Here is a 115343-nt window from a genome sequence, read left to right as displayed (position 1 = left end):
GCTACATCAATATCCCAGCACTGATTGCGATATCGGTGTTTTCTATTATCTCGGCGCCAATCGGCGCGCGCTGGGCACACAGTCTCAATGAACTACACCTGAAACGCCTGTTCGGGGTCTACCTGATCGCAGTATCCCTGGCGATGTTTGCCAAGGCCTGATCCATTCCAACTGATGCTTGAAAAACACTCACACGGGGAGAATACAATAATGCACAAATCGCTTAGCAGACGGATGTTCTTACAGGGCTCCACCGCGGCCCTATCGGCCGCCACCATGGGCGGGCTGGCCAGCAGCGCCTCCGCAAAAGAAATCGTACGTCCAACGCCCCTCTATGGCCCGCCACCCGGGGTGGCCAAACTAAACGCCAACGAGAACCCCTACGGTCCCAGCCCCAAAGCGCTCAAGGCCATGATGGAAGCCAGCCAGAAAGGTGCCTACTACGTCTACGACAGCGTCGCGCGCCTGAAATCCATGATCGCCGAACGCCACGGCCTCACACCCGATTACATTACCCTCGGCTCTGGCAGCAGTGCAGGGCTGGCAGCAGCGGCGGTTGCCGCCGCTCAAAAAGGAAATATCCTGGGGCCCGACCTGTTCTGGGACACGACCTCGCGCGTAGTGGAAATCCAGGAAATTGGCGAAATCAAACGCTTGCCAAAACTCGAGTCTCTGGCGATCGATCTCGATGCCATGTACGCGGCTATCGACGACTCTATTTCCATGGTGCAGGTTACCAACCCGAACAACCCGACCGGCATGCTGATCGACTCAGTCGCCATGCAAAATTTCTGTATCAAGGCATCGAAGAAGTGCACCGTGCTGGCGGATGAGGCCTACAACGAACTCACCGACAACAGCGATGCAAACACCGTGGTGCCGCTGATCAAACAGGGACACGACATCATCGTTGCCCGGACCTTCTCCAAAATCTATGGCCTTGCCGGGATGCGCGTCGGCTACCTGATCGCGCAGCCGGAAAAAGTCAAGGAAATGGAGCGCTATGGCCTTGGCTGGTACGGCCTGAACCAGGCCGGTCTTGCCGCCGCCATTGCCTGCTATGAAGACCAGCAGTTTATGGACTACTGCCGTATCAAGGTCAAAGAAGCACGGGACATGGTCAGTGCCGCAGTAAAAGAAAATGGGCTGACTGCGCTGCCGTCTGTCACCAACTTCATGTTTGTCAATCTCGGCGACCTCAATGCAGAGACCTTCCGCGCAGAGATGGAAAAAGAGAATGTGTTTATCCGTGGCATCTACCGCGACTACACCAACTGGTCGCGGGTCAGTATGGGCAAAATTGAAGACGTGCAGAAATACACTTCCGCGCTACCCAAGGTGCTGCACCGGATGAGCTGAATCCAGTCAGCAGGATCCAACCACAGGCCAGCATTGCTGGCCTTTTTTATGTCCGATCCATTCTGTCACCGTATTGAAAACTTAAACCGCATAAAAAAATCCCCGCCGAAGCGGGGATTCAAGTTTGCAGAAGACAACTGCAATTTAAAAGGTGTGATTCAGGCTCAGGTAGTAGAAGCTGCCCTGCCAGTCGACCACGGTGTCCGATGCATAGACTGCCCCACAGCAGTAATCACCCAGTTCATCTTTGTCAGGATACTGGTCAAAGATGTTGCGGCCACCAACACTGACATTGGTCGCTTCGGTCAAATGATAACGGCCCTCCAGGTCGACCATAACCAGGGGATCGTATTCCTGAATCTCGCCACTCTGAAAATTCTCGTAGCTGCCATACCAGTTGGCACGTGCCATCAACGATACCGGGCCAACATCGTGCATTGCGGTGATCGCGCCGCGCAATTTTGGCTGGAATTTTTCGAAATCGAACTCATCCTCTTCGTTCAGATACTCACTGGGATCGGAGGCAAATTCAGACTTGTTGTAGTTAAACGATGCCGTCAGGTTGGTGGTATTGGTGTCGGACCAGCTCACCGGATAGGTCGCCACCACATCCACACCCTGGGTACGGGTGTCGAACGCGTTGGTAAAGTAAAAGACCCCACCGATCGACTCGGCGCCAACCACCCCGGCATCGACCAGCGCCAGGTAGTTGTCGTACGCGGCACCACTGCTGTTATCTGCCGATACGTCGAGGGTGGAGATGGCATAGGTGCGGTCATCCACATCAATGCGATAAAAGTCCACCGTCATGGATAGCTTGTCGAAGTCGGCAGTGAAACCAAAGGTGAAGTTGGTGGACGTTTCCGGCTTCAAGGCCTCTGCGCCCAGCGCCTGTGCCACGGAGCTACTGGCCGGGAACAGGCCGGTCGCTACCGGAAAACCATTGGGCAGACGGGTAGACACGTTTGTGGTGCCCTGCTGGCCCGGTGTTGGTGCACGGAAGCCCGTGCCCACGGATGAGCGCAGACCGATGTTCTCGGTGAGGTCGTACTGCATGGCCAGCTTGCCAACCAGCTCCGAATCAAAATCGGAATAGTCCTCAAAGCGGACCGCCGCCTGCACAAACAACCGCTCGCTCACGTCCGAGCTCAGGTCACCGTATACCGCATAAGAATCACGCGTGTAGCTTCCGGAATATTCCGGAGAGTAACCGGGGAAACCATTGGAACCAACACCAACCACCCGGTAAACCGGATCGCTCGCATCCGCACAGTCCAGCGTGGAGCCGCCATCGATTACCGTCTGGCCGGCCGCGGTGGGCATATCGCCATCACAGAAACCCCACGGATCGCGGGTGGCGTATGGGCCGGCGGTATACGAGGCCTCATCACCACCGGTGAGTTCATAAGATTCGTCCATGTAACTCAAGCCGAACGCAGCCAGCACCGGCGCACTCAGACCCAGGTCCATCTCTTTGGAAAAATCCGCTTGCAACTGAATCTCTTCGTTGGCCAGCGTGCCCGGCTTGAAGGCCGTGGGGCTGTCCGGCCCCATCGAGGGATTAATGGTGTTGCGCAGGGTATAGGCCACTTCGCTGTTGCCGTAGCGCGCACTGAAGTCATACAGCAGGCCAGAGAGCATCTCGCCCTTGAAGCCACTGACCAGCGAGTAATCGGTCACTTCACCGGAGAAGCGCGGGGTAAATCCACCAGGGAATTTTTCCAGCGGACTGTAGATAGAGCCATCCGACTCGCGGAGATCCTCGATGGTGCCATTACCGGGGTAGCGATAGTAGAAGCTGCCGTCTGCCTCGCTCGCGGAATAGTTACCAAATGCGTACAGCTCTTTACCGTCTCCCAGATCGTAGCCAGCATTGAAGAAGATGCGCGCCGCTTCGGAGTTGGGTTGCCCCCAGGGCTGCACCACATCACCTTCCAGTGAGGCACTTTTTGCGGCCTCGATAAAGGCCGGGTCCTGATCTTCGAGACAGAACCAGCTTTCACAATACTGCTCACTGCGCGAGGTAAAATCTGCCTTGGCGACTTCACCGGAAATGCTCAGGAACCCGTCTGAGCCCAGAGGCAGCCCTGCATTAGCGGTGGCGGTGGTCTGGAAGCCATCGCCTTCACTGTATTCACCGCTCTTGATGCTGAACGAACCACCCTCTGCATTATCTTTCAAAATAAAGTTGATCACCCCGGCGATGGCGTCCGAGCCATACTGTGCGGCCGCGCCGTCGCGCAGTACTTCCACAGACTTGAGCGCCGAACTCGGGATGGTGGCGATATCCGGTCCCTGGGTACCCGAACCGCCAATCTGTACCAGCGCGGCACGGTGGCGACGCTTGGAATTGACCAGTACCAGGGTTTTGTCGGTAGGCATGCCCCGCAACTGCGCTGGACGAATAAAGGTACCGCCATCGCTGATCGGCTGCCTGGTGACGTTATAGGAAGGCACCAGGGTCTTCAGGACGTCGTTGGTGTCCGTATAGGAAACCGATTGCAGCGCCTCGCTTCCGAATACATCTACCGGCACCGGAGAATCAGACACCGAGCGCGGCTTGCCCCGCACCCCGGTTACCGCAACCTCCTCAATTTCTTCCGCCACCACCGGTGCTGCCGGCACCAATGCAAAACCGGCGGCAACCGCCATCACAGCACAACTCAGAGCTTTACGCTTCATAGGTTTTCCCCACTCGTTTTTGAACCATCGTCAGAACCATCACTTTCTTCAGGCAAAAGCTGCCCGTGTTGCGCAACCCAAGGGATCCGCAACGAAATTCGCTGTTGTACATCGGATAAATATTGGTGCAGAGAAACTGCGACTGCCGTTATCAGAGAAAGAGCAATAAGCGTGCCAGTTAGGGCGGAACAAAAAATTGATGATATTTTTTTCGCGTCAGTGCATCCGGCCGGTGCGCTGAAGACGTCACAGTGCCATCAACCGGAATTTCTGTAGAACGTACTATGAAAAATGCCCTGATTTTCTTGTCTGTCGCGGCCCTCAGCGCTCCACTAGCCACCACTGCTGGCGAGATCAGTCTGATGCACGACACCGACCAGCAATGCTCCATGCGCCTGCACCACAGCACCCGAGTGAGTGCGGAGTTCTTTGAGGTCATACACGACGATAGCCAGCAAATACTGCGTTATGTGGCGGACAAGCCGCAGCAGCTGGATATAAATGGGCAGGTAATTACGCTGGACGCGAAGCAACAGAATCAACTGGAGGCTTACCACGCGGGACTTCTGCAGACCGGCAAGGATATTACCAACATCACCATCGATGCGGTGGATATCGCCATGGAAGGTGTGGGTATTGCCTTAACGGCACTGGCTGGAGCCGACCACCCAGATTCTGTGGAGTTTCAGCATGCCGCCAGCCAGGTGCGCTACACAACGCGCGACCGGCTGCGCAACGAAAACGGCATCTATGTTCTGGGCGATAACTGGGATGTGGCTGCCGGAGAAAACATCGAAAATACGATCGAGCAGATTATTGAGAGCGAACTGGAGCCGCGCATTGAAAAGATTGCCTTGCAGTCTGCAGGCACCCTCACCTGGCATGCACTGAAGGCCGTATTTACCGGTGGCGCGAGCATTGCGCGCGATGCAGAAGCCGCCGCAGAGGCCGCTGAAGCCGTCGTTCAGGAGCGGGCCCGCCTGCTGGAATCCCGTGCGGAAAACCTGTGCCACAACCTCAGGGTCATGGACACCATAGAAACAGACTTGCAGGGAACCATTCCGACCATCGCGACATTTGAAGTGATCGAGCAGAACTAACGCCGGCGACTAATTCAACCTGATTACTCTACCTGGAGCACCCAATTTGTCCCCCCAAACCCAAGGAGAAAGACCCCCCAAGTGTTAGGCCGCATTAGCGGCCTTTTTTTTGGACCATTTATCTACCGGTGATTATCCCTTTTTGGCAACGCCCAGTTCACCCAGGGTTTTCGCCATATCTTCCGCACTGGTGGCCGGCTTGATGTCCCGGTCGATTTTCAACACATTCCCATCCTTGCCGATATAGATAGTCACGCGTTTGGCCATGTTCAGCACCGGCATTTTCACACCATAGGCTTCCGCCACTTCACCGCTGGGGTCGCTCAGTAGCGGAAAGTCCGCTTTCATCTCCTCGGCAAACTTGGTGTTGTCCTCCAGTTCGTCGGTACTGGCCATGAAGTAAGCCACGTCGTATTCACGAATCAGGTGGCCATTCTCCGCGAGGGATTTGCACTCGATGGTGCACCCCTTGGTAAACGCCTTGGGATACCAGGCAATGGCTACCGCCTGCTTGCCCTTGAAATCGGACAATGTGTAGGTTTTTCCATCCGACCCCGGCAAAGAAAATTCCGGAGCGGGGCTTCCTACCTCGAGTGCCAATGCCGGAATAGTGATTGCCATCGACACCATCCAAAGAAACAGTTTTCTCACTTTTTCCTCCCAATCCAAGGTTAATTCCAACGGGACAAACAGCCCGCTTTCATGACTCATTATCCATCGTCAGTTTCAGGCTTTTCAGCGCTGGCTTCAATGGCAGCAGGCCCATAAAATGCTGCCTTTTTGCGCGCTCCGGCACAGGGAACCAGCACCAGGCAGTCACAATTCTGCGGCGCAGGGACAAAACACAATAATCGAACACCGTAACCCCTGTTATGCCAGCTCTCTTCACATATCCGTATCGTGCCCTGCGCATCCTCTCTGTATTCAGCCTGCTGATGGCGCTTACCGCCTGCGGTGGCGGCGGAGGGACGGAAGCACCGGATGACACAGAACTGAACCCGACGCCTCCTTCTTACGCGCCGGGCGACAATTCGGATTCCTCCGGCGGGACGCCCTCCACCTCCGACGGGGATTCAACCCAACAAAGCCCGGAGAGCGAAGATGTCGCCGCCGGCAACTACGCCACACTGGAGCGCTGTATTCCCTTCGCCGGCAATAGTGAGGCCCCCCTCAAGGTGCTGTTTGCCAACCTCGACGGGGCACCGTACTTCGACGAGATTGTGCAGGATGCCGTTGAAAACCAGTTTCAGGGGCTGCCACCATTTTCCGAGTATTCGGGGCAGTTTGCCTTTTACCAGATTGATCTGCAGGGCTTTGCGTCCCTGGGCTGTAGCCGTAATTCCGGGGGCGGGTTTTACTGCGACACCGATCAGATACATTCAGACATTCTGCAGCAATGTGGCAGTAACGATATCCACGGTGTAATGAAGGTGGTCATCGCGGAAGGGGATTACGGCGCTAGCGGGGGCGAGATTATCTATGTAGCCAGCGACCGCGACTGGCAGGACAGTGACACCGCCCTGCATCAGCTGCGCAACATTGTCATCCACGAGGTAGGCCATAACTTCGGGCTCGCGGACCTGTACGATGGCGGGGTCAACGCCGATGGCACGGCGGTCACCGGCTGGCCCAGTGCGCTGTCCCGTGCGTGGGCCAATCTGGACGGGCCTGGCTGCGCCAAATGGTGTAACAGCTTCAAACCCGCTTCCGAGTACACCCAGTCCGCCAACGCTACCTGCCCAACCCTTACCGACAAGGCGAGCTGCACCAGCTTCAATCGTTCCGCGGAAGGCGAATGTGAAACCGACGACGAAGGCAATTACACCTGCTGCGGTTGGTCGGAAGACACCGAAGACGACTACTTTGGCGGGCAGTGCACCCCAGCATGGGGCACCGAGGACATCGGCCAGGACTGCCTGCAGGGCACAGGATGCTTCTATGGCGGGGCCTACGGCAACAACTCTTGGCGCCCGGCGAAATCCTGGAGCGACAGCATCATGTACGGTGCCGGACACTCACAGGCATTCGACGCAGCCTCGGAGCGCGCGCTGCGCGAAACCATCCGCTGCTGTGCCACCTCCGATGATGCGACCAGCTCCTGTGCCGGCTTTCGCGCGGACTATCTGACCTTCCTGCAGGACTCACAGCCTTACAAAAATCGCGTAGGCTCCTGTGGCATAAGCAGCTAACCCGCGCGTGTTTTCGGTAGGCTCAGGGGCCCGCCTCTTCTGCGACCAGCGCCCCCTTCCCCTTTCCCTTAGCTGCGACTTCGACGCCGGCTTCGGAGACCACCTTCTGGCCAATCAGCGCCAGCAATGCCGGGATTTCGCGGATCAGTGCGCGGTCTTTTTCCCGGTCGGATTCGGCTAGCGCATCCCAGGGCTTCAGGTCCGGGTGAAGAAAACGCACATCGTCACGCGCCGGGCCGTAGCGGTACCCCGCCAGACGCTTATCGGCACACCAGCGCTGGTGCTCCACCTTTGCCAGAACTTCCATAAGCTCACCATTCGGGGGAAAGCTTGCCCGCGGCAATGGTGCCTGCACCTGCGCCCGGCGGCAGAGCGCAATGCGCAACTTCACATCCAGATGTGCGGCGGCACGCTGATTGGCCACTTTCTTGTACAGCGGCAGGTAGCGCCAGGTCACCACGGAGGGGTTATCCGCTCTACTGGTACCCGCGTCGATTTGCCCCTGCAAATAGCGCTCATGAATGGCTACCGCCAGCTGATCCAGGCGATCGTTCACCACCACATCAATCGTGATGGTCTCATCCAAGGTCTCAAAATATTCGATCGGGACGGCAGTGCCGAGGCCCGTTTTATCCATTTCAATCGGCAGAAAATCGTCATCGACCACTTCCGAAATCCACGACTGCTGATTGAGGCAGACGACAAAGTGTATCGGCGCTACGCCCATGGTGTTCCGCATACGGTTCAGGCGCCGCGCGGCAAGGATGCCGTCTACATCGTGTTCCAGAGCGGTATAGCACAGCTGGAATCGCTGCTGTTCAAGCATCGCTTTCCAGCTTTGCGGGTCGAGGGTCTGCGGATCGACAAAGCGAAATGCCAGATCAAGCACTTCGTCGATATGCGTGTAGCGCTGCCGAAAACGATCCACGGCACGGCGACATTGATCGTCGCACAGCACGATCGCCGACGGCTTGCGACAGTCGGCGTAGTGTGCGGTCAAGGCGTACTGTATCAACAGCGCTTGAGACAGAGGCCCGAAGCCAAGAAACAGTACATGCATCGGCTCGTCCTGAGCGGAAGCTGGCCTGTAGTAGAGGTCGGGCGCGCACTTATCCATGATATTGCGCGCAACGGAAACATTCCGATTGAATATGCGCAATTCAAGGCGTTCATCAATCAGGTTAAAGAAGGAGTGGTCTTGAAAGATTTCAGCCACTTCACCGGTATCCACCTGAATATGACAACGAAGCCGGGGGTGATCCGTAGCAACATGGTCCATCGATTCGGCACTCGATGACTTTGTTCGCACGACCCGGTGAATCGCCTTCGCCACCGCAACATTTTTTTCATCATCACCAGAGAAAACGAACACTTCACTAGCGGATGCCACACGCGCCCGCGCCAGTGTCGCACTGTCCAGTGCATCACCCATCAGGGCAATAGCACCCATGATGCGCAGCTTGGCGACCAGTGGATTCATAGGGCGATTATCAATAAGTACAACACGCTTGCTTGAGTACTGCAGATATTGCAACGCAATGCGATAGCCGGTCTCGCCGATGCCGCACACCACAACAAAACGCCGATAACGAAAGCGCAGCAGAAACAGCGAAATGTGCTCACCTGCGCGCAGCCAAAGAGTCTTCACTGCGGTATAGATAAGCAGAAAAGGGGCAAGAATACGAACCACTTGCAGGATGAGCGGCCACTCCTGCGTCACATCCGGCCCGTTAAAAATAAATAGCTTGATCGCACTGTAGATCGCATCCCACTGCAAAGCAGAATCGTCACTGCCGGCCCGCGGGAGAACCTGCAAGTATCCCCAATAGCCGGCGAAAAATAACCCCGCGATCATGCCGGCAATAAATAGAGCCTCGTTCCTTTTGAACCAGTCCCAGTAGGCGTAAAGCGACTGCCGCAATTTATCTTCCAAAGTTACTCCACCCAGACAGTGTTATTCGATCGGGGCCCGGGCAGCGTGACACCGGCTCGCAACCGATGTCACGTGGCCGAAACGCTCGCGATCAGGCCATGGTGCGGTTTTTGATCATTGGATCCAGAATTACCGTCGCATTGTCCTTGTAAATCGTGAGCGTGTACTGCCAGTCACTGCCATCATCATTTTTATCGGTAACCACCAGGGTACGTGCACTGTCCTTCACCTTGGTCGCGGAAAGTTCAGGATCATCAGAGTCGCCGAGTTCACAGGCAAACTTTCCGACTTCCCCGGTCTCAGCTTTAGAGGCAGAAAACGAGGTCTGCTGATTGAACACATAGCCGTCGTAGACACCTGACTGCAGGCGAAACGCGATTTTCACCGAGGTGCCTTTATCCTTGCTGATAGTTATAGTGCCGTCTTCATTGATCGAAGCCGGATGATCCTTCTCGTTGGGGTCTTCCTCAAAGATCACATCACACCCATCGTGACCATCAGGTGCACTGCAGATATTTATACGAAATTTATTATCGCTACTCATGAATCTCTCCTTGATACATCATGCTCGTTAATGTGGCAGAACAACTACCGGGTGTATTGCAGACCAAAACAGCGCCTGACTACCGACATCAGCGGATCCGTGTCAGTCAAGTCAGTACTGAGCAACGGGTCCAGATGTGATTCATTACAATGGACGGCATACTTCAATTGATTTGTGCTGGCACCGAGAATATTTTTGCTGCTGCGCACATGCTGTTGGCGCTCTGGCTCCGCCAGCGCGGGGTCAAGCGCTAAAACCAGGTCTGCGAGCATGGCCAGATGCTGGATTTTTTTTTGCTGACCGGGTGCACTCATTTCTGATGCCCAACGTCCAAAAGCCTGTGCAGCAGAAAGCAGCTCCAGCGAGCCTTTTGGCTCGCTCATTTTGAGATGCAGCCCCAGCTCAGCGGTCCAGCGTGAAATCTGTGCATCCAGGTTTTCTGGCAGCTCGGCGGCGAGCTTGCGAATATCTATCAGCAAGGACTCGGGCCCCGCGCTTTTACCATACCCGCTCAATGCTGCTGTGAGGTAAAACTGGTAAGCCCGCAACCGGTAATCCAGATTCTGCGGGTCCTGGCGAATCAGTTTTTCTGCGGTTTGCAAACCCGAATGAATAGTTTCCTCCAGGCGCGCGCGATCTCCATTAACCTGGAAAAGACGGATCAATTCATGCTCGGCTGTCATCGTGTAGTCGGTGAGGTTCGACCGGTCCGGCTCTTCCTTTCTCCATTGTTCAATCAGGCTCAGCTGGTGCAGCCGCGCTGCGATCGCCGCATCAAAGTCCCCGCGCATGAAATGTACCGAAGCTATCCATGCCGTGTTATTGATCAGCGCTTCCCGGTTCTCTGCATTGGCCGGCAGTGCTTGCAGAATGCCCCCAGCCTCCTCAAACAATGCCAGGCTTTCCGCATACTGTTGATCAGCATATTTGAGTACCGCCTGGGTATTCAGCGCGTAAAACAGCTCGGTCTGCGAGCGGCTCTTTTCCGGCTCCAGTTCAACCAATCTGCGCGAGAGCCTCAGATACTGATCGAACCAGTATTGTGCGCGCTGGTATTCTCCACGCTGATAGTCTGGGTAGCCGACCCAGAAAGTGCTCTGCGCATGATCAAAGACGCGCTGTGCATTGTCTGGCTCCCGCGCCAGCAGCTCCTCGGTGGTCTGCGCGGCGTGTGAAAAGAGCGCAATCGCTGCATCCGTATCGCCGGCCAGATCACGAATTTCGCCCAGTAGATGCATGGCGGAGGCCTGCCTGCCCAGTGCATCGGCATTCAACACCGTCGTTTTTTGCTGGGAGTAAAAGTCGAGCACTTTTTCACCAACAAGATCCAGCGCATCCAGCCGCCCGATGGGCTCCAACCGCTGACGCAAGTCCGTCAGCATAAAGTTGACCAGGTCTTCCGCTGCCAGCCGGCGCTCTTCCGCCACATTGCGCGCAGATATAGCCAGGTAACTCAGGCCGGCGAAAATGGTCACCGCAACCAGCGCGGTGGCAGAGATCAGCTGCTGCACTCGCATACGGCGCTGATGGTCGCGGCGCACCAGCTCATCTAGGCCAAGGTCGAGAATCGATGCCAGAATTTTTAACAGGGCCATGCGGGGGCCGTCGCCCTTTGCGCGCATGTCGGAGGCAAGAGGCTCGGCGGCACGTTCGGACAGTGAGCCATCCGGGTTCTGCTGGAAACGCAGGGCGGGGGGCAGGCATTCCCGTTCTGGGTGCCCCGCGAACGAGGCAAAGGGCTCGCCATCGGCGATCAGGGCGAGCACCCTGTTGGGCGCGCGCATGCGGATAAACTGCTGTATCTCTTCATTTACCCAGCGTGATTTGGCAGCATCAGGTGAGCAAATAACGATGAGGTAGTCGCTTGCGGCAAGGCGGTCCCGCAATTCCTCGGTAAGATCCGGCGCCAGCGAAAGATCGGTTCGGTCGCGAAAAACCTTTCCAATCCGGGGTTCCAGCACCCCGGCGGCGGTTTGCCGCCCTACCAAGTGTTTGGGCAGGCGATAGGATTCCAACGCACGCTGTAGCCATTTGGCCGCCTGCTCGTTGGTGTGACTGTAACTAATGAAGGCCCGGTAACGCTGGGAGTTATTGTTGTTGCTCATGACAGAGCCCGTAACCCGGCGATGGAAGAGCCGTCGAGGTTATGGGAAAAGCCGGCCGAAAACCATACATTTGTCCCAAGTACAGAGCGATTGGCGCTTAATCTATTTAATAGGCTTCCTGCGAGTGACTCGCGCCGCTGACAATGGTTGACAGGGATAGCTCACGCGCCGTGTGGAATGCCGATAGCGGATTGCATCACGGCATACAGTTTCCGATGACCCGCGGCCTTCACACTGCGCGCGCCACAAACGCAGTATCAGCGTGACCTGCTTATGAGCAGGAAGGCAAATTTAGATTGGGCGTTCGTTCTGAGTATTGAATTGTAAAAATCGTGATTCAAGATCGGCGGCCAGAAGGTCCCGACCTTTCCGTCGCAGGATTTCCACAACACATTCCGCAGTACACAAGCCACCCTGCTTCTGGTTTCTGCGTAGTGCGTAACGGGAAGGCCGGACAGCATCCACGGAAACCCGCGCTACGCCATGCAGGTAGGCACTGCGGTTGTACATCTTGCGCGCCTCCTGCCAGGTGGCATCCAGCACAATAAAGGTATTGCAGGCTTCAACGGAGAGGGGTTGTGCTACAGATTTTTCCGTGGGCACCTCGCTAACCGGATACACCAGGCCGACGTCAGGCCTGCTTACGATGGACAACAAGCCTGGATCTGGGTCAGTGCGCTGCCACACGATTCTCTGAACAACAGCGGTGGTGGCTTCGGTGAGCGCAAGCTGCCCGGTGTTGGTTGGCCGTGCGAGCTCTCGCTCATGGGTCAGCACGATTATATGCACTTCTGTAGCCCGCTTGCCCTTTACAGAGTTACTTCAGAAAGTAAAAAGCACGGCCAAGCCGCGCTTTTTCTTCAACATTAACCTGGAGATCGCTCTCCAAGACTGTAGCAGCTCACCCCTCAGGAGGAGCTTGCCACTCCAGAGGCAGGCTTACTGCTGTTTGCCACTGTTGCCCATCTTCGGTAAACCAAAAATAGTCATTGCCCAAGCCGGTGTACACCCAGAGCTTATCCATGTGCTGCGTGAGCGAGTGCGTCTGGTTCATGCGCGTTAACGCATCGGAGACAGATAGAGTCCAAGACACGCCATCACTTGAACTATAAACGGAGTTATAACTATTTGGAAAAGAGTGCCCGCCAATCATCAGCAACTCGCCACCGAATGCGGTCACGGTCATTCCCACCCGGGCCATATAACCACCGTCATCGGTTTCTTTTGTCCAAACTCTTCCATCCGGACTGGACCAGACATCGCTGAGTAGTTCATCAGACCCCGTCGGGCCCATACCGCCGGCTACGAATAGCTTCCCGGCCCAACTGTACACGGCCATATCTTGGCGTGAACCAAAGGGCGAATCTGCCAATTCGAGATCCCAGTTCAGCCCATCCGTCGAGGAATAAATTTTGGATTCACCCGAGAAGGCGCTATCTCCAATCACCCATATTTTGCCATCAAAAACGATGCTCTGGCCCTGCCCCATAAAAGGAGTCATCTCAGCCAGACGCTGCCAGGTTACTCCATCGTCAGATTTCCAAACGTCCCGCTGGACCTGCGAGGCGCCGCCTGTGCCAATCCCCTCTTCACCACTGATCAAATAGAGGGAGTTTTGAAATTCGACTACCTCATGGAAAGCACGGGCCGAAAACTCTGCCTCTTCCACTTCCTGGACCCAGTTAATACCGTCCTCGGTGGACCAGATATCGTTATACCAGTAGGTATCGTCGCCCGACTCCCCGGCGCTATTGTCCTGCCCAGCGATAACAAATATTTTTCCTTTGAAACTCACCATCGCTTGACCCATTCGGCGCACAAATGGGGGGCGCTGGGCTTCTACTTTCACTGGTGAACTTTGCTGCCCTGCACGCTCCAATACCACATAGGCAGGAAGCCCCACTGCAACATAATCGTCTTCCACCGGCAACTGATCCTCGGTCGACACTACGGTCAGCGCACCTTGGCTGCACACTGCGTAATTCTCGATATCGCAATCTTCATTGGTGTAGCGATAAAAATCGGTCGGCGAGAAATTGCCGTTCAAGGCCAGTTGTGAACCAGTTTTACCAAGCTCCGCGAGCAATGCAGTCGGAGGCCCCACTACGGTCAGCTGGTACTCGGCGCTCGCTTCTGCGTAACTTCCTGAGGCAGCTTTGGTGACGTGGATCGTCGCAGTCCCCATCGTTAGCAAGGTAACTTCACCCGAAGCCTCGTCAACGGTAGCCACGGTGTCATCGCTAGAGCTGAACATCAGCGCTCCGTCTCCGGAACCACCACTTAGCGGATTAATTACCGTATCCATCAGGCTGTAATCAACTTCGAGCGCTGCCGAATCAAACCTCAGCGGTGCTTGCGTGTCGGCCTCGAGAATTGTAACCAGATAGGTCGCGCTAGCCGGCTTATACTCTGAATCACCTGCCTTGGATGCAGTAATCGTCGCGCTGCCCACGGACAATAATTCGATGGTGCCAGAGTCCACATCTACAGTGACAATATCGGAGTCGCTCGAGCTATATGTGACTGCTCCGGAACCAGAACCGCCAGACAACTCGTTTTCCTGTACGTCACTGTGCAAATAATACTCGGCCTCGGCTTGCGCAAAACTCAGCTCAGCCTGATCTTTTTTCTCCACAGGCGGTGGCGCATCATTACTTCCACCACCGCCGCCACCGCCGCCACCGCAGGCAGCCAGCGAGAATAAACTTGCAAGCAACACAAATCGAAATACACCCAAGACCCTTGGCATCTCCGCCCCCTATTATTGAGTTATTATGACCGAACATTATCGCGATCAAGCTTGAAAGATTTTGACCGATATAGACTGAATATAACGTGCTAGGCGCCTCACTTAAAGTTAAAAGTTCTATCCGCCCATTAAGAGGTCCAACGTTTGCACTATTAAAAGTGTGATCACAATTTTGACAGTCGCGCCGTTAAATCCAGCATTCGACTGGCAAAGCCCCATTCGTTATCAAACCAGATAAGCACTTTCACCAGCTTGCCTCCGGCAACACGGGTCTGGCTGGCATCGACGATGCCGGAGCGGGGGTCGTGGTTGTAATCGCAGGAGGCCAGAGGCTCTTCGGTGTAACCCAGCACGCCCTGAAAGCGCGTTTCCGCCGCTCTTTTCAGTACCGAGTTCACTTCGGCCTGGGTGACATTTTTTTTCAGCTGTACCGAGAGGTCGATCGCGGAAACATTTACGGTGGGCACGCGCATGGCTTGCGCTTCAAATTTTCCGGCCATGTCCGGGAGTATCCGCTCGATACCGCGGGCGAGGCCGGTGTCGACCGGGATGATGGAGTTCATTGCGGAGCGGGTTTTACGCAGGTCGGTGTGATGGTAGGCATCATTCACCGGCTGGTCGTTCATCGCGGAGTGGATGGTGGTGATCACGCCGGATTCGATTCCGAAGGCCTTTTCCAGTGCGGCGATTACGGGCACGCTGCAGTTGGTGGTACAGGAGGCGGCGGAAATAATTTTTTCATTGCCGGTCAATGCGGTGTCGTTCACGCCGTAGACAATGGTGGCGTCGACGTCACTCTGGGCGGGCTGCGAGAAAATAACCTTTTCAGCACCCGCCTTTAAGTGCAATGCGGCGCGCTCACGCTCGGTGAAACTACCGGTGCATTCAAGCACGATGTCGACTTGGGGATCGGTCCAATCGAGATCTTCGAGTTGTTCGTGATGGGTAACGGCGATTTTGTCGTCGTTGATGTGCAGCATTTGGTCATGCACAGCGACGGTGCCGTGGAAGCGGCCGTGGACGGAATCGTATTTAGTCAGGTGGGCGATGGTGGCGCAGTCGGCCAGCTCATTGATGGCGACGATCTGCAGTTGATCGCGCAGGTTGGATTCGTACAGGGCTCTTAATACTGAGCGCCCGATTCGGCCGTAACCGTTTATAGCGAGTTTTATTGGCGTGGGCATTATTACCTCGGGCTAAATCCACCGCCGTCGGTATTTGCTCTGCTCCAGCGCGGTGGCGGTCAGGCCCGGGGCAAGGGTTTTCGGAACCGCTGTGAACCCATCCCTGGGCGCTGTGGCGCAAACATCCTGTTTGCGACACTTCCGAAAACCCTTGCCCCGCACCTGCCCTTAGATTCCGGCCACGATGCTCCGTTAGGAGCACCTGCAGCCAGAGCTTCTTACTTCAGCAGTCCTTCAACCGCTTCCGCAACTTTCTCGGCAGTGATGCCGAAGTGCTTCATCAGGTCACCAGCCGGTGCGGATTCACCGAAGGTGTCCATGCCGACGATGGCGCCGTCGAAGCCGACGAACTTATACCAGTAGTCCTTGTGGCCAGCTTCTACGGCTACGCGGGCACGTACGGAAGACGGCAGTACGGATTCGCGGTAGTCGGCGGACTGGGCGGAGAAGGCTTCGGCACAGGGCATGGAGACGACGCGTACTTTGCGGCCGGACAGTTGTTCGGCGGCGGCAGTGGCGAGTTCGACTTCGGAGCCGGTGGCGATGATGATCGCTTCCGGTTCACCGTCGCAATCGCGCAGGATGTAGCCGCCTTTTTCGATGGCTGCAAGCTGCTCGTCGGTGCGCGGCTGCGGGGCGAGGCCCTGGCGGCTGAAGATGAGGGCGCTGGGGCCGTCTTTGCGGGCCACGGCCATTTTCCAGCTCACGGCAGATTCGGTGGCATCACAGGGGCGCCAGGTCTGCAGGTTTGGTGTAGCGCGCAGGGCGGTGAGCTGTTCGACCGGCTGGTGGGTGGGGCCGTCTTCGCCCAGACCGATGGAGTCGTGGGTGTAAACGAAGATGACCTTCTGCTTCATCAGCGCGGCCATACGCACGGCGTTGCGGGCGTATTCCATAAACATCAGGAAGGTGGCGCCGTAGGGGACGAAGCCGCCGTGCAGGGCGATGCCGTTCATGATGGCGCTCATGCCGAATTCGCGTACGCCGTAGTAAAGGTAGTTACCACTGGCGTCGCTGGCGCTCACGCCCTTGGAGCCGGACCAGATGGTGAGGTTGGAGCCGGCTAGGTCGGCCGATCCGCCGAGGAATTCCGGCAGCAGCGGGCCATAGGCATTAAGGCTGTTCTGGCTGGCCTTACGCGAGGCGATTTTCTCGGCGTCGGCCTGGCACTGCTTGATGTACTCGTCGGCCTTGGCGAGGAAGTCTGCGGGCAGCTCGCCTTTCATGCGGCGTACGAATTCTGCCGCCAGTTCCGGATGAGCTTCCTTATAGTCTTCGAAGATATCGTTCCACTCATCTTCCTGCTCGCCGCCTTTGCCGCGGCCGTCCCAGGCGTGGTAGAGGTCTTCGGGAATGACGAAAGGCTCGTGCTTCCAGCCGAGGGTTTCACGCACCAGCGCGATCTCTTCGTCGCCCAGCGGGGCACCGTGGCACTCTTCGCGGCCCTGCTTGTTGGGGGAACCGAAGCCGATCACGGTCTTGCAGCAGATGATGGTGGGCTTGCTGGTTTCTGCGCGGGCTTCTTCGATGGCGGCCTTGATCGCCGCCGGATCGTGGCCGTCCACGTTCGGGATCACGTGCCAGCCGTAGGATTCAAAGCGCTTGGGCGTGTCGTCGGTGAACCAGCCTTCTACTTCACCGTCGATGGAAATGCCGTTGTCGTCGTAGAACGCAATCAGCTTGCCCAAACCCAGGGTACCGGCGAGGGAGCAGGCTTCGTGGGAGATACCTTCCATCAGGCAGCCGTCGCCGAGGAAGCAGTAGGTGTGGTGGTCAACCAGTTCGTAACCGACGCGATTGAACTGGGCCGCCATGACCTTTTCCGCCAGCGCCATACCCACGGCATTGGTAATGCCCTGGCCCAGCGGGCCGGTGGTGGTCTCTACGCCCGGCGCATAACCGTACTCGGGGTGGCCCGGGGTCTTGGAATGCAGTTGACGGAAATTCTGCAGCTCGTGGATGGACAGGTCATAGCCGGACAGGTGCAGCAGGGAATACAGCAGCATGGAACCGTGGCCATTGGACAGCACGAAGCGGTCGCGGTCTGCCCACTCGGGGTTGGCCGGGTTGTGTTTCAGATAGTCGTTCCACAGCACTTCGGCGATATCTGCCATACCCATAGGGGCGCCGGGGTGGCCACTCTTGGCTTTCTGGACCGCATCCATGGACAGGGCGCGGATGGCATTGGCCTTTTCTGTGCGAGACGGAGTAGAAGACATAGGGATCTCTCGGTTTGGATCTTCGGTTCATCAGATGCGCTGCGGGCCCGGCTCTGACGGCCAGCTTGCCGCGATTCCGCGCTGCCAGTGGTTGTCGGTGACTGGCAAATCGGGGGCCGTATTTTCCCGTAAACCCCCGCCGGGCGCAAAGCCTGCGGGTCCAATTCTTTCCTGAACGCAGCAACATTTTCCTAACAAATCGCAATCCTGCTGCTCGCCGCAGATTCCTCGCTGGATTGGCTGCACCTGCATCAACATTTTTCGATACACCTGCATCAAAATACTTTGATATAGATGAGGGGCACTGCTAGACTTCGCGCCATGCTTACGTCCAGTAGTCCCAGCAGCGGCACCGGTGCCGAGCGAGAAACACACGCCAGCGCCCAGATTCCGCAACTGGCGGCGACCTTAAAGGCCGCCGGGGACCCATTGCGTCTGGAGATTCTGCGCCTGCTCAGCCAGGACTCTTACAGCGTGCTGGAGCTGTGTCGCATCTTCGACCTGCGCCAGCCGGCGCTCTCGCATCACCTCAAGGTCCTGGCCCAGGCGGGACTGGTGAGCAAACGCCGCGAGGGCAACAACCTGTTTTACCGCCGCACTGCTGGCAACGAACTTTTGCAGCAGCTGTTTGCGGGTCTGGACCAGCTGCCGCTGAGCGACAGCCGCGCCGCCACCGTGGCACAGATTGCCGCGGAACGGGCCGAGGCCTCACGCCGCTTTTTTGCCGACTATGGCAACCGCTTTCGCGAACAGCAGGAGTTGATCGCCAGTTATAGCGTCTACGGCCCGCAAGTAGCACAGCTACTGAAACCGGGGCGTCACGCTTTGGAGGTTGGCCCCGGTGAGGGGGAGTTCCTTGAGGAGCTGGCGAACCGCTTCGGCACGGTGACCGCTCTGGATCTGTCGGAGACGATGCTGGAACGAGCCCAGGCTTTTGCCGATGACAAGGGCCTGCAGAATATTGAGTTCGTCTGCGACGACACCCGCGCGGCGGCATCGCGCCCGGAGAGTGCGGACTGCATTGTGGTGAACATGGTGCTGCACCACACGCCGGAGCCCGCACAGATTTTTCATGATTTACAAAAATCCCTGAAGCCCGGTGGGCAGCTGTTGATTACCGAGCTGCACGACCACGGTCAGGATTGGGCGCGGGATGCCTGTGGGGATTTATGGCTGGGGTTTGCGCCGCAGCAGCTTGTTGAGTGGGCTGCAGACGCAGGTCTAAGCAAGGGCCGTAGTGTGCACAGTGCTCTGCGCAATGGGTTTCAGATTCAGATTCAGGAGTTTTTGAAGCTTTGAGCTTCGTAGCCTTTCGAGTTCTGTTATAGCTCGGGGCGCCAGGTCACCAAAAACAGTGCTCCGAACCAATAAGCTACGGAGTACAAGACAAGATTTACGCGATCCGCCGCCAGCGGAAGACAAGGAGAACCTCACAATGAGTGAATACAGTATTTTTACTTCGGAGTCCGTATCCGAAGGACATCCGGATAAAATTGCCGACCAGATTTCCGATGCGGTTCTGGACGCCCTGCTGGCGCGTGACAAGAACGCGCGTGTTGCCTGCGAGACACTGGTGAAAACCGGTATCGCGGTCATCGCCGGTGAAATCAGCACCTCTGCCTGGGTTGACCTCGAAGACCTGGTGCGTAAGGTCATCACCGACATCGGCTACACCTCCTCCGACGTCGGCTACGACGGCGAAACCTGTGGTGTGATCAACGTCATTGGCAAACAGTCCGTAGATATCGCCCAGGGCGTGGACCGCGTTAAACCGGAAGACCAGGGCGCGGGTGACCAGGGCCTGATGTTCGGCTACGCCACCGACGAAACCCCCACCTTCATGCCCTCCCCGGTCTACTACGCCCACCGTTTGGTCGAACGCCAGGCCGAAGCGCGCAAGTCCGGCCTGCTGCCGTGGCTGCGCCCGGACGCGAAAAGCCAGGTGACCTTCCGCTACGACGAAAATGGCAAGCCCTGCGCAATCGACGCGGTTGTACTTTCCACCCAGCACAATCCCGAAGTGAGCCAGGAAGACCTGCGCGACGCGGTACTGGAACTGATCGTGCACCACGTACTGCCCGCCGAACTGCTGCACGAGAACACCAAGTTCCACATCAACCCCACCGGCAAGTTTGTCATCGGCGGCCCCGTGGGAGACTGTGGCCTCACCGGACGCAAGATCATCGTCGACACCTACGGCGGTTCCGCCCGTCACGGCGGTGGCGCCTTCTCCGGTAAGGACCCGTCCAAGGTCGACCGCTCTGCCGCCTATGCCGGTCGTTACGTGGCCAAGAACATTGTGGCCGCTGGCCTCGCCAACCGCTGTGAAATCCAGGTCTCCTACGCCATCGGTGTCGCCGAGCCGACCTCCGTTTCCATCAATACCTTCGGCACCGGCAAAGTCAGCGATGAGAAACTGATCGAGCTGGTACGCGAGAACTTCGACCTGCGTCCCTACGCCATTTCCAAGGCGCTGGACCTGCTGCACCCCATGTACCAGCTGACCGCCGCTTACGGCCACTTCGGTCGCGAGCCGTTCGAGCACACCTACAAGTGGATCGACAGCAACGGCAAAGAGCAGGCCGAGACCTTCACCGCCTTCCCGTGGGAAAAAACCGACAAGGCGGAAACCCTGCGCGCACAGGCAGGTATCTAATTTTCACACCGGACGGTGGATGCGCTGCGCTTATCCACCCTACGGGGACGAATGAAAAATTGTAGGGTGGATAAGCGCAGCGCATCCACCATTTGAGATTTAGGTAATGAACCAGATGAGCACCGAATTTAAAGACTTCAAAGTAGCCGACATTTCCCTCGCCGATTGGGGCCGCATGGAAATTGAAATTGCGGAAGGCGAAATGCCCGCACTGATTACCCTGCGGGAAAAATACCGCGCGGAACAGCCGCTGGCGGGCGCCCGTATCATGGGCTGTATCCACATGACCATCCAGACCGCAGTACTGATCGAAACCCTGGTGGCTCTGGGTGCAGAAGTACGCTGGTCTTCCTGTAACATTTTCTCGACCCAGGACCACGCCGCCGCAGCCATCGCCGCCCGCGGTATCCCGGTATTTGCCTGGAAAGGCGAGACCGAGGAAGAGTACGAGTGGTGCCTCGAGCGCACCATCGGTGCGGATGTAGCCGGCTGGCAGCCGAACATGATCCTCGACGACGGCGGCGACCTCACCGAACTGCTGCACCGCAAGTACCCGCAGTTGTTGGACAAGTGCCACGGTATTTCCGAGGAAACCACCACCGGTGTGCACCGCCTGCAGGACATGCTGAAAGCGGGTACCCTCAAGGTGCCGGCGATCAACGTGAACGACGCGGTAACCAAGAGCAAGAACGACAACAAGTATGGCTGTCGCCACAGCCTGAACGACGCCATCAAGCGCGGTACCGACCACCTGCTGTCGGGCAAGAAAGCGCTGGTGATCGGTTACGGCGACGTGGGTAAAGGCTCTGCGGCCTCCCTGCGTCAAGAAGGCATGATCGTCAAGATCACCGAAATCGATCCGATCTGTGCCATGCAGGCCTGCATGGACGGTTTCGAGCTGGTGTCCCCCTATATCAACGGCGTGAACGACGGCACCGAGTCCTGCATCAACAAGGAACTGCTGGCCAACACCGACCTAATTGTCACCACCACCGGTAACGTCAACGTGTGCGACGCGAACATGCTGAAAGCACTCAAGTCTGGTGCCGTGGTTTCCAACATCGGCCACTTCGACAACGAGATCGATACCGCCTTCATGCGCGCGAACTGGGAGTGGCAGGAAGTAAAACCGCAGGTACACAAAGTCGTGCGCAACGCCGAAACCAACGATCACCTGTTGCTGCTGTCCGAAGGCCGCCTGGTAAACCTGGGTAATGCCACCGGCCACCCCAGCCGCATCATGGACGGCTCTTTCGCCAACCAGGTACTGGCCCAGATTTACCTGTACAACGAGAAATTTGCCGACCTGCCGGCGGACCAGAAGGTCTCCGCGCTGTACGTAAAAGTACTGCCGAAGCATCTGGACGAGGAAGTGGCCAAGTACATGGTAGAAGGCTTTGGCGGTGTGATTACCCGCATGACCGACGACCAGGCCAAGTACATCGGCGTTTCTGTGGACGGCCCCTACAAGCCGGAAAGTTACAAGTATTAAACACCTCCACACAGGGACCCGGGCCCGCTCCCGGGTTCCTGTGTGCCGAGGGAACGGAAAAGAACAATGAGCAAGTTACGCATCAGTTTTGAATTTTTCCCGCCGAAAACCGAAGAGGGCCGGGACAAGCTGTATCACACCCGCGAACAACTGCAGGCGTTTAATCCCGAGTTCTTCTCGGTGACCTACGGCGCCGGCGGCACCACACGCGACACCACCGCGAATATCGTCACCAGCCTGCGCAGGGACGGTATTTCCATCGCGCCGCACCTGTCGTTCGGTGGCGACAACGAAGAAATCGTGCTGGGTCTGCTGGAGCGCTACAAGGAAGCAGGCGTAGACCGCATCGTTGCCCTGCGCGGTGATATGCCTTCCGGTATGGGGTCCGTGGCACAGCTGGTGTACGCCAATGAGCTGGTGGCGTTCATCCGCCGCCACACCGGCGACCACTTCCACCTGGAGGTAGCCGCCTATCCGGAAATTCACCCCGAGGCGGACAGCTACGACGACGATATCCGCTTTTTGAAGGGCAAGTTTGAGGCGGGCGCGAACAGCGCGCTAACCCAATACTTCTACAACCCGGATGCGTATTTCTATTTTCTGGACCAGTGTGAAAAAGCCGGTATCGACGCGCCGATTTACCCGGGCATTATGCCGATCACCAATTTCACCAATCTGGCGCGCTTCTCTCGCAACTGCGGCGCAGAGATTCCGCGCTGGCTGAAGTATCGCATGGAGAGCTTCCGCAACCCGGAAGACATGAAAAAGCTCGGTCTCGAGATCGTCACCGACCTGTGTGAGACCCTGCTGGAAGGCGGTGCGCCGGGACTGCACTTTTACACCATGAACCAGGTGAACCCTACCGCAGACATTTTGAAGGCGCTGGATCTGGATAACGCCCAGTCGGCCTGATGGCTCTGGTCTTGGCCCTGTGCCAAGGCGCACAAATGGCGATGCCGGATAGCGGCATCGCCTGTGAGCCACATTAGCTACACTATTTCCTGACACCATCCATCTGCACATTAACGGGCTTGCCGTCAAAGGCGACTACCCGCACCACCAGGCGCCGATTCTTTTCTCGGCCGCGCTGGGTATCGTTGTCTGCGATCGGGTCAGAGTCCCCCAGGCCGGCGGCCTCTACCCGCGCACTGTCGATCCCTCGCTCCAGCAGAAACTGGCGCACCCAGTTGGCACGCCACTGGGACAGCTTGCGATTCTTCTTCGCATCGCCGGCGTTATCCGTGTGGCCCTCGACCACAATTTTCAGCGCCGGGAAATCTCGCATAATCACCAGCAAGGCCTCGATGTCTTGCAGGCTTTCCATTTTTGGCGCAAAGGCCCCGGGTTCAAAATCCACGCCCAGGATAAACGTATCGCCCTCGTCCCTTTCCTGTCCCATCAGGTAGCGCACCATGTCGTCCCCAAACGGTGCAGCCGTGCGGGCCGACTGCTCGCCAAGCCCGTTACTCACCAGATCCCTCGGATCCAGTGTGTATTTCTTGGTGGGGTCCGGGCAGCCGGTCAGGATCAGCGTGGAAAGGACAGCGAACGAGAGTGCGCAGTGCCAGCGCACGTGATTGGCTCTTGAAGCCAACACTACTAGGTTGCGAGCACGATTTGCAGGCATACGCCAACTTCTCTTGGTTGCCGGAGTCCGACCGATTTTAGGATCAACCCGCCGCATTCCGTAGTGACAAGCGTTCATTCCAAAGCTGCGGTCACGGTACCGTCGGTGCCTGGCGGCTTGAGTGGTCGCGTTGATGTGATGACAGTAGCGGGTTAGGCGCCACAGGGAATTTCTGAGATGATCAGCAGGACCCTACCCTGTGACCATGCCCGCACTCCCTGGGAGACCGCTATGAATAAACAGTTACTACTCACCCTGCTCGGGGCCGCCGCAATCATTATTGCCGCCGTACTCGGTTCCTCCGTGAACGCACAACAGATTATTACCGTCGACCCCGGTGACGGCTGGCTAAATGCCAATGAAGGCTACCGCGAGACCGTGACCTGGCGGGTGGCCAGCAAAGGCGGTGCGGCGTCACCTCGCGGTGTCTTCGTAAATCTGGACAACAACAAAGAGCTGGCCGTGGTGGACCAGATTCTGGAGTTCAGCGGCGACCGGGGCGAAGTAACGGAAGTGGTGCAGATTTCCCCGGTACAGGCGCGCAGCTGGCACGCCAAGGGTGTGCGCCGGGTGGGCTACCGGCGGGTCTTTGCCGGGGCCGCCGGTAGTCTCTCGAATCATATTCTGTTTGATCTCGACGCCAGCGGTCGCCTGGCGCAGGTCGAAGCATCACCGCCGACGCAGACCGTGAGCGGTAAGTCGCGGCAGATGATGCTGGCGTGGAGCCTGAATGGCGACATTGGCAGCATCAATGCGGTGTCGGAAAGTGGCCAGTTTCTGGTGGGTGACCGGGTTGTTTACGAAGTGGCTCAGCCCTTGGTTGCCGAGGGCAACAGTACGCTGAAGGAAACCGTCATGCTGCCACCGGGGCTGGTGAACGAACTGCTGGGCAATGGGATTTATCAGGTGCGCTATACCCGCACCTTTGTAGATGACAAGGACACCCGCCGCAGCGCGTCGGTACAGGTGCGACTTACCGAGTGATTGTCTGCCGGGATATCAGCTGGCCCGCTTGCGCCGGGTCAGCTGGAACCAGAAGGCACCTTCCAGCAGTATGCCCAGCACCAGAAAAACCGCACCTCCGGCGGGAATGCCAAACACATAACAGGCAATGGCGGCGAACAGGCAGGCAAACGCAATCAGAATCCGCTTAATAGTACTCATACTCCAACGCTCCATGTTGTAAAGCCCGGTTGTAAAAAACGTTAGCCACTACAAATAATCCAGCAGTAGCTGCATATCATTGATCACCCGCGCCCCTTCCGCTTCCAGCTGTCGGGCACGGGTGCCATTGTGACTGTACCCAATCACCGGCATACCCGCGGCCACCGCCGCCTTGACCCCGGCAATGGAGTCTTCCACCACCACGCAGTGCTCGGGAGCCACCTCGAAATGGGCGGCACTGTGTAGAAACAGGTCTGGCCACGGCTTGCCGCGACCCACGTCGTCCGCACTGAAAATACGCCCGGCAAAATAGTCCCACAGGCCCGTCTTGTTCAAGGTGATCTGCATTTTTGCATGGGGCCCGGAGGACGCCACGCAGGATTGCAGGTTTGTGCCCTGCAACTTTTCCAGCACCTCGTGAATGCCGTTTACGGCCTCCAGCTCTTCGTGGAAGGCTCGGCGGATGCGGCTCTCGGTGGTGTGGAAATAGGCCTCGGGCAGCGGGCCACCATAGCGCGCCTCGATATCGAGAATACAGTCTTGCGACGGGCGGCCACTGAACTGCTCATCCAGTTCCTCCGCCGTTGCCGGCATACCCAGCTTGGTCATTTCCTCGGCCAGCACGCGGCAGACAATACTTTCGCTATCCACCAGCACACCGTCGCAATCAAATATGACCAGGCGCTTTTCAGAGAAGGGGTTTTGCATGGTGCTCCTTGCTAGCGTGCGTTCCTGGCGAAATACTCATGTGGCGGAAATCAGCAATATGCCGATCAGTACGCCAGCGGCACCGCCCACGCGCACCAGATTTTCGTTGCCGTGCACAATGCCCAGCACAAACTCACGGGTCCGCTCGTAACCCGCCTGCAGGGCATACGCCCCAACCACCACCAGCAGAATGCCCAGTACGTTGAACAGGGTACCCCAACTGCGCGTATCGGAAATCAGCAGGAATACCATACCGATGATGATTCGCGCCCAGGCGCCAAAATAGAACATCTGCGGATTCATCCGCTCGCTCATATCGCGCGCGATTTGCGGCTTGAGAATCACCAGAACAGACATGGCAGTGATGGCAACACCAATCAGCCAGACAATTGCTTTCATTTTTTGCTCCTTGCAAAAAAGCGTTAAAAATCACCCCATTGAAATTGCAGTACCGACAACGCGGCCACCGGTGCCGTTTCCGTGCGCAAAACCCGCGGCCCCAACCGCAGCGCGTGAAAGCCGCGCCCGAGTGCCAGCGCAATCTCTTCCGCCGAAAGGCCACCCTCGGGGCCCACCAGCAACACCGCCGCCTGCGGACGGCCATAGTGCTGTTCCAGGTTCCCCAGTGTTTCCTCGGTGCGGTGGTGCAATACCAGCTTCAGGGTACCACCACCGTCGAGGTCTTGTTCCGCGGCATCGAGAAACTGCGGCAGTTTCACTGGCGGCAACACCTGCGGCACCCGGTTGCGGGCACTCTGCTCGCAGGCGCTGATGGCGATCTGTTGCCACTGGCCGAGTTTTTTCTGCAACCGGTCACCGGTGAGCTTCACCTCGCAGCGTTCGGTAAACAGGGGCTGGAACGCCTGCACTCCCAGTTCGGTGGCCTTCTGGATGACCCAGTCGAAGCGATCACCGCGGGAAATACCAATGGCGAGGGTGATGGCCAGGGGCGACTGGCGATCCTCCGCCGTGTAGTCGCCAAGCGTTACTCGCGCCTTTTTGCCTGCCTCCAGTATTTCCGCCTGGTACTCGCCGCCCGCGCCATCAAACAGCACCAGCGGCCGACCGGGGCCAAGGCGCAATACCTTGACCAGATGGCGCGACGCGGCCTCGTCCAGTTGAACTTCGGATTTACCCGCCAGAGGCTCGGCGGAAAAGATTCGGGGAATACGCAACGATCAATCCTGAACAGGGTACAGAGTTGCGTGAAGGGTAATACAGGAAGAGGGGAAGTTGTAGGCTTGCGCCGTTTTGGGGCTCAACGTGACGGGTCTTGGCGCGAAGCGCCCTGATGGGAGCGCCACCGGACCCAGTTGGGCCCGGCGGCAAAATCCATCAGGCTTTCTCGAACATCAGGCTTTCTCGAAGCTAACCGGGAGCTCTTCAGCAGCCTTGTCACCTTTCATTTTGATCCGCAGCACCTCAATCACCTTGTACAGGTTGGGCACCAGAATCAAGGTCACAAAGGTGGCGCAGAGCACACCGAACGCCAGGCTCACCACCATCGGAATCAGGAACTGCGCCTGAATCGAGCGCTCGAACATGATCGGCACCAGCCCGATAAACGTGGTGATGGAGGTCAGGATAATCGGGCGGAAACGATCGCGACCCGCCTGCACCACGGCATCCATCACCGCCATACCCTGCGCGCGCAACTGGTTGATGCGGTCCATCAATACCAGGTTGTCGTTCACCACAACACCCGCCGCCGCCAAGAAGCCCAGCATGGACATGATGCTGATGTCGTAACCCATAATCAGGTGGCCCAATACCGCACCGAAGAAACCAAATGGTACTGCGGTAAGGATCAACAACGGTTGTGAATAGGAACGGAAGGCAATCGCCAACAGTGCGTAGATGGTAAACAGGGAAAGCACAAAGAAAGCCAGAATCGCACTGCCAAACTCCTCCTCTTCCTGCATTTCACCTGCCGTTTTCAGGCTGAAGCCGGGGAACTGGTTTTCCCACTTCTTCAGGTTGTTTTCACGCACCTGTTTCAGGATCTCATGCGCCGGCGAGGTACCCGGGATCAACTCCGCGGTAATCTGCACCGTACGCTCGCGATCGTTGCGGCGAATGGTGGTGTAGCCGGGCACGTAAACCGCTTCGGCCACCGCACTGAACGGGATTTCACCGTCGCTGGTGCGGATACGGATGCGATCGATCTGCTCCTCACTGGCGCGCTCTTCCTGCGGATAACGCACCATTACGCGCACGTCTTCGCGACCGCGCGGAATACGCTGCACTTCTTCCCCGTAGAAGCCCTGGCGGACCTGCCTGGCCACATCGGCGAGGCCAATGCCCATATTGGTAGCGTGGGGTTTCAGCTGGATCTCGATATCCTGACGCGCGGCGATCAGGTTGTCGCGCACATCGTAAACACCGGCAAAGTTATTCAGTGCTTCTTTCACCGCATCGGCGGCACGGCGCATTTCCGCCATATCACCGGAGGCGGTGCTCAGGTTGAGTGACATACCCTTGCCACCATCGTTGATGGTGTGTTGGATATTCATCTCCTCAACGCTCGCCGGCAGCTTGCCCACATAGTCGCGCCATTTGAGCGCCAGCTGCTCGGAGGTTACGTCGCGCTCTTCACCGTCGGTCAGCTGCAGCAGCACGGTTACATTGCCGCGCCACAGGAACACCATGGTGTTATCGACAAATTCCTTGCCGCCGTTCAGCGCCAGCATGTCCGGGTCTTTCGCCAGCTGCATACCGGCGCGCTCGAACTGTTCCAGTACCCGCTTGGCTTCTTCGAAGGACTCGCCCTGGGCCATGGTGGTTCTGAGTTCCAGCAGGTCCGAGGGTACCGACGGCGAAAACGCCTTGCCCACATAACCCTTGCCGAACAATGCGAACGACAGGATCAGGGCGAGGAAGAAAACCATCACCGTGGTGCGGCTGTTGCTGAGGGACTTCTCCAGCAGCGGCATGTAGTACTTGTCACCCGCGATTTTCATGGCGCCAGCGAACTTGCCGCGTACGTCCTGCAGTTTGATGCCGATACCGGACGTCGCCTTTTTCTCCGGCTTCAGGTTCACCAGGTGCGCCGGCAGAATCAGCAGGGATTCGATCAGCGAGAACATCAGGCACAGCAACACCACCACCGGCAGCGCCATCATCATCTGCGAGGTGTAGCCGGGCAGGAACAGCATGGGCACAAAGAACACCATGGTGGACACCACCGCGAAGATCACCGGCGCGGAGACCGTTTTCACCCCCGCCTCAGCGGCTTTCAGCCCGGTCTCGCCACGGTCGTGGGCGGCGTGCACCGCCTCGCCGACGATAATTGCATCGTCCACCACGATGCCGAGAATCATCAGGAAAGCGAACAGGGACAGCATGTTCAGGGTAATACCGGTGGCCGGCAGCAACCAGAAAGCACCCATAAACGCGGTAAAGATACCCACGGTTACCCACACCGCCAGCGCCGGGCGCAGGAACAGCATCAGCAACACAAACACCAGGGCCAGACCGGTCACCGCATTCCAGAACAGCATGCTCATACGGCTCTCGTAGGCTTCGGAGAAATCAAACCAGGTCTCAAACTCCATCCCCGGCGGCAGTATCTCGCGCGCCTCCTGCATGAACTCGCGAATGCCCTCGGCGGTGGCCACCACATCCAGCGGCTCGCCCTGCATGACCCGCAGGTTCATTGCCGGCTTGCCGTTGAAGCGGATGATGGAGCCTTCTTCCTCAAAGCCATCATTGATGGTGGCCACGTCCCCCAGCAGAAGCTGGGTGCCATCAGCGCGGCTGATCACCGGGATACGCGCGAAGTCATCGGCGGTATAGGCCTGGCCGCGAGTCTGCACCTGAATGTCGCCGCGGTCCGAGCGCACGCGACCCGCAGGCAGGTCCAGAGACGAGCGACGCACCGCATTGGACACATCGTCAAACGACAGGTTGTAGCGGCGCAGGTCCACTTCGGAGACTTCGATCGACACTTCGTCATTGCGATCGCCCCAGACATCCACGCGGCGTACGCCGGGGATCAGCATAAGCTTGTCGCGCAGATCGAGCGCGGTTTCCTTGAGCTGGCGAGGAGAGACGGGACCGCCAATGGCGATCATCATCATCTGCTGTTCCCACTCTTCCAGGGCAATCACCGGGCGCTCGATATCCGCCGGGAAGGTGTTAATGGAATCCACCTGCACCTTGATGTCATTGAGCAGGCGCAGCTGGTCGTAGCCATCCACCGCCTGGATACGCACGGTGCTCCTGCTGCGCGAGGACCAGGAGTTCACCTCCTTGATGCCCTTGACCTCGGAAATAGCCTGCTCGACCCGCTGGGTTACCTGCTGTTCGACCTCCGCCGGCCCTGCGCCGGGGAAGCTGATGTTGATCCGCACCACCCCGGGGTTAATCGCCGGGAATACCTCGCGCCCCACATGAGAAATACCAAACGCACCGCCGATGATGATCATGATCATCAACAGGTTGGCAGCCTTACCATTGCGGACGAACCATCCGATAATGCCTTGCATAATCAGTAAGCCCCCTGCGCCGATGCAGTAGAGCCGCCCGCAGACTCATCGGGAGCGGTCTCTTCGGGACTTGCTTGCGGCGTTTCACCGAGCAACATGCCAGTCGGTTTCTCATTTAGTGGGTTGGGGGTCAGCACCATGCCCTCGCGGGAATAACCGAGGCTGGAGATCACCACCGGCTCGCCCTTGGCGAGATCGCCGCGCAGCCACACCTGGTCACCCACCGCCTGCAGCAGCTCCATCTTGCGGAAGCCAAGCTGGTTTTCTTCATTCAGCACCAGGATGTGACCGCCCTCGTGCAGCGCCTGTCGCGGCAGCACGCTGATATCGTCGTAGGTCTTGCCGGCGATGTGCGCTTCCACAAACAGGCCGTTGATCAGCGGCGCATCACCGGAATAAGGATTCTGGATCTGGGCCACCGCATAGACAAAGCGGCTGTTGGGATCGATGGCGGCTTCGGTACGTACGATCTGCCCGCGCCACTCGCGCTCCTGACCGGCAAGATTCGCCGTCACACGCACGGCGGGGCCGTCCTCAATGGCGCGGCCCAGCGGCAACTCGAGCAGGGAAAGCTGGTGATCGGTGAGTGGCAGGCGCACCTCGGCAATACCGATGCTGTGAATACGCGCAAGCTTGGTACCCGGTGTTACGTACTGACCGATATCCACCAGGGTCTCCACCACACGACCGGCAAACGGCGCCGTCACCGCCGTGCGCTCCAGGTTCAGCTTGGCCTGGTCGCGATCGGCCTTGGCCGCCGCCAGCCCGGCTTCTGCCGCGGCCAGCTGGGGTTTACGCAAAAACAGGTTGTTGGCGGTTTTGGTACCGAGATCGCGCCATTCCCGCTTGGCCTGCTTGGCCATCCCCTGCTCCTGCGCCAGCGTCGCGGCGGCATTGGCCACCTGCGCTTCGGCGCGGGTCAGCGCGTAACGGTAATCGGCTGGCTCAATCTGGATCAGCGAGTCCCCCCGCTGAAAGAACCCACCGGGCACGAACGCGTCATTCACGCTCTCGATCACACCGCCGACACGCGCCACCACTTCGATTTCGTGACGCGCGTGAACAGAACCCTGACTGGGCACCAGCAGGGTGTGGCGGCCCGGGTCCGCGTACAGCACATCGGCCAACGGCGGCAGGGCAGCCTCAGCGACTTTTTCCTCAGGCTTGGGGGCAAACAGCGCCACAGCGACCACCGCAAGCACGCCTACGGCGACAACAATTCCCAAGACTTTATTTTTACTGGTGCTTTTTTTCGAAGGATTCACAGAAGCTTCCGTTGATCAAAATTTAACTAGTTGCGCATTCTACAGGGCTTGGACAACTTTGGAACCGCCTCTGGATGCAGGCCATCGCAGCAGACTGCAATTGGCCGCAAATGACCAAAATGAACGGCTCCGCTTTCATAATCTCCGTGCGCTCGATCTTGGTCACCGGCGCTGCATGGCCCATAATGGCCGCCCTTTTATGACGCCGGCGCCGCCGTCGGAAAAGTGACCATCGATGACCTCCCGAGGATGTAAATAACAAGATGTTGGATATCAACGCCCGTATTGCCGAAGAACTGAACGTGCGCCCGCAGCAAGTGGCTGCCGCCGTAGGCCTGCTGGACGAGGGCGCAACGGTGCCCTTCATCTCCCGCTACCGGAAAGAAGTGACCGGTGAGCTGGACGACACCCAGCTGCGCAACCTGGAAGAGCGCCTGCGCTACCTGCGCGAATTGGAAGAGCGCCGTGCCGCTATCCTGAAAAGCATCGACGAGCAGGGAAAACTTACGCCGGAACTGGCACAGCAGATCAACGCGGCCGACACCAAGAACCGCCTGGAAGATCTCTACCTTCCTTACAAACCCAAGCGTCGCACCAAGGGCCAGATCGCCATCGAGGCGGGCCTGGAGCCATTGGCCGACGCCCTCTACGCCGACCCTACCCTGAACCCGGAAGAGGAAGCCCAGAAGTACCTCAACACGGAAAACGAAGACGCCGCCCTGCATGTGAAAGACATCAAGGCCGCCCTCGACGGGGCCAAGTTCATCCTGATGGAGCGCTTTGCCGAAGACGCCGAGCTGCTGGGCAAGCTGCGCGATTTCCTGAGCCGCGACGGCCAGGTGAAGTCCAAGGTACTCGCCGGCAAGGAGGAGGAAGGGGCCAAGTTCCGCGACTACTTTGAATACGCCGAAGACTGGTCCAAGGTGCCCAGTCACCGCGCCCTGGCCATCTTCCGCGGCCGCAACGAGGGTATTCTGGCGATCAACCTGGGGCTCGACGGCGACGAAGAGCGCCCGGCCACCGCCAGCCACCCCTGCGAGGCCATGATCGCCCGCCATGTGGAAATCGAAGATCACGGCCGCGCCGCGGACAAGTGGTTGGGTGAGGTGGTGCGCTGGACCTGGCGCATCAAGCTGCTCACCAGCCTGGAAACCGACCTGCTGGGCCAGCTGCGCGAGAAGGCGGAAGAGGAAGCCATCAAGGTGTTCTCCCGCAACCTGAAAGACCTGCTGCTCTCCGCCCCCGCCGGCCAGAAGGCCACCATCGGCCTCGACCCGGGCCTGCGTACCGGGGTGAAAGTTGCCGTGGTCGACGCCACCGGCAAGGTGCTGGACCACACCGCCATCTACCCCAACCCGCCGCAGAACAAACTGGCGGAATCCGCCGCCGTGATCGCCACCCTGTGCAAGAAGTACGATGTGGGCCTGATTGCCATCGGCAACGGCACCGCCAGCCGCGAGACCGACAAGTTCGTGGGCGAGACCATCAAGCAGTTCAAGCTCACCGCGCAGAAGGTGATGGTGAACGAGGCCGGTGCCTCCGTGTATTCCGCCTCCGAATTCGCCGCACGCGAATTCCCCGACCTGGACGTGACCATCCGCGGCGCCATCTCTATCGCCCGCCGCCTGCAGGACCCGCTGGCGGAACTGGTGAAGATCGAGCCCAAGTCCATCGGTGTGGGCCAGTATCAGCACGACGTGTCCCAGTCACAGCTGGCGCGCTCCCTCGACGCGGTGGTGGAAGACTGTGTGAACGGCGTCGGCGCCGAGCTGAACTCCGCCTCGGCGCCGCTGCTGGCGCGTGTGTCCGGCCTCAGCCAGTCCATCGCCAACAACATCATCAGCTACCGCGACCAGAACGGCGCGTTCAAGAGCCGCGACCAATTGAAGGAAGTGCCGCGCCTCGGGCCCAAGGCGTTCGAACAGGCCGCCGGCTTCCTGCGTATCAACAACGGCGAGAACCCGCTGGACAAATCCGGGGTACACCCGGAGTCGTACATCGTGGTGAAGCGTATCGCGGAGAAGAACGGCCGCGAGATCAACAGCCTGATCGGCGATTCCGGCTTCCTGCGCCGCCTGAACCCGGCGGATTACACCGATGAAAAATTCGGCCTGCCGACGGTGAAAGACATCATTGCCGAGCTGGAAAAGCCCGGCCGTGACCCGCGCCCGGAATTCCGTACCGCCCAGTTCGAAGACGGTGTGGAGGAAATCAAGGACCTGCGCCCGGGCATGGTGCTGGAAGGCACCGTCACCAACGTCACCAACTTCGGTGCCTTCGTGGACATCGGCGTGCACCAGGACGGCCTGGTGCATATCTCCGCGCTCTCGGAGAAGTTCGTCAAGGACCCGCACGAGGTGGTGAAGGCGAACGACATCGTCAAGGTGAAGGTGATGGAAGTGGACGTGGCGCGCAAGCGTATCGGTCTGTCCATGCGCATGAGTGACGAGCCCGGCGAACAGGGCAGCGGCGGCGTCAAGAAAGGCGACCACCGTGAGAGCAGACAAGCGCAACGCCACAACAACCGCAGCCGCCAGCAACAGGGCGGTGGCAACGCCGGCGGGGGTCGCGGCAGCATGGGCGACCTGCTGGCAGCGGCGATGAAGGGCAAGAAGTAAGCGCTGCTTGCCAACCAACAAAAATGGGCGGTGTTACACCGCCCATTTTTGTTTTTCCCTAGCTCAGATCCACAAATCCTTCCCCGGGATTGCACAGAAAGTGCATCTCTTTCCCCAGCACCGGATGCTCAAACCCCAGCGCCTGTGCGTGCAGCAGCAAGCGCGGCGCCGCGGCCAGTGCTTGCGGATGTGCGTAGAACGGGTCGCCCAGGATCGGGTGGCCCATGGCCTGCATATGTACCCGCAGCTGGTGTGAGCGACCGGTGACCGGGGTCAGCTGCAGCAGGCTGGTGTTGCCATCGCTGTCGAGTTTCTGCCAGCGGGTCAGCGACGGCTTGCCGGATTCGAAACACACCTTTTGCCGCGGCCGGTTCGGCCAGTCGCAAATCAGCGGCAGGTCCACCTCGCCCTCATCCCGCTCCGGCTCACCCCAAACACGCGCCAGATAATTTTTTTCCACCTGACGATTCTGAAACAGACCACTCAACTGGCGGTGCATGCCCGCACCCAGCGCCATCACCACCAGCCCGGAGGTATCCATATCCAGGCGGTGCACAATACGCGCTTCGGGATATTCCGCCTGCGCCCGGCTGGCGAGGCTGTCCTGATGTTCGGGCGCGCGGCCCGGTACCGTCAGCAGGCCACTGGGCTTGTCCAGCACCAGCAGGTGGGCATCGGCGTAGACGACATCCAGATACGGGTCGGTGGGTGGATGGTAGGGGCGCAAAACTCGAACTCGGTGCAGGCCAATGGGACCAGGGGGTGATGGGGCCAGAGGGCGATGGAAAAGGTGGGAAGATATCAGCCCGAGGCGATTACACGCAGAAGCCGCGCATCAAGCGCAGCAGGACATCACGGCTCGACGGCCCCTTGACCTGCACACTGCTGACGTTGGAAAAATCCAGGCATTGCACGGTCCACAGGAACAACTGGGCATCCAGCTCCGGAGCTTCTGCGCCGATGGGCCGGATAAAACGCAGCGCGATCTCCGCAAGCCAGTCGTTGTAGGCCTGAATTTCCTCGGCGAGGGCTTCCGAGGGGTGCTGCTCAAACAGGTACTGACTCTCAATACGCAACTGGTCCCGACGGGAAGACAGTCCACTGTCGATCATTTGAGCGAAAATGTCGGCGATGCCTTCAATGTAGCGATCACAGTCCTCCACGACACCATCGGCACCCTGCAGCTGGGCCAACAGCGCATCGCCGCGACGGACCAGATCCGCATTGACCGGCTCCATCGATTTAACAAACTCGCGGAATGCCGCCACCAGAATGTTGTCGATGGTGCCGAAGTAATAGGTGGTCATCGCCAGCTGCACGCCCGCGGCACTGGCAATGGAACGGTGAGACAGGGCAGCGAGCCCCTTCTTGGCAATGATGTCCAGGGTCGCGTTGAGGATTTTGGCCTTGGCGATCTCGCGTTTCTCGGCCTTCTTGTTCGTGGTAGAGGCCTTGCGCGATGTCTCCTCGGGAGTAATTTTGCCAGCGTCGAAGCCGGTTGCCATGTCGATTGCCTCAAACAGGAATTATGCGGGTGCAGAGGGAAATGAATGCCAAACCCTATACAATGGCCAATTATTGGTCAATCGTGCAAGTTGTGCACGCTCAACAGCGGTTTTGTCGCGCTAATCCCTGAAAGTGGCTGTCCGTTCACATTTTTCTGAGCAAGTCTCCCTATCAGCCTGCCCGAGAATTGGGCGCTACCGGCCGATTCCGCACCCGCTCAGGGGGCCCGGAGACGATCAGCGTCCAGCTTGGACACCGGTGGCGCGCTTGGGCTCCCATTATTTCCTGCTGAATTCCCGCTAAAAATCCGACGAATCACCGCCCCACCCCGGCGCCATCCCAGCAGGCTTTGCGCGGTCACCAGCCCGGCAAACATGGCGCCCGCGACCCCACAGCTCATGATGTCCTGTCCAGTGAGATACAGGCCGGGCACCCGCGTCTTTGGTCGCAACCAGGACTGCGCAAAGCGGGCCGGGTCGTGGTTGAGGCCGTAGATTTCCCCCTGGGTGTAAGCGCAGAAATGACGCGTGGACAGCGGGGTGGAGAGTTCGCAGTAATCGATCTCCCCGCGCAACTGCGGGAAATGCCGGTACAGGTGCGCCAGCAAGCGCTCGCTGAACTGCTGCTTCAGGGCCTCGTAGTCTGCGCCGCGCTTGCCCCAGGTTTTCTCCTGCCAGCGTTCGAACCACGCGTATTGTGCCGGTGCCACCACTTCGATGGTGGCGCGGCCGGGATAGCGGCGCTCGAAATCCGGGTCTTTGGCAGAGGGGAAAGAAATGTACACCAGTGGAATTTCCGCGCCTGGGTCCTGCAGAAACGCCTCGGTGTCTGCCTGGTAGTCCGGGCTTGGATACAGCCAGTAATTGGTTTTCGGCAAACCGAGCTCCGCGGCGGTTTTCCTCAGGCCGATGTACAGGCACAGATGGCTCATCGAAGGTTGCACCGCTTGCAGCTGGCGGGGATAGCCGGCGGCACTTGCGGCACTTTCCGGCAACAGTTTTTCAAACGTGTTGAACACGCCCGCATTGGAGATGACCGCCGGTGCAAAGATTTCTGTTCCATCCTCCATGCGTACACCGGTTACCCGTGCGCCATCCAGCAACAGGGTGTCTACCCGCGCGTAGGTAAATACCTCACCGCCGGATTTCTGGATCTGCGGAATAATGGTTTCGGCCATCTTGCTGGCGCCCCCCACCGGGTAGTAGCCCCCGTACAGGTAGTGCTTGGCGATCAAGGCGTGAATAATGAAACTGCCGTTTTTTGGCGTCATGCCGTTGTCGCCCCACTGCCCCGTGAGCACCGCAATCAACGTCTCGTTATCCGTCAGCTCTCTCAGTACTTCGTAGGTCGTCTGGTGCAGGAAGTCCGGCCAACGCAGTTTTTTGTACAGGCTGAACAGAGGGGCGCACCAGCGCGGGCACAGTTTCTCAAGCGTGATCAGGGGCATGGCGCTGGCCACCGCCATCACCCGCTCCAGATACGCCTCAATCACCGGCCGCTGGCCGGGGAAGCGCCGGCTGAGCTCATCGACAAACGCCTCCCGGCCCGCTACCAAATCGTATTGCTCGTCACCCAGGCAGATGCGGTCGTAGGTGCTGTCCATGGGGGCCCACTGCAGGCGGCCACCGGAGATGAAGTCGAACAGCTTACGCGTCATGGTGGGGTGGCCACCCACATCGCCAATATAGTGCACCCCCACATCCCACTCGTAGCCATTGCGATCGTAGGCATGGGTAAAGCCGCCTGCGGTGTAGTGCTGCTCAAGTACCAGCACTTTTTTTCCGGCGGCACTCAGCAGGGCCGCCGTTGTCAGGCCCCCGATACCGGAGCCGATGACAATGGCATCGTAGGGCCCCGCGAGTCGCCCGGCACGATAGCGTCGGCCAATGCGCAAACGGCTCGGTTTGGGCTTGGAACTGGAACTGGAACTGGAACTGGAACTGGAACTGGAACTGGAACTGGAACTGGAACCTTCAGAGGGTACTGAGGTATTGGACGCAGACATGGGCAGCCTCGGCGTTTTCTTTTTTATTATGTGATTACCGAACCACCTTAGCCGTCCACTAATGGATGTGCAACGCATTGCACTATACCGGAAAAAGTCGCTTGTGATGCCCTCAGCCGCTCCCCCCCGCACGCGCACGGCCGGGCAACTTTCCGCAGGTCAGCGATTGGATCCAGTGCTCACCGAGGGTGAACTGACAGCGGTACTCCCGCGGCAGGTGGTATTTGCTGGCGAAGGATTCACTCAGGCGCAGCACCAGAATCTGCTCGTCCAGGCAGAGCGCTGTGGCCTCGGCCACTTCAAAGCCAAAGTAGTCGTGCACCAACGGGTACAGCGCCTTGAACAGACTCTCTTTGGCAGAAAAGATCAGGGTGATGACCGCCTGCTCTGACAGCCCCCCGGCGCACAGCCGCTCCCGCTCCGGACGTGAAGACACAACCGGTGCCACCTCGCCGCACACCCCGGCGGGCATGATTACTTCCCTATCAATACCCAGGTAGTCCAACTCGGTACGCACGCTCACTGCGCACACCGCGGTACCGTCTGCGTGGGAAATGGAGCCCACCACGCCGTCCGGCCAGAGAGGATTGCGGCGCTCGCCGATGCCAACCTGAGTGCTCCCAACATCTGCCGGAGACAGATACTGCAGCGCCAGCGACGCAGCGTAGCGCCCGGCAAGAAACTCCGCCTGCCGCTTGGGCACCGAGCGTGCAATGGATTCCGGCATGGCAATGCTGAGCTCGGTGAACAGCCCTGGCTGATAGCGGTCGGTATCAAACGCGCAACGCACCACGCGCACCCCGCTTCCCGGCGCTATCTCCGTGCACACCTCGCCGATAAACCCGCCCGTCTCTCGCATCATCCTTGCCGCCGTTATCCCCTGGTATTTTTCTCTGTGAGGCTGCTGCCGTGTGCAGGCTGACCGTGTGTCGTCACTACACCTGGCACTACACCAGAGACATCCTCCGCCCCGGCTTCCGGTGCGGCGATCACGTCCGGCAGGATTGCCCGCAAAATGCCATGCAACATCGTAACCCGCTCATCGTTAGGAAAATACTTGTTGGCCAACAGCACGAAGCCGAATTTTTTCTCGGGGATAAATGCCACGTAGGTAGAAAAACCGCCGGTAGACCCAGTCTTGTTAATCAGCACATTGCGCTGCAGTGGCAGCGGCGGCGAGATCGCCGTTACCGGATGGTCATCACGAATCATTGCGCGCGAGTTGCCCGCCAACAGGTGCGCCTTGTTCAGCGGCAGGGCGTACTGCTCCCACACCATATCCTGCACGTAAAAATCGGTGCGAAAGTACCCTTGGCGGGTAATCCGCAATGCCTGCTGTATTTCCGGTGCGACCTTGATCAGTTCCATCTGCGCCGCCAGGTAGCGGGTCAGGTCTGCGGCACTGGACCGCACGCCATAGGCCTCTTCCCCCAGCAGGCCGATCGTTACCCGGACGGGCTGATGCTTGCGGTTGTGCCCCTCGGCATAGCCGGCCATGTTTTCCTCGGGCACTTCAATAAAAGTGTGCCCGAGACCGAGCCCACGAAATACAGAATCCTGCATGGCCCGGGCAAAAGGCTGATTGAGGCTGCGCGCTGCTACCACCCCCAACAGGCCACTACCGGGGTTGGCGTAGGTACGTTTGCTACCGGGGGTGTACTGCGGCTGCCAGTTGCGGAAGTAGCCCAGCAACTCGTCCTCGCTGCGCAGCTCTGCCGGCAACTGCAGCGGAAAATGTCCGGCGGTGTGCGTGGCCAGGTTCAGCACCGAGACATCGTCCATAGCACTGCCGCGCAGTGCCGGTAGATACGTACTGACCGGCGCGTTGAAATCCAGTGCGCCCTTTACCTGCGCGTAAGCCGCCAGGGTGGCGGTAAACGTCTTGCTCACCGAGCCGATCTCAAACAGGGTGTGCTCGGTAACCGGCGCACCGCCCTCCAGCGCAGTTTCCCCCAGGTTGAAAAAATAGGGTTCACCCTCGATGGTCAATGCCAGCGCCATTCCGGGGATGCGATGTTTTTCCACCACTGGTTGAATGGCGTCGATCACCGCGGCCTCCAGCTGCTGGGAGGAGAGCGTGCCCGCCTGCACCAACGATGGCGCCAGAGCCCACATCCAGAGCCCGCACATCAGCGCTCCCCAGCGGACGGGAGCGGACAGCGTGCAACAGGCAGTGATCGGTGACGGCATGGTGAGGTCCCTGTGAAATGGTTGTTTTTGGACGTTATCTAGCCCGGATTATGACCCGTGGCACGCTAAATAGTGCCATTTCGGTGCGAATCGACACCCACCCAAGTAAAAGAGTACTCGAAAGCCGGGGCAAGCCTCAGATACACTTTAGGGAATCCCCCATTTGCAGTGAAAGCAGTTCCGGGCCCATGCGATCATTTCTGAAAAAAGCCGTTCTCCTGATGCTTGCCCTGGGCCTGCTGACCGCGCTCGTGTTCGTGGCCTTCCCGGGGCTCAAGTATGAGCTCTATCGCCAACTGCCGCCGAAAATCCGCTGGAACATTTCCTTCGCGCTGACAGACAAGTTTGTGGTGGGCATGGTGTATTTTGTGGAGCGCAACAATCAGCTGCTGCTGGTGCGCCATACCTACCAGGACAAGTGGGCACTGCCCGGAGGCTGGGTGGAACGCCACGAGTCTTTCGAGGAATCGGCGCGGCGGGAACTGCGCGAGGAGCTCGATATCAAGATTGATGATTTCGAAGTGCTGGAAGTGAACAAGGTGCCGCGCTCGGGCATCATCAACATCGCGATCCGCGGGCGCCTGAAAGACAAGCAGGTGACCATCCGCGACGGCGAAATTTATGGTTATCGTTTCTTCGAGCTGCACAACCTGCCAGAGGACGTGATCTACACCCACAAGCCATACATCAAGCGCTACCTGAAGGCCCGGCGCCCCCCACGGCAGTTGCCGCCAGAGGAGCCGGCGACGCCCTCACCCCCGGAGCGGCAGACGCCGTAACGGTTTCCCGTTCTCGCCTTATCCCTTGATGCCGTTGGCAATTTGGAACACCACCCGTGCGGCGGTGCGTGCGGCGTGGTCCTCGATGTCGAAATAGGGATTGAACTCGGCGATATCCGCCAGGCATACCTTTTTCGACTCCAGCACCGTGTCCAGCAGCGGCTCGAACAGCTCGAACGCCACCCCGCGCCCGGCGGGCGCGCTCACCGCCGGCATCACGGCGGCCGGGAAGACGTCGAGGTCGATGGTCAGGTACACAAAATCCACCCGCTCGATAAAGTCCGCGATCTGCCGCTGCACCAGTTCGAGACGCCAGGGCACGATCTCACGGTCGGAAATCACCTGCGCGCCGAGCTCTTCCGCGCGGTTGTACAGCGCAGGGGTATTGGCGGTCGCCGCGGCACCCACGCATAGATAATTGAATGGCCGGCCGTTGACGTCGCACTGCTCGGCAATCTGGAAAAACGGCGTTCCCGACGAGCCTTTCGGCGCGGGCAGGCGCAGGTCCAGATGCGCATCAAAGTTGATAATGCCGAGAGTCTTGTCCCGCTGCTGCTCGCGCATCCAGCGGGCGATGCCCTGATAGCTGCCATAGGCGATCTCATGGCCGCCGCCGAGCACCAGGGGAAAGTGGCCGGCGGTCATCAGGTCGGTGATGCGCGCGCCGAGCATGGCCTGGCCGGATTCCAGGTCGTCTTTTTCCACCCGCACATTGCCGGCGTCGTAGAGCGGCGCGCCGAAGGTCTTGGGCAGGTTGGCCAGGGCCAGGCGCAGTATGCGCGGGCCCTTGGCGGCACCGATACGCCCCTTGTTGCGGCGCACCCCTTCATCGGAGGCGAAACCGAGAATCGCCAGCCCCGGGGGGCTGTCGAGATGCAGCGGCACGATGTCCTGGTGCCAGCGCTTGCCGGCCTTGCCATCTTCACTATCGACTCGCCCGCTCCACAGGCGCATATCAGCCAGCTGTAACATGCTGTCCCCCAACAAAAATGTCCGCAGGTTTCAGGGCACCCACCTCGTAGGCCAACTGGTCTGGCGTTTCCATCGGCCACAGGGCCATGTCGGCGCGCAACCCGGCGCGCAGCACACCCCGCGAGCAACACACCCCTAGCGCGCGGGCCGCGGAGCGGGTAACCCCGGCAAGGGCTTCGGCGGGGGTGAGACCAAACAGGTTGCAGCTCATGTTCATCATCAGGCGCAGCGACGCAATAGGACAACTGCCCGGGTTGAGATCCGTGGAGATAGCCATGGGCACACCGGCGGCACGCAGTTTGTCGACCGGAGGTACGCGGGTTTCCTTCAAGGTGTAGAACGCGCCCGGCAGGAGCACAGCGGCGGTGCCGCTTTCCGCCATGGCGGCGATGTCTTCATCGGTGATGTATTCAATATGGTCCACAGACAGGGCCCCGGCGCGGGCGGCCATGCTGGTGGCCCCGGTAGAGGCGAGCTGCTCGGCGTGGACTTTCACCGGCAGGTCCAGCTTCTGTGCCGCGGCAATCACGCGCTCGCACTGCTCCACAGAGAAGGCGATATTTTCGCAGAACATATCCACGGCATCGGCCAGCTGCTCTTTAGCAACCGCCGGCAGGATTTCCTCACACACGAGCTGGATGTAGTCGTCGGCGCGGCCATCGTATTCCGGTGGCAGGGCATGGGCGGCGAGGCAGGTGGTGAGGATGCTGACCGGATGGTGTTGCGCGAGCCGGCGGGCGACCCGCAGTTGTTTCAGCTCAGTATCGAGGTCGAGGCCATAGCCGGATTTGATTTCGACGGTAGTGACACCCTCACCCATCAGGGCCTTGAGGCGGGGCTCGGCTTTGCGATAGAGCTCTTCGGCACTGGTGGCGCGGGTGGCGCGTACAGTGGAGAGAATGCCACCACCGGCGCGCGCGACTTCCTCGTAGCTTTCACCGCCCAGGCGGCGGGCAAATTCACCGGCGCGGTGGCCACCGTAGACCAGGTGGGTATGGCAGTCGATCAGTCCCGGGGTCAGCCACTGGCCCTCGCCGTCGATTACCTGATCGGCGGCGGTTTCGGGCAGCTTCCGGCGGGGGCCGATCCACACAATTTTGTTGCCGGTCACCGCCACCGCGGCATCCTCCACCGCACCGTAGGCACCAGGCCGGGACGGATCCATCGTGGCCGCGTGGACATTTGTAATCAGCAGATCACAGCGCTCAGTCATATTTTCTCACTGGATTGGCGTTAATTGTAACGATAGCCCTGTTGGGGCGTTTTGGCGCGGTTTCTCTCCCACAAGAGCGCTGTTCTAGCTCTGTGGCGGTCGAGCACCGGGTATGGCTTTTTGAAACCGCGGTGAATACATCCCTGTACGCTGCGTCAGCGGCGTCCCTGCCGCTGACGCTTTCAAAAAGCCATACCCGGCACTCAACCTTCCATTCGTAGTTCTGCACTTCAAACGCCAGCGCCCTAAACTCGATCCGGGGTCCGCGTGGGAGCCCGCCAGCAGGTGAACAGCCGCCCCACTTATTGACAGCAACCGCAATCAAATCCATAGTTGCCCCAACAACACACTTGTATATACAAGAATGTACAACCAAGTGGACACTCTACCCGAGCAGGCAAAGGCCACACAAGTATGAGCAGTCAGATTCCTTCAGGTATCACAGAGCCCGGCAGCCAGCCCCGCTACGCTGCGATCAAAGCGCATATCCGCGCCCAGATCGAATCCGGCGAGTGGGCCGCCCACTTTCGCGTGCCCTCGGAAAACCAGCTCGCCCACGACTTCAACGTCAGCCGCATGACTGCCCGCCGCGCCCTGTCCGAGCTCACCGACGAAGGCGTACTCATCCGCTCTCAGGGCCTCGGCACCTTCGTTGCCGAACCGGTACCGGCGGGCTCGCTGCTGGAAGTACGCAACATAGCCGACGAAATTGCCGCGCGTGGTCACAGCTACGCCAACCGCATTCTCAAACTCGAACAAACCACCGCCAGCACCGAAGTCTCCGTGGCCCTCAGCCTCGCCGAAGGCAGCGCTGTCTACCACTCAGTCATCGTGCACCTGGATAACGACCTGCCGATCCAGTTCGAAGAACGCTATACCAACCCCACCCTGGTGCCGGAATACCTGCAACAGGACTTCACCGCGGCCACGCCCAATGAATACCTGACCCGCGTGGCGCCGCTGACAGAAGCGGACACCACGGTAGAAGCGATTGGTGCGGATGACACCGTTGGCGAAGCGCTGGAGATTAAACCAGGCACCGCCTGCCTGCAGATCTGGCGGCGCACCAAAAGTAGTGCCGGCACCGTGAGTTTTGCGCGGTTGGTACATCCGGGAAATCGATACCGACTGGGCGCACAACTTAGGTTTTAAGAACCAGCTCGCCTGCAACGCAGTAAAGAAATTTGAATCGAAGGCGGGGTGCCGGGTGTAGGTTTTCAGGAGCGTCGGCGACATGGACGTCGCCGACGCAGCTTACAGGGACGTACTTGTAGCGGTCCTGAAATCCTACACCCGGTGCCCCGCCGCCACCGGACCAAAATCCGGAGCACCCAATACCACAGGGCCAAAAGCCCACAAAAAATCAAATTCAAAACTATCCACAGAATTTGAAAATAGACGAGGCAACCATGACCGATAAACGCCACGACCCCAGCCGTAAAATTGCCGCCCCCACCGGCACCAAGCTGAACGCAAAAAGCTGGCTCACCGAAGCCCCCCTGCGCATGCTGATGAACAACCTGCATCCCGACGTCGCCGAACGTCCGGAAGACCTCGTCGTGTACGGCGGCATCGGCCGCGCCGCGCGCGACTGGGAGTGCTACGACAAGATCGTCGAAGTGCTGCAGCGCCTGGAAGACGACGAAACGCTATTGGTCCAGTCCGGCAAACCCGTCGGCGTTTTCAAAACCCACGCCGACGCCCCCCGCGTACTCATCGCCAACTCCAACCTCGTCCCCCACTGGGCCAACTGGGAGCACTTCAACGAGCTGGATAAAAAAGGCCTCGCCATGTATGGCCAGATGACCGCCGGCTCTTGGATCTACATCGGCTCCCAGGGCATCGTCCAGGGCACCTACGAAACCTTTGCCGCAGTTGCACGTAAACACTTCGACGGTGAAGCCAAAGGCAAATGGGTACTCACCGGCGGCCTCGGCGGCATGGGCGGCGCCCAGCCACTGGCCGCCACCATGGCCGGCTTCTGCATGATCGCCGTCGAGTGCGATGAAACCCGCATCGACTTCCGCCTGCGTACCGGCTACGTCGACAAGAAAGCCACCAGCCTCGACGACGCCCTGGCAATGATCAACGATGCCATGGAAAAGGGAGAGGCCATCTCCGTTGGCCTGCTCGGCAACGCCGCTGACGTCTTCCCGGAAATTGTCGAGCGCGGCATCCTGCCGGACTGCGTTACCGACCAGACCTCCGCCCACGACCCGCTGAACGGCTACCTGCCGCAAGGCTGGACCATGGAGCAGGCTGCCGAGATGCGCAAACGCGACGAAGCCCTGGTGGTAAAAGAAGCGAAGAAATCCATGGGCGTGCAGGTGCAGGCCATGCTCACCCTGCAGGAGCGCGGTGCCGCCACCCTCGACTACGGCAACAACATTCGCCAGATGGCCTTTGAAGTAGGCGTGGAAAATGCGTTCGACTTCCCCGGCTTCGTACCCGCGTATATCCGTCCGCTGTTCTGCGAAGGCATCGGCCCCTTCCGCTGGGCAGCACTGAGCGGCAACCCGGAAGACATCTACAAGACCGACGCCAAGGTCAAGGAACTGATCCCGGACAATCCGCAGCTGCACAACTGGCTGGACATGGCCCGCGAGCGCATCCAGTTCCAGGGCCTGCCCGCGCGCATCTGCTGGGTCGGCTTGAAAGACCGCGCGCGCCTGGCGCTGGCGTTCAACGAAATGGTTGCCAACGGCGAACTCGAAGCGCCGGTGGTCATCGGCCGCGACCACCTCGACTCCGGCTCCGTAGCCAGCCCCAACCGGGAAACCGAATCCATGCTGGACGGCAGCGATGCGGTCTCCGACTGGCCGCTGCTGAACGCCCTGCTGAATACCGCCTCCGGCGCTACCTGGGTTTCCCTGCACCACGGCGGTGGGGTGGGCATGGGCTTCTCCCAGCATTCCGGCGTGGTCATCGTGTGTGACGGCACCGACGCGGCGAAAAAACGCATCGAACGCGTACTGTGGAACGACCCGGCCACCGGCGTGATGCGCCACGCCGATGCGGGCTACGACATCGCCAAGCAGTGCGCCAAAGAGCAGGGTCTAGACCTGCCGATGCTGAAAGACTGATTGGCAAGTTTTTTAATTTATAGCCGCCATGTCATTGCGACATGGCGGAAGTAAACAATATTTTCGGTGAGAAAATTTATGTACCAACTGGAAATCACCCCCGGCCAACTGAGCCTGGAGCAATTGCGTCGTGTGGCCCGCGAGGCGGTAAAACTGACCCTGAACAAAGACGCCCACGCCGCCATCAATGCTTCCGCAAAAACCGTGGCCGATGTGCTGGAACAGGGTCGCACCGTGTACGGCATCAACACCGGTTTCGGCCTGCTGGCAAACACCAGTATCAAGCAGGAAGACCTGGAAACCCTGCAGCGCGCTATCGTCCTGTCCCACGCCGCCGGCACCGGCAACTTCATGAGCGAAGACACCGTGCGCCTGCTGATGGTACTGAAGATCAACTCCCTCGCGCGCGGCTTCTCCGGCATCCGCCTGGAAGTCATCGAGGCGCTGATCAAGCTGGTCAACGCCGGCGTGTACCCGGCCATCCCGGAAAAAGGCTCCGTGGGTGCCTCCGGCGACCTGGCACCGCTGGCGCACATGAGCGTGGTATTGCTGGGCGAAGGGGAATGCTTTATCAACGGCGAACGCAAACCCGCGTCCGAAGGCCTGCGCTTTGCGGAAATGCGTCCGGTGGTACTGGCGCCGAAGGAAGGTTTGGCACTGCTCAACGGCACCCAGGCTTCCACCGCGTTTGCCCTGCAGGGGCTGTTCTCCGCCGAGGACCTGTTCGCCGGCGCCGTGGTTACCGGCGCGCTGACCCTGGAAGCCGCCAAGGGCTCGCGCCGCCCGTTCGATGACCGCATCCACATGGTGCGCGGCCAGCAGGCACAGCGCGATGTGGCCGCGAGCTACCGCGACCTGTTGGGTGACCAGAGTGAAATTGGCGAGTCCCACGAGGACTGTGAAAAAGTTCAGGATCCCTACAGCCTCCGCTGCCAGCCCCAGGTGATGGGCGCCTGCCTGCAGCAGATCCGCTTCGCCGCCGAAATCCTGCTGGCGGAAGCCAATGGCGTTTCCGACAACCCGCTGGTATTTACCGATGTGGACAACCCAGAAAACTCCGACATTATTTCCGGTGGCAACTTCCACGCGGAACCGGTGGCCATGGTCGCCGACAACCTGGCCCTGGCCATCGCGGAAATTGGCTCCCTGTCCGAGCGCCGCATGGCGCTGCTGATCGACTCCAACCTGTCCGGCCTGCCGCCGTTCCTGGTGGACAACGGCGGCGTGAACTCCGGCTTTATGATCGCGCAGGTCACCTCCGCGGCACTGGCCAGCGAGAATAAGACCTTCGCCCACCCGGCGAGCGTGGACTCCCTGCCCACTTCTGCCAACCAGGAAGACCACGTGTCCATGGCCACCTTCGCCGGCCGCCGCCTGCGCGACATGGCCGACAATACCTGCGGCATCCTCGCGGTAGAGCTGCTGGCCGCCTGCCAGGGCCTGGACTTCCGCGCCCCGCTGAAGACCACCGAAAAACTGGAAAACGCCAAGGCTGCGCTGCGCGAACGCGTCTCTTTCTACGACAAGGACCGCTACTTCGCACCGGATATCGAGGAGGCCAAGCAGTTGCTGGCCAGTGCGTATTACCGCGAGTATCTTGCCACTGAAATGCTGCCGAGCAATCGCTAGAAACTGCACCAGCAAACTGCACTAAAAGCCTTCGCTGGTACGCGCCCTTGCGTGCCAGCGAAGGCTTTTTACTACGCTATTTGAACATGACATGTATGCGGGGATTAGCTCTCCGCCTTGATCGCCACCGTCGAACCATCAGCCCCATACTTCTTGGCGAGCTTTCCGCTCACCTTGCCAGTAGCCGCCCATACCAACAGCGCCACCCAGGCGATCCATGACAACCCTGCAGGCACATTGGCGAGGAAAATTTTGCCCAGATGATTCCGGTTAAAAAATATTGCCAGCAAGCTCGGCAAAAACCAGATCGCAAAAAAGAAGATGACGAAGCCCACGGTTTGCACCAGGTTCATTTGGACAAACAGTTCGAGGAAGTCGGAAAATTTTTGTTCAAGGTTCGACAACATGGTGAATATCTCTTTCGTGATTAGTGTGAATTATTGACTGATCGATCGACACCTTGTGTAGTACCCCTGCCATCCATTTTCTTACAATTTATTTTTCACTTGCCTCGATATTTTCCCGCTGCCATTTTGCAATCTGCCGCTCGCTACTTTTTATCCGATGCCAGTACCAGGCGCTCCAGAAGCCCATCGCCAGTGCAAACACGGTGATCCAGGTCATGGCAAAACGACCGTCACCAGCGAAAATCGGCTCCAGCCAGCCATAGCCCGACAGCCACTGCCACACGGCAAAAATACCCAGCTCCGCAATAAAAAACAGCCAGGTAAAGCGCAACATTCGGCGCTTGCGCACCAGTCGCAGTCGCGCCAGATCCAGATAGCCGCCCACGGATTCTTCGAGTGGTTCCCACACACCTCGACGGTTGGCAACGGAAAAGGCCATGGCCCAGGCCAAAAGCACGACCACCAGCAACGCGCGCCAGGGGGCATCGCCGGCCTCACTATGGAGTATCAAGTAGACACCACCGACACCGACCACCAGCGACGCGATCCATTCAAACCACGCATACCAGCGCATACGACGCTCCTGCCGGACTACCTGCGCGCGAATGGCTGTAGGTACCGGCACTTCCACTGGCGATTGCCGCCAGAGGCTTGCCAATTCCTGCAGCCCATCATCTGCGCTTTGATCAGCGCCGGACTGGCTGTGTTCTCTATTATTCATGTGCGGATTCACACCGTTTCACTCAATTTACTGTTCAAGCGTTCGCGCGCTCGGTTAAGGCGCACCGCCACGTTGGACTCGCTGATACCGAGCACTTCGGAAATTTCGCTGTAGCTCAGGCCCTCGAAGCGCAGGGTCAATACCTGGCGCATACCCAGCGGCAGTTGCGCCACCGCGCGCATCAGCCGCTCGGCGTCACGGCGCTGCAACAACTGCGTCTCGGGCCCCGGACGCTCGTCGGCGACCGTCTCCAGCACCTCGCCATCCTCGCTGTCGCGACGGCGGGCCAGCTGGGTAACACTACGGTTGTGGGCGATGCGGTAGGCGAAGGTGCGCGGGCTGGCATCCCCACGGAACCCGGGCAGCGCCCGCCAGATGGCGAGCCAGATCTCCTGCACAAGGTCCTCGCGCTCTGCCCGGTTACGGACGTAGCTGCCTGCCAGGCGGGCGATACCGCTGCCACAGTCCTCGATCAGCTGTTGAAATAGTTGTTCGCGCGCGTCCAAGTTGTGCTTCTTCCATCTGGTGAGGCCGCTCTATTGCGGGTAATGCCACTTACTGTACCCAGCGGCGCCAAAACCTTACATAAATTTTGCCCCCTGGTTTGAGGCCTGCCGCCAGCGATACCGAAACCAAAATCGCCGACCCAGTCACAATTCATCACGAACCAAAGTTTACGTTAACGTAAACGTCAACTACACTTCGGGCTGATCTGAGGAATGGCACATGAGCAATACCACTGCCGGCAGCTACAGCATTTCCGAGCTGGCCCAGGAATTCGGGATTACCACCCGCACCATCCGCTTCTATGAAGACAAGGGGCTTCTGACCCCCCAGCGGCGCGGGCAGACGCGGGTGTACAGCCCCGAAGACCGGGTGCGCCTGAAGCTGATCCTGCGCGGCAAGCGGCTTGGTTTCTCGCTCGACGAGAGCCGGGAAATCATCGATATGTATGACCCGGCCCACGGCAATGTGGAGCAGCTCAATCGCCTCCTCGAACGGATTGATGCCAAACGCCAGCAGCTGCGACAGCAGCAGCGCGACATCGAGAAGGTGTTGGCCCAGCTGGACGATGCGACCGCCCGTACCGAGGCGGCGCTGAAAGAACAGACAACCTGAATACCGATTACTGAATAAAAACCTCTGACGGATCCAAAGCGGAGCACGCGATGAATACTCCTTACCCAACCCTGAACTTCGACCTCGGCGAAGAAATCGACATGCTGCGGGACATGGTCTACAAGTTCTGCCAGGCAGAGCTGGCGCCGCGCGCGGCACAGATCGACGAGGACAATCTGTTCCCCGCCGACATGTGGAAGAAGTTCGGCGAGCTGGGTCTGCTGGGGATGACTGTGGAGGAGGAATACGGCGGCTCCAATATGGGCTACCTGGCACACGCGGTGGCGATGGAGGAAATTTCCCGCGCATCTGCGTCCGTCGGCCTGTCTTACGGTGCCCACTCCAATCTGTGTGTAAACCAGATCCGCAAGAACGGCACCCCGGAACAGAAAGCGAAGTACCTGCCGAAGCTGTGTTCCGGTGAGCACATTGGTGCGCTGGCGATGAGTGAGCCCAACTCCGGTTCCGATGTGGTGAGCCTGCAGCTGAAGGCGGAGAAGAAGGGCGATCGCTTTATCCTGAACGGCAACAAGATGTGGATCACCAACGGTCCGGATGCGCATACTTATGTGATCTATGCGCGCACGGAGCCGGGTATCAGCTCCGGTGGCATTACGGCGTTTATTGTTGAGCGCGGTTTCAAGGGTTTCACCCAGGCGCAGAAGCTGGACAAGCTGGGTATGCGCGGCTCCAACACCTGTGAGCTGGTGTTCGAGGACTGTGAGGTGCCGGAGGAGAATATTCTGGGCCAGCTGAATGGCGGTGTACGCGTGCTGATGAGCGGCCTGGATTACGAGCGCACGATTCTGTCCGGCGGCCCGGTGGGTATCATGCAGGCGTGTATGGATATTGTTGTGCCGTACATTCACGACCGTAAGCAGTTTGGCAAGGCGATTGGTGAGTTCCAGCTGATGCAGGGCAAGATCGCGGATATGTATACGGACCTGAACGCGAGCCGCGCTTATCTGTATGCGGTGGCGAAGGCTTGTGACCGCGGTGAGGATTCGCGCAAGGATTCTGCGGCGGTGATCCTGTTTACTGCGGAGCGTGCGACGCAGATGGCGCTGCAAGCTATTCAGACGCTGGGTGGCAACGGCTACATCAATGAGTACGCCACCGGCCGCCTGTTGCGCGATGCCAAGCTGTACGAGATCGGTGCGGGCACTTCCGAGATCCGCCGCATGCTGATTGGTCGCGAGCTGTTTAACGAGACTCGCTAAGTTCTTTTTTATTTCCGGTGGCGGCGCTGCTGCCGGTACAGGTTTGCCAGACACGTCGTGAACCCATCCCTGGGGACTCTTCTAAAACATCCCTGTTTTAGAAGGTCTGGCAAACCTGTACCGGCACCAGCACCTTCGCATCAAGATTCAGACTACGAACGGCCTCGTGTTATCTATGAATCAGATTCAGAGCAAAATAAATTCCCGAGATTCAGCGTTTGCGGAAAACCGCGAACAGATGCAGAAGATCGTGGACGACCTGCGGGAAAAACTGGAAACCATCGCCAAGGGCGGCAGCGAGCGCGCGCGGGAGAAACACGTTTCTCGCGGCAAGCTGCTACCCCGCGAGCGTATCGACACCCTGCTCGATCCGGGCAGTCCGTTCCTCGAGTTTTCACAAATGGCCGCATTTGATGTGTACGGTGAAGACGTGCCGGCGGCGGGCATCCTGACCGGTATCGGTACCGTGGCCGGTCAGCCCTGTGTGATCGTTGCCAACGATGCGACGGTGAAAGGCGGGACCTATTATCCGCTGACGGTGAAAAAGCACCTGCGTGCGCAGGCGATTGCCGAGCAGAATAATCTGCCGTGTATCTATCTGGTGGATTCCGGCGGTGCCAACCTGCCGCGTCAGGACGATGTATTCCCGGACCGTGAACATTTCGGGCGGATTTTCTTTAACCAGGCGAATTTGTCGGCGAAGAACATTCCGCAGATCGCGGTGGTGATGGGCAGCTGTACTGCCGGGGGTGCATATGTGCCGGCGATGGCGGATGAGTCCATCATGGTGAAGGAGCAGGCGACGATTTTCCTGGCGGGTCCGCCGCTGGTGAAGGCGGCGACCGGTGAGGAGGTATCTGCCGAGGAGCTGGGCGGGGCCGAGGTGCACTGCAAGACTTCCGGGGTTTCCGATCACTTTGCCAATAACGATACCCACGCACTGCAGATTGCGCGCAATTCCGTGGCGCGCCTGAACCGGGTGAAGAATCCGGGGCTGGATATCCAAAAGCCAGTGGAGCCGATTTATCCGCCGGAAGAGATCTACGGCATTGTGCCGAAGGATTCCCGCCAGCCGTTTGATGTGCGCGAGATTATTGCGCGTGTGGTGGACGGTTCCGAGTTTGACGAATTCAAGGCGCTGTACGGCAACACGCTGGTGACCGGGTTTGCGCGTATTCACGGCTATCCGGTGGGCATTGTGGCCAACAATGGCATTCTGTTTGCCGAGAGTGCACAAAAGGGCGCGCACTTTATCGAGCTGTGCGCACAGCGCAATATTCCGCTGGTGTTCCTGCAGAACATCACCGGTTTTATGGTGGGTAAGCAGTACGAAGCCGGCGGTATTGCCAAGCACGGCGCCAAGATGGTGACGGCGGTTGCCACTGCCAAGGTACCCAAGATCACCATTCTGATCGGCGGCTCTTTCGGTGCCGGCAACTACGGTATGTGCGGACGCGCCTACGATCCCAACTTCCTGTTTATGTGGCCGAATGCACGCATCTCGGTGATGGGGGGCGAGCAGGCGGCGGGCGTGCTGGCGCAGGTGAAGAAAGACCAGATGGCGGCGCGCGGTGAAGAGTGGAGCGAGGAAGACATCGCCAAGTTCAAACAGCCGATCATCGACGACTACGAGCACCAAGGTCACCCCTACTACGCCTCCGCGCGCTTGTGGGACGACGGTGTAATTGATCCGAAAGATACACGCACTGTACTGGGCTTGTGCCTGGCGGCGGCCACGCACAAGGAGCCGGAGGAAACGAAGTTCGGGGTCTTTCGAATGTAGTTCTGGGCACTGGGATAGTATGGCGCGGGTCCTGCTGCCGGTACTGGTTTGCTGGACACGAGCTAGGCGCCCCCCCTCAACCCATCCCTGGGGGCTCTGCACCGCCATCCATGGCGGTGAAGGTCCAGCAAACCAGTACCGGCATCAGAACCTTACAGACTCCGTAGCGACTGCCAACTTCAAGGAATCATCATGACCGAAAAAATGCTGTGCGACATCGACAACGAAGGCGTTGCCACGGTTACCCTCAACCGTCCTGAAATCCACAACGCCTTCGATGACGACCTGATTCGCCAGCTCGGCGAAACCTTCGACAACCTCGCGCGCAGTGGCGGTATTCGCGCACTGGTGCTCGCGTCCAACGGCAAAAGCTTTTCCGCCGGTGCCGACCTCAACTGGATGAAGCGCATGGCCGAATACAGTGAGGACCAGAACCGCCAGGACGCCGCCGCCCTCGCAGCCATGCTGCACAAACTCGACCAGTTCCCGGCGCCCACCATCGCCCGGGTACAGGGCGCTGCGTTTGGCGGTGCCGTGGGCCTCGTCAGCTGCTGCGACATCGCCATCGCCGCCGAGCGCGCCAGCTTCTGCCTGAGCGAGGTCAAAATCGGCCTGCTGCCCGCGACCATCAGCCCGTACGTCATCAACGCCATCGGCACCCGTCAGGCGCGGCGCTATTTCGTTACTGCCGAACGCTTCTCCGCCGAACGCGCCAAGGAAATCGGCCTGGTGTCGGAAGTCGTCCCCGAGGGCGAGCTGGATTTAACCGTGCAGCAGCTGGTGAACAACATCACCGACAACGGCCCCAATGCCGTCACCATGGCCAAGCAACTGGCCATGTCCATGTCCAACCGGGTTGTTAATGACGAGCTGCAGGGCCAAACCAGTGCACTGATTGCCGCCGTGCGCGTGTCCCCGGAAGGACAGGAAGGGTTAAGTGCGTTTCTGGAGAAGCGTGCGCCCAGTTGGATGAATACCAGCGAAGAGTAAGTTTGCCCCGACGCTTACAACGCACAGACGTTTAAATTGAAGGGCGGGCGTCGGGGGCAGGTTTTCAGGATCGTCGCAAACAGGATGTTTGCGCCGAAGCGCCCAGGGATGGGTTCACAGCGGTCCTGAAAACCTGCCCCTGATGACCGGCCGCTACGTTACAAGAACAGAGCACCCAAGAACCTGGGAAAGACAACAGAGCCAGCTATGATTCGCAAACTGCTGATCGCCAACCGTGGCGAAATCGCCTGCCGCATTATCCGCACCGCGCGTCGTCTCGGCGTTGCCACCGTTGCGGTGTATTCCGACGCAGATGCCAACGCCCTGCATGTCCAGCAGGCCGACGAAGCCGTACACCTCGGCCCCGCACCGGCCAAAGAATCCTACCTGGACATCGACAAAGTCCTCGCCGCCGCCAAGCGCACCGGCGCCGACGCCATACACCCCGGCTACGGATTCCTCTCCGAGAATGCCGGCTTCTGCCGCGCCTGCGAAGAAGCCGGCATCATCTTTGTCGGCCCACCCGCCGCCGCCATCGAAGCCATGGGCTCCAAATCCGCCGCCAAACGGATCATGGAAGAAGCCAAGGTGCCACTGGTGCCCGGCTATCACGGCACCAACCAGGACCCCGGCATTCTCGAAGGCCATGCCAACCGCATTGGCTACCCGGTACTGCTCAAGGCCGCCGCCGGCGGTGGCGGTAAAGGCATGCGCCGGGTCGACAAGGCCGACGACTTCCACGCAGCGCTGGACGCCGCCAAACGGGAATCACAAAACGCCTTCAGCGACGACGTCATGCTGATTGAGCGCTATGTGGTCAACCCGCGTCACGTCGAGATTCAGGTGTTCTGTGACAAGCAGGGCAACGGCGTGTACCTGTTCGAGCGCGACTGCTCCGTGCAGCGGCGCCACCAGAAAGTCGTGGAAGAAGCACCGGCCCCGGGACTCCCGGAAGAAACCCGCAAGAAAATGGGCGAGGCCGCCCTGCGCGCCGCCCATGCCATTGGCTATGTGGGTGCCGGCACCGTGGAATTCCTGCTCGACGGCAGCGGTGCCTTCTACTTTATGGAAATGAACACCCGCCTGCAGGTGGAACACCCGGTAACCGAAATGATTACCGGCCAGGACCTGGTGGCGTGGCAGCTGGCGGTGGGCGCCGGCGACCCCCTGCCACTGGCACAGGAAGACCTGCACATCATAGGGCACGCCTTTGAAGTGCGTATCTATGCGGAAGACCCCGACAACGACTTCCTGCCCGCGACCGGCAAGTTACTCCGCCACCAGCCGCCCCCGCAGGACAGCGCCGTGCGCGTGGATACCGGCGTACAGACCGGCGATGAAATCAGCGTGCACTACGACCCGATGATCTCCAAGCTGATCGTGCACGGGCGCAACCGCCGGGAGGCGCTGGCCAAGCTTGACCGCGCCCTGCAGCACTACCAGATCGCCGGGCTGCGCCACAACATTGAATTTCTGCGCCGGGTGATCAATCACACCGCATTTGTGAATGGTCGAGTTACCACCCACTTTATCGAAGATCACGAACAGGAAATTCTGCAGCAGGAACAGCAGCTGCGCGCGCAGCAGTGCGCAGCCATTGCCGCCTTCCTGCAACACAGCGAAACCCGCGCACAACATCGCAGTGCACCCAGAGCCGATGCTTTTTCACCCTGGCACGCCGGCAATAACTGGCGCAACGGACTGACGGTATGGCGCCGCCAGAAAGTCGAAGTGCACGGGCGCGAGATCGAAATCCATTTTTCCGGCAGTGAAGAAAAACTGCAGTGGCGCTGTGATGCCGCCGTGGATGCCCAACAGGGCACCATCTCGTCACTGCACGGCCAGAACGTGGCGGTGCTGGATGGACGCCGGGTGAACTTTTCCAGCGTTGCCCAGGGCAGCGAGGGCACGGTGTTTGTCAGTGGCGAGCAGGTGGATTTCAAAATCCTGCCGCCGGATATTGGCGAGACCAGCGATACAGCGCACGGTCTGGAAGCCCCGATGAACGGCACCATTGTCGCCCTGCTGGCAGACGCCGGGGCGAAGGTCAGCAAGGATCAACCGCTGCTGGTGATGGAGGCCATGAAGATGGAGCACACCCTGCGCGCGCCGGCAGACGGCACCGTAAACCAGTTCTTCTGCGCTCCGGGCGAACTGGTCGATGGCGGCAGCCTGCTGGTCGACTTCACTGTGGAAACTGCGGAGGCCTGAGGCGATGACACTTCCCAGCCGGGTAAAAATAGTCGAGGTAGGCCCGCGGGATGGCCTGCAGAATGAAAAGCAGCCGATCTCTGTGGAAACACGGGTGGCACTGATCAACCTGTTGAGCGAAAGCGGCCTGCAGGTGATCGAAGCCGGCAGCTTCGTGAGCCCCAAATGGGTGCCGCAGATGGCCGCCAGCGAGGAGGTTCTTGCCGGTATCCAGCGGGCACCCGGTGTCACCTACAGTGCCCTCACCCCCAACATGGTGGGCTACGAGCGGGCTCGCGATGCGCGAGCAGATGAGGTAGCGGTGTTTGGTGCAGCCTCGGAAAGCTTCACGCGCAAGAACATCAATTGCTCCATCGAGGAGAGCCTGGCGCGCTTCCGCCCCCTGGTGGAGCAGGCTCGCGCAGACGGCATTCCCGTACGCGGTTATGTGTCCTGCGTGCTGGGCTGCCCCTACGAGGGCGACATCAAGCCGCAAAAAGTGGCCGAGGTCAGTCGCGCGCTGCTGGATATGGGCTGCTATGAAATCAGCCTCGGCGATACCATTGGTGTGGGCACCCCGGAAAAGGCGCGGTCCATGATTGAAACCGTGGCCAGACAAGTACCACTCGAGAAGCTGGCGGTGCACTTCCACGATACCTATGGCCAGGCGCTCGCCAATATCTATGCGGCACTGCAGACGGGGGTGACCGTGGTGGATTCCGCGGTTGCCGGCCTGGGCGGCTGTCCTTATGCCCGCGGTGCTTCGGGCAATGTGGCCAGCGAGGATGTGCTGTACATGCTCGAAGGCCTCGGCATCCACACCGGTATCGATCTGGGCCGCCTGGCCAAAGCCGGCAATTTTATTTCCAGTGCCCTGAACCGTGAAAGCGGCTCCAAGGTCGCCCGCGCTATTGCCGGCGAATGCGGCCTGGTCGACGGGGACTGAGGGGAATAGCGGTCACAGTCTGCATCGCGATCTGCTACCATCGGGCGCTGGTCCCAACGCTTGAAATTTGATCGCATGAAAGCCTTACGTTTTATCCTGCTTGCCCTCTCCACCCTGTTGCTGCTGGCAGCCTTGATTGCCCCTGGCCTGATCGGCCCCAAAGTAGAGCAGGTACTGCAGCAACAGCTAGCACACCAGCCCAACATCGAGGTCACCGGCTACCAGCGCAGCTGGTTCGGTGCCGAGGCCCTGACCCTGTTCAAGGGCAAGGACGGCGCCTCGGAAACCTTCACCGAGATCCAGCATGGCCCGGTGCTGATTACCCGCAGTGGCCCACGCATCGGCGCCCTTTACGCAGAAACCCGCCTGACCGGCAAGCAGCTGGAACCGACCCTGCGTCACCAACTGGAAGCCTACTACGGCCCCATCGGTGCCAGTGTGGAAGACAGCCCGATGGTGGTGGAAACCCTGGTCGCGACAAACAATCGGGTCATCAATACCCTGCACCTGCTGCCCATTGAACGCAACGTCGCCGACCAGCAGATTCAGTTTGCCGGCGCCCGTATTCAGCTGATCACGGATTACCAGGGGCAGCAGCAAGCCAGTGATTTCGAGCTTGGTGAATTCGTCCGCATGGACGGCCACCGTGAGGCACTCTACGTGCAGTCGGCCAAAGGCAACTTCCAGCTGGCACCTGACGGCGCCGGCAGCCTGCATCTGGACCTGCCGCTGGTACGGGCCAACAATGACTCCGGGCCACTGGAGTTGCGCAATGCCGAATTTGATTACACCGGAAAGCTGGTGGCCGCACGCACCCTCAACGTGCAGACCGCAGTCAAGCTGCCGGAAATCCAGTCGGCCACCCCCGCCCGCGCACTCACCCACCAGCTGAACGCGCCGGCGGTCAGCTATGACGACCTGCACCACTACCTGTATACCGCGCTGCTCACCCCTACAGCTCAGCGCAGCTGGCCAAAGATATTTGAGCGCCCGGTGAAGTTGCAGCAACAGCTGGATATTGAGAGCGCTAACGGCCCCATGCAACTGCAGATGGATGTGGACTGGAAGGGCATGCCGAGAAGCCGAAAGGTGGCGAACGACAAACTGTTCTGGCTCGACAACCTCAACGGCAGCGCCAACATCACCGCTGCGGAGCAAGCCCTGCTGCAATCGCCACTGATCATGCAGGCCAGCGCGCTCAAACAGTACGGTTTCCTGAAGGAGGAAAACGGCCAGCTGTCCATGCACCTGCAACTCGAGCGCGGCAACCTGCGGGTCAATGGCCAGCAGCTGCCGGCAGACCTGTTTGTGCTGGCATTGATGGGCGGTTTCTAAGCCGCAACGGCGCACCCATTGCCTGTTTGCGAGGCAAAAAAAGAGCGGCCACTTGGCCGCTCACATCTCTCTCATCAATTTTTCTATGAATAGGCTGGTCGGTTATCCGCCAGCGTTAACCAGCCGCGAATCACCCGATACACCATCCACACCCAGCTGATTCCCCAGACCGCAAAGCCCACCAGAATCCACACCGTCGCCCAGCCCACCACAAACCACAGCAGGCTGTACCAGAAAGTGCGGATTTGCCAGCGGAAATGGGATTCTGCCAGGGTGCCGCGCACATCGCCGCGCTTCACGTAGTTGATCAGCACACCCACAAAGAAGGGCACCGCGGTAAACAGGCTGATGGCCTGAATCAGGTACACCAGCGTGGCAATATCTCGGCCAGAGCGCTCGCGCTCGGCCTGTTGAGGGGCAGGGTACTGCTCAGACATGGGCTCAGGGTTCCTTCAATGAATACCGTGTTTCAATCCAGCCGCTAGTGTAAGCCCAAACCACGCCGAATATAACGCTGCCCAGCGACACATTGTCGCAACAACCACGGCGCCTATCTCAGGGCCCACTCGGTGTGGACATTTTTCTCCCGCCAGGATTTCAGTTGCTGGATGGACGTCCGCATCAGGCCCAGAATTTCCGTGCGCTGGTGGCGACAGTAATCTCGCTCGCTGTCGATGGACAGCCGTGCCGCCAGCGCCTTCAGGCGACTCGCTACCACCTCCAGGCCCACGCTTTCGGCCTCGGCGGCAATCGCCTGTGCCTGATGTTGCGCATCGAGCCAGTGGCGTCCGGTGAGCGAGCTGGTGAAGGCGGTGATCTTCTTCGGCATATTGGCCAGGCGGTCCCCCAGCAACTCGGCAAATGCCAGATGTCCGAGGGTGTCCCGCTGGCGCTCCAGCGTGCTCGCATTCAGCATCTTGGCGGCCCGTGTGGATTTACCCGCTGGTGCCGATTCGCGTGTTTTCTGCTCCACCCAGCTCAACAACTGCAACAACTGAGGGTCGCTGGCAGGTACCGGGAGGACCCCACTCAGACCGCGCTCCAGGTAACGCTCTTTATCCCCTTTACGCAGATCCGGCAGCATGCCGAAGATCAGCAGGTCTTTGTTACCGTAATCACCGCGGATCTTGCGCGCCGTTTCCACTCCATCGATCAGCGGCAAACGCACGTCGACCAGCACCAGGTCGAACTTGCCACGCAGGGCGGCGTCGGCGCCGTCAACGCCGTTGGTCTCCCGGCGCACCCGATGGCCGTGGGCCTCCAGGCGAGTGCGCAAGGAGGGATGCGTGTCGTTTTCGACCAGGAGAATCTCCAGCTCCCGCTGGGCGCCATCCCGGGACGCGGTCGCCGGCACCGCCTGCCCGGAAACCTGCCCGGCGCGCTGGATATCCTCGATACCGCTGCGCAGCTGTCGGCACTGCCCCAGAGCGGCTTCTGCCAACTGGCGTGCTTCACCGTCGGCACCGCGGGAGAGCAGGTTCATGGTGCTCACCAGGGTTTCCAGGGGCTTGCGCATGCGGTGGCCGGTAATCGAGAGAAAGTCGCAATGCTCCTCGCGCATCTGCTCCGCCTCGGCCTTGGCTTCTTCCAGCAGTTTGTCGCGCGTCATCAGCTCGTGTACCCGCGACTGCACCTGACGAAACAACTTGGCATTTTCTGCCTGCAGGTCCGTCGCCTGCGCGGCCCCGGCGTCCAGCGCAGCGCGGGTTTTGGCAGTGGCTACCGTCCAGGCAATGGCAAAGGCCGCGGTGGCGAGGGCCAGTAGCAATACCCAGATCAGGGGTACCTGCGTATCCAGCAACAGCCCCTCACCGGGAAACGCAAAGGCCGGCAGCGGGAGAGCGAACAGCGGCAACAGAAGGACGGGAGCGGGCCACGTGCGCGCGGACTTGCCGAAATCGAAGGAACGGAACAGGGAACGACTGGTGGAGCCGTATACGGTCATGGCTGTATTCATCCTTGAAAACCAATTATGTACCGGGTCATTCCTGCGACCCGGTCGGACGGCTTAACCTGCCTACTGCAAACCCCCGCGGGTGAACGCCGGGCAGCCTATCCGATTATTTGTGAGCGCTTGCTCGCGCGATTGATACTCCAACCCCGGAGCATGAACAAGACTATTTTACGCCATTTGGCAGAAAATACAGTGTGAAAATGCGGCATAAGGCGCAAATAGACACCCGTACCAGTTGAATCGATCAACTATTACGCGGCCTGGACGGCCCGCTCCTGCAAAATTGCCAGCATTCGCTCGGAAGGCAGGAACAGCCGTGTTCCATCGCAGTGCAACAGCAGCTCCTCATAAAAGTAGTCGAAATGGGTACAACCGAGGATAAGAATCTGTACGCCACTTTTCACCAGCGCCGCGGCCAGGTCATCCAGTGCATGCTGCCGTACGATCGTCGCAGCCGGCATACCGTCCTCGATGTCTTCCACAATCTGCAGGTTGCCGATGCCAATGACTTTGGCGGAAGGGTTACCAGACAGGATTTCCCGTTCAATGTTGGCGCAGCTCTGGCAGTTCGCCGCCAGCAGGCCAAAGTTCCGGTAGCGCTGGGTTAGCTCCGCATACACATCCAGCGGTGAAATCACCGGGATCGCCGCAGCCGAGCGCACCGCCACCATATCCACCGCACCGGAAAGGGAGTTGCAGTAGATCATTGCCGCACCCGCCCCTGCATTCTGCAAGCGCTCGATTGCCTGGATCAGCTGCGCGGTAAGCTCGCTGCGCCCCAGCGCCTGCAACTGGGTCTGGGCCTGCGGTGAACTGGAGATGGCGAGGCCCATGCCTGGCACATTGCGGGCGGCCAGAAATTCCAGACCGAAGCGGGTATCCGTGGCGGTACCGGCAATGACCCCGATAGCGGCCATATCACTCTGTATGCCGTTGTTTTCTATGTGCTTGTTCTGCATACCGGGAAACCCCGCCCCACGCTGTTACAGGAAAAATCGCTCAGCCGGCAGAGCAGGTGTCTGCCGCCGGACGCCTATTCAGCCACAGACGGCGCAGACAGTCGAGGTACATGCCATAGGGGCGGCCGAGCGCGCCGGCAATCATGACGAACGTGAGACAGGCTGTAGCGATTTCTCCGGCAGATGCGCCGCCCAGAATCATGTTCAGGGTATACAGGGGCAACTGAAAACTAAGAAACACGAAGGTATCGACCGCGTAATTGTGCACAACGCCACCGCCCCCGAATCGCGCCACAACCCAGTTGCGATAGATGCTGAACGGACGCGCAATCAGGGTATTGAAGACCACCGCCAGCAGGCGTACCTGAATATGCTCACGCCAGCTCATTCCCGCCAGCAACAGCTCGATGGGGATCGCAATCACCCAGGAAAAGCTGTTCATGGCGAACACATCCAGCAGCCATTCATCCCGCCGGGTGCGGCGGTTCTGCCGCGCATTGAGCTGTGTATTGGTGGACTGCTTGGTCTCAACAGGCTGCTCGTCTTCCCACACCATGACGGGCGGGGAAACGGGGATGGCTTCGGTAGCCTGAGACAGGGATTGCGGTGACATGCTAACAAGGACCCGATATACGACCGGAGGGTAACCGGCCGAAATTGCTTCTGGACATTATTCAGCCACTTTTGGTGGCGCCGGCGATTATATCCACAAAAAATGGAAATGCTAGGCTCGCAAGATTAAATTTTAATTAAATTATGCATAGACATCCTAAACAATTAGATATGACGAAATAGTCACACTAATAAAACTGAATTTCCGCTGCGCCTCCCCTTTTCCCGCCGCGCGATTCCGCGCACCTACCCCGTGCCGTCTGGGCCGCCAGGGATTACACTGCGCAAACGGCCGCACCGCTATGCAACTACTTGCATAGCGGCTTGGAGCCCGGGCGCCGCGCGCTCTCCTCAACCCGGCGAAAGCAACAGAATCATGTCACTGAGATTTGCCGTACTGACCCTGCTGGACATCGAGCCCGGCAGTGGCTACGACCTCAAACGGCGCTTCGAGCGCAGCGTCAGCTACTTCTGGAGCGCTAGCCACCAGCAGATGTACCGCGAGCTGCACAAACTGCACGGGGAAGGCCTGCTGGACTGCGCCGAGCAGCCCCAGGACGGGCGGCCAGATAAAAAGGTGTATTCGCTCACCGCAGCCGGGCGCACCGCCCTGGCGGAGTGGGCGGCCAAGCCCGCTGCCGCACAGAAAATCCGCGAGCCGTTTCTGATCCAGCTGTTCGCCGGCCACCACCTGAGCAACACCCAGTTGCGCACTGAAGTAGAGCGGCATCTACAGGAACACCGGGCGATGCTCGCCACCTACGAAGCCCAGAACCAGCGGTTCTACAGCCGGCCTGTGGAACAGCAGCAGCGCCTGTGGCTGGCGCACCAGCCGCTGCTGCTTGGCATCGAAACGGAAAAAACCTGGATACGCTGGGCGGAGCAGTTACTCGAGCGACTCGAGGTAGACAGATTAGAAGCGGAGAAACTGGAACTCGAGAAACAAGGGAAACACGAGGGACAAGCGGGGGCGCAGGGCCCGGAGGGACACAATCACTGAAGGTTAAATTGGTGGCGCAGATGAATGGCCAGGGAGAGCAGCAGCAGGGTCACTACCCACACGGTGATGTAGATTTTCATCGAGCGGTGCGCGGATTTCTTCTGCCACCAGGTGCGCGGCTCAATGTCTTGGAACAGGAACACCAGCTTGCAGGCCAGGTTCACGCACACGATATTCACCGCCAGTAACAATCCCGCTCCGGCCGCCAGCTCCCACTTGCCGGCGCCGAGCATCATGCCAAAGGTCGCCGCCGGCGGCAGCAGCGCCACCGCCACCATAACACCCACCAGCACACTCGACAGGCCTGTGGTCATGGAAAGCGCCGCTGCGGCGCCGGAGGCAAGTGCCAGCGCCACCGAATCCCAGCCCACGTTGGTGCGCGCCAGTAGCTCCTCACTGAACGCATCCCACGGCCACACTAGCCCGATTATTACGGAGATGACCGTCGCCACCAGCACACCCACCGACAGGGATGCCAGGGCGCTGCGCATCAGCGCCGTATCGCCCAGCGCTGTACCCAGACCAAAGGCCATGTTGGGTCCCAGCAGGGGCGCAATCACCATGGCGCCAATGATCACCGCCACGTTGTCTTCCAGCAGCCCGATCGCCGCCACCAGGGTCGAGAGTACTACCAGCACCACATAATCCCGGTCCAGGCGCGCACTCTTCTCCGCAGTGGCATACAGCGCTTCGCGCGCCGCCAGTGCCGAGTCCTCCTTCTTGCGCTCCGCCTCACTCTGCTGGGGCAGCGAGACCTCTACCGGAATCACCAGCACCCGTGCGCCGGCGACCCCTTCCACCAGCGGTGCCAGCAGGTCCAGCGCCGACTGCACCTTGTCGTCACTCACCAGCATGCGCATGCTCTGGTGCCCGCTGGGAACCTGGGCATCGAGACGAAATTCTTCCGCCGCGCAGGTCTCTGCAATGGCGGCAACGCGTTCCGCATCTTTTACGTCGGCGAGAATAGCGAGCAGTTTCATGCGCTTACCTGTGGCAGGCTGAGATCAGAACGCGTCGGCAGGGATATGGCATACCACTTCGATATTGTGCCCGTCCGGATCCAGCACATAAGCGCCGTAATAGTGTTCATGGTATTCCGGTCGCAGCCCCGGCGCACCGTTATCCTTGCCGCCAGCTTCGATGGCGGCCTTGTGAAACGCCTGTACCGTTTCCCGGTCTTCGGCGCTAAACGCGATATGCACCGCGGGTGCGGTGCTGGAGCCGCCCTTGATCAGTAGCTGTGGCTTGCCACCCCAGCCGAAGCCCGCCCACCCGGCCATTTCCATCACCAGCTCGTAACCGAGCGGTGCCAGCGCGGACTGGTAAAACGCTTTACTGCGCTGGTAGTCGTGCACTATCAGCCCGATATGGTCCAACATTTTTTCTCTCCCTGGCGCGACAAAATCGGATCCCGTTTCCGGAAAATCAGTATAGAAGGCCCGGCACAGGAGAGGATGGGGAGAGTGGAGAGCGAGAGAAGAGAGGAGAGAGGAGAGAGGAGAATTCGGGGATAACGGGAGCCGGCCCGGACAAGAGACGTCAGACCAGCCCCAGAAAGGAAAGCGCGCCATAAACCACGACAGCGGTGCCGCAGATAAACTGCCCCAGGATCAGGGCGCGGATGGCAAAGGTGTAACGAATAAAACGATGCTGTGTATGCAGGTCTCGACTGAAGACGCGCGCCGTTTCCGGTAATTGCTGTTCAATAGCGCGCAGGCCGGGCACTGCAAGATTCAATAGCGCCCGGCTGCGCAGGTCCATTACCCAGAAAACACAGGACACAATCACCACAAACCCGCCGAGCATCACCAGTATGAGGGGGTGAAAACCTTTTTCCACGGCGGTGAATACTCCACCGTCCGCAAACATCGATAACACGACAAAAAAATTGAATGCCTTGAGGCGCTGCTCGGCGTTAAAGCGATAGTGCTCGCAGAGGTACTGCTGTTCTTTCACCTCGGAATTCCTTATTTTTATAGCGGGTCTGTATCGAGTCGTGAGTGCCCAACTCAGGGAACAATAACCACATCGGTATTGGCACGGCCCAGAATCCGCTCGGCGGTATTCCCCAGCAGGAACCCTTTTGGCCCCTTGCGCACACCGCGCCCCACCAGGATCATGCGCGCCTTGTTGCGGTCCACCACCCGATTGACTTCGGCGGCCGGCTTGCCGGTAACAAAGTGGGTTTTCTTACACTCTGCGCCACTGTCGGCGATCACCTGGTCGATCGTTTGCAACAGTGCACCGGCCTGCTCGCGGAAGGCATCCAGGTCTTTGATTTCGTCTGTAGCGGGCACGCAGGCTACGGCTTCGAGCTCGGCACCGAGCAGCTTACCCAGTTGCTCGCCGAGTTTGAGCGCACGCTGGTTGAGTGCAACGTGCAGGGTATTTTCCACGGCGGGGTCCAGTGCGGCAACGATGCGGTCGCGCTTGACCCAGTGGGTACTAACGGCGAGCCACAGGGGCACCGGAAGACTTTCGATCAGGCGCCAGTCGATGGAGCCGAAGCCGCCGCGTGCAAATTGTTTCTGGGCGGTTTTTACCACCAGGTCGACGGGGTTGTCGGCGAGGTAGCTGAGAGCCCAGGAAGGAATGTCGTGATGCCAGATGACGTCAGCGGTGGAGCCTTCGGGGAGCGTGTATTTTTGCTGCAGCTCATCCAGCCACTGGCGGCGCTCGGTCTGGAGTTGATCGCGAACGTCGAGCACTGCCCCGGACAGCATAGGGATAGAGGCGACCGGCTCATACACAAAACTGGCCAGCTGCAGCCTGGCACCGGATTTCTGCGCCAGCTCAAGGGCGCGCTCCAGGGCGATTTGCTCGTGCTTGGGCTTGTCGAGAATAACAAGAATATTCTGCATGCGGCCTCCGGTGCTGCTGGGATGTATCCAATACCTTTATAGGCATTAAATCACCGGATCGGGATTTTGTCTTGGTTCAAATCAAGTGTGGCTAACCTGTGGTACCTATTGATCTCGCGCGGTGGCGGGCAATCACTGGGAGAGGGTTTTCAGGACCGCTGTACACCCATCCCTGGGCGCTGCGGCGCAAACTTCCTGTTTGCGACGCTCCTGAAAACCCTCTCCCAGCGCTTGCCCTTCGCATAAAACCGAATGTCTGCGTAAGTAGTGCGGAGACATCCATCTTGGATATTTTCGCCGAAAATGATGTGGCGGTGGCTTATGAAAGATCAAACCAGGAAGTGAAGGTGGAGCGCCGGGGATTCGTTTTCGAAAGCGTCGGCGACATGGACGTCGCCGACGCAGCCTACAGGGATGTAGTAACGGAGGCGCCTAGCTCAGTTTCGAAAACAAATACCCAGTGCTCCGCCGCCGCAGGAGGCAAAACAGAGCACTCAGTTACTCAGCACCGCAATTATTTGTTGGCGCGATGGTCCACCAGCTCATCAACCACAGAGGGATCGGCAAGCGTCGAGGTATCCCCCAGCGAATCCAGCTCGTTACACGCGATCTTGCGCAGGATACGGCGCATGATCTTGCCGGAGCGGGTTTTCGGCAGGCCCGGGGCCCACTGGATGATGTCGGGTTTGGCGATGGGGCCGATTTCCTGCACACACAGGTCGATCAACTCCTTGCGCAGCTCTTCCGACGGCTCGCGGCCGTTTTTCAGGGTGACGTAGCAGTAAATGCCCTGCCCCTTGATATCGTGCGGGTAACCCACCACGGCGGCTTCGGCGGTATCCTCGTGCAATACGATCGCACTTTCGATTTCCGCAGTACCCAGGCGGTGGCCGGAGACATTGAGTACGTCGTCGATGCGCCCGGTAATCCAGTAGTAGCCATCGGCATCGCGACGTGCGCCGTCTCCGGTGAAGTAATAACCGGGGAAGGTAGAAAAGTAGGTGTCGATCATGCGTTGGTGGTCACCAAACACACTGCGGATCATGCTCGGCCAGCTGGCCTTCATCACCAGGGCGCCCTCGCCTTCACCGTCAATCTCCTGCCCCTTCTCGTCCAGCAGTGCCGGTTGCACGCCGAAGAAAGGACGGGTGGCAGAGCCGGGTTTCAGGGTGGTGGCACCGGGTAGTGGCGTGATCAGGTGGGCACCGGTTTCGGTCTGCCACCAGGTATCCACGATCGGGCAGCGCTTGTCGCCCACCACCTGGTAATACCACTCCCAGGCTTCCGGGTTGATCGGCTCGCCCACGGTGCCCAGCAGTTTCAGGGAACTGCGATCGCACTGGGTAACATAGTCGTCACCAGCGCCCATCAATGCGCGAATGGCGGTGGGCGCGGTATAGAAGATATTGACCTTGTGCTTTTCCACCACCTGCCAGCAGCGGGACGCGTCCGGGTAGGTGGGCACCCCTTCAAACATCAGCGAGATGGCACCGGCGGCCAGCGGGCCGTAAACAATGTAGCTGTGGCCGGTAATCCAGCCCACATCGGCGGTACACCAGAACACATCGCCCTCTTTGTAATCGAAGGCGTATTTGAAGGTCATTGTGGACATCAGCAGGTAACCGGCGGTGGTGTGCAGCACCCCTTTGGGCTTGCCGGTGGAGCCGGAGGTGTACAGGATAAACAGCGGGTCTTCCGCGTTCATCGGCTCCGGGGCGCACTCGCTGCTCTGCTCGGCAACAGACTCTGCGTACCAGATGTCGCGCTTGCTGTCCCAGTCCACATTGGCACCGGTGCGCTTCACCACAATAGCGGTGTGCACGTCCGGGCACTTGGCCAGGGCCTTGTCCACGTTGGCTTTCAGGGGCACTTTGCGACCGCCGCGCACACCTTCGTCCGCGGTGATCACCAGGCGGCAGTCGGAATCGAGAATCCGGTCCTTGAGGGAGTCCGGGGAGAAGCCGCCGAACACCACGGAGTGCACCGCACCGATGCGGCTGCAGGCGAGTATCGCGTAGGCGGCTTCCGGGATCATCGGCATGTAGATACAGACGCGATCGCCCTTGTTCACACCGCGGGCCTTGAGCAGGTTGGCCAGTCGGCAGACCTGTTCATGTAGCTCGCTATAGGTAATGGTTTTGCTGTCGGCGGGGTCATCGCCTTCCCAGATAAACGCGGTCTGTTGCGCGCGTGCGGGCAGGTGGCGGTCGATACAGTTCACGGAGACATTCAGTTCGCCATCGGCAAACCAGGCGGCGTGCCCCTTGGTCAGGTCTTCCTCGACAACCTTGGTGAAAGGTTTGCTCCACTGGAGGAAGTCCTTGGCCTGTTGTGACCAGAACCCGTCGGGGTCTTCCACCGACTGCTGGTACATGCGCAGGTAATCCTCGTCGCGGACGAGGGCATCGGCGGCAAATTTTTCCGGCACGGGATAGATGTGCACTTCAGACATTGTTTTCTCCCTTATTAGAATTATCGGGCTGCAGCGCCTCCTTTAGCGGCTCAGGTAAGTGAGCAGTCACTATGGCGCGTTCATCGCTGTGCCCCGGTCGCTATGCGGGGGCATTTATCCCGACAAGTTATACCACTGGCGGCGAACAAATGACAACGCTGTCACTCTTTCGATTACTCCATCATAGCCTGCCACGATTGCCGATTCCCAGCCCGCACCCGGAATCCCGTGCCTTTTTTGCCCGCGCGGTGCAAAATACCTTGAAAAAAGTGATCACATTTTTCAGGAGTGCATTCTATGTCGGTAAAACTATTGCGTATCCAGGAAGGCCGCGGTGAGCGGGATGCAGGCCCCGTCGCCAAGGAAAAGGTACTGGCGGGCGCGCCCCAGCAATTGACCGAGCATTTCTTCACCAATGCCAAGGAAAACTTCTTTTGCGGGGTCTGGTCTTCCGATGCGGGCAAGTGGACACTCACGTACAGCGAAGATGAGTTCTGCTACATCATCGACGGCGAGGCGATCATCACCGATGCCGAGGGCACCAGTGAGAAGGTGTCCACCGGGGACGCGTTCTGTATTCCGGCAGGGTTTGAGGGAACCTGGGAAACCATTGGTTCGGTGAAGAAGTTTTATGCGATTTACGAGGAGCAAGTCTGAGTCTGGCGATATCTAGAAAATGACGCGGTAGCGTAAGATCACCGGGCAGCTGTTTTCAAAACTGCGCTGATGAAAGCAGTCACCCGGTGCTTATTCTCCCCTTCAGATCCTGCTTATTCGATCGGCTTAGCTACCGATTAACCCCTTTAGATGTGCGACCACACTGCGCCCCAGCGCCGATAGCGCGTAGCCCCCTTCCAATGCGGACACGATGCGGCCTTCGCAATGCGCATCGGCAAATGCCCGCAATCTTTCCGTCACCCACTGGTAATCCTCTTCGCGAAAGCGCAGTTGCGCCATGGCATCCTCGATGTGCCCATCGAAGCCGGCAGAAATAAATAGCATTTGTGGTTTGAAGCGCTCCAGTGCCGGCAGCCACTGGTTGCTCACCAGGTCCCGGAGCGCACGGCCCTCGGCGCCCGCTTCCAGCGGGGTGTTGACGATGTTATCGGGTAATTCACCGGTGCCGCTGAACGGGTAATAGGGCGACTGGAAACTGGAACACAGCAGGTAGCCCTCACGGCCGGCGACAAAATCCTCGGTGCCGTTGCCGTGGTGCACGTCGAAATCGAGAATCGCAACCCGCTCCAGGCCGTGCTGCGCGCGGGCATGGGCGGCAGCGATGGCGATATTGTTAAACAGGCAGAAGCCCATGGCCTTGTCGCGCTCTGCGTGGTGACCGGGCGGGCGTACCGAGCAGAAGGCGGAGTGCACTTCACCGGCGATCACCCGGTCCACCGCATCCACCGCAGCACCAGCCGCGTGCAGGGCCGCATCCAGTGTTTGCGGGCACATGCGGGTATCTTCATCGAGCACCTCGAAGCCTTCACTGGGGGCGCGGGCGAAAATCGAATCTACGTAGTCCGGGGTGTGCACCCGTGCCAGCTGGGCTCGTGTGGCCTTGGGCGCATCGAAAAAGCGCAGGACGTATTCCATACCGCTGGACAATAGCTGGTCCTGAATGGCGTCGAGCCGCGCGGGGCACTCGGGGTGTTCTGCCCCCATGTCGTGCTGACTGCAGGCAGGGCTGGTAAAAAATCCCACGGTAGCCATGTTTAATCCTTGTTTTCGTTATTGGGTATGCCGGTCAGATCCAGCTCCAGGTAGAGCTCATCCATGCTGTCGCCCCTGCGGGAAACAAACCCATTATTCTCAAAAATCCCCAGCATGGGTTTATTGTCGCGGCGCACACAGGCAAACATTTTGCGGATGCCGCGGGCGCGGGCAATCGCTTCCATTTCCTGCAGCAGGGTGGTGGCAATACCCTTGCCGCGGCGACTTTCCTTGATGACAAACGCCACCTCACAACTGTTGTCCGCTTCGTAAAAATAGTAACGCCCCACTCCCTGGATCACCTCGCGATCGCCGTCGTAGTCGGTGAAACACAGGGCCAGGTCCCGCCCCTGGTCAACACTCACGAGGCTGCACGATTTCTCCCGCGACATCTGCGTTACATGGTGGTTGTAGCGCATCATCAGGGTTTCTTTGTTGTGGGTGTAGAAAAACTCCTGCAACCGGCGCTCATCGGACGGGCGCAGTGGGCGCAATGTATAGCGAATGCCACCGAAGGTGTAGCGCTTTTGCTCCACCGGGCCGAGCTCCGGCACCGAGGTGGGCGCCTGCTCCTGGTACTCGGGCACCCAGTAAAATTCCCGCACCTTTTCCAGTAAGGCCCGGCGAAACTCCGGGTGCGCAATGCGGATCATTTCCAGTGTCCGCTCGCGTACACTTTTACCGCGCAGTGAAGCAATGCCGTATTCAGTGACCACATAGTGCACGTGCGCGCGGGAGGTCACCACGCCGCTACCGGGAGTGAGGGAAGCCACAATGCGGGAGATCAAGTTGCCGTCTTTATCCCTTGCGGTGGACGGCAGTGCGATGATCGGCTTGCCGCCCTTGCTCAGAGCCGCACCGCGGATAAAATCCACCTGCCCACCAATACCGCTGTACAGCATGCGCCCGATAGAGTCGGAAACCACCTGTCCGGTCAGGTCGACTTCAATTGCGCTGTTGATCGCCACCATCTTGTCGTTGCGGGCAATCTTGACCGGTGAGCTGACATGCTCTGCGGGATACAGCTCCACGTGCGGATTGCCATCGACAAAGTCGTACAGCATCTTGGAGCCCATACAGTAGCTGGTGATAGTTTTGCCGGTATGAAAGGTTTTCTTGCGGTTGTTGATAACGCCGCTTTTCATCAGGCGCGCCACCCCGTCGGAGATCATTTCCGAATGCACACCCAGGTCCTGGTGATTTCCCAGATAACGCAGCACCGCATCGTGCACCTTGCCCATGCCGATCTGCAGGGTCGAGCCGTTTTCCACCAGCACCGATACATACTGCCCGATCTGCTCCACCGCCTGGTCCATTTCCGGTGGTGGGGATTCGGGGATGGGTGCACGGGCGGTCATCCAGGCGTGTATCTGGTCCCTGTGAATAAAGGTATGTCCGTTGGTGCGCGGCATGCTCGGGTTGATCTGGGCAATCACTGTGGTGGCATTTTTCACGGCAGAGGACACCACATCCACACTGACTCCAAGTGAGCAGTACCCCAACTCATCCGGCGGGCTGACCATGATCAAAGCGGCATCCAGTGGCAGCACGTGATCGCTGAACAGTTTGGGCACTTCGGAGAGAAACGTCGGCGTGTAATCCGCCCGCCCTTCCGCCACCGCGTTGCGCACCGCAGTACCGCCGATATACAGCGCGTTGACAGTAAACAGTTCCGCGTATTTGCGCTCGGCCCAGAAGTTATCCGACAGGGTAAAGACGTGGGTTACCTCGATGTCATTGAGGCCCCGGCTGTTTTCCACCAGGTCTGCCATCAGCTGATTGGGGACGGCAGCGTGAGAGCCGAGAAATATCCGGCAACCACTTTTTAACAACTGATCCCAGGCGACGGGTTCGTTGGTTTTGGGGTTTGTCAGGGATGACATTGGGAGGCTGGATTCCTACCTAGGTTTTTGCCCTATGGTAGGCGGGTGGTTATCGGGTCACAACCTTGGCTCGGGGTTCCCTCTAAGGAGAGCATGTGGCGACCAAGCGCCGGGTGCGGGTTTTCAGGACCACTGTGAACCCATCCCTGGGCGTTGCGGCGCAAACCTCCTGTTTGCGACGCTCCTGAAAACCCGCACCCGGTGCTTGGCCTTAGCATCGACTTCCGCGCTCTGATCGGATAGGGCTAACGAAGTCAAACACTATAAATTTAAGGCGGAGTGCCAGCTATTGGCTTTCAGGAGCGTCGGCGACAGGACGTCGCCGCCGCAACGCCCAGGGATGGGTTCACAGTGGTCCTGAAAGCCAATAGCTGACGCTCCGCCGCCACCGGGCTAGCAATAAATGGAACCACAGAAGTTGAGATTAGGCAGTCTCAGCCATCTGCACAGGAATGGTATTGGTACTACGCTCAACCCGGTTCTTTTCATCCAGATAAACCAGCTTGGGCTTAAAGGAATCGGCTTCGGATTCAGACATCTGCGCATAGGCCGCAATAATAATCCGATCGCCAACCTGCACCCGACGCGCCGCCGCACCATTCATGGAAATAATGCCGGAGCCCCGCTCCGCGAGAATTACATAGGTGTGAAAACGCTCACCGTTGGAGACGTTGTAAATATCGATTTTCTCAAACTCGCGTAACCCCGCGAGCTCCACCAGGTTTGCATCGATCGCACAGGAACCGTCATACCACAGCTCTGCCTGAGTCACCGCGGCCATGTGCAGCTTGCCTTTCAGCATCTCAATCTGCATAACGGTCTCCACTTACATACTCAAAGAAACGTTATCGATCAGACGTGCGCCGCTGGTGTACATGGCACCCAGCAGCGTGATCTCACGATCATCGTGCGCCGCTGGCTGCAGGTCCTTGCTGTTGCAGATGGAAAAGTAATCCACCTTGAAACCCGCGTGCTTGATCCGCGCCTTTGCTTCCTCTTCCAATGCGGCAAAATCCCGCCGGCCGTTTTCGATTTCCGTACGCGCCCAGTTCAGCGACTGGTTGAGTATCGCCACCTTCGGGCGCTCCTCCTCAGTGAGATAGCCATTGCGCGAACTCATGGCCAGGCCATCGTCTTCACGGTGCACCGGGGCGGCCACAATTTCCACGGGCATGCACAGGTCTTCCACCATGCGGCGAATCACCGCCAGCTGCTGGAAGTCCTTGATGCCGAATACCGCCTGGTCCGGCTGCACGATATTGAACAGCTTCGCCACGACGGTGGTCACCCCCTCGAAATGCCCCGGGCGACTTGCGCCACACAGCACATCGGTCATTGCCGGGCAGATCACCTTGGTCTGCTGGTCCATGCCGTTGGGGTAGATCTCACTCTCTTCCGGGTGGAACAGGTAGTCACAGTTCGCCGCACGCAGTTTCGCCATATCTTCCTGCAGGGTGCGAGGATAGGTATCCCAGTCTTCGTTCAGGCCAAACTGCAGGCGATTGACGAAGATCGACACCACCACAAGGTCACACTGCTGCTGGGCCAGCTTGACCAGCTCAATGTGCGCGTCGTGGAGGTTGCCCATGGTGGGCACAAAACCGATGGTCTTGCCATCGCGGCGGGCCTCTGCCAACGCATCGCGCAGGCTGGCCACATGGTGAAAGACTTGCATTACCGGGGTTCCGCCAGAGGTGTACACGGGCGGCATATTACCTTCCGACGCCGGGTGGAACAAATAGCATGACCCAGCCTGAAAACATTGGTCAGCTTCGGTTTTTCGCCTCATCGCACAACCTTTTTAGACCGGTTCAGGAAGGATTCAGTGTACACAGGGCAAACTGGCCCCCAGATTCAACGAAAGCCTGAGATACAGGGCACCGACAGGCCGCTTCAGCGGCTGTGGAGAGCGACCATGAAAACACTGATTACAGCCATTACTACCGCGAGCCTGCTGCTGGTCGCAGGCCCGGCACTGGCAGACAGGGACGATCGCCACCACCGCAACGACCTCAGCCGCAAGTTTGTGCAGCAAAACCGCGACCAACACATCAAGGTGCGCGATATCGAACAGAGACGCCGGGACGAGCTCAACCGGCGCCAGGACCGCCAGCATGCCCGCGAGGACCGTCGCAACAATCATCAGGGCAACAACAATCACCAGGGAAGGAGCGACCGCACCCGCAGAGAGGACCACAGGTATCTCAAGTACGTGGGCTACGACTCCCGTTACGACAAGAATCGTCGCCACAAGAAGCATGGGCATGGGCATGGGCACGGGCATGGGCACGGGCACGGGCACGGACATGGTCACGGATACCATAAACCCCACCGCCCGGTGCACTTGCCGAGCCGCCCCCATCACGGCGGTCATCACAAGCCGCATCGTCCGCACCATCGTCCGCACAAGCATCGCTGGCGCCCGGCACACTATGGCTACGGATATCGCTGGACGCGCCTGCCGAGCACCTACATCAGCCTGACATTTGGCGGCCTGGGCTACTACTTCAGCGACGGCATTTTCTACCGCCCTTACGGTGCCGGATACGTGGTGGCCGAGGCTCCGATCGGCGCCTTCGTTCGCACCCTGCCCGGGGAGGCAATGAGCGTCAGCTTCAACGGCCTGCATTACTACGTTGCCTACGATACCTACTATCGCTGGGACCACCGCCGCAGAGGCTACCTGGTGGTGCACAACCCCGGCTTCTTCTGAAGTCGGGCAAGGGTTACCCCTCAGGCTCAGACTCAGACTCAAGCCCAACCCCAACAACCGAATCAACATTCGGTTATTTTCCCAGGCGACTCCTTCGAGTCGCTTTTTTTGTGTGCACACACGAACAACCCGACAACGAAAGTGGCGCCACCGCGGCGCGCTACCGGCAATAAAGCAAAAAACCGAATAAAAATTTAATTTAAACCATTGAAAAAAGACAAAATTTCTTTTCTATAGTTATTGCTTTCAACACACACTGGCCCCAAGATTCGCGCCCCTGACGCACCTGGGAACTCTTTCCGGGATACACTTTCTGAACTCCCAAGGACACTTCAACTAAAAAGGCGCCATGAAACAACAAAAGATCGAAAACTGGACCTGCGACGACTCCGCAGAGCTCTACGGCATCCGCAACTGGGGTGCCGGCTATTTCAATTTGAACCAGTCCGGTGAGATCACGGTTGAAGTCAAAAACAAAGCCGGAGATTTGCACGCCGTATCCCTGCTGGATATTGCCCACGGCGCCACCGAGCGCGGCCTGGGCATGCCTTTGCTGGTGCGCTTCGAGAACCTGCTCGACGCGCAGATAGCGCGCATCAACAACTCGTTTCGCAGCGCCATTGACAGCAGTGGCTACAACAATGTGTTCCGCGGTGTATTTCCGATTAAGGTGAACCAGCAGTGTCAGGTCATCGAAGAAATAGCCAGGGCCGGCCGTGAATTTGGTCACGGGCTGGAAGCGGGCAGTAAGGCCGAGCTGATTGCCGCCCTGTCGATTCTCGACAACACCGACGCCCTGATCGTCTGCAATGGCTACAAGGATGAAGAATTCATCAACCTGGGACTACAGGCGCAGCGGCTCGGCGTGCAGGTGTTCTTTGTGGTGGAAACTCCCTCCGAGGTCGACACCATCATTCACTGCGCCCAGCGTGAAAAGGTTGAGCCCAATATCGGTGTGCGGGTGAAACTGGCCAGCAAGGTAGGCGGCTACTGGAACGCCACCAGTGGCGACCGCAGCATTTTTGGCCTGGGCAGTAATGACCTGATCGCGATGGTCGACAAGCTGCGCGACCACAACATGCTGCACTGCCTGAAGCTGCTGCATTACCACCTGGGATCGCAGGTGCCGAACATCCGCGATATCCGTACCGGGGTACTGGAAGCCTGCCGCTACTACGCGGATCTGGTGGAAGAAGGTGCCGCCATGGGTTACCTGGATCTCGGCGGCGGGCTGGCGGTGGATTACGATGGTTCCAAGACCAACTACACCCACTCCAAGAACTACTCGCTGGACGAGTACTGTGTGGACGTGGTGGAAGCCATCATGGGCACCCTGGACAGCGAGGGCGTAGAGCACCCGGTCATCATTACCGAGTCCGGCCGCGCCACGGTAGCCTATTCGTCGGTGCTACTGTTCAACATCCTGGATACCACCAGCTTCGAACCCATTGAGCTGGAAGAAGACAGCATTGGCGAAGATGCGCACCCAATGCTGAAAAATTTACAGGATGCACTGCAGAGCGTTACCGCGAAAAATCTGCAGGAGAGTTACAACGATGGGCTCTACTACCGCGACGAAATCCGTGCGCTTTACCTGCACGGTCAGGTAAGCCTGCGGGATCGCGCGCTGGCAGAAAACCTGTTTTTGCAGTGCGCACAGAAAATTCGCAAACTGCTCGACGAAGTCGACCAGATACCGGTGGACCTGCAGGCACTGCCGGAAGTACTGTCTGACATTTACTATGCGAATGTGAGCGTGTTCCAGTCGTTGCCGGACATCTGGGCCATTGACCAGCTGTTTCCGTTGGTGCCGGTACACCGCCTGGACGAGGCGCCCACCCGTTCGGCGATCATCGCGGATATTACCTGCGACTGTGACGGCAAGATCGACCGCTTTATCGATCGCCAGGACGTACGCAAGACATTGCCGCTGCACCCGCTGAAGGAAGGCGAAGAATATATTCTCGGCACCTTCCTGGTGGGCGCTTATCAGGAGACGCTGGGTGACCTGCACAACCTGTTTGGCGACACCAATGTGGTGAGCGTGCGTATTGAAGAAGACGGCAGTGTGGATTACAGCCGTGAAATTCACGGCGATAGCATCGCCGATGTACTGAGCTATGTGGAATATTCGCCGCAGGATCTGTTCGAGCGCTTCCGCAAGCTGGCAGAAAAGGCCGTGAAAGAGAAGCGCATTACCGCGCAGCAGCGCAAGGATATTTTGCACACTTACACGGCCAGCATGAGTGGATATACCTACTTCGAAAAATAGTAACTGGCACCGGCGGACCTGGTGGTACGCATTTTCGCCGGCACGGTGGCGGCAGAGCACCGGGCATTGGTTTTCGGAACCGCGGTGAACCCATCCCTGGGCGCTGCGGCGCAAACATCCTGTTTGCGACGCCTCCGAAAACCAATGCCCGGCACTCTGCCTTAGATTTACATTTCTATACTCCGTAGCAATATCGAAGTACAAATTTTTGATGCGAAGATCCTGCTGGCGATATGCCTTTGCTGGACCTTCAAAAACAGGATGTTTTTGCAGAGCCCCCATGGATGGGTTCACGGCGTGTCCAGCAAAGGCATATCGCCAGCAGGATTGCCATACAGCGATTTCGAGGGTACCCCAAAACCCATAGCCACCCGAAACACGGAGAAAAAAATGGCCAACGTTCTGATTGTCGGCGCCGGCGGCGTCGGTCAGGTGGTTGCACACAAGTGTGCGCAGGTAGAGGAAGTGTTTGAGAACATCACTCTCGCCAGCCGCACCAAATCCAAATGCGACAAAATCGCCGATATGCTGCCGCGTAAAATCGATACCGCGGAAGTGGATGCCGATAACGTCAAGGAAATGGTCGCGCTGATCGAGAAGGTCAAGCCGGACATGGTCATCAACGTGGCCCTGCCCTACCAGGACCTGCACATCATGGATGCCTGCCTGGAGACCGGTGTGCATTACCTGGACACCGCCAACTACGAACCGCCGGAAGAGGCCAAGTTCGAGTACAGCTGGCAGTGGGCCTACCAGGACAAGTTTGAGAAAGCCGGCCTGATGGCGTTGCTGGGTAGCGGTTTTGACCCCGGCGTAACCAGTGTTTTTACCGCCTACGCGAAAAAACACCACTTTGACCGCATCAAAACGCTGGATATTCTCGACTGTAACGCGGGCGACCACGGTCTGCCGTTTGCCACCAACTTCAATCCGGAAATCAACATCCGCGAAATCACCGCGAATGGACGTTACTGGGAAGATGGCAAATGGGTTACCACCAAGCCCATGGAAGAGAAACGGGTATTTGAATTCCCGGAAGGTATCGGCGAAAAAGACCTGTACCTCCTGTACCATGAGGAACTGGAATCCCTGTCCAAGCACTTCCCGGAGATCGAGCGCGCGCGCTTTTGGATGACCTTCGGTGCCAGCTATCTGAAGCACCTGGAAGTGTTGCAGAATGTGGGCATGACCAGCATTGAGCCGGTCGAGTTCCAGGGCCAGCAGATTGTGCCTATCCAGTTCCTGAAAGCGCTGTTGCCAGACCCCGCGAGCCTTGGCCCGCTAACCAAAGGCAAGACCTGCATCGGCAACATCATCAAGGGTGTGAAAGGCGGCGAAGAGAAAATCTATTACGTCTACAACATCTGCGACCACCAGGAGGCCTATAAAGAGGTTCAGTCCCAGGCCATTTCCTACACCACGGGTGTGCCGGCGATGATCGGTGCCAAGATGATGATGGAAGGCAAATGGATGAAGCCCGGCGTGTGGAACATGGAGCAGCTGGATCCGGATCCGTTTATGGATGACCTCAACAAATACGGCCTGCCCTGGCAGGAGACCTGGCTGGACAAGCCGTTCGTTTAAACCCATCAATCCCGGACCGCCAGATCCGGGATTTTTGCAAGAGCAAGAAGTGACTGACACTCTATGGACCTGACGCCCCGCAAAGACTACTTCGGCGAATTCGACCCGAGCCGCGTTCCCACGCCCTGTTTTGTCGTGGATGAGATCGCGTTGCGCGACAATCTCGAAGTGCTGGCAGACGTGCAAGCACGCAGTGGTGCCAAGGTACTGGCTGCACTGAAGGCCTTTTCCATGTTCAGCGTGGGACATATCGTCGCCGAATACCTAACCGGCACCTGTGCCAGTGGTATCAACGAGGCGAAACTGGGTTTCGAGGAGTACGGCGGCAGGGACCTGGGCAAAGAGGTGCACGTATTCAGCGCCGGCTACAAAGAGCAGGAACTGAAGGAAATTCTCGGCTTCGCCCACCATGTGATTTTCAATTCGTTCTCGCAATGGAAACGCTTTAAATCCCTGTGCCTTGAGGCACAGCAAAGGCGCCCGGAATTGCAGTTCGGCTTGCGCATCAATCCGGAACACTCGGAAGGTCACACACCTATCTACGATCCCTGCGCGCCCTGTTCGCGTCTGGGCATTGTGCGCTCGCTGTTTGAAGGCGAAGACCTGACCGGCATCAGCGGCCTGCACTTTCACACTCTGTGCGAACAGGACTTCAAGCCGCTGGAGCGCACGATTCAGGCGGTGGAAGAGAAATTCGGCGACCTGATTGCGCAGATGCAGTGGATCAACTTCGGCGGTGGCCACCATATCACCCGCTGCGACTACCAGGTGGAAGAGCTGATCAGCGCGGTAAAGGCATTTTCAGAGAAGCACGATGTGCAGGTGTATCTGGAACCCGGCGAGGCGGTTGCGCTGTTTTGCGGCGTGCTGGTGGGCGAAGTCATCGACCTGACCTGGAATGGCAAGAACCAGGCGATTCTCGACGTCTCTGCCACCTGCCATATGCCGGATGTGATCGAGATGCCGTACCGCCCGGAAATTACCGGCGCCTCGCTACCGGAAGAACTGCCGCACAGCTACCAATTGGGTGGGCAGAGTTGCCTCGCTGGCGACCGAATTGGCGAATACAGTTTCGCCGAACCACTGCATATCGGTGACCGGATTGTGTTTGAGGAAATGGCCTACTACACCATGGTCAAAACCAACACCTTCAACGGGATTCCACTTCCCTCGATTGCGCTGTGGAATTCGGATACCGATGAGTTGCGCATGATTAAGGAATTTGGATATGAGGACTTCAAGAGTCGGCTGTCCTGATGCCCAAAGGTCACCGCAAGTCCCTTTGAAGCAGGGGCGGTGGCGGAGAAGCACCGGGTTCAGGTTTTCGCGACCGCTGTGAACCCATCCCTGGGCGCTGCGGCGCAAACATCCTGTTTGCGACGCTCCCGAAAACCTGAACCCGGCACTTCTCCTTAGATTCTGACAGCGTACTCCGTAAGGCAATCCAGCGATAACTGCGAAGTGCCAAACTACAAATCGAAGGCCGAGCGCCGGGGATCTGTTTTCAAAAGCGTCGGCGCCATGGACGGCGCCGACGCAGCGTACAGGGACGTATTCACAGCGGTTTTGGAAACAGATACCCGGTGCTTGGCCGCCATTCAAGGTTCTAAAGAACCACGAAACCTAGAACCACCAGGCCAGAACCCATGCACCAAGAAGACCCCAATATTTTCCTGGGCTCCGAAATCGAGCAACCCAAGCCCGAAGACGCCCTGTTTCATATCTTGCCGATTCCCTACGAAGAAACCGTCTCCTACGGCGGTGGTACCGGCAAGGGGCCGGCGGCGATTATCGAAGCATCCCACCAGCTGGAAACCTTCGACAACTTCTCCACACCCTGTGAGCTCGGCATTTATACCCGCGACGCCGTGGACGTGAGCGGCCCCGCGGAACAGGTGATGGACCATATCGCCAGCGCCACCGCCGACATCCTCAAACAGGGCAAAATGCCCGTGGGCATCGGCGGTGAACACTCCGTCACCTGGGGCATAATCAAGGGCTACCTGGATGCGGGCATCAACGACTTCGGGGTGGTACAGATCGACGCCCACGCCGACCTGCGCGACCGCTACGAGGGCCACAAGCACAGTCACGCCAGTGTCATGCGCCTGGTCTGCGAAGCGGGCATTCCGCTTTACCAGCTCGGCATTCGCGCCTACTGCGAAGAAGAGATGGAAGCGCGCAAGCAGTACAACGTGCGCTACCTGGACGCGCACCAGCTGGTGCCCACCCAAATCCAGTCCATTGAGCTACCGGAGGACTTTCCCAGCAAGGTCTTCTTCACCCTGGATATCGACGGCATGGACCCATCAGTCTTCCCGTCGACCGGCACTCCGGTACCCGGTGGTCTGGGCTGGTACCAGACTCTGAACCTGTTTGAATCCGTGGCCAAACAGCGGGAGATCATCGGTTTCGACCTGCTCGAATTCGCGCCAATCCCCGGATTCCACGCCTACGAGTTCGGTGCAGCGCAGCTGCTGTACAAGCTGATGGGGATAGTGCAGCGCAACCAGCGCTAGACCCGAGCGGGGCCCGGTTATCCACAGCAGACACGGCTGTGGATAACCCCTGCGGTGAGCTGACAATTCTTAACGTTAAGCGGTCAGGCGCCGCTAGCATGACCCCACGAATGCGGTTATTATTTGCACAATTAGTAAGTACTCGCTCGCGGGGAGATCCATGAAGCACTCGGTAAAAATCCTCTTGTTCGGCACAGGACTCGCCGCGCTCCTCTCATTCGCCTTCGCCGCGCCAGCAGATGCGCATCCAGGCCACCGGGGGCATCACCACGGACACCTGCCGGCCAAACCGCCCCGTTATCGCCACGGGTATCGACACGGATACCGCCATGGCTGGGGACACGGTCACGGCTACTGGGGGCCCCGCTATCGTGGGCCGCGCTTCGGCATTGGTTTTACCGTACCGATCCTGCCGGCGGGCTATGTAAATATGGCCGTGGCCGGGGTGCCCTATTACTACCACGGTGGCTACTACTACCGCCCGGCGCCGACCGGCTATGTGGTGGTTGATGCGCCACTGGGCGCCGCGGTACTGACCCTGCCCGGCAGCGCCGTGCGCGTGCAGATCGGCGGGCTGACCTATTATCAGTACGGCACGGCCTACTATCAGTGGCGCCCGCAAATGAACCGCTACGTGGTGGTTCCACCGCCGGCAACGGTCGTGGCCAGTGCGCCGGTGGCAGGCTCTACCCAGCCCGCCTATTCCCCCGGGCAGGTGGTGGATGAGTTGCCGGTGGGCTATTCCGCCGAGGTGATCAATGGCATCCAGTACTATCGTTACGGCGGTCACTACTTCATGCCCACCCAGCGCGATGGCCGCGAGGTGTATGTGGTGGTTCAGGTCTGACCGAAACTCATTCAGAATCTAGGAAACACAATGTGTCATAGAACAAGGATGTTCTCACCGACCGTCTATATCTGCGCACTGCTCTTCTCCATACCGGGATTACTTTCCGCTGCAGATTTCCCTCAAGGTCGCTGGGTCGACCTCTCTCACGATTTTTCCGCTGACACCCTTTTCTGGCCCACAGCCGACAAGTTTGCCAAGAGCACCGTGTTCGCCGGCGAAACTGACAAGGGCTACTACTACTCCGCCTACAATCTCGAAACCGCAGAGCACGGCGGCACCCACGTGGATGCGCCGGTACATTTTGCGCGCGGCCACACCAGCGTGGACAAGATTCCGCTGGAGCAACTGATCGGCCCGGGCATCGTGATACGTGTGGCAGACCGGGTCGGCACGCAAGAGACCGCCGACCGAAACTACCGCATCTCCATCGCCGACATCGAACGCTGGGAGCAACGCCACGGCAAGATCGAAAGGGGCACGATTGTGTTGTTCGATACCGGCAACGCGCAGTACTGGCCGGATGCGGAAACCTATATGGGGACCGCGGAGCGCGGGGAAGCGGCGGTGGCAAAGCTGAACTTTCCCGGCCTGTCTCCGGAGGCAGCGATTTTTCTCGCCGAGAAACGCGGGGTGAAAGCAGTAGGGCTGGATACACCGAGCATCGACTACGGCGCCTCACGCCTGTTCAGAACCCACCGGGAACTGTTCAAGCGGAATATCCCTGCCCTGGAAAATGTGGCGAATCTGTCCGCCCTGCCAGACAAAGGGTTTACTCTGATTGCCCTGCCAATGAAGATTCGCGGAGGCAGTGGCGGGCCGACGCGCGTGGTCGCTTTTCTGCCCGGAAAATAATTCTGTCAGCCGGATGCCGCAGCATCCAGTTCAGATACCCCGCGACGTGGTGCGAGTTCGAGGTACAGCACCTGGTAGGTCGCCGGCAGCCCGGCACCGCTGCGCTGCCGCTCGTAAGCCTCGGTCAGTTTGCGCAACTTTGCCCGGCTCAGCAGCCCCTTACCCGCACCGTGATTCACGTTGTGCGCGCCAATACTCTTCAGTTCGCGCATCAGCGTGCGCACATCATTGAAATGCAATACGCGCTGCTCGACCGCGGCGCGGATTCCCAGCTGATTATCGGCACAGGCGCTACGCCAGTCACTTTCCGGCAGGAAGCGGTTGACGTGCACGGCGTCGTCCACAACCTTCCAGCTGGTTTCCAGCTCTTGCAGGGTGCCCGGCAACAGGGTGGAAATCAGCGCGTCACCCGCCGGTGCCAGCACCCGGCGAATTTCTGCAAACAACTGCGGTAACTGGTAGCACCACTGCAGGGCAAAACTGGAAAACACCAGGTCAATACAGCCATCCGCCAGCGGAAGGTGCTCCGCATCCGCGGCCACATAAGCGTCCGCCACCGGGCGCTGTTCACGGGCATAACCCAGCATCTGCGGCGCAATATCCAGGGCGATGATTTCCGCCTCGGGAAAACGCTTGCGCAGCAGTTCACTACCGTAGCCGGTACCACTGCCGAGATCGAGAATCCGTTTCGGCGACGAGTTTTCTGCGGCGCGGCCCAACAGGCCACGGCAGACCGCGCGCTGCAAATGTGCCGCGGCGTCATAGCTCTGCGCGGCGCGACCGAAGGCGCGCGCCACGGAGGATTTTTCCAGCGGCGCGGTTGCTGCATCCAGCGATGACACAAACGACCGGATCAGCCTCGCAACCGCCTCAGGCTGGCTCAGGTGCGGGCAGTGGCCGGATTCGGCAATGACCGTTACCTGCGCGCCGGGGGCGTGCATTTTTTTCGCGGCAGCAGCGGGCACCAGTGCGTCCTTACAACCCAGTATGTGCAGCGCCGGAACCGGAAGTTGTTGCAGCAGGGCGCGATTATCCAGCTCACCCAGGCAAGCCAGGGCTGTGTACCAGCTCTGCGGAATCGACACCGGCTGCCAGCGCTTGAGAGTTTTCAGCAGGGCGCGCATTTGCCCGTCGCCGCGCGCCTGTAGCCCCGCGAAACGCGACAGGTTTTTTTCCGGCATCTCGCGCTGGGCACGACAAAATTCCGCAAACACGTCCTCGTCCATTCCCGGCCAGTCATCGCGGACAACGAAGCTGCCGTTCGCGGCGATGCTCACCAGTGCGCGGACTTTGCCGCTGGTGGCGGCCAACCGCGCGGCCAGCATGCCACCCAGGGACCAGCCCAACAGCAGGCAGTCTTCCGGTAGCTGCGCGTCCAGTTGCGCCAGCAAGTCGCCGGTCTCCGGCCAGGGCTCTGCGGCGCGCGCCCCGAAGCCCGGCAGCTCGATATTGACCACCTGCCCACCAACGACTTCAAGTGCCTGCAGCAACGGCTGCCAGCAACGAACATCACTGCCCCAGCCGTGAATCAGTGCGAGGTTCACAGGGCTACCTCGCACGACTTAAGCGCATTGACGAGGGCGTCTATCAGGCCATCAATGTGTGCTTCCGAATGTGCGGCAGACAGGGTAATCCGCAGGCGCGCGGTGCCGGCGGGCACCGTGGGGGGACGAATCGCACCCACCAGATAACCGGCGTGCTGTAACTGCTCCGCCACACGCAACACCGTGCTTTCACCGCCCAGTACCAGCGGCTGTATCGCGCTGGTGGAATTTTCCAGGGGCAAAGCCCGCGCGGCTGCGCGCTGGCGGAAATAATCGATGCGGTCCTGCAGGGTCTGGCGCAGCGGTCCCACCTGCATCAATTCCAGTGCGCGCAGGCAACCGGCAGCCACCGCAGGGGGCATACCGGTGGTGTAAATGTACGTGCGCGCAAACTGGGTGAGGTAGTCGATCAGTGCCTGTGACCCGGCCACAAAGGCGCCGCCATTGCCGGCCGCTTTACCCAGTGTGCCCATCACAACCGGCGCCGAGTGCTGATCCAGTCCCGCCGCTGCGGCACTGCCGGCAGAAGGATAGTCCACGCTGCCCATCACCCCGAAACCGTGGGCCTCATCCACCATTAACCATGCGTCATATTGCTGGCAGAGCTTCGCCATCTGCGCGAGCGGCGCGGTATCCCCGTCCATGCTGTAAACGCCATCCACCGCCAGCAGGATTTTGCCCTGGCTTTTTTCGCGGGCGCGTTTGAGCTGGGTGTCCAGTGCGTCCAGATCGTTGTGAGCGAACCGCAGGTACTGGGCGCCGCACAGGCGGCCACCGTCGATCAATGAGGCATGATTGAGTTTGTCCTGCACCACAAAATCACCGCGGCCCACCAGTGCATTGATGACGCCCACATTGGCCATATAGCCACTGCCAAATAACAGCGCGGCTTCGCGCCCGGTCATTGCGGCAATCTTGTGTTGCAGTTGTTGATGGATCGCGAAGTGGCCATTGACCAGATGGGAGGCGGTGGCACCGGCACCGAGTTCGGCACCGCGCTGTTGCGCCGCGATCACTTGCGGGTGCGTGGCGAGACCCAGGTAGTCGTTGCTGCTGAAGGTAACCAGCGCACGGCCGTCCACCTCGGCCAGAGGGCCCGGCGCGGCGTCGAGAAGTTTGTGGCTGCGATACAAGCGCTGCGCCCGGCGTTCCGCCAGGCGCGTATTGAGAAAATCCTGCAGGCTGGACAAAACAACCGCTGCGCTTACGCCTTGGCGGCGTCGTAAAAGAATTGGTCGTTCTGCTGTTCGGCGATCTGCGACTGCAGCTCCGCTTCCACCGCAGTTTCGTCTTCGTACTGCTGGTATTCCTCCGGCTGGATGCCGAGGCGCGCGAACAGCTGCATATCCTTGTTGGCTTCCGGGTTACCGGTGGTGAGAAGTTTTTCACCGTAGAAGATCGAGTTGGCACCCGCGAGGAACGCCAGCGACTGCATTTCGTCATTCATGGATTCGCGACCGGCGGACAGGCGCACATGGGACTTCGGCATCATGATGCGTGCCACGGCGATGCAACGAATGAATTCAAACGAATCCAGATCCTCGTTGTTTTCCAACGGCGTGCCCGCCACCTTCACCAGCATATTGATCGGCACCGACTCCGGATGATCCGGCAGGTTCGCCAGCTGCATCAGCAGCCCCGCGCGATCCTTTTCCTCTTCACCCAGGCCGATAATGCCGCCGGCGCACACTTTCATGCCCGCCGCGCGCACATTCGCCAGGGTGTTCAGGCGATCCTCATAGGTGCGGGTGGTGATGATATCCCCGTAGTATTCCGGTGAGGTGTCGAGGTTGTGGTTGTAGTAGTCGAGGCCGGCGTCTGCCAGGTCCTTGGCCTGATCGTCGGAGAGCATGCCCAGGGTCATGCAGGTCTCCATTCCCAGAGCCTTCACTTCCTTCACCATTTGGGTGACATAGGGCATGTCTTTTTTCTTCGGCGAGCGCCACGCGGCCCCCATGCAGAAGCGGGTGGCGCCACTGGCCTTGGCTGCGCGCGCTTCTTCCAGCACCGCTTCCACCTTCATCAATTTCTCGCGCTCCAGCCCGGTATCGTAGCGGGCGCTCTGCGGACAGTAACTGCAGTCTTCCGGGCAGGCGCCGGTCTTGATGGAGCACAGGGTGCTCACCTGCACCCGGTTGGCATCGAAGTGCTGGCGGTGCACCATCTGCGCGGTAAACAGCAGATCGTTGAACGGCAGCGCAAACAGGTCCAGCACCTGCTGGCGGGTCCAGTCGTGGCGCACCTGGCCGTAGCTTGAAGAATCGGAAGACATTTGCGGGTTGGCAGTCACAGGAATTATTCTCCTCGGGCGACGGGACACGATGGTCACAGCGTCGGGATCGGTTCAATAACCGGGTTTCCATCAAAGGCAGCCAGTGTAGCCACGGCCCCCTCGCTGTCAACCAAGAGAACCGAGCACGGTTTACAAGTCGACAATCAGGGAGGATTGCGATGGCACTGATGCGCTCACTAGGCCAGCTGTTGGGCAGTACGCTCGACCGGCATCTGGCGCGCTGCCTGCTGTGCGGCGACGGCCCGGTGCCCTGCGCCGGCATCTGCACGCCCTGCCGGCAAGACCTGCCCTCGCTTGGCCACGCCTGCCAGCACTGCGCCCTGCCACTGGCAAGCCCGGACGACCGCGCCTGCGCCCGTTGCCTGCAACAGGCACCACCGCAAAACCGCAGCTACGCCTGCTGGGTGTACGCCTACCCGGTGGCGCAGTTGGTACAGGGCTTCAAGTACCGACGCGACTTTGCCGCTGGCCGCACCCTGGCGGAGCTCACCGCCGCCGAACTCCTGCCGTATCTGGACAGCGACCAGCGCCCGGACCTGCTGGTGCCGGTGCCCATGCACTGGCGCAAGCAACTGTTCGAGCGCGGATACAACCAGGCACAACTGATCGCGGATATTCTCGGCAACCACTGGCAGATACCGGTGGATGCCCGCGCCCTGCGCAAGGTTGCTCCCACCGACAGCCAGCAGGCCCTCAACCGCGCCCAGCGGCGGAGGAACCTCGCCAACAGTTTCCAGGCCCAGCCGAGGGTGGCCGGGCGGCATATCGGGTTGGTGGACGATGTGATCACCACCGGTGCCACGCAGGAGGCCGCCGCCCAATCGTTGCTCGAAGCCGGCGCCGCGCAGGTCACCAGCTTCGCCCTGGCCAGAACCCCTTAGCACTCAGCCAAATCCCCCCAATGACCAAGCGGTACTCCCGTGCACCTTCCTAGACCACTGTGACCCCAGGCGCCACAATAGTCGCCCCTTTCAGCGGCTGCGCAAAATTCCACCGGCTGCTAACGTTATAAAAGAAGTCCGCCTGTACCGGCCATGGCCCCCACAGGTGAACAGCACAGGATGATGGGATAGAGAAGATGAGTGAATTCAAAATGCCCCGCGGCATTGTGATCAGCGGTACCGGCCTGTGGACGCCACCGGACGCCATCAGCAACGAAGAGCTGGTGCTGGCGCTCAATACATTTGCCGAGAAATTCAACCGCGACAACGCCGATGCCATCGAGTCCGGCGAGAAGCAGGCGAAGCCCTATTCTTCCGCGGAATTTATCGAGAAGGCGTCGGGGATCAAGAACCGCTATGTGATCAGCAAAGAGGGCATCCTCGACCCGGAGCGCATGCGCCCCTACCTGCCGGAGCGCGCCGATGAAGAGCTGTGCCTGCAGGCAGAAATGGGCCTGAAAGCGGCCAAGCTGGCGCTGGAAAAAGCCAACAAGAAGCCGGAAGACATCGACGCGGTGATCGTGGGGGCGTCCTACCTGCAGCGCGCCTACCCGGCCATCGCCATCGAGATTCAGGGCGAACTGGGTATCGACGGTTTTGCGTTTGATATGGAAGTGGCCTGCTCCTCCGCCACTTTTGCCCTGCAGCGGGCGGTGGATGCGATCAGCTCCGGTTCCGCCAAAGCGGTGTTGGTGATCAACCCGGAACTGGCATCACCGCAGGTGGATTTCACCGACCGCGACAGCCACTTTATTTTTGGCGATGTGGCCGTGGCCACGGTGGTGGAACGCAAGGACACCTGCAACGCGGACACGGCCTGGGAAATTCTCGGCACCAAGGCGAAAACCGTGTTTTCCAACAATATTCGCTCCAACGTCAGCTATACCTCCCGCGCCGCGGATGTGGATCCGTTCGGCGAGGGCAAGCTGTTCCGCCAGAACGGTCGCAAGGTGTTCAAGGAAGTGTGCCCAATGGCGGCCGCACATTTGGAAAGTCAGGTGCAGGAACTGGGCTTCGAGCCGAACGCGGTTGACCGCTGGTGGCTGCACCAGGCGAACATCAACATGAACCTGCTGATCGCGAAGAAGCTGATGGGTGACGACGCCACCCCGGAGCGGGCCCCGATTGTGCTCGACCGCTATGCGAATACCGGTTGTGCCGGTTCGGTGATTGCGTTCAACCTGAACAGCGACGACCTGCCGGTGGGCAGCAAAGGCGTGATCTGCTCGTTCGGCGCGGGCTATTCCATTGGCAGCCTGGCGCTGGAGAAAGTCGCGGTCTGACGGCGCCAGGGAAGTCGCCGGAAATACCCCTAGCGGTGCGGCATCACCCGCGCCGCCAGCTCCCTGAATTCAGCGCTGCCGCGCATCGCGGCCAACTGCGGGTCTACGTTCAAAAACACCATGGAATGGGAACGCTGGACCAAGGCTCGCTGTAACCACTGCTGCGCGGCCGCCGGATCACCCAGCGCGAGATAGGCTTTCGCCATCTCGTAGGCGGGCAGATAGGCGCCTTGTGCGTCCAGCTCTTGCAGCAGTGCGCGCGCCTCACCCTCATTGCCATTCAGTGCCAGCGCCCTGGCCAGTGATGCTACTCCGATGGCGCCACCACCAGAGCGGCGCACATTCTCTCGCAGTGAAGCAATTGCGCCCGGCAAATCACCCATCGCCTCCAGTGTCCAGCCGCGCCACAGGTAGACCAGCTCGAAATCGGGATTAAGCTCCTGCGCCAGCGCCAGTTGCTCGAGCGCCGCTGGATAAGCCCCTGCATGGTAGAGCACCCACCCCAGTGCCGCGTTCGCGATCAGGGAAAGCGGATCCAGTTCCGTCGCCCGGCGCATTGCGCGCTCCGCCTCATCAAAACGGCCGGCAGCCACCAGGAGATTGGCGTACCACTGGTGCGGTTTGGAGGTATCGGGATTGAAGGCGATGGCCTGCCGAAAGCGGGCTTCGGCTTCCTGCAAATCCCAGTCGTAATACAGTGCCACATAGCCGAGATTGGCTTCTGCGGAGGCGTTGGTGGGGTCGAGTTGCAGGGTGCGGCGGGCGGCACCCCGCGCGCGGGTAAAGGCTTCGGCCGGGGGCAGGTAATCGTAAAAGCCCAGCACCGCCAGCGCGTCCGCTAACCCGGCCCACGCGGGCGCGTAGTCCGGCGCAAGCGCAATGGCCTGCTCAAAGCTTTCCACCGCCCCGTGCAGGTCTTTTTCCGTGCGCTGGTGCCAGGCATAGCGGCCACGAAGATAGTGATCGTAAGCCGCCGGTAAAATATCAGCAACGCGCTGGGCGTTATCCAAATCACTTCGCAACTCTCCGGCCAGTGCGCTGGCAACCTCCAGCGCGATGTTTTCCTGCACCGAAAATATATCCGTCAGTTCCCGTTGATAGCTGCGCGACCACAGTTGATAGCCACTGCTGGTATCCACGAGGCGCACGTTGATGCGCAGCTGCTCTCCGTCTCTGCGCACACTGCCTTCCACCAGCGCATCCGTCGCCAGCAGTTCACCAATGCCACGGGCGTCGAGACCGGATTGTGGAATCGAAAATGAGGAGGTTCGGGAAACAACGCGCAGGCCGGGAAACCCCGACAAGCGATTCAGGATGTCGTCGGCCAGCCCATCGCTGAAATAATCGCGCGCGTTATCCTCACTGGCGTTTACAAATGGGAGCACCGCCACCGATTCAAATTGCCTGGACTGCGCACTGCCCAGATTCAGCAAATCGCGCGATTGCGGGAAGAAAAAGCCCAGCGCCACCACAGCGACACACCCGGCCGCCAACCATTGCCAGGGGCGTCCGCTGAATTTCTGTAGATTGACTGGTGTGCTCGGCTGTGGGAGGTCGCCCTGACAAGTGACGGGAGCAATAAACCGATACCCCTGCCGGGGTACTGTTTCGACAAAGCGCGGGCTGCGGGCGGAGTCGTTGAGGGCCTGGCGCAATTTGCGCACCAGGGTATTCAGGTTGTCGTCGAGAATGCCGGTCGCGTCTTCCGGCCAGAACTGCGTGCAGACCTGCTCGCGGGTTACCACTTCTCCCGGGTTTGCCAGCAACAATGACAACAGGCGCAGGGGCTGCTCCTGAACAGCAACCAGTCTGCCGCGGCACAGCAGTCGCTTGCGCCCCGTCTCGAGCTCAAATTCTCCGAAACACAGTGTCGCCATACGCCACTCCGGACCCAGTCTGCTGGCTATCCGCGCCAAAAGCGCAGTTCAGGTGTACCGCTAACTTATTGATTTAACGGTATTTGCCAGTTCAGGTAAAGATCAGGCGCCAATTCATTGTGACCAGCAGGCGCGGCTGGTTGTATGGATGGCAAGCCTGCACAGCAACGCGAGGCTTACCGAAGGTTCAACCGTTACAACGCAGTGCGCCTACCAATGCGCCTACCAATGCGCCTACCCAGGAGATCCCCACCATGCGTAATTCACTGATCGCTTTTATTCTGATGCTGACCAGTACCGCAGTATTCGCTGCCGACGGCCAACAGTACATTATCGAGCGCACCATACCCGGTGCCCAGCATCTGACACCCGCGGAGCTGAAATCCATCTCGCAAAAGTCACGCGCAATACTGGAGTCTCTCGGCCCGGAAATTGTGTGGCAGCAAAGCTATGTGGCCGAAGACAAGTTCTATTGCGTCTACCAGGCTCCCAATAAGGAAATCATTGCCAAGCACGCCAAGCTGGGCGGTTTCCCGGCCGACAAAATCGTGGCAGTCAGTGGTGTCATTGGCCCCCAGACCGCAGCGGACTGATTCGCTTGTGAGGTCCTCCGGAGCACTCACTCCGCTACGGAGGGCCGCACCACCCACTCCGGCTCCTCATATCCCCCCAGGCTGCGAATTTCCACAAACGGCGCAGCGCTCTTGATGATCTTTTCAATCTCCGGGCTGTGATTGTTTTCCATCGCATCCCGATGTGCCTTCGATTCCCAGCGGGCGATTCGGGTTGATGGACGATGTGATCACCACCGGACGCCATTAGCAAAGAAGGGCTGGTGCTGGCGCTCAATACATTTGCCGAGAAGTTCAACCGCGACAACGCCGATGCCATCGAGTCCTGCGAGATGCAGGCGAAGCCTTATTTTTCCGCGGAATTAATCGAGAAGGCGTCGGGGATCAAGAACCGCTATGTGATCAGCAAAGTACGATGAGATTACATTAATTGGCGTAAAAATCATGCAATTCCCGTGACCAAGGTCTAGCACTCGCGAACCAGATATCGCTTACAGTGGTCCATCGGCGTTTAACCAATGTCGAACTTGCGGCTTTCCATCGCGCGCAGCCTTATCGGCTACTCGTACCGGCGCAAATTATTGCTGCGTAGTAGCCCTGCCAACAGCAGTTCGCTGCAACCCAGCGCACCACCCAAACATAGATCCTTTTACGGGGAGAAAAATAAGAATGAAATCCATTCTAAAGGGGTACTCTTTTTTCGCGCTTTCGGCAATCACCACGCTCGGGCTACTCGGCAATCACTCACAGGCTGTTGCGCAGATCTCTGTCGATGCAGATTTTTCCAATGTCCCGCAGCGCCTGATCGTTCGCTACAAAGACAACCAGACGCGCGACTGGCAGTCGCAGGCAAGCATTTTATCTAATCGTGGCGGCGTGAAGATGGGGCATTTGCGCAAAATGGCGCTCGCGGATCGCCAGGTATTCCGACTGGAAAAACGCATGGCACCGGGCCAACTAAAGAAGCTGCAGGCCACACTGGAAGCCGATCCAAATATTCTTTCCGTCGAGGAAGATGCTTTTATGGTGCCGCAGTACACGCCGAACGACACCTACTACAACGTCCAGTGGCACTACTTTGAAGCCACCGGCGGTATCAATCTGCCGGCAGCGTGGGACAAGCAGACCGGCGCGGGCGTGACCGTTGCGGTACTCGATACCGGATACGTGTACCACTCGGATCTCGATGCCAATATTCTGCCCGGCTACGACTTTATCGACGACACTTTTGTGTCGAACGATGGCGACGGCCGCGACGCGGATGCCTCTGACCCCGGCGATGCGGTGTCACGCAATGAGTGCGGCCTCTTTAACCCACCGCAAGACCAGAGCAGCAGCTGGCACGGTACCCATGTGGCCGGCACCGTGGCGGCCGTTACCGGCAACAACAAGGGTGTTGCCGGCGTTGCCTTTGATGCGAAAGTAGTCCCGGTGCGGGTATTGGGCAAATGTGGTGGTTACCTGTCCGATATTGCGGACGGTATCGTGTGGGCTTCCGGTGGCAACGTTTCCGGTGTGCCGGTGAACGCAAATCCGGCACAAGTCATTAACATGAGCCTTGGCGGTAGCGGCGCCTGTGACTCCACTTATCAAAGTGCGATTGATACGGCGGTTGCCAATGGCTCAACGGTTGTTGTCAGTGCGGGCAACAGCGACGCCGACGCTTCCGGTTATCGCCCGGCCAGCTGTGACAACGTGATTTCTGTCGCGGCTACCGAGCGCTTCGGCGCCCGCGCCTACTACTCCAACTTCGGTACAACCGTAGATGTGAGCGCGCCGGGTGGTGATGTCGCTTACGACGGAACCCACGGTGTCGCCTCTACCCTGAACGACGGCACTACTGGTCCGGGCGCCGAGTCCTATGTGTACTACCAGGGCACGTCCATGGCGGCACCACACGTATCCGGCGTTGCCGCACTGATGTACGCAGCCAATGGCGGCGTTACCCCGGCTCAGGTTGAGAGCGCTCTCAAGTCTACCGCACGCGCATTGCCCGGCGCCTGCACTGGCGGATGTGGCGCGGGCATTATTGATGCGAGCGCGGCGATCGATGCGGTCGGTGGCGGTGGCACCCCCACCAATCAGGCACCGAACGCGAGCTTTACGTTTAACGCTTCCGACCTGTTCGTGACCTTCACCGATGCCAGTAGCGATAGCGATGGCAGTGTTGTCAGCCACAGCTGGGACTTCGGTGATGGCGGCAGCTCAACGGACGCCAACCCGAGCTACAGCTACGGTGCTGCCGGTACCTACTCTGTCACCCTGACCGTGACCGACGACGATGGCGCTACCGATAGCAGCACCCAGTCGGTCACTGTCAGCGATGGCAGCGGCGGGCCGAACAGCGATGGCTTTAGCGAGAGCAATATCAGTGTTGCTTCACGTGGGTGGGAGTACTACACCATTGCTGTTCCGGCCGGCGCCACCAGCCTCGAGGTATCCACCTCTGGCGGCATTGGTAACGTCAACCTGTATCTGCGCCTTGGCGCCAATCCCACCAATGGACAGTATGACTGTCGCGACACTGGTGGCGGCAACAATGAGTCCTGCACCATTGCCAACCCCGCCGCTGGCACCTGGCATATCGGCCTCAAGGCCACCCGTAGCGGGGCTAGTGGCGTGACTTTGGATGCTTACTGGTACAGCAATTAGGTTGTGCTAAAACACAGCGCGAACCCGCCATAGTTCGCAAGCAATCAGGGCGCCCTGTTTTCAGGGCGCCCTTTTTTCTGCCCGGTACAACCAGGTTGCCGATTACTCCGTTCTGTTCGTCGGTATTACCACCCACTCCGGCTCGTCGTAACAGCCAAGCACCCGAATCTCCACAAAAGGCGCGGCACTGCGAATGATGTTAACGATCTCCGGGCTGTGATTGTTTTCCATCGCATCCCGATGTGCCTTCGATTCCCAGCGGGCGATAGCGATAAGCTTGTCCGACTCACCAATCTTGCGGTGCAGCTCAGTGCCCAGCGCGCCGGGGGCCTGCTGGATCAGTTCCGAGGCGCGCACCCAGGCATCGGCGTATTGCTCGGCGGTGTGGCCGGGTTTGATGGTGACTTCAAAGATGTATTTCACAAATCCTCCTCAATCGTCGGTGGTTGGTGCTACCGCCCAACCGCGTTAGCATAGCGCCCCCTATTTACCTGAGCCTCGCCAGGCTCACTGGAGCGCCGCCATGACTGAATCGTCACATCCTTATGACGCGCTCACCCCGGACCGGGTCATCGATTGCGTGGAGAGCGTTGGCCTGCTCTCGGACGCGCGTATTTTTCCCCTCAACAGCTACGAAAACCGCGTCTACCAGGTGGGTATCGACGAGGCGCAGCCGCTGATCGCAAAGTTCTATCGCCCCGGGCGTTGGAGCGACGAACAGATCAACGAGGAGCACCAGTTTGCCCTCGAGCTGGAAGACGCAGAAATCCCCGTTGTGGCGCCGCTCACGTTCAATGGCCAGACCCTGCACGAGGCCCACGGTTTCCGCTTCGCGCTGTTTCCACGCCGCGGCGGCCACCAGATTGAACTGGATAACTTCGAGCACCTGGAGCAGGTGGGCACCATGCTCGGGCGCATTCACGCCATCGGCGCCTCGCGCCCGTTCGAATACCGCAATTCACTGAGCCTGCAGCACTTTGCCATCGACGCCCGCGAATTTATTCTGAACGGTGACTTTTTACCGCGGGAGAATGTGGAGGCCTATGCCACCACCACCGCGCATATCATCGAGCAGATTGCCCCAATATTTGATCGGCCCTGGAACACCCTGCGGTTACACGGCGACTGCCACAGCGGCAACTTCCTGTGGCGCGGTGAAACGCCCTGGTTTGTGGACCTGGACGACTGCCTGCAGGGTCCGGCCATCCAGGATATCTGGATGCTGATTTCCGGTGACCGCGCCGAGGCGACCGCCTATCTGGATACCGTGGTAGAAGGCTACGAAACCTTCTACCCTTTCGAACCGGCACAATTACAACTGGTAGAACCACTGCGCTGCCTGCGACAGATGCACCACGCTGCCTGGCTGGCGCGGCGCTGGGAAGACCCGGCCTTTCCCAGGGCCTTTCCCTGGTTCAATTCGCCACGCTATTGGGCGGAACATATTCTGGCACTGAGAGAACAGCTGTTTGCCCTGCAGCAGCCGCCGCTGACGCTCGGCGCGGTATAACGTACGCAACGGGGTAGAGCGCAACAAGGAGCACCATTCGATGGAAACCGCAAAGGCGGAAGTGACTCGGGACCTGATCTGGGAAAGCATCCGCCGGGATGTGGCAGCACAGGTGGAGCGGGAGCCCATTCTCGCGAGCTTCCTGCACGCCACGATTCTCAACCACGATTCCCTGGAAGCGGCACTGAGTTTTCACCTCGCCAACAAGCTCGACAGCGCGGTAGCGCCGGCGCTGCTGATCCGCGAAGTGATTGACGAGGCGCTGGCTTCTGATCCGAGTATCGGCTGTGCCGCGCGCGCGGACCTGGCGGCCATCGAACAGCGCGACAGCGCCTGCCAGTCGCTGTATGAACCCTTCCTGTTCTTCAAGGGCTACCACGCCCTGCAGGCCTGGCGGGTGGGCCACTGGCTGTGGCAACAGAACCGCCGCTCCCTGTCCCTGTTTGTGCAGCACCGCATCTCGGTGGTGTTCGGCGTGGATATTCATCCTGCGGCACAGCTGGGCCAGGGCATTCTGCTGGATCACGCCACCGGCATCGTGATCGGTGAGACCGCGGTGGTGGAAGACAACGTGTCCATCATGCAGTCGGTTACCCTCGGCGGCACCGGCAAGGAATCCGGCGACCGCCATCCGAAAGTACGCTGCGGCGTGCTGATCGGCGCCGGCAGCAAGATTCTCGGCAATATCGAAATCGGCCGCTGCTCACAGATTGCATCGGGCAGCGTGGTGTTGAAAGCCATACCGGAAAAATCCCTGGTGGCTGGCGTGCCCGCCAAAGTAATTGGCACCGCCAGCTGCGAACAGCCCGCCATCTCCATGGATCAGTGCGCCATCTCCAAGGTGGATCAATTGCGCTGATTCTGCTGTCACTGGTTGCGAACAATCGGTACGGGCACTTAACCGCACGACTATTCTGTAACCATGAAATACAGTCTCAGCGCCAAAAACCTCGTGTGCCGTAACCTGGAAAACAAAGCCGGGTACTGCGCGGACCTCCTCAACCCCAAACAGAGCAAGGAGATCACCGGCCTGTTGCGCACCGACAGCGGCCTGCTGTCCTCCCGCTTCAACCGGGTGGTCAGCAACGCGGTGATGCAACCGCGTATCCTGCAGCGCTTCGTGGTCGATTATTTCGCCGAACGTCACAGCCCGTTTTCCCTGTGGCACTGCGCCAGCAAGCCATTGGACGATGCGGAGATGGAGGCGCTTCACCTGAAGCGCATGGCACCGCAGATTGCGGTGGCGGCAGAGGTAAAACAGCTGGCAGTAGAAGACAGCGGTGTAGAGGGGCTGGTCATCAGACCGGCCACCACCGCCGAAGACATTATTGCGTTTGGCGACCTGGTGGCAAACATGCAGGACTGCCCGCGGGAAAGCGCACAGATCAAAAAATTCTACCGGCAACTCGCCGAACTACCCGAGCATAAACACAGCCGCCTCAAGCTTTTCCTCGGGGAATACCAGGGCACGCCGGTCGCCACCGGCACGCTGTTTTCTTCCGCGGACTCCCTCGGTTTCTACGACCTCGCCACCCTGCCCGACTATCGTGGCCGCGGTATTGGCAGAGCGATACTGCTGCACCTGATCGGAGAAGTTCTCCACAGCCACCACAAACACGCCGTGGCCCTGGTGGGCGAAGACCAGCAGGACATCTGGCTCAATGCCGGTTTCTACGCCGTGGGGGAAGTGGCGCACTACGAATTTACCCCGGAGCGCGGTAGCGCGCATCTGGTCAAAGAAGACCACCCGAGTGATGAACCGGGCGACGACGACCGGCAGAGTGCCTGACAGTGCTTGAAATCACCTCACAGCACCCGGCCCTTCCGCCCATTCAGGCGCGCTCGATAGGGAAGGCAATCACCTCATCAATGCGCGCTGCGCCGCAGGCCAGCATCAACAAACGGTCCACCCCCAGCGCCACCCCGGCACACCCCGGCATACCCGCCGCCAGCGCCTGTACCAGCCGCCCCTCGAACGGGCGCACCGGCTTGCCACTCTGCTCCCGATAACGCTGATCTGCCTCAAAGCGACGCTGCTGTTCCTGCGCATCCGTCAGCTCCCAATACCCATTGGCCAGCTCCATGCCACCGGCATACGCCTCGAACCGACGTGCCACCGGCACCCCCAGCTCATCCTCCTCCACCCGCGCCAGCGCCGCCTGCGACGCCGGGAAATCGTAGACCAGCGTAATTACCGGCTCATCCGCCCCATCCATGTTCGGCTCGATATGGTGGCTCATCAAAAGATCCAGACACTCGTCCCGCCCCGCCGGCTCAAACGAAATCTCCAACACCCGCGCCACCACCGCCTTCAACTCCTCAAACGACGCCCGGTGCGGATCCACATCCAGATGCTGCAAAAACAGAGCGCGATAGCTGTAGGAGCGCACCCGGGAAATCTGCAACAACCACGACAGCAACTCCCCCACCTCAATCATCAGACGGTGATCGTCCCAGCCCACCCGATACCACTCCAGCATGGTGAACTCCGGATTGTGCCGTCCCCCGGCCTCCCCATTGCGGAACGCCTTGCCCAGGTAGTAACAGTCGCCGATCCCTGCCGCCACCAGACGCTTCAGGCCAAACTCCGGGCTGGTGGCCAGAAACGCCGGCGCACCGCTGCAATCGGCCACGATCGAGTCGATATGCGGGTCACTGGTGGCGCACCGGGACAGGATGGGCACCTCCATTTCCAGCACCTGCCGCTCACTGAAAAAACGGCGGATATCCGCGAGCAGGGTGGCGCGGCGGCGGAGGTTGTCCAGAGGGGCGGCAGGGCGCCAGAGGGTTTCAGACATAGGATTAGCTAATCAAAAGGATGTACCAGTTTAGCTGCCAGTGGCCACTAAACGCTGACGTGAAGGCAAAGGGCTGGGTGCGGGTTTTCAGGATCGTCGCAAACAGGACGTTTGCGCCGAAGCGCCCAGGGATGGGTATACAGCGGTCCTGAAAACCCGCACCCAGTGCTTTGCCGCCAGGAGACATCAGGGACCGGGATCACTGAGGCCAGAACAAAAAAGGGCGAATACCAGAGTATCCGCCCTTCAGAATCACCGGATCAGAAAGATCAGTCTTCCTTAGCGCGACCCAGGTATTCCCCAGTACGGGTATCCACCTTGATGGACTCGCCGATTTCCAGGAACAGCGGCACCTTCACCACCGCACCGGTAGACAGAGTCGCAGGCTTGGTACCGCCCTGGGCGGTATCACCGCGCAGACCGGGATCGGTATCGGTAATTTCCAGAATCACGTGATTCGGCGGAGTAACCGCCAGCGGCGCACCGTTGTACAGCGTCACCACACAGATATCCTGCTCCTTCAGCCACTTGGCCGAATCGCCAACCGCCTTCGCATCCGCCTGATGCTGCTCGAACGTCTCCGGCTCCATGAAATGGAAGAACTCACCATCGTTATAGAGATACTCCATATCCCGGTCCATCACATCCGCAGACTCCAGGCTCTCACCGGAACGGAAAGTGCGCTCCCACACACGGCCAGTCTTCAGGTTGCGCAGCTTCACCCGGCTGAACGCCTGGCCCTTACCGGGCTTCACGAACTCATTGTCCACAATGGAACAGGGGTCGCCGTCCAGCATTACCTTCAGACCGCCTTTGAATTCGTTAGTGGAATATGTACCCATGAGCTCCTCGAAATATCAGCAGAATGCCGTCAAATTGATTAAACTTCGCGCGGCCCGCCAAAGGCCTTTCAGCAGTTACCAGCCACCGCGCCAAAAAATAGCCCGCTATGATACAGCACCGCCAGCCCAGCCGTGAAATAAGCCGCATCGAAATCCACACCCCCGGTGAGGACAGTGCCGCCGCACGCCGCTGGCAGGACGAAATGGCCGACCTGGTCACCGACCCGCAGGAACTGCTCGACGCCCTGCAACTGGCACCGGCGCAACTGCCCCAGCTCACCGCCGCCTCCGCGCTGTTCCAGCTGCGGGTGCCGCGCCCCTATCTCAAACGCATCCGCCCCGGTGACCCGCAGGACCCGCTGCTGCTGCAAGTATTGCCCAGCGCCGCAGAACTGCAGCCAAACCCCGGCTTCAGTGACGACCCGCTGGAAGAGGCCAACGCCAATCCAGTGCCCGGAGTGGTGCACAAGTATCGCGGCCGCCTGCTGCTGATCACCGCCGGCCAGTGCGCGGTCAACTGCCGCTACTGCTTCCGCCGCGCCTTTCCGTACAGCGACAATCATCTCAACCGCCACCAGTGGCAGCAGGCACTGGACTACATCCGCAGCCAGCAGGACCTGCGCGAAGTCATCCTGAGTGGCGGCGACCCACTGGTAATGAGCGATAAACAGCTCGGCTGGCTGGCAGCAGAGCTTCAGCACATCCCGCACCTGGACAAGCTCCGCATCCATACCCGCCTGCCGGTGGTGGCCCCCTCGCGGATCAACCAAGAGCTGCTCGACTGGTTCAGCGGCAGCCGCCTCAAGCCGGTGCTGGTACTGCACTGCAACCACGCCAATGAAATCGATGGTGAGGTGCGGAACGCGCTCGGCCGTCTCAGGGCCGCCGGCGTCACCTTGCTCAACCAGTCGGTACTGCTGAAGGGCGTGAATGACACGGCGCAATCGCTCGCGGACCTTTCGGAAACGCTGTTTGCCGCCGGTGTGCTGCCCTACTACCTGCACCAGCTGGACCGGGTACAGGGCGCCGCCCATTTTGAAGTCAGCGACGACCGCGCCCGCGACCTGGTGGACCAGTTGCGTCATCGCCTGCCCGGATACCTGGTCCCGAGGCTGGTACGCGAGATACCCGCAGAAAAATCCAAGACACCGCTCTGATCAAACACCAGTGCTGACCCGCGGGCCAGGAATACCCCCCACAAGAGCCAATCCGCGACAGCTCCGCGATACGCGCCCGCTGAAATCGCGAAAAACCTCGCACCCGTGTCGCCGCGTTCAACTGGTACGATTGTTTCTATCGCGATGTCTCGTATACTGCGGAGAGATAAAATCCGGTTAGAGTCATGCAGGAAGCAGTCGATACTCATAAAGCGGGAGAAACCCGCACCGGCAATGAAGCCGGGCAGCCTCAAGTACAAGCGCCATCCGTCGCATCGGGCGATTCGTCCACACCACCCAGCGCCAGCATCCAGCCCCCGGGCGGCGATGCCGCAAGCCCGCGCACGTCATCCAGGCCTGTGCCGAACTCCCCCTCACTGCTGGAGCGCCTGTCGCCGGCCCCCCTCGACTTACAGGAACTCACCTGCAGTTGCCGCACCCCCCGCCAGTTGAAGCGCTGGCTTGCCGGCTACCTGCAACAAAATCCCCCGGCGGACAGGGCACAACGCAATGCCGGCACCCTGCGCAGCCTACTCACGGAAGTGGCCCGCTGGAGCAAACCCGCCGGGCAGCGGCTGGCAAGCCTGGAGGCTTTGCGCCCGGTGGTGGTGGCGCACTACCAGCAGCTGGTGCATCCACTGTTGAGCCAGGCGCGCGAGAACCCGGATACCGCACAAACCCAGGAACAGCGACGCGACCTGTTGACGGGAATCATTCTGCTGCAGCACCTGGCGCTGGCCTATACCAGTGTGTGCGTGCAGCTGGCCACAGCGATGGATGCGGGCACACCCAGCGTGCTAACCCGTCGTCGCCTGGCCATCGCACTACACCGTGGCATCGACGGCTTGCGCCGGCTGATTTTCACCAGCAATGTATTTTTTCTGGCTAGCCCGAAAGGCAGCTGGGGCCGCTTGCAACGTCTCGTGCAGCTGGCGCGGGAACAGCAGCTGGATCAACGACGGGTCGCCGACCCGCTGGCGGACCCGCTGGCCGGAGGGCACCGCTGGGGTCGCATTGTGCGGGGCTATCTGGATATTGCCCTGTTTGCCAGCGCCAACCCGATGCAGCTTACCAGCACAGAACAGCTGCAACTGTGGCAGTGCTGCCGCCGCTGGGCCGCCCGTGCCTCCCTGCTGGACTCGCCGGCACCTGGCACCCCCACACTACTCGCCAGCCTCAAGCTCGACCAACCCCCGATTCCCTCGGTGCGCCTGCAGCAGAGCCGGGTTGGCATGCACCACTTCACCGCCCCTCAGGGGTGGTCGGTAGACCTGACCCGCCCATTGCAACAGCTGCAGCGTCGTCTGCGTCGCCCCGGAGCCTTGTCTTCCGATGTACTGCAGTGGGTGCAGGGGGTATGGGCAGGCGAAAAAAGTCGCGGCGGACAACGCACCCCGGTGAATATTCGCTGCCAGGCGGTCGTCGGCCTCAGTGCGGTTTGTCATCACCTCAAGTGCGACGACGAATCGGCGCCGGAACTCGAAGCGGCCTTCGCCCCAACCGCCAAGTCGGATCGCGCGCTGGTCATGGATGTCGATGCCGTCGACTTCCGCACCGGGCGCACACTCCGCAGCTACGAGGTTTCCGCCGCCGATGACCTGCTGCCCAGTGCGCCCTCGGTGGCGCGCAACAAGAAGACCACCACCACCCGCCAGCGCTATCAGCCGATTCCCGCCACCCTGCTCAATACCAGTGATGGCGGTGCCGGCCTTCGGCTGCCCCCGGCGACCCAGGTTCGGCTGCGCTGCGGTGACCTCATCGCACTGTGGCTCAACGACCGCTGGCAGGTCGCCCTGATACGCTGGCAATACACCCTCCCGGACCAGTGCCGGCTGGGGGTTGAATTCTTTGGTGGGCACTCCAGCGCGGTACAGGTGCACCGCCACACCCACGACGGCCGCCGCACCGCGCCCATGGCCGGCCTGTTGACCGGCGATGCCGGGCTCCCACCGGAACTGGTGCTCCCCATTCCGCTTTTCCAGTCTGGCGACACCGTGGACATCGTCAATGCCGGGCAGACGCGCACCGTGGCGTTGCGCAGCCCGACCCTGACCACCGGCAGCCTCGCCATCTTTGAATTTTCCTGAAGCCGGGCCTGCCCGCGGCCGATTGCGCCTGAGGAAACACGCGCACGATTCGTCCTGTTAGGGGGGCATCTTGGAACCGGATCCCAGAGTGACAACGCGGCACTTGTTTGCGCGGATACACAACGCCTAAACTAGCCGGTTCGCGGCCTCTTGGAATACCTGACCGGTGACCACAACCGACAAGGGCCTCAGGTACTGCAGGGAAGCGGTCATACACCGAGTGAAACCGCACAGTTATGGAGCTTGCATAACGCCGCCGCAACGCAGTACAACAGGAAAACAATGAGCAGCGACAACACCATCCGCCTTCTTCTGATCAACGATACCCCCACCGAAGCCCAGCGCCTGGTGAGCATGCTGCACAATGCCGGCCGCCCCAACCGCGCCCAGCATGTGGCCAGTGAGGGCGCCCTGACCAAGCTTCTGCAAGAACACACCTGGGATCTGCTGATCGCTGCCGAGCAGAGTAAACAGCTGGCCGCGGCCACCGCCATCCGCACCATCAGCAAGCTGCAGAAAGACGTGCCCACCGTGCTGTTGACCGAGCGTGCGGGCGCCCAGCCTGTGGTAGAAGGCCTCAAGGCCGGTGCCCGAGACGTGGTCACCGTGGACGAAGACCAGCACCTGCTGCTGGTGATCCAGCGCGAACTGAGCGCGCTCGAAGAACGCCGCCAGGCGCGGATCCACGACCGCCGTTACCACGCCACCCTCGCCCGCGCCAAAGAGCTGCTCGACAGCTCCAAGGATGCCATCGCCTATATCTCCGATGGCCTGATCGTCTACGCCAACGAATCCTTCGCCGAACGCTTTGGCTACAAAGACCGCGACGACATTGAATACCAGCCGATGATCGACATGCTCACCGAGGGAGAGCAGGAAGACGCACGCGAATTCATGCGCCAGTGCGCCATCAACAACAACGAGGTGGAAGCGCAGGAGTGGCAATTCACCGCCAAGACGGCCAGCGGCGCGCCCCTCGGCACCAAGGCCGAGGTGCTCTCCACCGTGTACGACGACGAGCGTTGCCTGCAGATCCGTATCGCCGCCAGCAGTGGCAATACCGAAGAGCTGGAGGCCCAGCTGAGCGAGGCGAAAAACCGCGACGCTGCCACCGGCCTGTACAATCGCCAGCGCTTCGTACAGCTGCTCAACAACGCCATCCAGTCCGCCGCAGGCTCCCAGCGCACCGGCGGCCTGATGTATATCGAAATCGACCGCTTTGAAGAGTCTGTACAGCAGATCGTGGGGGTCGCCGGCGCCGATGACCTGCACCGCAAATTCGCGCAGCTGCTGCAGAGCAGCGTGCGTCGCGGCGATGTGGTCGCCCGCTACGGCGAGGAAAGCTACTGCCTGCTGATGCCGGAAACCACCCCGGACAGCGCCGAGGGCCGCGCCAAAGAATTGCTGCAAAAGATCGCCGACACCATTTTCGAAGCCTCGGGCAAAACCCTGCACATTACCGCTTCCATCGGTATTTCCCTGCTGAGTGAAACCTCGGGCAATGCCGACAAGGTGCTTGAGCAGGCCTCCAAGGCCCACGACCAGGCGCTCAAACGGGAAAATGGCAACAGCTTCGCCCTGTTCGAGCCCGACAGCGAACAGCAGGGCGACGCCAACACCTACCACCGCGCCCGCGTTACCCAGGCGCTGGAAGCGGGCAACCTCAAGCTGCTGTACCAGCCGGTTCTCAGCCTGCAGGGCAGTGGGGAAAAAATCTACGAAGTGCTGGTGCGCCTGGTAGACGGCAAAGAGGAACTGGCCCCCCTCGCCTTCCTGGAAACCCTGGGCGACGCCGGCCTCTCCACCAAGATGGATCGCTGGGTCATCCTCAGCGCGATCAAGGCCGCCGCCGCCCAACGTGCCAAGGGTGAAAACGTTTCCGTACTGCTGCACCTCACGGTCGCCTCCCTCAAGGACACCAGCCTGCCGGCTTGGCTCGGCGTCGCTTTCAAGGCCGCCAAGGTGCCCCCCAACGCGGTCACCTTCCAGCTGCGCGCGGAAGACATCAACAGCAACCTGCACGCGGCGCGCGACTTCTCCAAACTGGTGCAGGATATGGGCTGCCGGGTTGCGATCTGCCATTTCGGCACCGGCCTGAGCCCGTTCAAGGCGCTGGAACATGTGCAGGTGGATATCGCCAAGATCGACGCTTCCTTCGTGCGCGAGGTACAGGACGAAGGCGAAGACAGCGAAGGACTGGTCAAGCTGGTGGGCCAGCTCAAGGAAATCGACACCCAGGTGATCGTCCCCCACGTGGAACAGGCGAGCATGCTGCCCACCCTGTGGCAGACCGGCACCGACTACATCCAGGGCTACTATGTACAGCCGCCGGCCGACGAAATGGATTTTGACTTCAGCCTGGATTGACCGGCAGCTTCTGTGCGCGGGTGTTGCGCGGCCGGTGGAATACCTCCGGCCGCCACACCAAAATCACCCCGCCCGGGGACCGCATTTCGGTCTACCTTAAACAGCGATGCAACAACCGGTTTTCACCTCTCGCCGCCTATTGAGTATTCTGTGCCGCGAAGTATTCACCCCGTTCACTCACCTACACGCACAACAACAATCATGGAGCCCCCTATGTTGCCCCAATTGTTAACCCCCAGCCTCGGCCGCCTGATCGGCGCCGGATTGCTGGCCTGCAGCCTCGTCACCCTGAGCGCCTGCGGCAAAAAAGAGGCTGAACCCAGTACTTCAGGCACCGCGACCCCCGAAGGCGCCACCGAGTACCAGGCGGAAGACCTGCAAAAAGAAGGCGCCATGGCGGAGAAAAATGGGCCCGAATCCGGCGTCGACTACCACTCCTTTGCCAACACCGACGCCTTCCGCGTCAAGCACCTGGATCTCGACCTCACCGCCGATTTCGACAACAAGGTGTTGAAGGGCGAAGCCATTCTGGATATCAAACGGCTCAGCCAGAAAAATCCGCCGCTGATCCTGGATACCCGTGACATCGACGTAAAAGCCGTGCGCGCCGGCGTTGGCGACAGCCTCCAGCCAGTGAAATTCAGCATGGGCAAGAAAGACCCGAACCTGGGCACCCCGCTGAAGATCAATCTGCCCAAGGGCGCCAGCAAGGTCGCCATCCAGTACCAGACCTCCCCCGGTGCCTCCGGTGTGCAATGGCTGGAACCGCAACAGACCGCGGGCAAAAAGCATCCCTTCCTGTTCACCCAGGCCCAGGCGATTCACGCACGCAGCTTTATTCCCCTGCAGGACACCCCGCAGGTGCGCATGACCTACAAGGCCACCCTCCGCACCCCCAAAGAGCTGCGCGCAGTGATGAGTGCGAACAACGATCCGGAAGCAGAGCTGGACGGCGTGTTCGAGTTTGAAATGCCCCAGGCCATTCCGTCCTACCTGATCGCCATCGGCATCGGCAATCTGGACTTCAAGGCGATGGGCGAGCGCACCGGCGTCTACGCCGAGCCCGAACTACTCGACGCCGCGGCCAAGGAGTTTGAAGACACCGAGGATATGCTCGAAGTCACGGAGCAGAACTTCGGCCCCTACCGCTGGGACCGCTACGACCTGCTGATCCTGCCCCCCAGCTTCCCGTTTGGCGGCATGGAAAACCCGCGCCTGAGCTTTATCACCCCCACGGTGATCGCCGGTGACAAGAGCCTGGTGGCACTGATCGCCCACGAGCTGGCCCACTCCTGGTCCGGCAACCTGATCACCAATGCCAGCTGGCGCGACCTGTGGTTGAACGAAGGCTTCACCACCTACCTCACCAACCGCATCATGCAGTTTGTGTACGGTGACGAGCGCTACCAGATGGAAATGGCGCTGGGTTACGACGACCTCAAGGCCGACCTGGACGACCGCGAAGACAAAGACGAGATCATGGCCATCGACCTGCGCGGCCGCGATCCGGACGAAGTCTTCTCGAACATTCCCTACGAAAAAGGCTCCCTGTTCCTGTATGAACTGGAGCAGAAGGTGGGCCGCGAGAACTTCGACAAATTCCTGATGGAGTACTTCAACCACTTCGCCTTCCAGAGCATTACCACGGAAGACTTCGTGAAATACCTGGATGACACCCTACTGAAGCAGTACCCGGACAAACTGGACCGCGCGCGCATCCAGCAGTGGATTTTTGAACCGGGCATTCCCGAAGGCGCGCCGCAGCCCACCTCCGATGCATTCACCAAGCTCGATCCGGTGCGCGAGCAATGGCTGAACGGCGACATCAAGGCGAGCGCGATTGACACCAAGGACTGGACCTTCCACCAGTGGAAGTATTTCCTCGACGGCATGCCGGAGAAACTGAGCGAAGATCAGCTGCAGGAACTGGATAGCACCTTCGATCTCACCCAGTCGAAAAACAACGAGATCGCCTTCAGCTGGTTAATGATCGCGGTGCGCAACGACTACCAGCCGGCCAATGCGCGCCTGGAAGACTTCCTCACCAGCATCGGCCGCAACAAGTTCCTGCGCCCGCTGTACCGCAACCTGGTGGAAAACGGCAAGACCGACGAAGCCAAGCGGATTTTCGAGAAAGCCAAGCCGGGTTACCACCCGCTGACGGTCAAGGTGAACAGCAAGATCATCTACGGCGACTAAACTCGATGGCCAGGTCACCCTTACGGGCAATCCAATAGGGCGACCGCCAGCGTACAACCCCCGGGTGTGCATGCGCCCGGGGGTAAATTTTTGTAAAACCCCTCAACTCTGACTTCCCGCTGCACTAGTCTGGCGCGGAAGTTGCTGCACTTGGTGCGACACTTTTCCGCGCCACCATCAAAATAACTGTTTTGACCATCAGGTAATGCCCATCACCATGAAACTGACCCGTGCATTCGGACGCGCCTCCCGCACCCTCGCCGTGGCCTGTGCCGCGCTGCTGAGTTTTTCCTCCTCAACCGCCGTTCTCGCACAAGGCGGCCCCGGCAGTACCCCGATCCCCGTGCGCGTTGCCGCCGTCGAGCTGGAGCAGATTTCAAACCCGGTGGAGGCACTGGGCACCGCCAGAGCGTGGGAGTTTGTTTCCCTGCGCGCCGGCGTCACCGAACACATCAGCCGCATTGCGTTTGAAAGTGGGCAACGGGTAAAGGCCGGCGATGTACTGGTGGAACTGAGCCACGGCGAGGAGCTGGCAGAACTGGCGGGCGCCCGCGCCACCCTGCAGCGTTATGAGCGTGATGAAAAACGCCTGCGCGGGCTCGTGGGCAAGAACCTTTCTACCCGCGAACAACTGGAAGCCGTGGAAACCCAGGTGGCGGAGACCCGCGCGCTGATTGACGGCCTGCAGGCGCGCATCGATGACCGCATAATCCGCGCGCCCTTTGACGGCCAGCTGGGACTGCGCAACATCAGTGTGGGCAGCCTGGCCACCCCCACCACGGAAATCACCACCATCCAGGAAATTGACCGCCTGAAACTGGATTTCACCGTGCCCGAGCGACAGCTGTCGGCCATTTCTGGCGGTATGAAAATCGAGGCCATGAGCCAGGCCCACCCCAACCGGGTATTCAATGGCGAGGTGATGATCGTGGAAGCGCGGGTGGACCCGCAGACCCGCGCCTTTACCGTGCGCGGCCGCCTGGACAATCCGGATGGCGACCTCAAGCCGGGCATGTTGCTGCGGGTCAAGATCATCAGCAACCCACGCCAGGCGCTGACCATTCCCGAGGCGGCGCTGGTACCGCTGGCGGGGGATCAGTCCGTGTTTGTGGTAAAGAAAACCGAAGGCGGACATGTGGTGCAGCGGCGCGAGGTCGAAATCGGGCACCGCTACCTGGGCAAGGTTGAGGTACTCTCGGGGCTCTCCCAGGGAGACCAGGTCGTCACCCGCGGCACCCTGCACATCCGCGACGGCCAGGCCGTTGCTGTCGAAGCGCAAAACGGAGCAGCCAGCCAATGATCATCAGTGATACGGCGGTCAAACGCCCGGTATTCGCGCTGGTGCTGGCACTGCTGCTGGTGGTGTTTGGCCTGATCAGTTTCGACCGCCTGGCGCTGCGCGAATACCCCGATATCGATCCGCCCATCGTGTCCATCGACACCAACTACCCCGGCGCCTCCGCGGATATCGTGGAAACCCGTATCACCCGCGTGATCGAAGACCGTATCGCCGGTATCGAGGGGATCAAAACCGTCAGCTCATCGAGCACCGACGGGCGCTCGCGCATCTCCATCGAATTCAATATCAACCGCGACGTGGACGGCGCGGCCAACGATATCCGCGATCGCGTTTCCGGCGTGATGGACAACCTGCCGGTAGAGGCGGATCCGCCGGAGATTGAAAAGGTCGACAGCAGCGACGACGTGGTGATCTGGCTGAACCTGACCTCCGACCGCTTAACCGTGCCGGAGCTCACCGACTACGCCAACCGCTACCTGGTGGACCGCTTCTCGGTGCTCGATGGCGTGGCCCGGGTGCGCGTGGGTGGAGCCAAAGACTTTGCCATGCGCATCTGGCTGGACCGCGGTGCCATGACCGCGCACAACGTGACCAGCGCGGACATTGAACAGGCGCTGCGCGCGGAAAACCGCGAGCTGCCGGCGGGTTATCTCGAGTCCAGCGATCGCCAGTTCACCCTGCGCCTGCAACGCCAGTTCCAGAGCGCCGAGGACTTCGCGCGCCTGGCGGTGGCCACCGGCGATAGCGGCCACGTGGTGCGCCTGGGCGATGTGGCGCGAGTGGAGCTGGGCTCCGCCGAGGACCGCTCCACCTTCCGCGGCAATGGCGAGCCCATGGTGGGCATCGGCATCACCCGCCAGTCCACCGGCAACATCGTGGCGGTGGCGGAGGCGGCCAAGGCGGAGATGGTGAAGGTCAACAAGACCCTGCCCGACGGCATGCGCCTCAGCCAGAGTTACGATGCCTCGGTGTTTGTGTCCGAGGCGATCAGCGAGGTGTACACCACCCTCGCTATCGCGGTGATCCTGGTCACCCTGGTGATCTACCTGTTCCTCGGCAACTGGCGCGCGACCCTGGTGCCAGCGGTGACGGTGCCGGTGTCCCTCATCGCCACCTCCATCCTGCTGTACGCGTTCGGATTCAGTATCAACCTGCTCACCCTGCTGGCGCTGGTACTGGCCATTGGCCTGGTGGTGGATGATGCCATTGTGGTGCTGGAGAATATTTTCCGGCGCATGGACGAGTACGGTGAGCCGCCACTGCTAGCCGCCTACCGCGGCGCCCGCGAGGTGGGCTTTGCGGTAGTGGCCACCACCATGGTGCTGGTGGCGGTGTTCGTGCCCATTACCTTCCTCGAAGGGGATATCGGGCGGCTGTTCTCGGAATTCGCCCTGACCATGTCCGCCGCAGTGATCTTCTCCTCGATCACCGCGCTTACCCTGTCGCCGATGCTCGCCTCCAAACTTGTGCGCCCCAGCGATCACCACAACGCGGCCACCCGCTTTATGGACAACGCACTGTCCCGCGTTCAGCACCGCTACAGTCGCGGGCTCGACCTGCTGCTGCGCCGCCACTGGATTGCCGGCTGTGTGTTTGTGGCGGTGATGGCGTTTGCGGCGCTGGCGTTCCGCCTGATTCCTACGGAATACGCGCCGCGGGAAGACCGCGGCTCCTTCTTCCTGCTGGTAAACGGCCCGGAGGGTGCCAGCTACCAGTACATGCAGGAATACATGGATACCATCGAAGAGCGGCTGATGCCGCTGGTGGAGAAGGGCTATGTGAACCGCCTGCTGGTGCGCTCACCGCGCTCCTTCGGCAGCTCCGCCACGTTCAACAGCGGCATGGTGATTTTCACTCTCGCCCCCTGGGGTGAACGGCCCTCGGCATTCGAGCTGATGAACCAGGTGCGTGCCGCGGTGAGCGACCTGAGCGGCGTGCGCGCCTTCCCGGTCATGCGCCAGAGCTTTGGCGGAGGCCTCGGCAAACCGGTGCAGTTTGTACTCGGCGGTGGCAGCTACGCGCAGCTGACGGAATGGCGTGACCAGCTAAACGCGGCCATCGACGAATCCAACCCGGGTCTTGTGGGGGTCGACTGGGACTACAAGGAAACCCAGCCGCAACTGCGCATCAATGTAGATTACGAGCGCGCTGCAGACCTGGGGGTACAGGTCAGCGATGTCGGCACCACCCTGCAGACCATGTTTGGCTCGCGACGCGCCACAACCTTTATCAGCAATGGCGAGGAATACGATGTGATCCTCGAAGGTGAGCGGGAGATGCAGCGCACCCCGGACAGCCTGGAAAACCTCTACGTGCGCTCCACCACCACCGGCCAGCTGATTCCCCTGCAAAGCCTGGTGGAAGTGAGTGAGTACGCGGACTCGCCCCAGCTGCAGCGCTACAACCGGGTGCGCTCCATCACCCTGGATGCCAATCTGGCGGATGGACTGGTGCTGGGCGAAGCCCTGCAGTACCTGAACCAGCTGGTGGATGACAATATCGAGGGCTCGCCGGTGATCGACTACAAGGGCCAGTCGAAGAGCTTCCAGGACTCCGGCAACACCATCCTGTTCGCCATTCTGCTGGGCGCGCTGGTGGTGTTCCTGGTGCTCGCCGCCCAGTTCGAGAGCTTTATCCACCCGCTGGTGATCATGTTCACCGTGCCCCTGGCCATGGCCGGCGCCCTGCTCGGCCTGCTGCTTACCAACCAGTCGCTGAATATCTACAGCCAGGTGGGCCTGATCATGCTGGTGGGGCTGGCGGCCAAGAACGGTATTCTGATCGTGGAGTTCGCCAACCAGCTGAGAGATCGCGGTGTGGAGTTCGGCCAGGCATTGCGCCAGGCCGCGGAAACCCGCCTGCGGCCAATCCTGATGACCGGCATCACCACCGCCGCCGGCTCGCTGCCGCTGCTGCTTTCCTCTGGCGCTGGCTCGGAAACCCGCGCGGTGATCGGCACCGTGGTGTTGTTCGGGGTACTGGCGGCGACCCTGTTTACCGTGTACATCGTGCCGGTGGCCTACGACATACTGGCACGTCGCACCGGATCCCCGGGGCAGGTGGCGCGGGAAGTGGCGGAACTCGACGGGGAGTATCCGATCACAAAACCCGATTGATTGGCGGCAGATTTTGCGCCGGGCTAGGCATACCGGCGCAATTCTCATAATCTTCGCGCTTACCGCGCAACTTTTTCCCGCTTGGGCTCGTCTAATGGGCAGCAACCGGGAAACCGTAACCGACTCGCAGACAGGGACCCCACATGGGCAAGCGACTAATCGCCGTCACCGCACTAATCACACTGGCAATGATAATGGCCGCCTGTGAACGACAGGCTACCTGCTATCAGGACGGCGGCAAGCGCAAACCGTCGATACCGTTCGCCAGTGTGAACGCGGACCTGCCGCCGCTGGTCAGCCTGGTCAGCCGCTACTGAGCGGCGTCATCCAGCAGCGCATCGATCTGGCGGTCATTGAGACCAAACAGGTACAGGGCCGCATCCAGCTCAAAACCATCAATCGCCTGCGGCGCTTCCGCGCGCACCTTCGGCTTGGCGTGGAAGGCAATGCCCAGCGCCCCCAACGCCAGCATCGGCAGGTCATTGGCACCATCGCCTACCGCAATCACCTGCTCCAGAGACAGATGCATTTCCTCGGCAATTTCCTGTAACAAATGCGCCTTGCGCGCGCCATCCACGATCGGATCAATCACCCCGCCGGTCAGTGCGCCGCCATCAAATTCCAGCTGGTTCGCGTGAATCACGTCCACCGCCAGGTGGTTATCCTTCAGGTAATTGGCGAAATAGGTAAAGCCCCCGGAAAGAATGGCGGTTTTGCAGCCCAGTGCGCGCAGGGCACGCAACAGGCGCGGGGCCCCGGGCATGATCGGCAGCTGGGGCGCGATATCCGCGAGGCTGGCCTCGGTAAACCCCTGTAACAACCCCATGCGTTTGCGGAAACTCTGCTGGAAATCCAACTCACCGCGCATAGCCGACAGAGTGATCTCCGCTACCTGGTCGCCAACCCCGGCGATTTTAGCCAGCTCGTCGATAACCTCCGCCTGGATCAGCGTGGAGTCCATATCGAAACAGGCGAGCCTCGGCGCGCGCTGGGTACCCCCCGGCTGCAGGATCAACTCCATGTCCAGTCCATCCGCCAGTGCCAGCAGCGCCCGGCGCGCGTCATCGAAAGCCAGTTCGCCGTCGAGCTGCAAGCGGATCGCACAGCAAGCGGCACGGCACGCCAGAATATCCACGCCGACCACGCGCCACTGCTGCCCATCGAGAAACGCCTGCAGTGCCTGCAGTGATGGTTCGCGCACCTGCCCGGTGAGCAGTGTCAGGCACCAGGGCGCACTCACCGCCGCGGGGCAATCGGGCATCGCCTCCGGTAGATGTTGCGCGAAGACCCGCTGGCAAAGGGCGGCGAGAGAGGCGTAGTTAGCTGCGTCCATGACTGACTCTTGATGGTTGGCGGGCGGTGCCTCTGCGGACAACGCACCGGAAAAAGGCCGCGCATTATAGCGCGGCGCCTTTTTTCGCTGAAGAAGTGGGATAAAATCAGCCGCTGTACTGCCAGCGAAAACATAACAAGATGAAAAACCTCCTCGCCAGCCTGTCCGAATTCAGCCACAGCCTGCCCCAGCGGCTTGCCGGACTCTCCCGTAAACAGCGGCGTCAGCTGCTGGCGGCCACCATTTGGCTGACCCTCGCCGGCTTTTGCCTCGCCACCCTCGGCCACGCGTTCGGCCAGCAGCAGTCCGCGGCCATCGCCCGGGACCGGGCCAGTGCCGCCGCGGCGGCCAAATTGCTGGCCAGCCAGAGCCTGCAGCAGATCGTCGCCGGGGACCGCATCAGCCTGCAGATACTCGCGCAACAGGCGCTGACACTGCCATCGGTGCACGGTGTAACCATCCAGGACGTCGATTCCACGCCGCTGGCCCAGACCGGAGAGCGCAGCCGCGGTGAAATGATTACCGAGCCGGTGGTACTGCACGATAGCCTGGCGGGCAGTGTGGCACTGAACATTCAGCCCGGCGCATCGGTAACCTATCCTTGGGGCAGCCTGTTGCTGTGCCTGATCTTCGCACTGCCGTTTAGTGCCGCCTGCGCCCTGGCGGCCGATCGCCTGAGCGCACAACCACAGCGCAAGCCCCTGATCGTGCCCAAGGCCAAACCCAAGCCGCCGCCGGAAGTCACCGCGGGCCTGTACCTGCGCCCGCTGAACTGGGCGCAGCTGGGCAACCAGCTGTCGCGCAGCGCCTTGGACAGCCTGCAGGAAACGCTGGACCAGCGCCTGCAGTTACTCACCCGAATTTACGATGCGCGCCCCCTGCCGAGCGCCGGACCCGCGATCGGGCTGGGCTTTGCCGGCGACGACGCCGCCTTTCGCGCGGTCTGCGCCGGCCTCCTGCTGCGCGGCCTGCAACAGTCGAGCCGCGCCACCGGTCTGCAGCTGGCGCTGGCGGTGCTGCCAACCCGGCCGCAGCGGTTCGACTTCGCGGGCGAGCAGCTACTGAGCCAGTCCCGCGGCCTGGCACTGCATCCGCAGCTGCAGGACGACGACTCCCTGGCCGACCGGATCCAGTGCCATACCACCAGCGCGGGCGCCGAGGTCACTGGCCTGAACCCCAAGCTCCAGCAGCTTCTGGACAATCAGCTGCAGCAACTGGTGGCCGCCGGATAACGGTTCACTTATAACCCGACCTGTTTTCATCGCATTTCGGTCGTTGCAATCCCCTAATAATCTTCGTGATTCGACCTCCGCGACCCTTAAATACCTTCCACTTGGGTTTCGATTTGCCGCCAGTAACGTTTCTCTGCCGAGCAGATCGAAAATAAAAAGGTTCACCCGCCCTCGCGGCGTGGAGGTTTTCATGAAGCGTTCTTTTGCAGGACTGGCTAGCGGCATCGGCGCCGCTGCGCTGCTGGCAATGTCCGGCTGCACCAGCATGGAGAACATGACCGACACCACAACGGCCATCAACCGCACCAACCAGGGCCCCGGCTACTACTCGGTGCAGAGTCGCTATTACCACTGCCACCAGAACGGACGCTGCCACAACGTTCGCCACCCCAACTACTACATGAACGCCGGTGAATACCGTCGCAACATGCCCCAAAACCGCGTCAACCAACCTCGCTGAACCTTCCCAGTACGCGTTAAGTAACGAAAACAGCTCACCGGTACTTACTGCGCTTGCGCGCGGTGACTGCCCGCTGCTTGTCCCCCGGAGGTCTCCTATGAAGAGCATTGTCAAAAAAGGCCTGTTGGCCGTCACCGTATTCGGCACCCTGACACTGGGCGCCTGTGTTTCCGATGGCTATTACAGTTCCAGTAGTGTCGGGTACTCCAGTTACCCCTACTCACGACCCTATGTGTACCCGTCCAGTAGCGTGTCCTTCTACTACTCGTCGCCACGCTACTATCGCTATGGCCATCGCTACGGCCACCCCCGTTACTATCGCGGCGGCTACCATCGCTACCACGGTCGCCACTACTACAACCGCCCGGGCTATCGCCCGCCCCACAGCCACCATCGTCCGAATCGTCCCGGTCGCCCGACGCACCTGCCCAGCCATCGTCCGGGCGGTGGGCACCACCACCGCGGTGGCAGACACCATCGCCGCTAGGCCCAGGCCAATGACCGGGGTATGAGGCCAACTCATACCTTGGTCATACAGACCCGCAACTCCCGCCGCTGCTAGGATTTATCCAAAGAATAAGCATCTGCGGGAGTTTTTCGTGCAGCAGAATCAATCGCACTCCGTCCTGATCACTGGTTCTACCAGCGGCATAGGCCTTGCCATCGCCCACTGCTTTGCCAGGGCCGGGCACCACGTCATGCTGCACGGTCTTGCAGATAACGAAACCGCTGACGCACTGCGCGCAGCATTCGCGGGCTACCCCGGCAACCAGGGTTTCAGCTCCGCGGACATCGCCAGCGAGGCGGGATGCGCGCAGCTGGTGGCAGACACCCGTGAAGCCATTGGCAACCCTTCGATCCTCATCAATAACGCCGGGATTCAACACACCGCTGCGGCCCATGAATTCCCCAGTGACAAGTGGCACCAGATTCTGTCGATCAACCTGAGCGCCAGTTTTTTCCTGTGCCGTGAGCTGCTGCCCGCCATGCGCGCGGCGCGCTGGGGACGCATCATCAACGTTGCCTCGGTGCACGGACTGGTCGCCTCTGAAAACAAGTCCGCCTACTGCGCTGCCAAGCACGGCCTGGTAGGACTGACCAAGGTGCTCGCCCTGGAAAATGCCGACCACAACATCACCGCGAATGCCATTTGCCCGGGATGGGTGGAAACACCGCTCATCCAGCCGCAAATTGAAAATATCGCCCGCGAGCAGCAGGTCGACCTGGAGACGGCACGCGCAGAGCTGGTGGGCGCAAAACAACCGATGGCACGCGCCACCAGCCCCGACGCGATCGGTGAACTGGCGCTGTACCTCAGCGGCGATTTCGCCGGCACCATTACTGGTGCGGCCTTGCCGGTGGACGGCGGATGGAGCGCACAGTAGTATCG

At 59.8% G+C, this 115343-nt stretch carries 99 protein-coding genes (2 of these 99 running past the window's edge); 51 read left to right on the top strand and 48 right to left on the bottom strand.

What is annotated here, in order from left to right:
- Positions 1 to 161 carry the 3' end of a sulfite exporter TauE/SafE family protein gene (locus AU182_RS03930; protein WP_066960903.1) on the top strand. The gene continues 658 nt to the left of window position 1, outside the view, so only the last 161 of its 819 coding nucleotides appear in the window; the start codon falls outside the window, past its left edge; the stop codon is at positions 159 to 161.
- Between the two features lie 49 nt (positions 162 to 210).
- Positions 211 to 1359, top strand: a complete 1149-nt coding sequence (locus AU182_RS03925; RefSeq protein WP_066960902.1) for a histidinol-phosphate transaminase — start codon at positions 211 to 213, stop codon at positions 1357 to 1359.
- A gap of 144 nt (positions 1360 to 1503) precedes the next feature.
- Here AU182_RS03925 and AU182_RS03920 read toward each other — a convergent pair whose 3' ends face one another.
- Positions 1504 to 4041, bottom strand: coding sequence for a TonB-dependent siderophore receptor (locus tag AU182_RS03920; protein WP_066960898.1), 2538 nt, complete (start codon positions 4039 to 4041; stop codon positions 1504 to 1506).
- A gap of 284 nt (positions 4042 to 4325) precedes the next feature.
- On the opposite strand from AU182_RS03920, the gene AU182_RS03915 reads away from it, so the two are divergent.
- The gene (locus AU182_RS03915) at positions 4326 to 5141 is read left to right on the top strand and encodes a DUF2884 family protein (RefSeq protein ID WP_066960896.1); all 816 of its coding nucleotides are present in this window, start codon (positions 4326 to 4328) and stop codon (positions 5139 to 5141) included.
- 132 nt (positions 5142 to 5273) lie between these two features.
- On the opposite strand, the gene AU182_RS03910 is transcribed toward AU182_RS03915, so the two are convergent.
- A complete protein-coding gene (locus AU182_RS03910; RefSeq protein ID WP_227718110.1) occupies positions 5274 to 5792 on the bottom strand; it encodes a peroxiredoxin in 519 nt (172 codons plus the stop codon).
- Positions 5793 to 6013: 221 nt separating this feature from the next.
- Between AU182_RS03910 and AU182_RS03905 the strand changes: the two genes are divergently transcribed.
- Positions 6014 to 7330 carry a hypothetical protein gene (locus AU182_RS03905; RefSeq protein WP_066960889.1) on the top strand — a complete coding sequence of 439 codons (1317 nt, stop codon included), beginning with the start codon at positions 6014 to 6016 and terminating at the stop codon, positions 7328 to 7330.
- Positions 7331 to 7352: 22 nt separating this feature from the next.
- On the opposite strand, the gene AU182_RS03900 is transcribed toward AU182_RS03905, so the two are convergent.
- From AU182_RS03900 to tkt, 7 genes are all read right to left on the bottom strand, one after another.
- On the bottom strand, positions 7353 to 9263 hold the full coding sequence (locus AU182_RS03900) for an NAD-binding protein (RefSeq protein ID WP_066960886.1): 1911 nt from the start codon (positions 9261 to 9263) through the stop codon (positions 7353 to 7355).
- A 91-nt stretch (positions 9264 to 9354) separates the two neighbouring features.
- A complete protein-coding gene (locus AU182_RS03895; protein ID WP_066960883.1) occupies positions 9355 to 9807 on the bottom strand; it encodes a hypothetical protein in 453 nt (150 codons plus the stop codon).
- A gap of 44 nt (positions 9808 to 9851) precedes the next feature.
- Entirely contained in the window at positions 9852 to 11912 is a 2061-nt protein-coding gene (locus AU182_RS03890) for a toll/interleukin-1 receptor domain-containing protein (protein ID WP_066960879.1), read from the bottom strand.
- Positions 11913 to 12203: 291 nt separating this feature from the next.
- Positions 12204 to 12701 carry a DTW domain-containing protein gene (locus AU182_RS03885; protein ID WP_066960876.1) on the bottom strand — a complete coding sequence of 166 codons (498 nt, stop codon included), beginning with the start codon at positions 12699 to 12701 and terminating at the stop codon, positions 12204 to 12206.
- A 112-nt stretch (positions 12702 to 12813) separates the two neighbouring features.
- Complete coding sequence (locus AU182_RS03880; RefSeq protein ID WP_193754285.1) at positions 12814 to 14649, bottom strand: Ig-like domain-containing protein; 1836 nt, start codon at positions 14647 to 14649, stop codon at positions 12814 to 12816.
- Positions 14650 to 14825: 176 nt separating this feature from the next.
- Complete coding sequence (gene gap, locus AU182_RS03875; RefSeq protein WP_066960871.1) at positions 14826 to 15845, bottom strand: type I glyceraldehyde-3-phosphate dehydrogenase; 1020 nt, start codon at positions 15843 to 15845, stop codon at positions 14826 to 14828.
- 218 nt (positions 15846 to 16063) lie between these two features.
- On the bottom strand, positions 16064 to 18064 hold the full coding sequence (tkt, locus tag AU182_RS03870) for a transketolase (RefSeq protein WP_066960868.1): 2001 nt from the start codon (positions 18062 to 18064) through the stop codon (positions 16064 to 16066).
- A 321-nt stretch (positions 18065 to 18385) separates the two neighbouring features.
- On the opposite strand from tkt, the gene AU182_RS03865 reads away from it, so the two are divergent.
- The 4 genes from AU182_RS03865 to metF all read left to right on the top strand — a co-directional run bounded on the left by AU182_RS03865 (position 18386) and on the right by metF (position 23124).
- Entirely contained in the window at positions 18386 to 19363 is a 978-nt protein-coding gene (locus tag AU182_RS03865; RefSeq protein ID WP_066960865.1) for a metalloregulator ArsR/SmtB family transcription factor, read from the top strand.
- A 136-nt stretch (positions 19364 to 19499) separates the two neighbouring features.
- Complete coding sequence (gene metK / locus AU182_RS03860; RefSeq protein WP_066960862.1) at positions 19500 to 20720, top strand: methionine adenosyltransferase; 1221 nt, start codon at positions 19500 to 19502, stop codon at positions 20718 to 20720.
- A 106-nt stretch (positions 20721 to 20826) separates the two neighbouring features.
- Positions 20827 to 22212: an adenosylhomocysteinase gene (gene ahcY / locus AU182_RS03855; protein ID WP_153039105.1), complete on the top strand. Its 1386-nt coding sequence runs from the start codon at positions 20827 to 20829 to the stop codon at positions 22210 to 22212.
- Positions 22213 to 22278: 66 nt separating this feature from the next.
- The gene (gene metF, locus AU182_RS03850) at positions 22279 to 23124 is read left to right on the top strand and encodes a methylenetetrahydrofolate reductase [NAD(P)H] (RefSeq protein ID WP_066960858.1); all 846 of its coding nucleotides are present in this window, start codon (positions 22279 to 22281) and stop codon (positions 23122 to 23124) included.
- 82 nt (positions 23125 to 23206) lie between these two features.
- Here metF and AU182_RS03845 read toward each other — a convergent pair whose 3' ends face one another.
- A complete protein-coding gene (locus AU182_RS03845; RefSeq protein ID WP_227718109.1) occupies positions 23207 to 23809 on the bottom strand; it encodes an OmpA family protein in 603 nt (200 codons plus the stop codon).
- A gap of 261 nt (positions 23810 to 24070) precedes the next feature.
- Here AU182_RS03845 and AU182_RS03840 point away from each other — a divergent pair, with 261 nt between their 5' ends.
- The gene (locus AU182_RS03840; RefSeq protein WP_066960852.1) at positions 24071 to 24823 is read left to right on the top strand and encodes a hypothetical protein; all 753 of its coding nucleotides are present in this window, start codon (positions 24071 to 24073) and stop codon (positions 24821 to 24823) included.
- 15 nt (positions 24824 to 24838) lie between these two features.
- Here AU182_RS03840 and AU182_RS16625 read toward each other — a convergent pair whose 3' ends face one another.
- The 6 genes from AU182_RS16625 to AU182_RS03815 form a co-directional block, all read right to left on the bottom strand.
- On the bottom strand, positions 24839 to 25003 hold the full coding sequence (locus AU182_RS16625) for a hypothetical protein (RefSeq protein WP_193754284.1): 165 nt from the start codon (positions 25001 to 25003) through the stop codon (positions 24839 to 24841).
- Positions 25004 to 25051: 48 nt separating this feature from the next.
- Complete coding sequence (locus tag AU182_RS03835) at positions 25052 to 25711, bottom strand: HAD family phosphatase (protein WP_066960848.1); 660 nt, start codon at positions 25709 to 25711, stop codon at positions 25052 to 25054.
- A 36-nt stretch (positions 25712 to 25747) separates the two neighbouring features.
- Entirely contained in the window at positions 25748 to 26110 is a 363-nt protein-coding gene (locus tag AU182_RS03830; protein ID WP_066960845.1) for a hypothetical protein, read from the bottom strand.
- A 23-nt stretch (positions 26111 to 26133) separates the two neighbouring features.
- Positions 26134 to 26886, bottom strand: a complete 753-nt coding sequence (locus tag AU182_RS03825; RefSeq protein WP_066960843.1) for a 16S rRNA (uracil(1498)-N(3))-methyltransferase — start codon at positions 26884 to 26886, stop codon at positions 26134 to 26136.
- A 177-nt stretch (positions 26887 to 27063) separates the two neighbouring features.
- Positions 27064 to 30198: an efflux RND transporter permease subunit gene (locus AU182_RS03820; protein WP_066960840.1), complete on the bottom strand. Its 3135-nt coding sequence runs from the start codon at positions 30196 to 30198 to the stop codon at positions 27064 to 27066.
- Between the two features lie 2 nt (positions 30199 to 30200).
- The gene (locus tag AU182_RS03815) at positions 30201 to 31463 is read right to left on the bottom strand and encodes an efflux RND transporter periplasmic adaptor subunit (protein ID WP_227718108.1); all 1263 of its coding nucleotides are present in this window, start codon (positions 31461 to 31463) and stop codon (positions 30201 to 30203) included.
- Positions 31464 to 31726: 263 nt separating this feature from the next.
- Between AU182_RS03815 and AU182_RS03810 the strand changes: the two genes are divergently transcribed.
- Positions 31727 to 34081, top strand: a complete 2355-nt coding sequence (locus AU182_RS03810) for a Tex family protein (RefSeq protein ID WP_066960837.1) — start codon at positions 31727 to 31729, stop codon at positions 34079 to 34081.
- 58 nt (positions 34082 to 34139) lie between these two features.
- Here AU182_RS03810 and rluA read toward each other — a convergent pair whose 3' ends face one another.
- The 3 genes from rluA to AU182_RS03795 all read right to left on the bottom strand — a co-directional run bounded on the left by rluA (position 34140) and on the right by AU182_RS03795 (position 37481).
- Complete coding sequence (gene rluA, locus AU182_RS03805) at positions 34140 to 34808, bottom strand: bifunctional tRNA pseudouridine(32) synthase/23S rRNA pseudouridine(746) synthase RluA (protein ID WP_066960833.1); 669 nt, start codon at positions 34806 to 34808, stop codon at positions 34140 to 34142.
- A gap of 88 nt (positions 34809 to 34896) precedes the next feature.
- Positions 34897 to 35586, bottom strand: a complete 690-nt coding sequence (locus AU182_RS03800; protein WP_066960830.1) for a TetR/AcrR family transcriptional regulator — start codon at positions 35584 to 35586, stop codon at positions 34897 to 34899.
- 218 nt (positions 35587 to 35804) lie between these two features.
- Complete coding sequence (locus tag AU182_RS03795; protein ID WP_066960827.1) at positions 35805 to 37481, bottom strand: NAD(P)/FAD-dependent oxidoreductase; 1677 nt, start codon at positions 37479 to 37481, stop codon at positions 35805 to 35807.
- Between AU182_RS03795 and AU182_RS16720 the strand changes: the two genes are divergently transcribed.
- Positions 37474 to 37626 (top strand): hypothetical protein, encoded by a 153-nt coding sequence (locus AU182_RS16720; RefSeq protein WP_227718107.1) that lies wholly within the window; start codon positions 37474 to 37476, stop codon positions 37624 to 37626. The genes AU182_RS03795 and AU182_RS16720 overlap by 8 nt on opposite strands.
- Before the next feature lie 78 nt (positions 37627 to 37704).
- Here the strand turns inward: AU182_RS16720 and AU182_RS03790 are convergent, their stop codons facing one another.
- A complete protein-coding gene (locus tag AU182_RS03790) occupies positions 37705 to 38454 on the bottom strand; it encodes a 4'-phosphopantetheinyl transferase (RefSeq protein WP_082859190.1) in 750 nt (249 codons plus the stop codon).
- Positions 38455 to 38465: 11 nt separating this feature from the next.
- Positions 38466 to 39722 (bottom strand): class C beta-lactamase, encoded by a 1257-nt coding sequence (ampC, locus tag AU182_RS03785; protein ID WP_066960821.1) that lies wholly within the window; start codon positions 39720 to 39722, stop codon positions 38466 to 38468.
- 248 nt (positions 39723 to 39970) lie between these two features.
- On the opposite strand from ampC, the gene AU182_RS03780 reads away from it, so the two are divergent.
- Positions 39971 to 40561 (top strand): NUDIX hydrolase, encoded by a 591-nt coding sequence (locus tag AU182_RS03780; protein WP_066960818.1) that lies wholly within the window; start codon positions 39971 to 39973, stop codon positions 40559 to 40561.
- Positions 40562 to 40579: 18 nt separating this feature from the next.
- Here the strand turns inward: AU182_RS03780 and hutG are convergent, their stop codons facing one another.
- The gene (gene hutG / locus AU182_RS03775) at positions 40580 to 41533 is read right to left on the bottom strand and encodes a formimidoylglutamase (RefSeq protein ID WP_066960815.1); all 954 of its coding nucleotides are present in this window, start codon (positions 41531 to 41533) and stop codon (positions 40580 to 40582) included.
- Entirely contained in the window at positions 41517 to 42746 is a 1230-nt protein-coding gene (hutI, locus tag AU182_RS03770; RefSeq protein WP_066960812.1) for an imidazolonepropionase, read from the bottom strand. The genes hutG and hutI overlap by 17 nt, the downstream gene beginning before the upstream one ends.
- 414 nt (positions 42747 to 43160) lie before the next feature.
- Between hutI and hutC the strand changes: the two genes are divergently transcribed.
- From hutC to hutH, 3 genes are all read left to right on the top strand, one after another.
- Entirely contained in the window at positions 43161 to 43898 is a 738-nt protein-coding gene (gene hutC / locus AU182_RS03765; RefSeq protein WP_066960809.1) for a histidine utilization repressor, read from the top strand.
- 257 nt (positions 43899 to 44155) lie between these two features.
- Entirely contained in the window at positions 44156 to 45829 is a 1674-nt protein-coding gene (gene hutU, locus AU182_RS03760) for a urocanate hydratase (protein WP_066960807.1), read from the top strand.
- Positions 45830 to 45907: 78 nt separating this feature from the next.
- Complete coding sequence (hutH, locus tag AU182_RS03755) at positions 45908 to 47458, top strand: histidine ammonia-lyase (protein WP_066960806.1); 1551 nt, start codon at positions 45908 to 45910, stop codon at positions 47456 to 47458.
- A 104-nt stretch (positions 47459 to 47562) separates the two neighbouring features.
- On the opposite strand, the gene AU182_RS03750 is transcribed toward hutH, so the two are convergent.
- The 3 genes from AU182_RS03750 to AU182_RS03740 all read right to left on the bottom strand — a co-directional run bounded on the left by AU182_RS03750 (position 47563) and on the right by AU182_RS03740 (position 49092).
- Positions 47563 to 47865, bottom strand: coding sequence for a superinfection immunity protein (locus tag AU182_RS03750; RefSeq protein ID WP_066960803.1), 303 nt, complete (start codon positions 47863 to 47865; stop codon positions 47563 to 47565).
- An 88-nt stretch (positions 47866 to 47953) separates the two neighbouring features.
- On the bottom strand, positions 47954 to 48586 hold the full coding sequence (locus AU182_RS03745; RefSeq protein ID WP_153039104.1) for a hypothetical protein: 633 nt from the start codon (positions 48584 to 48586) through the stop codon (positions 47954 to 47956).
- Positions 48587 to 48594: 8 nt separating this feature from the next.
- The gene (locus tag AU182_RS03740) at positions 48595 to 49092 is read right to left on the bottom strand and encodes an RNA polymerase sigma factor (RefSeq protein WP_066960799.1); all 498 of its coding nucleotides are present in this window, start codon (positions 49090 to 49092) and stop codon (positions 48595 to 48597) included.
- A gap of 220 nt (positions 49093 to 49312) precedes the next feature.
- On the opposite strand from AU182_RS03740, the gene AU182_RS03735 reads away from it, so the two are divergent.
- From AU182_RS03735 to AU182_RS03705, 7 genes are all read left to right on the top strand, one after another.
- The gene (locus AU182_RS03735) at positions 49313 to 49705 is read left to right on the top strand and encodes a MerR family DNA-binding transcriptional regulator (RefSeq protein ID WP_066960796.1); all 393 of its coding nucleotides are present in this window, start codon (positions 49313 to 49315) and stop codon (positions 49703 to 49705) included.
- A gap of 50 nt (positions 49706 to 49755) precedes the next feature.
- Positions 49756 to 50925 carry an isovaleryl-CoA dehydrogenase gene (locus tag AU182_RS03730; RefSeq protein WP_066960794.1) on the top strand — a complete coding sequence of 390 codons (1170 nt, stop codon included), beginning with the start codon at positions 49756 to 49758 and terminating at the stop codon, positions 50923 to 50925.
- Between the two features lie 175 nt (positions 50926 to 51100).
- On the top strand, positions 51101 to 52708 hold the full coding sequence (locus tag AU182_RS03725; RefSeq protein WP_066960792.1) for a carboxyl transferase domain-containing protein: 1608 nt from the start codon (positions 51101 to 51103) through the stop codon (positions 52706 to 52708).
- 192 nt (positions 52709 to 52900) lie between these two features.
- Positions 52901 to 53698, top strand: a complete 798-nt coding sequence (locus tag AU182_RS03720; RefSeq protein WP_066960790.1) for an enoyl-CoA hydratase/isomerase family protein — start codon at positions 52901 to 52903, stop codon at positions 53696 to 53698.
- A 207-nt stretch (positions 53699 to 53905) separates the two neighbouring features.
- Complete coding sequence (locus AU182_RS03715) at positions 53906 to 55909, top strand: acetyl/propionyl/methylcrotonyl-CoA carboxylase subunit alpha (protein ID WP_066960787.1); 2004 nt, start codon at positions 53906 to 53908, stop codon at positions 55907 to 55909.
- A gap of 4 nt (positions 55910 to 55913) precedes the next feature.
- On the top strand, positions 55914 to 56834 hold the full coding sequence (locus AU182_RS03710) for a hydroxymethylglutaryl-CoA lyase (protein WP_066960784.1): 921 nt from the start codon (positions 55914 to 55916) through the stop codon (positions 56832 to 56834).
- Between the two features lie 75 nt (positions 56835 to 56909).
- The gene (locus AU182_RS03705; RefSeq protein WP_153039103.1) at positions 56910 to 58169 is read left to right on the top strand and encodes a DUF945 family protein; all 1260 of its coding nucleotides are present in this window, start codon (positions 56910 to 56912) and stop codon (positions 58167 to 58169) included.
- 83 nt (positions 58170 to 58252) lie between these two features.
- Here AU182_RS03705 and AU182_RS03700 read toward each other — a convergent pair whose 3' ends face one another.
- The 4 genes from AU182_RS03700 to alaE all read right to left on the bottom strand — a co-directional run bounded on the left by AU182_RS03700 (position 58253) and on the right by alaE (position 61695).
- Positions 58253 to 58606 carry a hypothetical protein gene (locus AU182_RS03700; RefSeq protein WP_066960779.1) on the bottom strand — a complete coding sequence of 118 codons (354 nt, stop codon included), beginning with the start codon at positions 58604 to 58606 and terminating at the stop codon, positions 58253 to 58255.
- Positions 58607 to 58719: 113 nt separating this feature from the next.
- Complete coding sequence (locus AU182_RS03695; RefSeq protein ID WP_066960777.1) at positions 58720 to 60126, bottom strand: response regulator; 1407 nt, start codon at positions 60124 to 60126, stop codon at positions 58720 to 58722.
- Positions 60127 to 60374: 248 nt separating this feature from the next.
- Positions 60375 to 61082 (bottom strand): aspartate/glutamate racemase family protein, encoded by a 708-nt coding sequence (locus tag AU182_RS03690; RefSeq protein ID WP_066960775.1) that lies wholly within the window; start codon positions 61080 to 61082, stop codon positions 60375 to 60377.
- A gap of 40 nt (positions 61083 to 61122) precedes the next feature.
- Positions 61123 to 61695, bottom strand: a complete 573-nt coding sequence (gene alaE, locus AU182_RS03685) for an L-alanine exporter AlaE (RefSeq protein ID WP_066960772.1) — start codon at positions 61693 to 61695, stop codon at positions 61123 to 61125.
- 375 nt (positions 61696 to 62070) lie between these two features.
- On the opposite strand from alaE, the gene AU182_RS03680 reads away from it, so the two are divergent.
- Positions 62071 to 62694 (top strand): PadR family transcriptional regulator, encoded by a 624-nt coding sequence (locus AU182_RS03680; RefSeq protein ID WP_066960770.1) that lies wholly within the window; start codon positions 62071 to 62073, stop codon positions 62692 to 62694.
- On the opposite strand, the gene AU182_RS03675 is transcribed toward AU182_RS03680, so the two are convergent.
- From AU182_RS03675 to acs, 5 genes are all read right to left on the bottom strand, one after another.
- Positions 62688 to 63674 carry a TIGR00341 family protein gene (locus tag AU182_RS03675; protein ID WP_066960768.1) on the bottom strand — a complete coding sequence of 329 codons (987 nt, stop codon included), beginning with the start codon at positions 63672 to 63674 and terminating at the stop codon, positions 62688 to 62690. The genes AU182_RS03680 and AU182_RS03675 overlap by 7 nt on opposite strands.
- 24 nt (positions 63675 to 63698) lie before the next feature.
- Positions 63699 to 64073, bottom strand: a complete 375-nt coding sequence (locus AU182_RS03670; RefSeq protein ID WP_066960766.1) for a VOC family protein — start codon at positions 64071 to 64073, stop codon at positions 63699 to 63701.
- A gap of 160 nt (positions 64074 to 64233) precedes the next feature.
- Entirely contained in the window at positions 64234 to 64650 is a 417-nt protein-coding gene (locus tag AU182_RS03665; RefSeq protein WP_066960763.1) for a hypothetical protein, read from the bottom strand.
- 53 nt (positions 64651 to 64703) lie between these two features.
- On the bottom strand, positions 64704 to 65555 hold the full coding sequence (locus tag AU182_RS03660) for a universal stress protein (RefSeq protein WP_066960761.1): 852 nt from the start codon (positions 65553 to 65555) through the stop codon (positions 64704 to 64706).
- A gap of 514 nt (positions 65556 to 66069) precedes the next feature.
- Complete coding sequence (acs, locus tag AU182_RS03655; RefSeq protein ID WP_066960759.1) at positions 66070 to 68007, bottom strand: acetate--CoA ligase; 1938 nt, start codon at positions 68005 to 68007, stop codon at positions 66070 to 66072.
- A 297-nt stretch (positions 68008 to 68304) separates the two neighbouring features.
- Between acs and AU182_RS03650 the strand changes: the two genes are divergently transcribed.
- Positions 68305 to 68664 (top strand): cupin domain-containing protein, encoded by a 360-nt coding sequence (locus tag AU182_RS03650; RefSeq protein WP_066960757.1) that lies wholly within the window; start codon positions 68305 to 68307, stop codon positions 68662 to 68664.
- Between the two features lie 126 nt (positions 68665 to 68790).
- Here the strand turns inward: AU182_RS03650 and AU182_RS03645 are convergent, their stop codons facing one another.
- The 4 genes from AU182_RS03645 to panC form a co-directional block, all read right to left on the bottom strand.
- Positions 68791 to 69717, bottom strand: coding sequence for a histone deacetylase family protein (locus AU182_RS03645; protein ID WP_066960755.1), 927 nt, complete (start codon positions 69715 to 69717; stop codon positions 68791 to 68793).
- Between the two features lie 2 nt (positions 69718 to 69719).
- Complete coding sequence (locus AU182_RS03640; protein WP_066960752.1) at positions 69720 to 71600, bottom strand: bifunctional acetyl-CoA hydrolase/transferase family protein/GNAT family N-acetyltransferase; 1881 nt, start codon at positions 71598 to 71600, stop codon at positions 69720 to 69722.
- A gap of 424 nt (positions 71601 to 72024) precedes the next feature.
- Complete coding sequence (panD, locus tag AU182_RS03635) at positions 72025 to 72414, bottom strand: aspartate 1-decarboxylase (protein ID WP_066960749.1); 390 nt, start codon at positions 72412 to 72414, stop codon at positions 72025 to 72027.
- Between the two features lie 12 nt (positions 72415 to 72426).
- On the bottom strand, positions 72427 to 73275 hold the full coding sequence (gene panC, locus AU182_RS03630; protein ID WP_066960746.1) for a pantoate--beta-alanine ligase: 849 nt from the start codon (positions 73273 to 73275) through the stop codon (positions 72427 to 72429).
- A gap of 240 nt (positions 73276 to 73515) precedes the next feature.
- Between panC and AU182_RS03625 the strand changes: the two genes are divergently transcribed.
- The 7 genes from AU182_RS03625 to AU182_RS03595 all read left to right on the top strand — a co-directional run bounded on the left by AU182_RS03625 (position 73516) and on the right by AU182_RS03595 (position 82390).
- Positions 73516 to 74313 (top strand): DUF6515 family protein, encoded by a 798-nt coding sequence (locus AU182_RS03625; protein ID WP_066960743.1) that lies wholly within the window; start codon positions 73516 to 73518, stop codon positions 74311 to 74313.
- Between the two features lie 349 nt (positions 74314 to 74662).
- The gene (speA, locus tag AU182_RS03620) at positions 74663 to 76585 is read left to right on the top strand and encodes a biosynthetic arginine decarboxylase (protein ID WP_066960740.1); all 1923 of its coding nucleotides are present in this window, start codon (positions 74663 to 74665) and stop codon (positions 76583 to 76585) included.
- Between the two features lie 390 nt (positions 76586 to 76975).
- Entirely contained in the window at positions 76976 to 78169 is a 1194-nt protein-coding gene (locus AU182_RS03615) for a saccharopine dehydrogenase family protein (RefSeq protein ID WP_066960737.1), read from the top strand.
- A gap of 63 nt (positions 78170 to 78232) precedes the next feature.
- Positions 78233 to 79426 (top strand): carboxynorspermidine decarboxylase, encoded by a 1194-nt coding sequence (nspC, locus tag AU182_RS03610; RefSeq protein ID WP_066960734.1) that lies wholly within the window; start codon positions 78233 to 78235, stop codon positions 79424 to 79426.
- 389 nt (positions 79427 to 79815) lie between these two features.
- Positions 79816 to 80688, top strand: a complete 873-nt coding sequence (speB, locus tag AU182_RS03605; protein WP_066960732.1) for an agmatinase — start codon at positions 79816 to 79818, stop codon at positions 80686 to 80688.
- A 160-nt stretch (positions 80689 to 80848) separates the two neighbouring features.
- The gene (locus tag AU182_RS03600) at positions 80849 to 81535 is read left to right on the top strand and encodes a DUF6515 family protein (protein ID WP_066960729.1); all 687 of its coding nucleotides are present in this window, start codon (positions 80849 to 80851) and stop codon (positions 81533 to 81535) included.
- 48 nt (positions 81536 to 81583) lie between these two features.
- Positions 81584 to 82390: a cyclase family protein gene (locus AU182_RS03595; RefSeq protein WP_082859188.1), complete on the top strand. Its 807-nt coding sequence runs from the start codon at positions 81584 to 81586 to the stop codon at positions 82388 to 82390.
- Positions 82391 to 82395: 5 nt separating this feature from the next.
- On the opposite strand, the gene bioC is transcribed toward AU182_RS03595, so the two are convergent.
- From bioC to bioB, 3 genes are read right to left on the bottom strand one after another with little or no spacing between them, the layout of a single operon-like run.
- Positions 82396 to 83934, bottom strand: a complete 1539-nt coding sequence (gene bioC, locus AU182_RS03590) for a malonyl-ACP O-methyltransferase BioC (RefSeq protein WP_082859187.1) — start codon at positions 83932 to 83934, stop codon at positions 82396 to 82398.
- Positions 83931 to 85124, bottom strand: coding sequence for an 8-amino-7-oxononanoate synthase (bioF, locus tag AU182_RS03585; protein WP_066960722.1), 1194 nt, complete (start codon positions 85122 to 85124; stop codon positions 83931 to 83933). Before bioF ends, bioC begins: the two co-directional genes overlap by 4 nt.
- A 14-nt stretch (positions 85125 to 85138) precedes the next feature.
- On the bottom strand, positions 85139 to 86206 hold the full coding sequence (bioB, locus tag AU182_RS03580; protein ID WP_066960719.1) for a biotin synthase BioB: 1068 nt from the start codon (positions 86204 to 86206) through the stop codon (positions 85139 to 85141).
- A 179-nt stretch (positions 86207 to 86385) separates the two neighbouring features.
- Here bioB and AU182_RS03575 point away from each other — a divergent pair, with 179 nt between their 5' ends.
- On the top strand, positions 86386 to 87108 hold the full coding sequence (locus AU182_RS03575; protein ID WP_066960716.1) for a ComF family protein: 723 nt from the start codon (positions 86386 to 86388) through the stop codon (positions 87106 to 87108).
- A 197-nt stretch (positions 87109 to 87305) separates the two neighbouring features.
- The gene (locus AU182_RS03570) at positions 87306 to 88451 is read left to right on the top strand and encodes a beta-ketoacyl-ACP synthase III (RefSeq protein WP_227718106.1); all 1146 of its coding nucleotides are present in this window, start codon (positions 87306 to 87308) and stop codon (positions 88449 to 88451) included.
- Between the two features lie 29 nt (positions 88452 to 88480).
- Here AU182_RS03570 and AU182_RS03565 read toward each other — a convergent pair whose 3' ends face one another.
- On the bottom strand, positions 88481 to 90328 hold the full coding sequence (locus AU182_RS03565) for a tetratricopeptide repeat protein (protein WP_066960713.1): 1848 nt from the start codon (positions 90326 to 90328) through the stop codon (positions 88481 to 88483).
- A 254-nt stretch (positions 90329 to 90582) separates the two neighbouring features.
- Between AU182_RS03565 and AU182_RS03560 the strand changes: the two genes are divergently transcribed.
- Positions 90583 to 90921, top strand: coding sequence for a DUF4242 domain-containing protein (locus AU182_RS03560; RefSeq protein WP_082859186.1), 339 nt, complete (start codon positions 90583 to 90585; stop codon positions 90919 to 90921).
- A gap of 26 nt (positions 90922 to 90947) precedes the next feature.
- Here the strand turns inward: AU182_RS03560 and AU182_RS16845 are convergent, their stop codons facing one another.
- On the bottom strand, positions 90948 to 91073 hold the full coding sequence (locus AU182_RS16845; protein ID WP_255359334.1) for a hypothetical protein: 126 nt from the start codon (positions 91071 to 91073) through the stop codon (positions 90948 to 90950).
- A 90-nt stretch (positions 91074 to 91163) separates the two neighbouring features.
- On the opposite strand from AU182_RS16845, the gene AU182_RS16620 reads away from it, so the two are divergent.
- Together AU182_RS16620 and AU182_RS03555 are read left to right on the top strand one after the other, a co-directional pair.
- Entirely contained in the window at positions 91164 to 91319 is a 156-nt protein-coding gene (locus tag AU182_RS16620; RefSeq protein ID WP_193754283.1) for a hypothetical protein, read from the top strand.
- A 250-nt stretch (positions 91320 to 91569) separates the two neighbouring features.
- The gene (locus AU182_RS03555) at positions 91570 to 93552 is read left to right on the top strand and encodes a S8 family serine peptidase (protein ID WP_066960710.1); all 1983 of its coding nucleotides are present in this window, start codon (positions 91570 to 91572) and stop codon (positions 93550 to 93552) included.
- A gap of 102 nt (positions 93553 to 93654) precedes the next feature.
- Here the strand turns inward: AU182_RS03555 and AU182_RS03550 are convergent, their stop codons facing one another.
- A complete protein-coding gene (locus AU182_RS03550) occupies positions 93655 to 93975 on the bottom strand; it encodes an antibiotic biosynthesis monooxygenase (RefSeq protein ID WP_066960707.1) in 321 nt (106 codons plus the stop codon).
- Between the two features lie 100 nt (positions 93976 to 94075).
- On the opposite strand from AU182_RS03550, the gene AU182_RS03545 reads away from it, so the two are divergent.
- From AU182_RS03545 to AU182_RS03535, 3 genes are all read left to right on the top strand, one after another.
- Positions 94076 to 95062 carry a serine/threonine protein kinase gene (locus tag AU182_RS03545; protein WP_066960705.1) on the top strand — a complete coding sequence of 329 codons (987 nt, stop codon included), beginning with the start codon at positions 94076 to 94078 and terminating at the stop codon, positions 95060 to 95062.
- A 40-nt stretch (positions 95063 to 95102) separates the two neighbouring features.
- Entirely contained in the window at positions 95103 to 95921 is an 819-nt protein-coding gene (cysE, locus tag AU182_RS03540; RefSeq protein WP_066960702.1) for a serine O-acetyltransferase, read from the top strand.
- A gap of 63 nt (positions 95922 to 95984) precedes the next feature.
- The gene (locus AU182_RS03535) at positions 95985 to 96851 is read left to right on the top strand and encodes a GNAT family N-acetyltransferase (protein ID WP_066960699.1); all 867 of its coding nucleotides are present in this window, start codon (positions 95985 to 95987) and stop codon (positions 96849 to 96851) included.
- A gap of 43 nt (positions 96852 to 96894) precedes the next feature.
- On the opposite strand, the gene epmA is transcribed toward AU182_RS03535, so the two are convergent.
- Both epmA and efp read right to left on the bottom strand, forming a co-directional pair.
- Positions 96895 to 97860: an EF-P lysine aminoacylase EpmA gene (gene epmA, locus AU182_RS03530; protein WP_066960697.1), complete on the bottom strand. Its 966-nt coding sequence runs from the start codon at positions 97858 to 97860 to the stop codon at positions 96895 to 96897.
- Positions 97861 to 98129: 269 nt separating this feature from the next.
- Positions 98130 to 98702, bottom strand: a complete 573-nt coding sequence (gene efp / locus AU182_RS03525; RefSeq protein ID WP_066960695.1) for an elongation factor P — start codon at positions 98700 to 98702, stop codon at positions 98130 to 98132.
- 107 nt (positions 98703 to 98809) lie between these two features.
- On the opposite strand from efp, the gene epmB reads away from it, so the two are divergent.
- From epmB to AU182_RS16615, 7 genes are all read left to right on the top strand, one after another.
- A complete protein-coding gene (gene epmB, locus AU182_RS03520) occupies positions 98810 to 99859 on the top strand; it encodes an EF-P beta-lysylation protein EpmB (protein ID WP_066960692.1) in 1050 nt (349 codons plus the stop codon).
- Between the two features lie 185 nt (positions 99860 to 100044).
- The gene (locus AU182_RS03515; protein WP_066960688.1) at positions 100045 to 101946 is read left to right on the top strand and encodes a hypothetical protein; all 1902 of its coding nucleotides are present in this window, start codon (positions 100045 to 100047) and stop codon (positions 101944 to 101946) included.
- A 282-nt stretch (positions 101947 to 102228) separates the two neighbouring features.
- Positions 102229 to 104313: an EAL domain-containing protein gene (locus AU182_RS03510; protein ID WP_066960685.1), complete on the top strand. Its 2085-nt coding sequence runs from the start codon at positions 102229 to 102231 to the stop codon at positions 104311 to 104313.
- A 213-nt stretch (positions 104314 to 104526) separates the two neighbouring features.
- On the top strand, positions 104527 to 106512 hold the full coding sequence (locus AU182_RS03505) for a M1 family metallopeptidase (RefSeq protein ID WP_066960682.1): 1986 nt from the start codon (positions 104527 to 104529) through the stop codon (positions 106510 to 106512).
- Between the two features lie 217 nt (positions 106513 to 106729).
- The gene (locus AU182_RS03500; protein WP_193754282.1) at positions 106730 to 107812 is read left to right on the top strand and encodes an efflux RND transporter periplasmic adaptor subunit; all 1083 of its coding nucleotides are present in this window, start codon (positions 106730 to 106732) and stop codon (positions 107810 to 107812) included.
- Positions 107809 to 110928 carry an efflux RND transporter permease subunit gene (locus AU182_RS03495; RefSeq protein ID WP_066960677.1) on the top strand — a complete coding sequence of 1040 codons (3120 nt, stop codon included), beginning with the start codon at positions 107809 to 107811 and terminating at the stop codon, positions 110926 to 110928. Before AU182_RS03500 ends, AU182_RS03495 begins: the two co-directional genes overlap by 4 nt.
- 143 nt (positions 110929 to 111071) lie before the next feature.
- Positions 111072 to 111245: a hypothetical protein gene (locus AU182_RS16615; RefSeq protein ID WP_193754281.1), complete on the top strand. Its 174-nt coding sequence runs from the start codon at positions 111072 to 111074 to the stop codon at positions 111243 to 111245.
- Here the strand turns inward: AU182_RS16615 and serB are convergent.
- Positions 111239 to 112261, bottom strand: coding sequence for a phosphoserine phosphatase SerB (serB, locus tag AU182_RS03490; protein ID WP_066960674.1), 1023 nt, complete (start codon positions 112259 to 112261; stop codon positions 111239 to 111241). The genes AU182_RS16615 and serB overlap by 7 nt on opposite strands.
- Positions 112262 to 112401: 140 nt before the next feature.
- Here serB and AU182_RS03485 point away from each other — a divergent pair, with 140 nt between their 5' ends.
- The 5 genes from AU182_RS03485 to AU182_RS03465 all read left to right on the top strand — a co-directional run.
- Entirely contained in the window at positions 112402 to 113493 is a 1092-nt protein-coding gene (locus AU182_RS03485; protein ID WP_066960671.1) for a hypothetical protein, read from the top strand.
- Between the two features lie 190 nt (positions 113494 to 113683).
- Positions 113684 to 113953 (top strand): hypothetical protein, encoded by a 270-nt coding sequence (locus tag AU182_RS03480; RefSeq protein ID WP_066960668.1) that lies wholly within the window; start codon positions 113684 to 113686, stop codon positions 113951 to 113953.
- Positions 113954 to 114050: 97 nt separating this feature from the next.
- Positions 114051 to 114440 carry a hypothetical protein gene (locus AU182_RS03475; protein WP_066960665.1) on the top strand — a complete coding sequence of 130 codons (390 nt, stop codon included), beginning with the start codon at positions 114051 to 114053 and terminating at the stop codon, positions 114438 to 114440.
- A gap of 112 nt (positions 114441 to 114552) precedes the next feature.
- Positions 114553 to 115338: a 3-hydroxybutyrate dehydrogenase gene (locus AU182_RS03470; RefSeq protein ID WP_227718105.1), complete on the top strand. Its 786-nt coding sequence runs from the start codon at positions 114553 to 114555 to the stop codon at positions 115336 to 115338.
- On the top strand, positions 115323 to 115343 hold the beginning of the coding sequence (locus AU182_RS03465; RefSeq protein WP_082859185.1) for a response regulator transcription factor. It continues 657 nt past the right edge of the window; 21 of the gene's 678 nt are visible here — the first part of the coding sequence; the start codon lies at positions 115323 to 115325; the stop codon falls past the right edge of the window. Before AU182_RS03470 ends, AU182_RS03465 begins: the two co-directional genes overlap by 16 nt.

The sequence above is a fragment of the Microbulbifer sp. Q7 genome (assembly GCF_001639145.1).
In the GTDB taxonomy this organism is placed as follows: domain Bacteria; phylum Pseudomonadota; class Gammaproteobacteria; order Pseudomonadales; family Cellvibrionaceae; genus Microbulbifer.
This window is presented reverse-complemented; position numbering and strand designations above follow the sequence as displayed.

Bases quoted from the DNA above. Each gene is read 5' to 3' on its own strand.
- AU182_RS03820 (WP_066960840.1), bottom strand. From the start codon at position 30,198: ATGCAAGGCATTATCGGATGGTTCGTCCGCAATGGTAAGGCTGCCAAC.
- AU182_RS03570 (WP_227718106.1), top strand. From the start codon at position 87,306: ATGAGTGAATTCAAAATGCCCCGCGGCATTGTGATCAGCGGTACCGGC.
- alaE (WP_066960772.1), bottom strand. From the start codon at position 61,695: ATGTCACCGCAATCCCTGTCTCAGGCTACCGAAGCCATCCCCGTTTCC.
- AU182_RS03735 (WP_066960796.1), top strand. From the start codon at position 49,313: ATGAGCAATACCACTGCCGGCAGCTACAGCATTTCCGAGCTGGCCCAG.
- AU182_RS03670 (WP_066960766.1), bottom strand. From the start codon at position 64,073: ATGTTGGACCATATCGGGCTGATAGTGCACGACTACCAGCGCAGTAAA.
- AU182_RS03690 (WP_066960775.1), bottom strand. From the start codon at position 61,082: ATGCAGAACAAGCACATAGAAAACAACGGCATACAGAGTGATATGGCC.
- AU182_RS03920 (WP_066960898.1), bottom strand. From the start codon at position 4,041: ATGAAGCGTAAAGCTCTGAGTTGTGCTGTGATGGCGGTTGCCGCCGGT.
- speA (WP_066960740.1), top strand. From the start codon at position 74,663: ATGAAACAACAAAAGATCGAAAACTGGACCTGCGACGACTCCGCAGAG.
- AU182_RS03915 (WP_066960896.1), top strand. From the start codon at position 4,326: ATGAAAAATGCCCTGATTTTCTTGTCTGTCGCGGCCCTCAGCGCTCCA.
- bioB (WP_066960719.1), bottom strand. From the start codon at position 86,206: ATGTCTTCCGATTCTTCAAGCTACGGCCAGGTGCGCCACGACTGGACC.
- hutC (WP_066960809.1), top strand. From the start codon at position 43,161: ATGAGCAGTCAGATTCCTTCAGGTATCACAGAGCCCGGCAGCCAGCCC.
- panD (WP_066960749.1), bottom strand. From the start codon at position 72,414: ATGCAGATTGAGATGCTGAAAGGCAAGCTGCACATGGCCGCGGTGACT.
- AU182_RS03640 (WP_066960752.1), bottom strand. From the start codon at position 71,600: ATGTCATCCCTGACAAACCCCAAAACCAACGAACCCGTCGCCTGGGAT.
- AU182_RS16720 (WP_227718107.1), top strand. From the start codon at position 37,474: ATGCGCAAACGGCTCGGTTTGGGCTTGGAACTGGAACTGGAACTGGAA.
- hutH (WP_066960806.1), top strand. From the start codon at position 45,908: ATGTACCAACTGGAAATCACCCCCGGCCAACTGAGCCTGGAGCAATTG.
- AU182_RS03565 (WP_066960713.1), bottom strand. From the start codon at position 90,328: ATGGCGACACTGTGTTTCGGAGAATTTGAGCTCGAGACGGGGCGCAAG.
- AU182_RS03780 (WP_066960818.1), top strand. From the start codon at position 39,971: ATGCGATCATTTCTGAAAAAAGCCGTTCTCCTGATGCTTGCCCTGGGC.
- AU182_RS03895 (WP_066960883.1), bottom strand. From the start codon at position 9,807: ATGAGTAGCGATAATAAATTTCGTATAAATATCTGCAGTGCACCTGAT.
- AU182_RS03475 (WP_066960665.1), top strand. From the start codon at position 114,051: ATGAAGAGCATTGTCAAAAAAGGCCTGTTGGCCGTCACCGTATTCGGC.
- AU182_RS03835 (WP_066960848.1), bottom strand. From the start codon at position 25,711: ATGCAAAACCCCTTCTCTGAAAAGCGCCTGGTCATATTTGATTGCGAC.
- AU182_RS03645 (WP_066960755.1), bottom strand. From the start codon at position 69,717: ATGGCTACCGTGGGATTTTTTACCAGCCCTGCCTGCAGTCAGCACGAC.
- AU182_RS03725 (WP_066960792.1), top strand. From the start codon at position 51,101: ATGAATCAGATTCAGAGCAAAATAAATTCCCGAGATTCAGCGTTTGCG.
- acs (WP_066960759.1), bottom strand. From the start codon at position 68,007: ATGTCTGAAGTGCACATCTATCCCGTGCCGGAAAAATTTGCCGCCGAT.
- AU182_RS03810 (WP_066960837.1), top strand. From the start codon at position 31,727: ATGTTGGATATCAACGCCCGTATTGCCGAAGAACTGAACGTGCGCCCG.
- AU182_RS03515 (WP_066960688.1), top strand. From the start codon at position 100,045: ATGCAGGAAGCAGTCGATACTCATAAAGCGGGAGAAACCCGCACCGGC.
- nspC (WP_066960734.1), top strand. From the start codon at position 78,233: ATGGACCTGACGCCCCGCAAAGACTACTTCGGCGAATTCGACCCGAGC.
- ampC (WP_066960821.1), bottom strand. From the start codon at position 39,722: ATGTGCGGGCTCTGGATGTGGGCTCTGGCGCCATCGTTGGTGCAGGCG.
- AU182_RS03710 (WP_066960784.1), top strand. From the start codon at position 55,914: ATGACACTTCCCAGCCGGGTAAAAATAGTCGAGGTAGGCCCGCGGGAT.
- AU182_RS03560 (WP_082859186.1), top strand. From the start codon at position 90,583: ATGCGTAATTCACTGATCGCTTTTATTCTGATGCTGACCAGTACCGCA.
- cysE (WP_066960702.1), top strand. From the start codon at position 95,103: ATGGAAACCGCAAAGGCGGAAGTGACTCGGGACCTGATCTGGGAAAGC.
- AU182_RS03555 (WP_066960710.1), top strand. From the start codon at position 91,570: ATGAAATCCATTCTAAAGGGGTACTCTTTTTTCGCGCTTTCGGCAATC.
- AU182_RS03905 (WP_066960889.1), top strand. From the start codon at position 6,014: ATGCCAGCTCTCTTCACATATCCGTATCGTGCCCTGCGCATCCTCTCT.
- AU182_RS03700 (WP_066960779.1), bottom strand. From the start codon at position 58,606: ATGTCTGAGCAGTACCCTGCCCCTCAACAGGCCGAGCGCGAGCGCTCT.
- AU182_RS03720 (WP_066960790.1), top strand. From the start codon at position 52,901: ATGACCGAAAAAATGCTGTGCGACATCGACAACGAAGGCGTTGCCACG.
- AU182_RS16615 (WP_193754281.1), top strand. From the start codon at position 111,072: ATGGGCAAGCGACTAATCGCCGTCACCGCACTAATCACACTGGCAATG.
- ahcY (WP_153039105.1), top strand. From the start codon at position 20,827: ATGAACCAGATGAGCACCGAATTTAAAGACTTCAAAGTAGCCGACATT.
- gap (WP_066960871.1), bottom strand. From the start codon at position 15,845: ATGCCCACGCCAATAAAACTCGCTATAAACGGTTACGGCCGAATCGGG.
- tkt (WP_066960868.1), bottom strand. From the start codon at position 18,064: ATGTCTTCTACTCCGTCTCGCACAGAAAAGGCCAATGCCATCCGCGCC.
- AU182_RS03865 (WP_066960865.1), top strand. From the start codon at position 18,386: ATGCTTACGTCCAGTAGTCCCAGCAGCGGCACCGGTGCCGAGCGAGAA.
- AU182_RS03595 (WP_082859188.1), top strand. From the start codon at position 81,584: ATGTTCTCACCGACCGTCTATATCTGCGCACTGCTCTTCTCCATACCG.
- speB (WP_066960732.1), top strand. From the start codon at position 79,816: ATGCACCAAGAAGACCCCAATATTTTCCTGGGCTCCGAAATCGAGCAA.
- AU182_RS16845 (WP_255359334.1), bottom strand. From the start codon at position 91,073: ATGGAAAACAATCACAGCCCGGAGATTGAAAAGATCATCAAGAGCGCT.
- serB (WP_066960674.1), bottom strand. From the start codon at position 112,261: ATGGACGCAGCTAACTACGCCTCTCTCGCCGCCCTTTGCCAGCGGGTC.
- AU182_RS03715 (WP_066960787.1), top strand. From the start codon at position 53,906: ATGATTCGCAAACTGCTGATCGCCAACCGTGGCGAAATCGCCTGCCGC.
- panC (WP_066960746.1), bottom strand. From the start codon at position 73,275: ATGCAAGTCTTTCACCATGTGGCCAGCCTGCGCGATGCGTTGGCAGAG.
- AU182_RS03545 (WP_066960705.1), top strand. From the start codon at position 94,076: ATGACTGAATCGTCACATCCTTATGACGCGCTCACCCCGGACCGGGTC.
- AU182_RS03800 (WP_066960830.1), bottom strand. From the start codon at position 35,586: ATGGCAACCGGCTTCGACGCTGGCAAAATTACTCCCGAGGAGACATCG.
- AU182_RS03680 (WP_066960770.1), top strand. From the start codon at position 62,071: ATGTCACTGAGATTTGCCGTACTGACCCTGCTGGACATCGAGCCCGGC.
- hutU (WP_066960807.1), top strand. From the start codon at position 44,156: ATGACCGATAAACGCCACGACCCCAGCCGTAAAATTGCCGCCCCCACC.
- AU182_RS03840 (WP_066960852.1), top strand. From the start codon at position 24,071: ATGAATAAACAGTTACTACTCACCCTGCTCGGGGCCGCCGCAATCATT.
- metK (WP_066960862.1), top strand. From the start codon at position 19,500: ATGAGTGAATACAGTATTTTTACTTCGGAGTCCGTATCCGAAGGACAT.
- AU182_RS03925 (WP_066960902.1), top strand. From the start codon at position 211: ATGCACAAATCGCTTAGCAGACGGATGTTCTTACAGGGCTCCACCGCG.
- AU182_RS03890 (WP_066960879.1), bottom strand. From the start codon at position 11,912: ATGAGCAACAACAATAACTCCCAGCGTTACCGGGCCTTCATTAGTTAC.
- AU182_RS03660 (WP_066960761.1), bottom strand. From the start codon at position 65,555: ATGCAGAATATTCTTGTTATTCTCGACAAGCCCAAGCACGAGCAAATC.
- AU182_RS16625 (WP_193754284.1), bottom strand. From the start codon at position 25,003: ATGAGTACTATTAAGCGGATTCTGATTGCGTTTGCCTGCCTGTTCGCC.
- AU182_RS03745 (WP_153039104.1), bottom strand. From the start codon at position 48,586: ATGAATAATAGAGAACACAGCCAGTCCGGCGCTGATCAAAGCGCAGAT.
- AU182_RS03535 (WP_066960699.1), top strand. From the start codon at position 95,985: ATGAAATACAGTCTCAGCGCCAAAAACCTCGTGTGCCGTAACCTGGAA.
- AU182_RS03750 (WP_066960803.1), bottom strand. From the start codon at position 47,865: ATGTTGTCGAACCTTGAACAAAAATTTTCCGACTTCCTCGAACTGTTT.
- AU182_RS03500 (WP_193754282.1), top strand. From the start codon at position 106,730: ATGAAACTGACCCGTGCATTCGGACGCGCCTCCCGCACCCTCGCCGTG.
- AU182_RS03830 (WP_066960845.1), bottom strand. From the start codon at position 26,110: ATGAAAGCAATTGTCTGGCTGATTGGTGTTGCCATCACTGCCATGTCT.
- hutG (WP_066960815.1), bottom strand. From the start codon at position 41,533: ATGTTACAGCTGGCTGATATGCGCCTGTGGAGCGGGCGAGTCGATAGT.
- epmB (WP_066960692.1), top strand. From the start codon at position 98,810: ATGATACAGCACCGCCAGCCCAGCCGTGAAATAAGCCGCATCGAAATC.
- AU182_RS03790 (WP_082859190.1), bottom strand. From the start codon at position 38,454: ATGATGCGAGAGACGGGCGGGTTTATCGGCGAGGTGTGCACGGAGATA.
- AU182_RS03495 (WP_066960677.1), top strand. From the start codon at position 107,809: ATGATCATCAGTGATACGGCGGTCAAACGCCCGGTATTCGCGCTGGTG.
- AU182_RS03615 (WP_066960737.1), top strand. From the start codon at position 76,976: ATGGCCAACGTTCTGATTGTCGGCGCCGGCGGCGTCGGTCAGGTGGTT.
- metF (WP_066960858.1), top strand. From the start codon at position 22,279: ATGAGCAAGTTACGCATCAGTTTTGAATTTTTCCCGCCGAAAACCGAA.
- AU182_RS03625 (WP_066960743.1), top strand. From the start codon at position 73,516: ATGAAAACACTGATTACAGCCATTACTACCGCGAGCCTGCTGCTGGTC.
- AU182_RS03600 (WP_066960729.1), top strand. From the start codon at position 80,849: ATGAAGCACTCGGTAAAAATCCTCTTGTTCGGCACAGGACTCGCCGCG.
- AU182_RS03505 (WP_066960682.1), top strand. From the start codon at position 104,527: ATGTTGCCCCAATTGTTAACCCCCAGCCTCGGCCGCCTGATCGGCGCC.
- AU182_RS03485 (WP_066960671.1), top strand. From the start codon at position 112,402: ATGAAAAACCTCCTCGCCAGCCTGTCCGAATTCAGCCACAGCCTGCCC.
- AU182_RS03695 (WP_066960777.1), bottom strand. From the start codon at position 60,126: ATGAATACAGCCATGACCGTATACGGCTCCACCAGTCGTTCCCTGTTC.
- AU182_RS03730 (WP_066960794.1), top strand. From the start codon at position 49,756: ATGAATACTCCTTACCCAACCCTGAACTTCGACCTCGGCGAAGAAATC.
- AU182_RS03575 (WP_066960716.1), top strand. From the start codon at position 86,386: ATGGCACTGATGCGCTCACTAGGCCAGCTGTTGGGCAGTACGCTCGAC.
- AU182_RS03675 (WP_066960768.1), bottom strand. From the start codon at position 63,674: ATGAAACTGCTCGCTATTCTCGCCGACGTAAAAGATGCGGAACGCGTT.
- AU182_RS03480 (WP_066960668.1), top strand. From the start codon at position 113,684: ATGAAGCGTTCTTTTGCAGGACTGGCTAGCGGCATCGGCGCCGCTGCG.
- efp (WP_066960695.1), bottom strand. From the start codon at position 98,702: ATGGGTACATATTCCACTAACGAATTCAAAGGCGGTCTGAAGGTAATG.
- AU182_RS03705 (WP_153039103.1), top strand. From the start codon at position 56,910: ATGAAAGCCTTACGTTTTATCCTGCTTGCCCTCTCCACCCTGTTGCTG.
- hutI (WP_066960812.1), bottom strand. From the start codon at position 42,746: ATGACTGAGCGCTGTGATCTGCTGATTACAAATGTCCACGCGGCCACG.
- AU182_RS03510 (WP_066960685.1), top strand. From the start codon at position 102,229: ATGAGCAGCGACAACACCATCCGCCTTCTTCTGATCAACGATACCCCC.
- AU182_RS03650 (WP_066960757.1), top strand. From the start codon at position 68,305: ATGTCGGTAAAACTATTGCGTATCCAGGAAGGCCGCGGTGAGCGGGAT.
- epmA (WP_066960697.1), bottom strand. From the start codon at position 97,860: ATGTCTGAAACCCTCTGGCGCCCTGCCGCCCCTCTGGACAACCTCCGC.